Raw genomic sequence first — 115,343 nt, forward strand, 5'->3', positions numbered from 1 at the left:
AACCATAAGGAACACCATCGATTGTTGCTCCTTCTAATGTTCCATCAATTGCAGCTTTTGCTGCCTTCATATCAGATACATCAGCTAATTTATCTTTGAATTTTTGAGTATCTGGTAATCCACCTAATAAAAAGATTGATGGTTCTTCACCGGAAGCAAATTTCGCGTTTAGAGCAGTTGCTCCATCTTGTCCAGCACCAACAGTCGTTACATTGATTTTCACTCCTGGATTTTCCTTTTCATATTTCGCAACTAAATCGTCCATTTGTTCCTTTGTTTCAACTTTCATATTAAAAAGATTAACAACTGTTTCATCAGCATTCTCTGAACCTTTATCCTTTGAACATCCAACAAGTGCTAGTGAAATAACAACTAAAAAAGATAATACAACCATTAAACCTTTTTTCATGGTAATCCTCCTCTGGAATCTAATATTCTAAATTTAAGTATTTAATCAATCAGATTTTCTAATATTGCATCGTATAAATTTTCATCTATCTTCATTGTTCGTAACTCTATTAATAAATCAAACTTATTCTTACCTTGCTTAATTAATTGATAAAGCATATCCTTCAATTCGAAAGAAATTTGTGCTTTATTTAATAAGTCAAAAATAGCTTCTTCGTATTGATTAAACTCTTGGATTAGGACTTCATCTAGAAGCATGATCTCTAGCATAGATCGTGTATCATAATTCATGATCTTCACTGTACATGTATTTGTTTCACGATTGTAGCTATTAACAAAGTCAATTTCTTGTCCATCCATTCGGACTGCAATCTTCTTCATATCGGTAAAACCTTTGAAGCTTATATTCAACTCTCTATTTTCTGGAATGACCGAGCGATCGCCTTCAGCTGGGAAGAAAACAAACTTCTGATTCTCCCAATCCAATTGCATCTTCGTTACAGCATATTTCCCATCTTGATAAGCAAATGATTCACCATCATCTTCATATAATTCAAACGCATTCGATTTACCTGGAAAAACAAGAATTGATAAAGCAGTTGGATTATCCACAGAATTCGAATGTGACACATGCTTCGCCATTGGGACAATCGCACCTTCTTTTGCAAAGACCGGTATTGTATCCAATCCTCTGAATACCCTTAACTTTTTACCACCTGTATAGATTCGTCCACTGAAGAAATCGATCCATTGCCCTTCCGGTAACCAAACGTCAACTGGAGCTTTTTGCAAATCATAATCCAGCTTTTCAGTTACTGGAATCACAATTAATTCGCTTCCAAAGAAGTACTGATGTGGTGCATCATACGCATTGTTTTCCATTGGATATTCATAGTACATTGGCATGATCAACGGGTGATTATTTTGATGAGTACGCCAATTCATCGTATACAGATACGGAATTAATTCATGACGAAGGCGCAAGTACTGCTTCATAATATCCCCGATACCTTCTTGGAAACGCCAAGGCTCTTTGCCGTTAAATGGACTGTTCGTACTATGCAAACGCATAATTGGGCTGAATACTCCAAATTGCATCCATCTTAGGCTTAATTCATCATCTTTATAGCCTTTATAATGTCCCCCAATATCATGGCTCCACCATGTATACCCCACATTCGTTGCTGTAGAAGTAAAAAATGGCTGGAAACGAAGGGAATCCCATGTGATGATTGTATCCCCTGAGAATCCCACAGGATAACGATGACTTCCTATTCCGGCATATCTTGATAGAATGAGTGGGCGTTTCCCTTGTTTCACCTGGTCAAGGGCATGATAATGATTGAGCAACCATAAAGGATCTAGCCCAGCAACCTTTGTCGTTGTACCTTGCTGCCAATCAAGCCACCAGAAACTAACACCACGTTCTTCTTCTGGACGATGTAAATATTTAAAATACGCATCCCTAAATTTCTTATCGGTAATATCAAATGAGATTGGGTGCTCAGCATTATAATCAATGCCTAATTCCTTTGCCATCGGTACATACATCTCTTCATGTGCCCTTACTCCATCTGCAGGGTGAACATTTAATGTGACTCTCAATTCTTGCTCTTTTAGCCACTCTAAGAAGCGAGTAGGATCAGGAAATAATTCCTTATTCCAGGTATATCCTGTCCAACCACTACCATATTTCTCCGGAATATCAACCATATGCCAGTCCATATCAATAACACTTAATGAGAACGGAACATCTTCCTTCTGAAAACGTTGAAATAATTCCTTATACTCGGTCTCTGTATATTTCCAATATCGACTCCACCAATTCCCAAGTATGTACCTAGGGAGAAGTGGTGTAACTCCAGTAAGTTTATAGAAATCTCTTAAAGCATCCTTATATTCTCTTCCATAAGCAAAAAAGTAAAAATCAATCTGATCATGTACTCTTGGTACTATCGTTTCTTCATCAACTAGAATGCTAGACTTAGAGTCATCTATAACTGAAAAACCATTATGTGATTGAATTCCCTCTTCAAGTTCCACCGCACCATCCTGATGGTCAAGTGTCCGTACTGTCCCTTTTAATGTTTCAAATGCATCACCGTAATACCATCTATTGGAGTACAAACTATAATTATTTTTCACATCAATTCTTAACGATGACTTTGAAAATGGACCATACGTATAATACAGATGAAGATGCTTTGTGATAATTTCTAATAAACCCTCTTTTCTAATGACCTCAAATTCTGGTATTGGAAAATGCCGATTGATGATTGATTGAGTAGCCCTATCCTCAAAAACACCTTGTTCAGAATACTCAATTCGTATTAATTGTTCTGTCAAGACTGTAAAGCGATAATGATCGCCCTGCACAAGCGTAGCTTCATGTGCTTTAGGGCTTAATGTAAGCATGTCTATATTAACAGGCACCTTAATTCTCCTCTCCTGTTGACGCTTTCAACTTTCCATAAATAATCTAAATTTAAAAAGAGCCAACCAACATTTCTCCCTAAACTCCAATGAATCCATTAGGTTTATCGTTAAACCTAATATACAAAAAAATAAGGGAGAGAATTTTATTCAGCTGAAGAGTTTAACGTTAAACTAAAAGTATAATAACATACTCACTTTTCAAATTCAATATTTTTTACTGATTCTCTTTCTACTAATTGAACTGGTAATTTAATCCCACTTCTATCAGATTCATTTTCCTTAAATACTTCTAACAGGATATTAGCTGCTTCCTTCCCTTTTGTTGTAATATCTTGATGGACAGTAGTTAATTTAGGTGTCACAAATTTAGAAATAGATAGATTATCAAATCCTACAACTGAAATCTCATCTGGTATTGTAATTCCTTTGCTTCTTAACGAGTTCATCACTTCAATCGCTAAAAAATCTGCAGTAAATACTAGCCCTGTAATCAAATTCTTCTTTTTTGCTATTTCATTACAAAATTCGTCCATGTTCATTTCATCTTTATTATACCGAAATATCCTGTCATCAATAATCTCAATGCCATGTGCTTCAAGTACATCTACGTAGCCAAGATAGCGCTGCTCGTCAACACCACCTAGAATTCGTGAATATGACACAAAGCCAATATCTCTATGTCCATTAGCAATTAAATGCTCAGTTGCAATTCTGAAGCCATCCCTATCATCAATTCCAACGGTATAAATACTTCCAGCTTCATTCGGTATAATAGTATCTATTAACACGACAGGGGTATCAATATTTCCCTTTAGATGACTTACCTCATTTGGAAGGATTCCCAAAATAATCACACCTGCAGCTCGCCAGGTTTTAATTATTAAATAGATTTCCTCTAAGGTTGATACAGATTGGACTAATAAATAATAGTCATTTTCCTTTAAAACCTCATCAACCCCCGCAAGTACCTCTGTATTAAATGGGTTTTCAAATAGATTTCTTTCATCTTTTCGATTCTGGTATAAAATAAATGCAATAAGCTTCGAAGAATTATTAACCAATGATCTAGCACTCATATTAGGCGTATAATTATACTTTTTTATAATTTCTAGTATCTTCTTTTCCGTCTTTTCAGAAACCTTTGCTTTACGCTTATGAATAACATTAGAAACTGTCATCACACTTACATTTGCTTCTTTTGCAATATCCTTCAAAGTAACAATAATAACCATCTCCTTTCTTAAAAAGCTGGCTTAATCTTGAGTTGTTGTTCCATTTATTTAAAAAAGGTCTCTATTTTCCAAAAATAGGGGTGAGAGTCCCTAACCTCTTAACTTAACCATTATTTCAACATAACTGGTAATGATATTTTATAAGTATTTGCACCAATTGTAAATTTATTTAAGCCAACAAATATAAGAGTAAGAGGTTATTATGGAATTTTTAGCAAATAATATAAAGGATAATGGTAAATTCTTTTCAAAACTAAATTGTCTGTTAATACGGAGGCACTATGTCTAATCGATTTTTTCGTTGGCTTAATCATCCTGTTTATTTTCAATACGGATTCTATATTCTTTCTTGTATATGTCTCTTCTCAAATGGGCTTATTCCTGAAAACGAAAGTAACTATTATATTCTTTATATCTTTTGCGCAATTTTTTTTGGAATTGGATTTTATAACCGATCTGCTTTGTTTATTATTTTTGTAACTTTTTTAATAGTATTAGCTAGATTTTTTCTGATTCCGGATCCATTATCCAGTTATGTAGCGTTTCTCATCTATTTCTTTACATACCTCTTAATAACATTTATTTCTGTAGGATTAATGAAGTATGCTCAAAAGGTAAAAGAAGATAATGTAGAGTTAACAAAGGCTCTAGCCAATGCTTTGGATTCTAGAGATGCATCTACATTACATCATTCGGAAAATGTTGCAAATTATGCAGTCAAAATAGCTAGAAAGATGAAACTCCCACAAGATTTGTGCAATGTTATTCGGATTGGTGGGTTGCTTCATGATATTGGAAAAATTGGCATCCCTGAGTTTATATTGAAAAAACCAGCGAAATTAACTAATGAAGAATACGATATAATTAAATCACATCCAGTTATTGGGTATGAAATGATTAACCACATTTCAAGTTTTAAAGAAAACGGTGTGTTAGATATTGTATTATATCATCATGAAAGATACGACGGTAAAGGTTATCCATCTGGATTAAAAGGTGATGATATTCCCTTAATCGCTCGAATTGTAGCACTAGCTGATACTTTTGATGCAATGTCATCCAAAAGAGTTTACCGAGATGAACTTGACCTTGACAATATTCTTACTGAAATTCGCAAAAATAAAGGTTCCCAATTTGACCCTAACATTGTTGATATTTTTCTTAGTTTATTTGAACAACAAAAGTAAAAAATAGGAGCAGTAAGGGGGCGTACTCATGAATACCAATTTTTTATATTATCTCGGATTAGCCATCATTAGTATCATTCTTTTAATATATGTATGTTATAAAATAGGAGTTAGACAAGGATTACTAACCTTTTTTGCAATGGTCGGGCTTGGTTATCTGATTGAGGCAGTCATTTTTAATTTGTTGAATAGCTATCAATATTACCCAAACATTATCAAACGAGATCCGATCTATGATAGTACTTTGGGAGCTATCGTTTCAAATGCATTATCATTACCTGTGGCAGCTACCTATTTAGCAGCTTTCCGTAAAAATTGGGTGTGGATTTTATGTACTGTTGCCTTATTTGCTGGGATTGAGTGGTTGTTCCTAAGGGTGGATATTTATAAACACCATTGGTGGAAAATTGGTTATACTTCAATGGGACTTCCCTTCTATTTTTATTCAGCGAAGTTTTTATACAAAAAAATGGCCCATCCATTAGAAGGAATCCTTCATGCAATCTGTTTATTTCTAATTATTAGCCCTTTCTCAGGCTCATTTCAATTTACACCGATTATGATATTCTCCAATCGGTATTATGATTTCGGCTGGTTTATGGATCGTTCAAGGGATACAGTAGCTTTTGCTGCTTTATTTTATTTATGTTCAAGCCTTTTCTATGTTGCAATTACAAGATTATTCCATCATAGACGGAAATGGGGAAAATATATTTTAACTCCCTTCACCATGCTTTTTGCCAATATACTACTTAAAAAGATAGGAATCCTACATAGCCTAGTTTGGTGGGATACATCATATTATGTATTAATATCCATTCTTTCAGTATTATTAACTGAAATCATCAGTAAAAATTTGAATAACGGCCCATCCACATAATGTGAAAGTTTATTTTGCTTCACAATTGATATGGAAAAAACAAATTTATAAATTGAACGATTTGTATAAGAAATAAACAAAGGGGCGTCCTTCCCGCACTATTGAAGCGGATTGGCCGTCCCTTTTGCATGTTCTAAACTACATTCTTTCTTAAGCCCTTAAAATCACTATCAGATATTAGTAAGTAAGTATGGCATTTTTTACAATAATTAGCATCACTAAATAAATTAAACTAGGACGATTGATTTAGATTACCGAATTTTCAGAAATTATATTGAATATTATAACGTTATATGGTTTCATGAGATAGATAGGTTAGTTACTTTTTATGAAAGGGGGTATAGTCCACTAGAGTTTTGGATGTCTAACCTATAAAAATATAAATTTGTTAAGGAGTGTTCACATTGGAATTAAAAGCTACATCATCAAAAACGTTATATGTTTTATTAGGAACTTTGTTAGCGCTTGCACTCATGATGGTTTTTACAACTAAAGCATCTGCACATGGTTATGTAGATGGTCCAAAGAGTAGAGCTTTGCTTTGTAAAGAGGGGGTAAATAAAAATTGCGGTGCTATTGTCTATGAACCACACAGCTTGGAAGCACCTGGTAATTTCCCAAGTGCTGGTGCTGCCGATGGGAAGATTGCTAGTGCAAACGGTGCTTTCCCAGAGTTGGATGCACAAACAGCAACTCGTTGGGCGAAGGTACCTATGACAAGTGGTGCCAATACATTTACTTGGACTTTAACAGCTGCTCATGCAACAGATAAATGGGATTATTATATAACTAAAGAGGGCTGGGACCCTAATTCACCATTGAAACGTTCTGATTTGGAGCTATTCTGTACCATCAATGACGGTGGTAAACGACCAGATTTCAGTGTTAGTCACAATTGTGTTGTACCTGAAAGAACTGGCTATCACGTAATCCTCGCTTATTGGGAAGTTTATGATACTGCAAACGCATTTTATAATGTAATTGATGCGAATTTTGACGGTGGTTTTATTCCTCCAGGCGATGGAGATGGTGATGGCGACGGTGATGGCGATGGCGATGGCGACGGTAATGTTGCTGAGTGGAGCCCATCAGCTGTCTATCTAAATGGAGATCGTGTTTCTTATAATGGGGCCATTTATGAAGCTAAGTGGTGGACACAAAATGAACAACCGGGCAATTCTCAGGTTTGGGCATTAGTAAGCGGAAGTGACAACGGTGGTGGAGATGGTGACAACAACGGTGGCACTGATGGAGATAACGGAGCTATTGCTGCTTGGGACTCCAAGAAAGCATACGTTAGTGGAGACCAAGTAACATATAATGGGATCGTTTACAAAGCCCAGTGGTGGACTCTTGGTGAAACACCAAGTTCTAGTGCTGTCTGGCAGGCTATTAACTAAGGTTCCCACCATTTAAGCATTAGCGCATTAGAAAACTTGGCATTCGCCAAGCCTTTAGGCGAATTGCCTTAGTTGCACTTATGCAGTAAGAAAGTATTTATACTTTCTTAACTGCCAAAAAAAGCACAGCTAGCTGATAATAGCTAGTTGTGCCCTTCAACATTTACTTTTTTACAATTTTAATTCGTTGAATTACAATATCGCTCCCCTGCTTATTAAAAATAAGCAGTTCATTTTGTTTGAAATCCATTTTTTGAATATCATAACCTGTGAAATTGAATGCTTTTGCTTCTACTTTTAATGTATTGTGAAGTCTATAAGCTCCATTTTTCCCAACTACAATATTTAAATCAGATGATGCTGCATAGATTGGTTCAGGGAATATATTCAATAGGGATAAATCTCCAGAATCGAAAATACATGCTTTAGAGATAAGCAAATTTTTGTCTTCAAGCAAGATTATCGGTGAATCTAGCGGATCCCTGGTTAAATATGGATAGTCAACATCCGCTCTACCATCTTCAATTAGATTGTTACCATCTATCGAATATTTCATGATATAGCTTGCTGCCCATCCTGCGCTCCAACCATATTGGTACCAATAGTAAAAGTGTTTGTTGTCATTTGAAAAAACCATTGAACCGACACCTTCAATATTTGGAATCTCAATAGGTTGATAAGTTACTGCGTTAAAAGCTATTAGTTTTGGTGCCCATGTACCAATAACTACAAAAATTTTATTATCACGTTCATACACATGGCGATGTACATTATCATCATGAGTGTAGTCTAATATCTCATATTCTAAGTGTGTTTCCATTTCATTTTTTTCAAGATTATAAATAGAAAGCAAAAACTTAGTCTTTCGATTTACAATAAAAAGCTTTCTACCATCTTCAGAAAGTGATAAGCCAGAAGGCTCATAATTTAATGGCACAATGCTTTTTTCTTTATTCACATAATTAATGATGAGTAACTCTCGGCTTGTTTTATCAATCATATAAATATAAGGCTTATTGGGGTCGATAAGACTATCTGCCATGTCTATTCCACTGATTCTAAGTGAATCTATATTTGATATAGTATATTCCTGATCAGATGGTGAATTATTGTTTTCCGAACTATCACTTTGTTCAGGATTTTTTACTGGTATATTGTTTCCAGCAACAGATTGATATTTTTGAAGCCAATTTTTCACTCCATCAATTGCAATCGCGAAATTTAAATTTCCAGAGTCATATCCCATAGAGGTTAACCCCACCACGTAACCATCCATATTAAATAAAGGGCCACCTGAACTTCCAAATGTGATAGGTGCTGTGAATTGTATTAAGTGGTAAGTTTTATTATTAATCATAAAATCTCTTAAACCACTGACAATTCCATTAGAAACAGTGTTTGTTAAACCTTCAGGATTTCCAATCGCTACAACAGAATCACCTTTTTCAACCATTTGATAAGAACCTAGCTTGAGTGGTGTTTCTTTTAATACGCTTTTCGATTTTAATAAAACAAGATCAGAGTCAACATCATATTCCACTATTCCCTCAATTTCAATTTCTTCACCTGATTGTAGTATTGCTTCTACCCTTTTTGATCCTTCGACTACATGATAATTCGAAGCAATCAAACGGTCACTTACTATAAAACCACTACCTTGACTAACTGGTTGACCGAAATCATCATATGAGACAAGTGTTACAACACTTTTTTCCTTACTAATAATATCCTTCAATGTAGTATTATTTTCTACATTTGATGATTTGTTAGTGCGTGGGGAGGAGATCCCATCTGAAGCTGCACTATAATTATAGATTTTCCAACCGTTAGCTGTATTTTTTAAGAAATACAGACCATTTGCATTTAAATTTTCAAGTTTTACTACTTTCCCATCATTAGTTGTAATCTCGGGAGTTGAAGCATTTGAAACTAAAATCTCTGCATAGCGGTCTGAGAGAAATAGTACGTTAGTCTTTCTCTCACTATCCTTCAATAATAGTTTGCTATTATGTTGGATTTGGTTCTTTGTATTCTCTACCCGTTGAAGTGAAAATAGATTAAAATATTCACTTCCGTACTTATTATAGACCTTTGTTAATGGGGGTGTTTCAATACCAGTTGACGTAAAAGTACTCTCTACGTCATCTACATAATTCATAACCACATTTTCTACAACTTGATTGGATGCCTTGCTAGGCTTTTCATCTGATAAAGCTCTATAAATCATAACTACTGCTTGGGAACGAGTGGCTAGATTAGCAGATTTGAATTGCCCATCCCCATACCCGCTTATGATTTTTAAAGAAGCGGCCTGATTAATTTCTTTTGCAAATGTAGTCTTGCTTGAAACATCTGGAAACTGTTGAATAGAAGTTTCCGGAAAATCAACTGTTTTATCAAACGCACGAACGATCATTGCTGCAATCTGACCTCGTGTAATATTTTCACTTGGTTTAAACTTACCATCTTTATACCCAGAGATGATGTCAAGTTTTTGTGCAGTATTTATATAATCGGCATACCACTTATTTGGTGACACATCACTGAATTTCTGATCCACTTTTTGTGGTGTAATTCCCATTGCACTCAGTAATAATTTTGCAAATTGTGCCCGAGTGACTTTATCATTTGGTTTAAAGCTCAATTTTCCAGACTTTGTATCAACAAAACCATCAATGGAATCTGATGCTATAAAGTCATTTATTTCATAAAAACCAAAATTATTACTTCTCATATCAGTAATAGTGTATGAATTAGTTGATTTCGTAGCTGCATGGACTTTTTCAAACATTAATGAATTTGTTAAACCAAGTCCTAAAACGATTATACAGATAATACTAAGATACTTTCTCACAGTTGGCTCCCTCTCATCTTTACTTCAATTAATTATATTAATCGAATTTTAAAAGGGATTCATTGTAATATTCATGGGCTTATTTCCATTTTTAGGATACCTGACACATCCTAATGTCAGAGATAAAAAAACTGCTTCCTGTACAGAAATCATTCTTGTACAAGAAGCAGGACTACTAAAAATTAATGCATAGCAGGGGCTGTTCCTTTTTTCTGTCGAAGGAAGACTGTTACAACAAACGAACAAATCGCTAAGATCACTAAAATAATAAATACTGTATGCAAGCTTGTCTCTAATGCATTTCCTCTTAGCTCATCGCTTAGCCATAGGCCAGAAACGGCAATTCCAATTGCTTGCCCAAGGTTTCTCATGAGATTGTTTGAACCCATCGCTGCACCACGCATATTCCAATCTACCGCTGATTGTACCGCAACTGTAAATGCAGTAAATGCAATTCCAAAACCAAATCCAATCACTGCTGTAACAACCATCATCCACCATACTGTTGTTTCTGTCTTAAAGAAAGCAAATCCAATACATCCCACGATGATAATTCCAATACCAACCATAGTAATGTGTGCCATCGACTTTTTACTTAGCCATTTCCCTGCAAAAACAGATCCGACAGGCCATGTTAATGACATAGGAAGCATTGCAATTCCAGAATAGGTTGCATTTAAATTCGTAACCCCTTGTACCCATAATGGAATGTAGAAGGTTACAGTTACTAGGATAAAGCCTAAAAGAAAACCAGTGATGTTCGCTACACTTATCACCCTATTCTTAAATAGTGAAAGTGGCAGCATCGGCTCTTTCCCTTTTGCTTCTATCCACAAAAATAACCCGAGACCAACAATTGCAATTACAAATAGGATTGATATATTATTTGTTACTTGTTTATGTTCTTTTAATAATGTTAACGCATATAAGAAAGAAGTCATACAGACAGCAAAGGTTATAATACCCGCATAGTCGATTATTTGTTTTTTCTTTTCAATTTGTTCATGTAGAGCAGACCATAATAGAACCAATGACACAATTCCAAACGGAATATTCATAAAGAATATCCAGTGCCATGATATTGTATCAACAATAAATCCGCCAACAAGTGGTCCAGCAATTCCTGCGATTCCCCATACACTGCTAATCCACCCTTGCATTTTGGCACGCATTTCAAATTCAAAGACGTCCCCTATGATTGTATACGGGATTGTCGTTAAAGCACCGGCTCCTAATCCTTGAATCACTCGAAATAAAACAAGATGCTCCATCGTTTGTGAAAATCCTGAAAGTGTTGAACCTATTAAAAAGATGATTGTTCCTATTGAAAACATCAGCTTTCTTCCATATAAATCTGCTAGCTTACCAAATACAGGAGTACTAATAACCATCGCCAATAAATAGACAGAAATGACCCACGTATATAATTTGCTACCTCCCAAATCCTCCACTATTTTTGGCATGGCTGTACTTACGATCGTTCCTTCAATAGCCGTTAAAAACGTTGATATTAATAATGCAAAAACAACCCACTTCTTCTTCGTTTCCATATTTCTCTCTCCTCTGAAAAACAGGTAAGTCAAATTTCCTGCTTCGTTTTGTTTATATCTCTTAACAGCTGTATGTTAATAATTTTTAGTTTAAAGCTATATTTTATAAGTATTTGCACCAATTGTAAATTTTTTATTTTATGGATAATGAATAACACCATTAAATTGATAAAAGAGCTATTCATCAGAAATAGCTCTTTTATCAATTCAATCTTTAATTTATTTTAACCGAAGCACCTCTTGTTACTGTATTGCTAATTGTACAAGCCCTTTCAGCTGATACGATAATCTTGTGCTTATATTTTTCTGGTAAATGCTCTGGAAGTGAAACCGATACATTAAAATGTTCAAAGCGCGAAGGACTATCTGCTGCTTTAACTCCTGTGACCTCTACAGAAAATTCATCATCATGAACTTCCACGCCGTCTCTCTCAAACATCTTTTGAATCACGATCGTCAAGCACATCCCAATTGATGCCTCCAGTAACTCTTTCGGGTTAAGTCCATTCGAATTTGGCGTAAAGCTGCCTTGGACTTGTAAACCTACTTCATTGTATATTCCAAAGCTACCATTCTCTTTTTTAATCAAAGCCAAATCATACTCCTCCTATCATGACAAAATATCCCATATCTTAATTGCTCTATTCATACAAATGACATGCCACATAATGTCTCTGGCCAATTTCTTTCCTTTGAGGTATTTCCTTTCTACATATATCCTTTACGAACGGGCATCTCGTATGGAAAACACAACCAGTTGGAGGGTTAATAGGAGAAGGAATCTCCCCTTTCAGAATAATTCTTTCCCTATGCTGAGTTCTATGTTTTCCGGGTATTGCTGAAAAAAGCGCTTGTGTATACGGATGAAGTGGAGTGTTAAATAAATTATCTGTTGGTGCTTCCTCCACAATTTTACCCAAATACATGACTCCAATTCGATCGGAAATATGACGCACAACGCTTATATCATGGGTAATGAAAAGATACGTTAGCTGAAATTCCTCCTGCAGCTGTTGTAAAAGATTAATCACTTGTGATTGAATAGAAACGTCCAAGGCAGAAACAGGTTCATCACAAATAATAACTTTTGGATTTGATATTAATGCCCTTGCTAATCCAAGTCTTTGTCGTTGACCACCAGAAAATTCATGTGGGTAACGATAATAGTGTTCAACCTGCATTCCCACCTTTTCCAACATATCAAAAACCCGTTCTCTGCGTTCACTTTTATTTGCTAAAGCATGAATCGATAGAGGTTCCTCCAGAGTTTCACCGATGCGTATCCGAGGATTCAATGAGGAGAACGGATCTTGGAACACCATTTGAAGTTCTTTCCGCACGGGGCGGAGCTCTCTTTTCGAAAGATCAAAAATGTTTTGTTGGTTATAGATTACCTTACCATCAGTTGGTTCGGTCAACCGCATAACGGTTCTACCTGTTGTACTTTTTCCACTTCCGGACTCACCAACTAAACCATACGTTTCCCCTTTAAAAAGCTGAAACGAAACATCATTTATCGCTTTTACCTGCCCCTTTAATCCACTTAATCGTCCAAATGGTCCATTTATAGGAAAATACTTTTTCAAGTTTTGCACGTCAACTAATGGTTCTACTTCACTAATTGTTTGAAGAGTCATATGGCACCTCCTCTTGCTGAGCAATTTTATCAACATGCCAGCATCTTACCTTTTTATTTCCTTCATATATTCTTAATTCCGGAACATTATCTTTACAAAGCTCATCTGCAAAAGGACAACGAGTTGCAAAGCGACAGCCTTTCGGGATGTTGTTTAAAGAAGGCACAGTCCCCTCAATCATATGCAGCTTTTGCGTACGATCACCATCCATTTGAGGTATTGATTTCATTAATCCTTTTGTATAAGGATGAAGTGGCTTCGAAAAAAGGCTATCCGCGTCCGTTTCTTCGACAATTTGTCCAAGATACATTACAAGTACACGCGTACATATTTCTGAAACAACTCCTAAATCATGAGTAATAAAAATAACACTCATTCCAAGTTTCTCGTTCAAATCCAAGATTAAATCTAATATTTGTGCTTGAATGGTTACATCCAAGGCTGTTGTCGGTTCGTCCGCGATTAATAATTTTGGATTACAAGATAACGCCATCGCAATCATTACACGTTGTTGCATACCGCCTGAAAGCTGGTGTGGGTATTCATTAACCCTTTTTTCAGGTGAAGGAATCCCTATAAGTTTTAACATCTCAATAGCTTTTCTTGATGCTTCTTTTTTCGTGACCTTCTGATGCAGCATAATCGATTCTTCAATTTGGTCCCCTATCGTATATACAGGATTCAACGAACTAAGTGGATCTTGGAAAATCATTGATACATCATTCCCACGGATTTTCTGCATCTGTGATAACGGTAAATCCAACAGATTTTTCCCATTAAGTTTGATTTCTCCCTCATACTTTGCAGAATACTTTTCATCAAATAGTCGCATAATTGACTGAGACATAACACTTTTTCCACAACCTGATTCACCAACGACACCTAGAATCTCGCCTGCTCCTAACTGGAAGTTAATTCCGTCTACTGCGGTTACGCTTCCTCGCTCTGTTTGAAAATGAGTTCTTAGATTTTTCACTTCTAATAGAGGCTGTTTCCCCATGAATATACCTCCTATAACATCATCATGTCATATTATTATTTCTTAGTCTTTCTTGAAGAATGAGGATCTAGTAAATCCCGCAATCCATCTCCTAGAAGATTTAATCCTAAAACAGATAGAATAATTGCCAAACCAGGGAAAACAACCATCCACCATGCCTTGAAGATCACTAGTTTTCCAGCCTGTAAAATATTCCCCCAGCTTGGGTCCGGAACTGGAACCCCTGCTCCTAAAAAGCTAAGTGCAGCTTCTGAAATAATGGTTTCTGCAAAGATAAATGTTGCTTGTACAACGAGCGGTGATAACGTATTGGGTGCAATATGCCTCCAAATAATTCGGAATGTGCTCGCACCTTGTGCCTGTATCGCTTCTATATAGGTCTGCTCACGCACCACTAAGGCCGAAGAACGGACGATACGGGCAATGCTCGGAGTAAATACGATACTTAAGGCTATGATTACATTCACTGCCGATGATCCTAACGCAGCCATTAATGCAATTGCTAGAAGAATACCAGGAATGGCCATCAATCCATCACATATGCGCATCAAAATGTGATCTAATACACTATAATAACTAGCATAAAGTCCAATTATCATTCCTAAAATTGAGGATATAATCGTAACCGCCAAACCAACGCCTATTGACACTCTCGCTCCATATACAATCCTAGTTAAAAGATCACGCCCAAATTCGTCCGTTCCCAACAAATGCTCCATACCTGGTGCTTGTAATCGTTGTGCAACCTTCATCTCATATGGATCAAAAGACAGAAGATACGGTCCAAATAGTGAAACGAAAATGAAGAAAATGAAGACAATAGTTCCAGTTACCATTAATTTATTTGAGAAGAATCTTCTAATTACCAACTGTCGTTGTTGTTTTTTTAGGTTTGATTTTATCTCATGAATTTTATATTCTCTCTCTATTACAGCCATTCTTATGCCTCCTCTCTATTTCCGCTCTAACCTTACTCGTGGATCAATCACACCATAGAGTAAATCTACAATAAGATTAATAAATACATAGAGCAATGTAACAAATAATACGACACCTTGAATGACCGCAAAATCTCTTCTTTCAATGGAATTAATAATTAGTTGCCCTAATCCCGGTAAATTAAAAATCGTTTCAACAACTACTGCACCTGTCACTAATGTACCGAATGATTGGCCAATAACAGTTAGGATAGGAAGAAAGGCATTTCGAAGTGCATGTTTTGTAATTACTTTCCGTTCTTTTACTCCCTTCGAACGTGCTGTTTTTATAAAGTTCTTATTCAGTACATCAAGCATCGATGAACGAGTCATTCTAGCAACAAGTGCTGCTTGTATCGTACCTAATGCAATCGCAGGCAAAATCAAATATTTAATATGTATCCACAAACCATCACTTAATGGTTTATACCCAGCTATTGGTAGCCATTGTAAATATACCCCAAACGTTAACATGAGTAATAATCCCAATAGAAAGCTTGGAATAGCCATCCCTAATAATGAAATAATCATCAGGGATTGGTCAGTGAAAGAGCCCCGACGATACGCTGCAAAAATTCCAATTGGAATCGCAAGGATTAAAGAAACAATTTCAGCAAGTATTGCGAGTGAGAGGGTAGGTCCTAAATGACTCAAAATAGATTCCAAAACAGGCTCATCCATAAAATAGGAATTACCAAAATCCCCCTTTATAACTCCTGTTACCCAATTCAAGTACTGCTTATAGATTGGTAGATTGAGTCCTAATTCTTCATTCAGAGCTTCTATTTGTTCTTCTGATGCTTCTATTCCAAGTATGGCTGCTGCTGGATCACCAGGTGTTAAATGTATGATTAGGAATATAGCAACTGACACAACAAATAAAACTGGAATGAGTGATAAAATTCTCTTAATTACATAACTAATCAAAGGTGTGCCCCCCCTCTTCTAATAGGTAATCCTCCATCGCAACGAGCAATGGAGGACTATAAATTTCTTACACCCACTAATAGTGGTCCTCATTTTCATGAGATAGTATCACTTTATTCGATAACTTTTGTATTCCAAATGATTGGTGCCTCGAATACTTCAAATCCTTCAAGTTTGTCAGTTGTTGCAAGAATACTCTTGTACTGACCAATTGCAGTTGAGGATAAGGATTCGTACAGATATCCTTGTAATTCATCCCATTTTGCTGTTGATTCATCTTGTGATTGAGCTTGCCTAATGGAAGAAAGTAATTCTTTAACCTTAGGATCATTTAATCCTGCCCATTCAGGATTAACAGCTAACAATTGCGGAGGCGTTAATTGGTAACCATTACTAGTAATAAAGATATCCCATTTTGTCCAATCATTTTTTGTTTCTAAGAAAGTAGGAAAATCAAAATTATCTATTTTTACATTCATTCCTAATTGTCTTAACTGCTCTTGAACTACAGTTGTCGCTGTGCTCATTTCAGCATAGTCCCCAGTAGTTAATAATGTAATTTCTTCTCCGTTATAACCTGCTTCTTTTAACAAAGTTTTAGCCTTTTCTAGGTCAGCTTGATTATAAACCTCTTTCCCAGCATCGCTTGCCCATTGGACTGCATTCGGGTTCATATATCCAGGATCTAATGTATAAAGGTCTTTATTGACAAAGCTTGCTAATAAAATTTCATCCATATTTAATGCGGTATTTACTGCCTGCCTCATTTTAACGTCAGCTAATACACCTTCATTCGTATTGAAAAATAATGTAAGTGTACCACCAACAAAAGTGTAGACTTTTACGTTATCCATAGCATTTAATTGTTCATAACTTTCAGTTGGTATACTATCGGAAATATCATATTCTCCTGTTTGAATACCAGCAATTCGTGTTGAATGATCTGTTACAAAATGATAAAAAACATCATTAACAAATGCTTCTTTCTTCCCTGCAAATCCACTTGGTTCACTATCAACTGGTTTGTAATCCTCATTTTTTACCAAATGAATATACTGATCTTGTTTCCACTCCTCAAATTTGAACGGACCTGTACCGATATATTCGGATACCCCTTCTGCTGGAGCAGAGTCAATGATTTCTTTTGGCATAATCGCCGGAAAATTGGACTGAGATGCCATAACAATTAGCACATCAGATGTTGGACTTTCTAGATTTAAATTAACAGTATAAGCACCATCTGCTTCAAACTTTGCATTGGCCAAAAGTGATTTCGCTCGTGAAGATTTTTCCAACCATCGATTCATTGAAGCTACTACGTCCTCTGAAGTCATTTCTTTACCATTATGGAATGTAATACCTTCTCTTAATTTGAAGCTATATGTTTTTCCATCCTCGCTAATATCAACAGACTCGGCTAGCATAGGAGTTGGTTCATAATCTTTATTTAACGTATATAATGTCTCATATACATTGCCCGCAATGTCCAAGGCAACCTGTGATACCGTCATTGCTGAATCCAATGTTGGAGGCTGAGCAGTTACTGCAATATTAATTTCATCTTTGTATTTTTTATTTCCTTCAGAGACTCCTTCTTTATCTTTTGAAGCCTCGTCAGATTCACTGTTACAACCTACCAGTGCTATAGCTAACGTCAACAGCAATGTTACAAGTTTAAATTTTCTACTTATCATTTTTTGTTATCCCCCAAGATTGTTATTTTGTATGTAATTAAATTTGAAGAGTAGCATTTCCATGTTAAATTTTACTTTTTTCCGCACCTCACCTTTTCAGCTACAATAATACCAACTAAACTGATGTGAATTGTTTTAGATTATATTAGACTATCACACTCTTATTGTCAATAAATTGTGTTTACTCTTTTTATTAAAGAAATCCCTTAAAGGATACGTTTAATTACATAATTTAGGTTAAAATCACCTAGATTCAATGTTATAATAATTCAGAATACAAATACTATTATAGAAAGAAGGAGAAATAACTATGTTGAAAAAATTCGCATCAGAAGCGTTAGGTTTATCAGATATTGGGAAAATAATTGGTCCTGAGGATTATGACAAAACAGATGCAGATGATTATATAAGACATGAGGATAATGAGAGGATTTATTTTTTGATTAAGACAAAAGCTGATGAATATTGCTTCACAAATATTGCCTTTATCCATGTTGATGGAGAAAATGCCATTTCTTCCAAACGTTTATTGAAACGCTACCCATATTCACAATTTAAGATTTCAAATGTTTTTCTTGAAACCGCTGGTAGAGTTGATCTAGATATCGAAATAAAATTCACATTAGGTAATCAAACCTATAATATTGATGTAGATAAAAAACAAATCAATAAATTGAACGATCTATATAAGGCTTTAGTCTACATATCTGAAGTTATTCATGATAATAGCGTTAAGTATGATATGGCTATGGAAAGCTTGGATAAAGCAGTGTCAGTATTGCACAATTCGAGAGTATCCGATATACAGCTTGCTGATCAGTACAAACAATTAACTGAATTTGGATTCTCCTGGATGAAATCAGCACGTGAGCAATACCATGAAAAAGACTTCGGTGCAGTTTTTGAAAAGTATATTAATAATTAAGGTTAATCAAATGCGCCTTGGCGTATTTGTGCCCAGATTTTTTCGAGCTTGCTCGAAAAGCTTCCTCTAAAAAATCTGTGGCATCCGCCGGAGGCTTTAACTTTATTCAGTCGAGTTTGAACCCAACTGGATAAAGTTAAAAAACACCAACCAAAATGCACTTTCAGCATTGCGGTTGGTGGTCAATTCATTAATATTCATTAATATTCATTCATTATTCACATAGCATTGCTTGTACTACTAATCTTCCTATTTCTAAGTGTTAGCATAACAATAAAGGAAATGCAATATAAGGCTGCAAGATAGATCATCGCAACTGTCATATCATAACTTTGTAAAATATAGCCCACAAGGATTGGTGAAAGTCCTCCTACCGCTCTACCAAAGTTAAAAATCGTATTTGTTGCTGTACTTCGAATCTGAACTGGGTAATAACTACTTATTAACGCACCATATCCAGCAAACATTCCATTTGAGAAAAATCCTACAATCGCGCCACCTATTAATACAGCCATACTTCCTGATGCGTATGAGTATAGAAATACAGCACACGCAGAAGCCAGAAGAAAGATTCCATAGGCCCGCTTTGTTCCAAATCGATCCATGAATTGCCCAAAAGTCAACATTCCAATAATCATACCAACTGCGGTACTGATCGTCCATAGTGCGGAGCTTGAGACAGACAAACCTTGCGATTGTTGTAACATGGACGGTAACCATATCATTAATCCATTATAGCCAGCAATCTGAACGGTTGCCATTATGGCTAATGCGATTGTCGTTATAGTTGTACGCGGTGTTTCAAATAACTGAGCCAACTTACCCTTTTTATCCACTTTTTTATTCTTCTGGGCAGCCAACCACTCCGGAGATTCATCCAGATTCTTCCTCACAATAAAGGCAAAAATAACAGGCAAGACACCAACAAAAAACAGTGCTCTCCATCCTAGAGTAGGTAAAATCATTGCGCTTAGAAGCGCTGCAAGAATAACACCGTATTGAGCACCTATACTGACATAAGAAGAAGCTCTACCTTGCTTGTTCTTTGGCCATGCCTCCGCAACAAGTGCCATACCAATTCCATACTCTCCACCTGCACCTAATCCTGCGATAAACCTAGATAGATAGACTTGTTCAATATTAGTTGCAAATCCGGTTAAAGCTGTACCAATTGCAAACAACAGGATGGTATAAGTGAAAATTCGCACGCGACCGAACTTATCTGCTAAAACGCCAAACATGATTCCACCCAATAACATACCAATATTCGTTATGGAAGAAATGAAGCCACCTGTTGCTAAATCAATGTTAAATTCCGAAATAATCATCGACATCGCAAATGAGATAAACATGATGTCCATACCTTCTAATGTTAAGCCCGCTACTGATGCTACTACTGTTTTTTTACGATAATCCATATTGATCCACCCTCCAGTGTTTATTCCTGATGTACTAGATCTCCTTTATCTTTGAAGGAATGGAGGCATAATCATTTATATGAAACTCTTCCATTCTCTTTTTAAGCCTCACAGGACTTCGTTAAAAGAGGTATTGCTAAATACAAAATAAATACCCTTTTGTCAGAGAGGACAAAAGGGCATGAATATACATAGATAAATGAAGTATATAGGTTATCTAGTCACCCTTTTCAGCCTCTCTGGACCGTATTAAAGGAATATTATTTTCGATTTCTATACTAGCATACTAAAATGTAAGCTTCAATCTAAAAAATTTGGAAGATTATTCTTTTATCTCTCTCAAGCAAATATTTTTTCAAATTTCTTAACTGATTCATTACTACTTATTTTTGAAAAATGGTCTAAAAGAAATTCCTTTGCCTCTTTTTTATCTAACGAGATGGTTTCGATATGATATCTACTTGTCCAAGAATCATAAGTCTCAAAGGCTGTACTACTCCATCCATTCTTTTCTCCATCTGAATTTCTTTTCTCCTGTATACCTGAAATTACGATATCCATTGAACCTTGTAACTCCAATAGTGCATTCTCAAATATTTTTTTATTCTCTTTTTCTTTTAGTCCTGCTTTTACTCGTAATGCTCTCGTGTCTATCCCTTCATCTTGGCTAATCAATTTGTATATATGATATGCTTCTCTTGAAACATTTCCATTAAAATAACGCTCTTCAACTGTTCCATTGTGACCTAACACTTTTTTCACATACGGGAGAAGCTGGTGGGACACTAAAACTGACTTTTTCTTCATAAACTTACCATATCCAGCAATCCCGTCAGCAGAAAACTTTGTTCTCCAAATCCAAGGATCAAACTCTGTATCTGAATGCCAATTCTTTTGCTCTGTTATGCTATTCAATGAAGGAAATGCAGGTATCAAGGGAGCAAGAGGTAGCAATCCAATCTCTTCAATTACTTTTACAGCTTCTTCATATGTTTTTACCTTATAGTCCATAATCTGTTCACTCCTTTTTAGTAATTCCTACGCTATACTTTCTATAATCGACATCATTTTCCTTCTTAATCATATTTATTGGCAACAGTACTTGCATTTTTTTTTAGCGACGTACTTTAACAATATCTATACCCTCTCTTTATATTTCCTTAACAATATACATATATACTAATCTTGTAATTAAAATTGGGAGGGAAAAATATGTCTATTAAAAACTTTAAAAAGAAGTTTCTACCAATTGCTGTTGTATCTACAGTGGTTCTAGCAGGTTTTGGTATTACCGGCATGTTTCCAACAGTTGAAGCTAAAGGGAAGGTGCAACAAACTAAAAAGGTAAAAAACGTAATCTTCTTAATTGGAGATGGTATGGGAGTTCCATATACCTCTGCTTACCGTTCCTTTAAAGATAACCCTAAGACTAAGTTTGTAGAACCCACTGCTTTTGATCCTTATTTGGTTGGTATGCAGATGACATATCCAGAAGATGCATCCCAAAACATTACAGATTCAGCATCTGCAGCAACAGCAATGGCTGCAGGGATTAAAACATATAATAATGCAATTGCGATTGATAATGATGGTTCAGAAGTGAAGACGGTTTTAGAAGCTGCAAAGGAAAAAGGAAAAGCAACTGGCCTTGTTGCTACATCAGAAATAACTCATGCCACACCTGCAGCATACGGTGCGCATGATATTAGTCGTAAAAACATGAACGCAATTGCAGATGATTATTATGACGATCTTATCAAAGGTCAGCATAAAATTGATGTACTATTAGGTGGAGGAACAGATCTCTTCATCCGTCAGAACCGAAACCTTGTAAAAGAATTCCAAAAGGATGGCTTTAAATATGTAACAAATCGCAATGAATTGCTGAAGTTGAAAAGTGGAAAAGCGCTTGGGTTATTTGCACCAGCAGGCATGCCAAAAATGGTAGATCGAGATAAAGATGTACCTTCATTGGAGGAAATGACAAAATCAGCTATTAACCTTTTAAAACAGGATAAAGACGGATTCTTCCTTATGGTTGAGGGAAGCCAAATCGATTGGGCAGGACATGATAACGACATTGTTGGTGCAATGAGTGAAATGGAAGATTTCGAAAAGACTTTTCAGGCAGTCATTGATTTTGCTAAAAAAGATAAGAATACACTCGTAGTTGTGACAGCTGACCACTCAACGGGTGGATTCACAATTGGTGCAAACGGAGCGAACAGCTGGTTGCCTGAACCGATAAAAGCTGCAAAAAAATCACCTGATTATATGGCTGACCTTATTGCAAATGGAGCGAATGTCGAAGAAACTTTAAAGAAATACATCGACCTTGATTTAAAAGTGGAAGAAATACAAGCTGTTAAAGACGCAGCTGATCAGAAAGATTATACAGAAATCGATAACGCGATTGAAAACATTTTTAATAAGCGCTCAAATACCGGTTGGACAACTGGTGGACATACAGGTGACGATGTGCCAGTCTATGCTTACGGTCCTTCAAGTAGCCGATTTGCAGGTCAGCTTGACAATACAGACCATGCAGAGATTATCTTCGACCTACTTAATGCCAAAGTAAAAATTACTGATAAATAATCTATTCATAAAGAAAACTCGCCGATTGGCGAGCCTTTAGGCGAAGACAGAGGCGTTAGTTGCACTTATTCGGATAAGAAAGTTATGCTTTCTTATCCGTCAAAAGATCCCTGTTGCTTTCAAGTAGCAACGGGGATCCTTTAGCATGATCCAATACCTTTTAAATTTCAATTATTCAGGAAACGATGTACTTCATTCTCGGAATATGTTATAGTAATCGGAATTACATATCGTGTAAGAGTTGGTGCCAAGCTAAAGGCTTGGCTTAAAAGGGAAGAACGGTGTAATTCCGTCGCTGTCCCGCAACTGTAAATCGGAGCGAATCACAAATACCACTGTTTTTTAAAAATGGGAAGGTGTGAGGAGCATTGATGATAAGCCAGGAGACCTGCCAATTCCAGTACACACCAAATACCTACGAGGAATAGGTGGTGACATTCTTGTACGACAAACGAGTTATGAGTAGGAATGGTATAAGGTTTGTTCTCTTATCATTCTACTAACCTACTATAAACTTGAATGTTTTAGCCATCTCCATTTAGCGGAGATGGCTTTTTTGTATTTGGTAATATGTAAAATTTTTTCTCGGTAAGGAGTGATCATAATAATTTTTGATCTTATTTAGCTCATAATACGTACATTTCTTTTTCAACACAAATATCAAGGAGGTATTCGATTTGAAATTAATTAATACAGCCATTGGCTACCCGTACATCGGGGAAAATAGAGAATGGAAACGTACTGTTGAATCTTTTTGGAAGGGTGCAATTTCTGAGGAAGAATTTAATTTAGAAATGAAGGCAATCCGTTTGGATCTTTTGAAGCGTCAAGAGTCTCTTGGATTACAGTTACTAACTGTTGGAGATTTTTCATTTTATGACCGTATGCTTGACCATGCGACCATGTTTGGAATGGTACCGGCTCGTTATAACTGGTCTGGTAATGTAGTAGAACTAACAACATACTACGCAATGGCACGTGGTAATGATCATGCTGTAGCTTGCGAAATGACAAAGTGGTTTAATACAAATTATCATTACATCGTACCTGAGTATGAAGGAAACACTTTACAATTAACCAATAACTATCTTTTGGATTATTTCCTTGAAGCTAAGGAAGAGCTTGGCCAAATTACAAAACCAACAATTATTGGTCCTTTTACATTTTTGCAGTTGTCGAAAGGGTATGACCGAATATCGAAAGCATCTTTTATTTTACAACTCATACCTCTTTATCTACAAGTAATCGAACAATTAGTAGAAGCTGGAGCAGAGTGGATTCAAATGGAAGAACCAGCTCTTGTACTATCTTTAAAAGCGGATGATATAAAGCTTGTACAAGAAATTTATAAGCAATTAGCCGAAAAAGTTCCAACTGCACAAATTATGCTACAAACATATTTTGAAGGACTCTCCGCTTTTGAGGAGCTTTCACAACTGCCTGTAGCCGGGATTGGACTTGATTTTGTACATGGTATGAAAGAGAATATGTCCTCACTTCGTAATTATGGCTTCCCAGCAAATAAGGTAATGGGAATTGGTATCCTTAATGGCCGTGATATTTGGCGGTCTAACTTAGCCGAAAAAGTAACATCAACAGAAGCTATCTTATCATTAAGCGATGTGAAAGAGGCTTGGATTCAACCGTCATGTAGCTTGCAGCATGTACCAGTTACAAAAAAATCAGAAGCTGCACTCGATGAAACATTATTAAATGCATTGTCATTTGCCGATGAAAAAATTACCGAGTTAGTGCATATTACTTCCTATGTACTCGACAAGTCTTGGACAGGAAAAGGAAATATTTCACAAAGCATGTTAGCAATTGAATCACTAGCACAGCATGAAGATCGTAAAAACGCACGTGTGAAGGACCTTATGTCACATGTGATACCAGAACATTTAAGGCGTCCTCTTTCTTTTACCGAACGTCAACAATTACAAAAGGATGCATTACAGCTACCAGATTATCCAACGACAACGATTGGAAGCTTTCCACAATCAGACGAGGTAAAACGTACTCGAACTGCATGGCGTAAAAAGAAAATCACTGATATCGAATATGCTGAATTTGTTAAAAGTGAAACAGCACGCTGGATTCAAATTCAAGAAGAAATTGGGCTGGATGTATTCGTACATGGCGAATTTGAGCGTACCGATATGGTCGAATATTTTGGTGAAAAGCTAAAGGGATTTGCTTTTACAAAAAATGCATGGGTTGTGTCATATGGTTCCCGTTGTGTAAAACCACCAATCATCTATGGCGATGTTGAGTGGACTGCTCCAATGACCGTGAAGGAAATCGTCGATGCACAGCAATTAACAACTAAATATGTGAAAGGGATGTTAACTGGCCCTGTCACAATCTTAAATTGGTCCTTTGTTCGAGATGATATCCCTCGTGAACAAGTTGCAAATCAAATTGCCATAGCACTAAGGGAAGAAATACGTGAACTCGAAGCTGCAGGCATTCGAATTATTCAAGTGGATGAACCTGCATTGCGTGAAGGCTTACCATTACGAAAGGAAAAGTGGAATGATTATTTGTCTTGGGGGGTTAATGCATTTAAGCTAGCAACTGCAAGTGTGAAAAATGAAACTCAAATCCATACTCATATGTGCTATTGCGAGTTTAATGATTTTATTGAGCCTATTCGAGCCCTAGATGCAGATGTCATTTCGATTGAAACATCAAGAAGCCACGGAGAATTGATTCAGTCCTTGAAGCAAAACCGATATGAACTTGGTATTGGATTAGGCGTGTACGATATTCATAGCCCACGAGTACCTAAAGTCGAAGAAATCCATAAAATTTTAACTGAAAGCTTAGAAATTGTAACAAAGGAACAATTCTGGATAAATCCAGATTGTGGTTTAAAGACACGCCATGAAGAAGAAACCATCTCATCATTAAAAAATATGGTGGCAGCAACGCGTAAACTTCGGCAACAGGAACAACTAATAGAATCATAGAAATTGTGTTGTAGTCCACAAAGTGATTTGTCGTACAATTAAGCGGTTCTCTGCTTCATATAAGTAATAGAAGCAGAGAACCATCCACTTGTTTTATTTAATCTTAACTAAGATTTTGCATTGACTTCTATCTTTTGTTAAAACCTCAAATCCTTCTTCTACTATTTCATCTAACATTATTTTTTTCGTAATAACAGCTTTGCCATCAATTGTACCGTTCGCCAAGAGATCAAGGACCTCTCGGAAGTTATGTCTATATCCTAGTGAAGTATTAATCTTTTTCTCAGCAACTACCATCATATTTGGATTGAATGTAACCGGTTTTTCCCAAAGACTAATAATCATCAACTCACCATCTGGCTTAATACTTGAAATACCAGAAAGGAACGTTGGTTCAACACCTGCTGCATCAAATGCAACATCTACACCACCATCGGTAATTGATTGAATCACTTCTACCGCATTCGCTTCAGCAGGATTGATTGCATGGGTTGCACCTAATTCAAGCGCTTTTCCTCTTCGTTCATTTGAAACCTCTACTGCAATTATTTTACTAGCACCCGCTGCACGTGCAGCTTGGATTGCCAATAAACCTATAGGTCCAGCACCAAAGACAGCACAAGCATCCCCAACTTTTAATTGACTTTTACGTACTGCATGTAGAGCAACAGCTGTAGGCTCAGCAAGGGCTGCAATATCATACTCTAGATTATCAGGAAGAATATGAACTGTATTTTCTTGAACAACAATGTATTCTGCAAATGCTCCATCTATACTTACACCATAGCCCTGTCTATTAACACATAGATTATAGTACCCTTTTTTACAATTTGAACAAGTACCACATGAAATAATTGGTTCAACCGTAACGCGGTCTCCCACTTTTACTTTCGTAACATTTTCACCAATTTCAATAATCTTTCCAGAAAATTCATGACCGAATGTTAATGGAGTGTTTTTATATGACATGGGTCCTGCCACATACTCATGTAGGTCACTTCCACAAATCCCACACCATTCTACCTCAATTTTTACATCATTTGATTTCACAGCTTTTACATCAACATCTTCAAGTCGAACATCTTTTTTATTATAGAATTTTACTACCTTCATCTCTGTTATCCCCCAGGCTGTATTTGCATTAATTCGGACACTCGTCCGAATTATTATATTATATCACTTTCGAATTAAATTGTAAGTAGTTTTCCCAGTGGATAAAAAAGGAAATCGTCATAAAAAAGAGAACTACTAATAGCTCCCTATCATTTTTCTATATAATTTTTTATCGTACCACGGAAAAAATCAAACGTCTTATCAATTTCTTCTCTAGCAACACCCTGTAATGAATGCATGGCTAAACCATCAAGAAATACAACGATAAAGCGTGCTAATGACCGATCAGTAATTCCAATAGCTAGATCATCTTGAAGAATCATTTCAATCCACTTTTCATGTAAAATTCTTGTCTTTTCTGCTATTAGAGGATTCCAATTTCCCATATGCATTAGTTCAAAATATACCTTTTGCATCATTGGATTTTTCTGATACTGTTCTCTTAAAAAATCAATAGCCTTTTCAATCCGTTCAATTGGTTCTTTAATTTCACTTAAATATGATTTTATCTCCTCTTGTTCCTCCATCATGAAATTCGATGCTACTTCAATTAATAAGCCTTCTTTACCAGAAAAGTAGTAATGAATTTGGCTTAATGCAACCCCTGCTTTTTTCGAAATATCTCTTAAGGATATTGAAGCACTTCCTTTTTCCTCAATGCAAGCAATCGTAGCATCAATAATCTTTTCTCTTGGACCTGCCATATTCGATTCACATTCCTCAACAATTTTTAAAATAGTGTATCATAAAAATTCTATCCTGAAAAAAATGATCCAAGAGGTCAATTCTTTTTTATAAACATGTCTAATCTTTTTCCCGCTGTAAAATATCGATCGCATTCATTTCCGAAATAAACCCGAGCTCTCTCCACGCACTTTCCGTTGACCATGGTTTTCCAGGATTATTTGAAACCCCATAATAGGTTCCGTACTTTACTGTAGACTGAATGGCCAAATCAAATAGCTGTACAGTATCTTCATGGGATAATAACGTTCGGCTAAGACGTTCATCCTGTTCGACTGCTTGGGATTCATCAAGACGAACACTACCAATTCGTAGATTAATAATGGATAGTTTGTTATCAGTTTCACTTGCAAAAACATGCCCGATATTTTCAGAAGCAAGCTTCAATACACCGTATAAACCACGGGAGTATGGATAATCATTTGTTGTAATTTCCCTTCCTAATGAAGAAAATCCGGCATTTTCGTAATAATCCGTTGTATGATTACTGCTAGCAAAAACGACCTTTGGAATTCTTAATTTCACTGCTGCATGTAATACGTAAAATGAAGAATTAAAATGAATTTCAGTCATTTTTTGAAATTCATTTATATCACTTAGATTATTTTGAGTTTTTATAGTTAATAAATTTATAATTGCATCCGAATCTTTCGGAATACTATTAAGCAGCTGTTCATAATTAGTTGCATCTACCTTGATATAATGTTCTGCTGGATCAGGTATATTTTTATCAAGAATGACGAAATCATATTTGTTCCGGAGTCCTTTATATAAAATTGTTCCAATTGTCCCTGCACCGCCAATTAAGGTTATTTTCCTTTTCATTTTGGTCCTCCGTCATTTGATGTCATCTTATCATTTATATAAACTTCCTCACTCATAAGAAAAAATACCTTTAAAAAATGAAAATAAAAAGGAGCTTACCTTATATAAGGATTAAGCCCCTTCAATTTTTTTAATGTGCACAATCGTTTTTCTAAAAAGCTGCCTGAACTTTTCTCGGTCTTCATCTGTAAATGCCTTTGGACCCTTTGTTCGTTTTCCACCTTTTCTTTCCATTGCACTAATATATCGCGTCTGTAATAATTCATCGATATTGTCATTTGTATAGAGAAAGCCTTTATGATGCATGACAATACAGCCCTTTGCCAAGCCGAGTGAGGCAAGGCCGTAGTCCTGGGTAACAATTAAATCTCCCTTATTGGCAAGTTTCATAATCCGATAGTCTGCAGCATCAGCTCCTGAATCCACATATATCGTCTCCACACCTTCAGGCTGTTCTTCAGTAGAATAATGCGAAAAACTAGTAACAAGTACAACAGGAAAATCTGCATTTATAGCTTCAGTTATAACAATTTTCTTAACAGGACATGCATCTGCATCAATGTATATTTTCACAAATTTCCCTCCTCTAACTATTTTTATTGTAAGCGAACCCTTTTCAATTATAAAATTATTGTTGATACTATATAAATGAACATACAATTCACTAATCTTCGAAGCTAGAATAGGAAAGGAGTATAAAATGACAACAAATATAACTAAAAAGACATGTAGTAAAGGACACACTTATTTTAAATCTAGTGATTGTCCCACTTGCCCAATTTGTGAGCATGATCGCAAACCTAATACCGGATTTCTATCACTACTTTCTGCACCAGCCAGACGAGCATTAGAAAACAATGGCATTACCTCTCTTCAAAAACTATCAACTTATAGTGAGAATGAGATTTTGCAATTTCACGGTATGGGACCAGCTTCTCTACCAAAGCTCCGTGATGCTTTACAGAAAAATGGACTATCATTTAAAAATTAACCATCAGCTATTAAAAAGCGGATTTCCTAACTAATCAAGAAATCCACTTTTTTTGTATTAATGGATATCACGCTTTTTGAAGTTACCACCCTTAACTTCTGCCACATCATATACTGCAACAAAGGCGTATTTATCAACTTCATTAATGATTTCTTTCATTTTACTATCCTCTAATCGGTTAATAATACAAGTGATTTCTTTAAATTTCTCATTTGAATAGCCACCTTCAACTACGTTATACGTTGCACTACGACCTAAGCGATCTCGTATCGTTTCTACCATTAATTCAGGTTCACTTGTTATTATTTTAAAGGTTTTAGATCCACTTAAACCTTCTTCAACAGTGTGAATCACCTTAGATGCAATAAAATAGGCAATCCCCGATAGGAAAGCACCTTGAAGACCGAAGACTGTAGACACAACAATAAACACAAATAAGTTCAAGAATAAAATGAGGTCACTAGTTCCGAAAGGCAATTTTCGAGAAAGTAATACCGCTAACATATCAATGCCATCAAGTGCACCACCATTTCGTAATGCTAACCCCATCCCAAAACCAATGATAATACCACCAACGACCGTTACTAACAGCGTATCTCCATGAATAATAGTTGGTACATGATGCATAATGCTAGTCCCGTATGCTAGTGAAGCAATACCAATAACAGAATAAATAGCAAAACTTTTCCCAATTTGTTTATATCCTAAAAATACGAACGGGATATTCAGTATTCCAATTAGAATTCCTAAGGGCATTCCAAATAATTGTGATCCAACGATACTAAGTCCTGTCACACCACCATCTGATACATTGTTTGGAATTAATATCGCTTCAAGTCCATATGCGGTGATAAATGCCCCAATAACAACTGATAATGCTTGTGATACCTTTTTAATTTTTCTTTTTTTCTTTGTAGTTGTACTCATTACATTCCTCTTTCCAAACTAATTTCTATTTTTACTTTTAATTATATCTATTTTAACACTTAATAAGCGTTAAAATGCTCTTGAACCAACAGATTAACTAATATATACTCAAATTAACTACTTTAGCTATTTTAGCTAATATTAAGGAGGATTTCTATGATTATTAATTCTACAGAGCTTCAAAATAATTTTGGAAAGTATTTAATGCTTGCTGCACAAGAAGAAATTATTATTACACGAAATGGTACAGAGATTGCGAAACTTACAGCTTTTAAAGATACACCAGCAGAAAACCCAATAAATACTGTTCAAGAAAAAGCCCCAGAATATAGTTATGGAGGAAAAAAGGCATCATATGAGGAATTTCTTCAAATACATCAAGAGACCGAGGAAAGAATGGAGTACATCGATGGTGAAATCTATTGGCTCGCTTCTCCTAAAACTGCTCATCAAATTGTAATAACCGAATTATTTGGTTTCTTCTTTAACTTTTTCCAAGGTACGAAGTGTAGACCCATGGTTGCCCCATATGATATTGAACTTAGGAGAAGTCCCGAAAACATCAATATTGTGCAGCCCGATATAATGATTATTTGTGACCTTGAGGAGAAGTTAAATGAAAATGACTATTATAAAGGAGTTCCTTCATTAGTTGTTGAGGTCCTTTCCAAGGGTACTCGAAGAAAAGACATGATTCAGAAACTCGACCTCTATATGTCCTGTGGCGTGAACGAATACTGGATTGTAAACCCCGATAATAAAGAACTAACTGTCTATCTTTTTGAGGATCATGAAATTGGCAATTATGTCACATATAAAAATAACGAGGCCGCAAAATCATATATTTTTGAAGGATTAAGTGTAGAGATTAGTAGGATTTTTAAAATATAGAACTAAAATTTAACTTATTGAAAAATCTTGAGTGTAATTCTGGATTATTATGTATAATTCAACTAAATGAACAATAGAAGGGAGTTCCAATATGTCATACATTCATTCAAGAAATTCCATTGTGCAGCAGTTTAATGAAAATGCGAACCAATATGACTCACAAAGAAGTAAGTTAATCCCTTGTTTTGACGACTTTTATTCTATCCCTGTTTCATTAATGAACACCCAATCCCAAGAACATAAAAGGTGTGACACAAGATGAAAATTGTCAATTCTATTCTAGACCTAATTGGGAATACACCCATTGTAAAATTGAACAGATTGCCTTATCCGGATGGAGCAAATGTCTATATAAAGTTAGAATCCTTTAATCCTGGAGGAAGTGTGAAAGATCGTGCTGCATTGAATATGATAAAACGTGCAGAGGCTGAAGGGAAACTTATCCCTGGAACAAGTACAGTCATAGAACCAACTTCTGGGAATACAGGAATTGGACTCGCAATGGTTAGTGCAGCGAAAGGGTATCGATGCATCATGACGATGCCTGAAAATGCAACAAGGGAAAGAGTACGCATTTTGAAAGCTTTTGGAGCAGAAGTTCATTTAACTCCTAGTAATCTTCGTATGCAAGGTGCTATTGATGAGGCGAATCGATTAGCTTCTGGCATTCCAAATAGTTTTATTCCGATGCAATTTGATAATCCAGCCAACTCAGATGCACATAGGGGAACAACAGCGATCGAAATCTTAGAGGCATTTGACGGGAAACTGGATGCTTTTGTTTTAACTGCTGGGACTGGCGGGACAATTACCGGAACTGGAGAAGAATTGAAAAAGCATCTTCCTAATCTGAAAATATTTGCTGTGGAACCAAAGGGATCCCCGGTACTATCGGGTGGTAGACCAGGCCCACACAAAATCCCAGGCACTGGACCAGGATTTATTCCCAAAATATTAAATCTTGCTATTATCGATGAAATCCTTCATATAGAAGACGAGGATGCACAAAAGATTGCCCGCCGTCTTGCTAGTGAGGAGGGAATTTTTGTTGGTGCATCCAGTGCAGCATCGGCTTACTATGCAATTCAGATCGCAAAAGATCTACCAAAGGATGCAAATGTATTATGCTTGGCTCCAGATACAGGCGAGCGTTATTTATCATCTGACTTATTTGTGTAGATAAGAAGGATCTACATAAAAAAGGGGTAAGGGCCAGTTTCTTCAAGACATTGGCCCTTAAGCTTCGGCTTTTCGTAATCACTGCATTCTTTTACTAGATTAATTTACCTATTCCGGATTACTAATAAATATCTACTATTCACAACCAACAATACAACTGCCATGAGGATAATCGAAAAGGTCTGTGAATCCTCCCCACTAACGGAGTGGACCGTAGACAGTGCAATAGCAAATATAAGAGAAATATTTAATAAGCCTTGTGATTTAAACAATCCGTCTAGGATGACATGTTTTTCACCATCGTCTGCAAGATCGAGTACCTTTTGAGCATAATCAGAATCAGAAGTACTTGGCAGTTTACGATCCGGATATACCTTTTGCATTAAAGACGTCATGAAATGAAGTAAGAGATAAGTAATAATGAGTAAGATTAATGCCGCAATTGTCAGAATGACGTTTTTAGTTGTAATCATACTTATACTAAGCGCTAGAATCGAAAGTACAAAACTGGAATTGGCAAATAAAGAATAATCAGCAAACAACTTATACTTTTGATCCTCTACCTCATCTTCTTCATCACCACTAAATTGTTGGATGTTTAAAGACTTAATTTTTTGAATGCGAAAAATACTCATCACAATTAAAATGATAGAAATTCCAATTAAGCTAATTACTGTTATCTCTCCTGAAAAATCAATCTCAGAAAAATTCATTAAAGCATATGCTACAACGAAACCAACAAATCCTCCAATAATAAACTTTAATATAAGTTTCATTTATAATTCATCCTCCTCAAACTTGAATACATTTTCTACAGGTTCATTAAAAATCCGTGCAATACGAACTGCGATAAGTAGTGAAGGCATATATTCCTCACGTTCAATCAAGCTTATCGTCTGTCTAGACACCTTTGCGAGCTTCGCAAGCTGAGTTTGGTTATAGCCCTCTCTTGCCCGAAGCTCTTTTAACCGACTTTTCAACAACATCACCTTCAATTTCTTTTATCTATTAATTATAGTGTACGTTATACTTTTCAAAATGTAAACTATATTTGTCATAAATATAATTATTATTGTCATTCTATCTATCAAACAATAAAAAAAAGCCAGTTTCAACAAGAAACTGGCCTTTTTAAAAAAATATATTACATACCGCTTTCTACTGCCCCTTCAATAACCTCTTGAGGAACCGTAATTTCCTTAATATGATTATGTTCTACATACTGACTTTTTATATCCTGTGCAATTTTAACCGTTTGGCCTTCAGCAGACATTTCCATATCCATGCTCAGATTTAAAATGGTTGGATAGAATGTCTTTTTGTCAATATGAATCTCATAATTCATTTTGTTGATTTTCATATTTTCAAAGACTTCAGCTGAATCAGCCATTCCCTCAGGTAATGTCTCTTGAATCGTTTCCTTTAAGAAATCAGTAAATTTATCACCAGATGCATTTAATAATAGAATGTAATTATTATCGTCTTGTTGGAATTTAAAATCATCTACAAAAGACTTTAATTTCTCTATTTCCGCCGCTGGGTTCGTTTGTTGGTCAGAGAGTTGTACTAATTGTTCCATCATTTCGGATGGAAACTTCATCCACATCTGACTAGTTGGGTCATAATAATACATTCCGTCTTTTGTAAAATAAATTTCCATTTCCATATCTTCTTCAAGTTCAGGCATCTTCATGCTCATTTTTTGATAGAAAGCCATTGGATCCTGAACAAAATCCATTTCTAGAGTTGTATTTATATCCATATTGGCAGATGCATCTTGATCAGAGCTGATGTTTTGCTTCATATCCATTTTCACTTTAAAACTATTTAATTCTTTAGAGGCTTCGGTTACTTTTTCAAAAACTTCCCCTAAAGTTAACTCAGCTTCCTCTTTTTCCACTGCTTTTTCCTGTTTCTTTGTAGGTTCTTCCTGTTTGTTCACTGGTTCCGCTTTAGTATTACAACCAGCCAGCATTAAAACAAATAACAAACCAAATATAATCCATAAACCTTTTTTCAAAACTTCCACATCCTTTTTCTTTATTCGTATAATCTTTACGACCCTTCCATTATAAAGGTTTCAATTCGCAAAAGAATTCATACTAATTTCCTGTTTTTTGGTTTTTTGGATTAGATTGGTGTATGAATAAAGAACCATTCTTTTTTTAAATACGGACTATTTGGTGGAATGTTAGGTCAAACAATAGTATAATTCAATAAATATTCTGATTATCTTTCATAACTCCTTATTATCTATCGGAACTGAATCATTTTATACTACTAGATATAAACATAGATGCATCTTGATTCATAAAAATATGGTTTCCATGATAGAAAGTCTTAATTTCAATTGATTTAAATCCAACTTCGGATAATCTTTGTTTCAGTTCTTCATGTGAAAAACCGTTATGAACTTTTGGATGATATATTTTATCATTTTTGTCAAAATCAACAATAATTAACTTTCCACCATTATTTAAAATGTTGAACAATGCTTGTAAAATTTTATTAGTATCTGGTATATGAAGAAGGACTAATGACATTATGACGATGTCTGCCTTAAGTTCTGGAGTTTCTTGGGTAAAATCTGAATGAAGTACTTTTGAATTGGTAATTCCTTTGTGAGAAATTTTAGTTTTCGCAACCTCTAACATTTGTTTTGAATTATCTACCAACAAAATTGAATCTACTAAATCCGATAACTCTAAACTAATTAGCCCCGTACCACTCCCATAGTCTATTAAAGATTTGGATGTACTATTTCGTAATTCTGCTCTTACTTCCTTCACTATAACTTTAGCTAATTCAATTCTTTCTTCAGTATCGTACCTTTTTGCCATTTGTTCAAAAACATTATCTTCCATATTTCACACCTCTATTTATATAAAATGAAAGCTACACTGTGGTTATTATAGCAAAATACATATTCACATTATACAACACACTAAAGAGATGCCCAAAGAAAGGTGGAGTATTGATGAACAAAAAGACAAGTTTCAAATCCCTTTTAGAAATACTATTAATTTCTACAAAGTTAGGTTTATCATCATTCGGGGGTCCTGTAGCTCATTTAGGCTACTTCCATAATGAGTATATCCAGAGAAGAAAGTGGATGGATGAAAAAAGCTATGCTGATTTAGTTGCGTTATGTCAATTCTTACCGGGTCCGGCTAGTAGTCAAGTGGGAATTGGAATTGGAGTTATGAGGGCTGGAGTCTTAGGTGGTATTGTATCTTTTATCGGTTTTACATTGCCATCTGTGATTGCACTTATAGTGTTTGCTCTAATTCTTCAAGGATTGGATGTAGCAGATGCTGGTTGGATACATGGTTTAAAAATTGTAGCAGTCACGGTTGTTGCTCATGCTATTTTAGGAATGGCACAAAAACTTACTCCTGATTTAAAAAGAAAAACCCTAGCTTTATTTGCGTTAGTGGCTACCCTTTTATGGCAAACAGCTTTTACCCAAGTAGGGGTTATTCTTATTGCTGCATTTCTCGGTCACCTATTATATAAGCAAAATAATGATACTGAAGATGCAGATTTACAAATACCTATTTCACGGGGCTTTGCATTAATTTGCGTAACATTGTTTTTTGGTTTACTTATACTATTACCTATATTAAGAGAGTTAACAGATATACATTGGATTGCAATGTTTGATAGTTTTTATCGATCAGGTTCTTTAGTTTTTGGGGGTGGGCATGTAGTATTACCATTACTAGAACGTGAATTTGTACCGACAGAATGGTTAAGTGAAGAAGCTTTCTTGGCTGGTTATGGTGCTGCACAAGCTGTTCCGGGTCCATTGTTTACATTCGCTGCATATTTAGGTGCAGTAATGGCTGGTTGGAAAGGTGGCCTTTTAGCCACTGTAGCTATATTTTTACCAGCATTCCTATTAATTTTAGGAACACTCCCCTTTTGGAACCTTTTACGTCGTAATCCAAAAGTAAAAGGAGCTTTAATGGGGGTAAATGCGGCAGTAGTTGGTATATTAATTTCTGCCTTTTATCAACCAATCTGGACTAGTTCAATATTAGCACCTATCGATTTTGCTTTCGCTGCAATATTATTTTGTATGTTAGTGTATTTTAAGCTACCACCTTGGATTATTGTTATTACTGGGGCAATTGGTGGTTCACTAATGATGTTCATATAAACCTTTTAATTTCTCTAACTTCTAGCACCTATTTCTACCCTCCCATTAGCTTAAGAAGAAAATGACACAGAATTTTTCTGTGTCTAATATTTAGTTATTAAAATAATGTTGACTGATCATCTACTACGTGATACGATATACCTGTAGTAAGTCACACAGGTTACCTGCACCACTGAATAGCTGGATTTCCAAAAGCTATTCAGTAAAAAATTCCGTAGTACTAAGTTATACTGAATATAAGTCAGACACAAAGGAGGCTCTGAACATGGAAAATTTAACTGAAATGCTGAAGGGTTCGCTGGAAGGCTGTGTACTGGAAATCATCAGCCGCCATGAAACCTATGGCTACGAGATTACCCGCCGCTTGAATGATCTAGGGTTTACCGAAGTCGTGGAAGGAACCGTCTACACCATCCTTGTGCGATTAGAAAAGAAAAAACTGGTGAACATGGAAAAGAAACCTTCAGATATGGGGCCGCCCCGCAAGTTTTACTCACTTAATGAGGCTGGTCGTAAGGAACTTGAATTATTTTGGAAAAAATGGGATTTCGTATCATCAAAAATCAACGTCTTGAAGTCAATCTAGCTTCATATTCTATTTTGTAAGATATTTTCGGAATGACTTGTTCAGCTTTATTAAAAAGGAGGAAAAATAACATGATGGAAATGTTCAAAAAATTGATTGGTGATAAAAAAGAGTACAAAATGATGATGGCACGGGTTGAAGCCTTGCCAGAAGACTACCAGTTTGTATTTAAGAAAATTCAAAACTACATGTGGAATTTTTCAGCAGGCAACGGGATGGATATGCTGCACATACAGTATGAATTAATCGATTTGTTCGAAGCAGGTGCAGCAGAAGGCAGACAAGTGCTGGAAATCACTGGGGACGACGTGGCATCCTTTGCCGATGAACTAGTAGCAAATGCAAAAACCTATGTTGCCAAGTATCGTGAAGATTTGAATCAGAGTATCAAAAATAGATTGGAAAAAAAATAAATTCAATAGATAATACCGACTGAATAGCTGGTTACAAAAGTGAATTGCCACCATCGTTATTCAGTTATATTTTCAAACAGTAGTAAGTAATACTGATTATTAGTTAGACTAAGTAGATGAGTAAAAGGAGGAAAAAGTATGAGTAATGCAGCGATTTCTGTAAAAGGGTTAAAAAAATCCTTTAAAGACAAGGAAGTCTTAAAGGGAGTGGATTTTGAAGTGCGACGCGGTGAAATTTTTGCACTGTTGGGCTCAAATGGAGCGGGCAAGACAACAACGGTCAATATCCTCTCGACGCTGATGAAGGCCGATGGCGGTGAAGTTGGTATATGTGGCTTCGATGTCCAGCATCAACCGGATCATGTTCGCCAGAGCATCAGCCTGACAGGCCAGTTCTCAGCTTTAGACGGCATGCTCACAGGAAGGGAAAATCTAATGATGATTGCCAAGTTGCGGGGAGTTTCCAATCCCGCACAAGTTGCCGACAATCTGCTAGCAAGATTCAGCCTGACTGATGCAGCCAACCGCCGTGCAGACAAATATTCCGGTGGGATGAAGCGAAGGCTTGACATTGCCATGAGCCTAATTGGGACCCCAGCAGTTATTTTTCTCGACGAACCAACGACAGGGCTTGACCCTGAAGCGCGGATTGAAGTCTGGGATACTGTCAAGGAGCTTGCCGGCGGCGGCACAACCATCTTATTGACAACCCAGTACCTAGAGGAAGCCGAACAACTGGCTGACCGTATCGCCATCTTGCATGGCGGAAAAATCATCACGACCGGTACCCTTGCCGATCTTAAAGAGATGTTCCCGCCAGCGAAAGTGGAGTACATTGAGAAGCAGCCGTCATTAGAGGAAATATTCCTTGCGATCATTGGCAAAAAGGAGGAAATATAAATGAAAAGCAAAACAGGGGTTTTACTAGGTCGTTTAATGCGCAACATCATGCGCAGTCCGGATACGATTATTACGGTGGCGATTACGCCAATTGCGATGATGTTACTGTTTGTCTACGTTTTTGGAGGTGCTATAGAGACAGGAACAGACAACTATGTCAATTATTTATTGCCGGGTATTTTATTGATGGCTATTGCATCAGGCATTGCTTACACTTCATTCCGGCTGTATCAAGATGTAAATAGCGGATTGATGGCACGTTTTATTACAATGCCAATCAAGCGCTCCTCTGTATTGTGGGCTCACGTGTGGACTTCGCTTGTTTCTAATGCGCTGACTGTCGTAGTAGTTTTCCTCGTTGCGCTCTTGATGGGCTTCCGTTCAAGCGCAGGTATCCTGGAATGGCTTGCAGTAGCTGGGATACTCGGACTATTTACACTAGCACTGACATGGCTGGCGGTCATTCCCGGATTGACAGCGAAGACTATGGAAGGGGCATCAGCCTACTCGTATCCGCTCATTTTTCTGCCGTTTATCAGTTCGGCCTTTGTCCCAACTGAAACCATGCCTAAAATTGTTCGGGCGTTCGCTGAGAACCAACCCGTGACTTCAATCGTAAATTCGATTCGTGCTCTCTTGTATGAAGGGGCTGTGGGTAACGATATCTGGATCGCGCTTGCTTGGTGCGTCGGCATCATGGTCATCGCTTACTTCTTCGCCAATAAAAAATTTAATCGCCAGTTAGGATAAATTTAATAACTTATGGAACTATGGATTACATTTCAGTCAAAATGTGATTCATAGTTTTTTACGCTTGTAGGAAAAAGACTTATTAAATAGGATATTGAGCAAATAAGTGATCATTCCAATTCTGCTACATCGTCTAGGGATTATTTCGGAGATTTAGACCACTAAAATACCCCGAATTCGCAAAAGATTTTTTAACGAAGTCAGGGTCGGAATAGCTAGAGTAACTAGCTCTTGTTTATTTTAATTAGAATGGATTAGTTGCCAACATGCTTGCTGTTTTCACATAAATGCGTGGATGCAATTTTAATTGAGAAACGATAATTTCAGCAATATCTTCTGGTTGCATGTATTTTTCATCATTATTTTCCGCGATTAGGTTTGTGTTAATAGCAAGTTCTGTTGCAACAGTACTCGGTGTTAATGATGTAACACGTATATTATTTCTTCGAACTTCTTGTGCCAATGATTCCGTTAAGCCAATTAATCCAAATTTGGATGCACTATAAGCACTGGATGTGGCCGCACCATTTAATCCATTTGTGGATGAAATATTGATGATATCACCACTATTTTTTTCAATTAGTTGAGGAAGTACTGCACGTGTCATATAATATGGGCCCATCAAATTGACATCAATGATTTTCTTCCATTCTTGTGGATCCATTTCTAATAAAGTTGAAAAACTGCCAATCCCCGCATTATTTATCAGAATATCGGCAGTACCTAACTCAGCAGTAATTTTTTTTACAGCTTGTTCTACTTCTTCCTGGGATGATATATCAACTGCAGCAAATGCTGCTTTAACTCCTAAAGCTTCTACTTTATTAGCAACTTCCTTTAAATCAGCCTCTGTTCTAGCTAATAAACCAATATTAACACCTTCATTTGCTAATGCAATTGCAGCTGCCCTGCCAATCCCTCTTCCTGCACCAGTTATAAAAGCTACTTTTCCTTTTAATGATTGTGCCATTATCAACAACTCCTTTCAAATCTCATTATAGTATTGTGAAAAAAATATTCTATTTTTATGCTCGCAAAGGCTTATCATTGTATTAACACATTATTTTTTCCATTTTCTACAATATATGCAAAATCAAAATTGACCAAATTATATAAATAATCCATAATTAGATGAGGACAAAAATTGAAAGCATCTTAGATCTTAATCCTCTACTACGTTTAAAGGAGTGATGGTGTTTGATTACGAACAAACAAATCGAGAAGCACGTGAGGGGTTTATTTTTTAGTTGAATAAAAACCTCTCATACGCTTATGGGAGGCAAACAGTTATGTTGTATTCAAAAAACATGGTTCAAGGAATTGAACTCGCAAGCGAAAAATTTAATAAAGCAGTAGGTCTTTTTGAAGCGTTAAACCATCATTTATCAATTAATGGTGTCATTAAAGGGGCAGTACCTGGCAGGGTTTTTCTGTCAAATAACTGTGAAACAGCATTGTTGACAAGTCCTCAGGGTATATTTCTAGGTGGCAGTACCGAGAATATCCCGTTTTTCGAAGAAGTCAATAAGCTTATTAAAGATGAATTATTACCAGGACTTTCTTCTAATGGCGAGTTAGACTATGTATTGTATTATCCAACAGATAAAAAATGGGAGGATATTCTTCCGATCGTTATGAAAGATATATTGCCTATGAGAAGTGGGCGAATGACCTTTTCTCACAATTTGAGCCGAATCGACGATCTAAATGATCCTAGTATTGTTGCAATAAATGGCAACTTCTTGAAACGTCAAGATGTCATTGGGCTTAATGATATCAAAAGTGAAATTCTAGAAAATTGGCCATCGTTAGAAGCTTACGAGGATAAGGGCTTTGGTTGTGCTGCTATTCTAGATACAAATGAAGGTCCGACAATTATTAGCTGGTGCCTTACGGATTGGGTAGTTGAAGATGAATGTGAAATCGGCATTGAAACAGATGAAGACTATCGTGGTAACGGTTGGGCACGGAAAACAGCTTTAGGTACACTCTCTCTAGCAAAACAGAGGGGTATAAAAAGAGTTGGGTGGCAATGTTGGTCCAACAACATAGCTTCTCAGCGAACAGCTCTATCTGTAGGTTTTAAACTGCTAGCAGATTTTCCAGTTCTGTTTGGATGGAATCATCCCTTAAACAATCTTCTTGTCAACGGAAACCATTATATGCTTGGAGATCGTAAGTATGGCGTGGCAAAAGATTTTGCCCGCTCAGCAAGGAGTTATGCTGAGGCACTTGATAAAGGATGGGACTGGAATGGAGATGCAGCATTATATTGGAATGCAGCATGTATGTTTTATTTGATCGGCGAGAAGGAACGTGCGAAGCATTATTTCAAAAAGGCTAGAGACATGGGATGGAAAGACATCCACCAACCACATTATCATGAATATGTTTATAGAGAAAGTGATAGCGAACAGATTGCAAGTATACTTTCAGAATTACTATAGTAAATAGTATATTATGACCGCCTTATCCGCTTAAATCCTATAATCTTATAAAGATTTGGCCGCCAAAGCTTTGGCGGCTTTTTTGAACCCATCCCCTTTCAATGTAAACAGAACGAAATGCATTATGTTAGAATAAAGGGAGATTATGAAAGGAATGGTTTAAGGAATGAAAAAGTTATCTTTGATTCTTTCTTTTAATGTTGCTTTATTAATGCTAGTTGGCTGCGCTGGCAATTCAAACGAAAAATCCATAGCAGATTCTTCAGGAAATAGTTCTGTTATAGAAACAACTGAAGATGGTAAGTTAGAAGAATCCGATACTGAAAATGCAAATGACAAAACTTCAGGGGAATCTGATTCAGATAGTGCCAGTGAATCAAATAATGCACCCGATAAAGAAGATAAAAATACACTACCCCAGTATTCTAGTGAACAAATTGAATACGCACGAGTTTGGTTGCAGCTTGGTCCTAATCAAGAGTTAGATGAATTGAATGTTCGACATATTTCAGCTGGCGAACCTCTTAATCCTGATGATGCCACCAGTGGTAGCTATCCAGAAGATGTAATCCAATTAGCAGGTGCTCGTTTAGTGGATGGGTCAATAACATATAGTGGAAACGGGGATGGCACGATCAATGTATACAATGTTCCATTACGTTGGGATGGCAATTACCCTGCTGGTGAAAGCTTCTACGCAGATATTATTGAAAATACAAAGCTAGTATCCATCGACACAGGAAATGATGAAGAAATCATAAAATTAATTGAAGTGCAAAAATAAGAGAAGACCATCATCTTAGTTATGATGGTCTTCTTAACGTATCTGGAATTGCACTTGTCAGCACCTGCAAATGAATCAACCTATTTGCCTTTCGCCTTTCTTCTGCACTAGCCCCAGTTATTTGTCTTTTATATCATAATTTCACACTACAAATAGCATATTAAGAATGCCAGCAATTCACTAATAAAAGTGGTAATAAATGGTAAATTATATTATTAAAAAATACGTAATTAGTGAAATTTACAAAACCTTTACAAAACATTCAATAAATCTTTACATATAGCGTTTATTCTTTATATTGTCGAATGAAAGTTTCAATCGATCATTTTGGAGGTAGAAAAATGACGCTTAAAAAAAAGACAATGCTAGGATTATTGGCACTCTTCCTAACGGCCATTATATCAGCATGTGATAATAGTAGTAATGAAGGTACAGCAAATGATGTTGGTTCAACTACCGTTTCTGTCTCTGGATCCACTTCGGTAGGACCTTTAGCAGAAAAAATTGCAGAAAAGTTCTCAGAGACTAGTAATGTAAAAATTGAAATAAATCAAATAGGATCATCAGCAGGAATCCAAAATGCGCTGAACGGTGTATCGGAAATTGGAATGTCCTCTCGTGATTTGGAAGAGGAAGAAAAGGCAAGTGGGCTAGTTGAGACCATCATTGCCTACGATGGAATTGTTGTCGTGACTCATCCTAGTAACAAAGTAAAAAACCTAACGTTGGAACAAGTGAAGGCTATTTTTACCGGTGAGATTACCAATTGGAACGAGCTCGGTGGCGAAACGAAGGAAATTGTCGTTGTTTCTAGAGAAGATGGCTCCGGCTCACGAGATGCCTTTCAAGAAATAGTGGGTTATTCATCCGGAGAATTAGTAAAAAGTGCAATCATTGCGAGTGGGAACGGAAATATAAAAACAACGGTAGCTGGGAATAAACATGCGGTTGGTTTTATTTCATTCGAATATATTGATTCCTCAATCTCAACGATCGATATTAATGGAGTTGAAGCTACAGCGGATAATGTGTTGCAGCAAAAATATAGTTTGTCACGTCCATTTTTATTTGTACACAAAGAGGATCAATTAACCGATGCAGGGAAGCAATTTATCGAATATATTTTGAGTCCTGATGGGCAAGCAATTGTTGCAGAAACAGGAGCTATACCACTCAAATAATATTGCAACATAGAGAAAAAGAGATTCTTGGAGGAATGAGTATGCCGCGACAGCCTGAAGAGAGAGAGAATTCAAATCGGAGAAAATACTTATTGGAGAAGCTGTCATCTAGATTATTTCTGTTTTGTGCACTTCTTTCCGTTATCAGCTTATTATTAATTGTTGGATTTGTTTTTTATAAAGGGGCGATCCCTTTTGTTGTAGATGGATATAGCTTTTTTGACTTTCTCTTTGGAGTGGATTGGGTTCCTAGTGAGGGGAAATTTGGAATTCTACCAATGATTGTAGCATCCATATACGCAACAATTGGTGCGTTATTGATTGGGGTTCCGATTGGTTTATTTACAGCTATTTTCCTAGCTGAAATTGCACCAAAGAGAGTGGCAAAATTAATTTCACCAGCAGTTCAGCTGTTGGCGGGAATTCCATCTGTTTTATATGGTGTATTTGGACTTGCCCTTATCGTTCCTTTTTTACAAAATCAATTAAACCTCATAAAAGGTCAAAGCTTAATTGCTGTTATCCTTGTTTTAGCGATCATGATGCTTCCAACTATTGTGACAGTTGCTGAAACAGCTATACGTGCCGTCCCAAAAACATATCGTGAAGGTTCGTTGGCACTAGGTGCTTCTGAAATCGAGACAATCTTTAAGGTTGTTGTACCAGCAGCTAAGTCAGGGATCATGGCAGCCATCGTTTTAGGCTTAGGTAGAGCAATCGGTGAAACAATGGCGGTTATCTTAGTAGCAGGTAACAGCCTTATTTTACCAACAAGTATAACTGACAGCGTACGACCACTAACTACTAATATTGCGTTGGAGATGGGGTATGCATTCGGTACACACCAAGAGATGTTATTTGCTACAGGGATTGTTTTATTCTCGTTTATTTTAATCTTAAATTTTGTTTTAGCAAAAATCAGTGCGAAGGGTGGTAAATAGGTTGAGAAAGCTGAAAGATCATTTATTCCGTGGATTTCTTTGGGGATCGGCTTTCTTGACAGTTGCCGTACTCATCATGATTGTTGGCTATATCTTTATGAAGGGCTATCGTTTGATCGATTTTAATTTTATTTTTGGAGACTATTCCCCAACTGGCGGCGGTGGAATTTGGCCAATGGTCATCACAACCATATACACAATAGTCATCTCATTAGTCATCGCAACTCCAATTGGAATTTTTGCAGCTGTCTATTTGCAGGAATATGCAAAACAAGGTCGATTGGTAAATATCATTCGTTTTGCAACAGAAAGCTTAACAGGGATTCCGTCGATTATTTATGGATTATTTGGAGCAGTATTCTTTGTGACAACCTTAAAAATGGGGATGTCTATCATTGCAGCTTCCCTAACTTTAACCATTATCGTCTTGCCTGTCATTATCAGAACAACTGAAGAATCGCTAAAAACAGTACCCCACTCCTATCGGGAGGGGTCACTCGCATTAGGAACAACAAAACTGCAAACTTTATACAAAGTCATTTTACCAAGTGCAATGCCTGGTATCTTATCTGGTATTATCCTTTCGATTGGAAGAATTGTGGGTGAGTCCGCTGCCATTTTTTTAACAGCTGGAACAGTTGCAGCTATGCCTTCAAATATCTTCTCATCGGCACGAACATTAACAGTTCATTCCTTTTTAGTAACACAAGAGACAGGCGACATCGAATTAGCTTCAGCAGTTGGTATTGTTTTAATCGTCATTATTCTAGTGTTGAATTTATCGGCAACGTTTATCTCAAAAAAATTAAATAAAGCTGACTACTAAATGAGGTGTTTACATGAGTGCAAAAGCAATTAAAGTAAGGATGAATAATTCAACACTGTTGGAGCAGCCGAATAAAGAAGTGAAAATTAGTGTTCGAAATCTTGATTTGTTTTATGGAGAAAAGCAAGCACTTTACTCTATTTCACTTGATATACATGAGAATGAGGTTACAGCGCTAATTGGTCCATCAGGTTGTGGTAAATCTACTTTCCTACGTACATTGAACCGCATGAATGATTTGATTGATGGCGTAAAAATTAATGGTAAAATCATGATTGACCAAGAGGATATTTACAAAACTACTGATGTAATAAAATTAAGAACCAAAGTAGGTATGGTTTTTCAAAAAGCAAATCTCTTCCCGATGAGTATTTATGATAATGTTGCTTACGGTCCAAGAATGCAAGGAATTAAGAATAAAAAAAAGTTAAATGAAATTGTTGAAAATAGCTTACGAGGTGCGGCAATCTGGGATGAAGTGAAGGATCGTCTGAAAGCATCAGCCCTTGGCTTATCTGGAGGCCAGCAGCAACGGATATGCATAGCACGTGCAATTGCAATGAAACCAGATATTATCCTAATGGATGAGCCTACCTCCGCATTGGATCCTATCTCTACGTTAAAAGTGGAAGAACTGATTGAAAACATGAAGAAGGATTATACGATCGTCATTGTTACCCATAATATGCAACAAGCAGCACGAATCTCGGATAAAACAGCATTTTTCCTAAGCGGTGAGGTCATCGAATATGATGAAACAAGTAAAATCTTTTCAATGCCAAGTGATCAGAGAACTGAAGATTATATTACGGGCAGATTCGGTTAAAGGAGGGTAATTCTATGGTTGTACGTGAAAATTTTGATAATAAATTACAGGAACTAGAAGAAAAAATGAAAGCAATGTCCAACTTGGCTATTTCATCACTTGAAATGTCCTTTGAAGCTTTTAAAACAAAAGATGTAGAATTAGCATTAAAAGTGATTGAAGAAGATGAGGTTGTGGATGATCTCGAAATCGAAATAAATCATTTTATTATATGGCTTATGGCTAAGGAGCAACCAGTTGCTAGAGACTTACGCAGAATCATCGGAGCTTTAAAAATAAGTTCAGAAATTGAGCGTATTGCAGATTTCGGAGTTAATATTGCAAAATCAACAATCAAAATCGGAAATTCCAATTCATTAGTGGAAATCACAAGTCTTGAGAAAATGAAGGATATCTCAATAACAATGCTTCAAAAGGGATTACTATCTTTTTTAAATGGAGATATCACGATTGCCAAAGAAGTTGGTGAATTAGATGACGAGGTTGATAAATATAGCGGAGAGCTCTATAAAACAATTACGAGTTATTTAAAAGAACATCCTGAGGAAACAGATCATTTGGTACAATTATTACTGATTAATCGCTATCTTGAACGAACGGCTGACCATATTACAAATATTGCAGAAAGTGCTGCTTATTTAATAAAAGGTCAAATGTACGATTTGAACTCATAATATAGCAAAATCACCCTAGTATCGTTAACCAGTCTAGGGTGATTTTTATTTACACATATCTTGGATATTATCTATAAGACACTCTATCCTCTTGATTTCGCCAATTTATCCCGGTCATCAAATTGTGGAGGTAATTCCATCCAATTTCGCTCGATCATCAAATTCAACCCATCTTCACCATATGCTCCTGTTTTGGACATAAATCCTAAGTACATCGAAGCGATATCTCTGCGCATACTAGTCGCAATTCCATTACCATAGGCGGCTATACCAAGATTGGAAAGTTCACCTACGATATAAAGCATCAATTGATCCGAAAAAGGTGCTTCAGTTGAAGCTGTAACACTCTGATCCCATGACATTGCTGTTGGTACATCACTTTCCTCTAATACATCTTGGATTGAACTTAAAAGATGTGCACATACATGCTTACCTCGGAGAAAATAATCACGTAACTCTTTATCTTTTGCAACTTGAGAAAAACCAGTACATGTTGCTCGTCCTATTTCATTATTAATTGCGTTCATTGTTAAATGTGTTACCTCAACTCCCAGCAAAGCGCGACGTCTGCCAAACCAGCCAGTCAAAAATTTCTTTTCATCTACATACGTAACCTCTTTCTGATAATTCATATATGGCATTCGCACGAACACACCTTTTCCTTCCAGACAATCAACCACATCCTGAAATAACTGGGAAGTGTCATCTATAAAGTCATCATACATTTGGCGGATATCTTTCCTTGCGGCCAATGTTAATCCAGCTGTATGTGAGGTAACTCCAAATTTAGACATCTGGAGCACATAATTTAAATAGAAAATATCTGAAAATAGTTTTGGGGCATTATGTACGACATCCTTATCAATTTCGAAACCATTTGGTACAGCAATGCCTTCATTAATAAAAATATCTTTAATCGTACTTTTATGCTTTTGGGCAATTTGTATGGTTTCTTCAACTATCTGCTTCACTTCTGAGTCTTCTACAGTTTCTGAAAAATGAGTCATCACACAAATGACCATACAATCGTTCATATATGTTGCCCACAAACTTGAAATTTCTGCACAAGTTAGTTTAATTATCTTTTCTTTTTCGTTCAATCGCGATCCCTCCATTTTCGGTTAATTTCCCCTACTTATGGAGTAATATTCACATGCTGATTCAGCTAAAACTATCTAGAGAAGAATAAAAATAAGGTTAAAAGCCATAATAATCCTTAAAAATAAATGTAAGGAGAGAAATAATGCGAAAATTCCTACACATAACAACTATTTTTATGTTGGTCATTGGCATTTGTATGAGTGGGTCGATTTCTGCCAAGGCACAAATTAAATACGTCCCCAATGCGGGTGTCTATATTAATGGAAAAGTGGTCGCTGGAATTAATCCGATAATAGTGAAAGGCGTGTACTACATACCATTTGTAAATCTTGCTAAAATATTGAATTATAATAGCATTAAGTTTGAAGAAAAAACGAAGACCTTTGAGATAACGGATGGTTCTACGATTATCAGAGTAACAATGGGCGGTACAAGCGCTAAAAAGGGGAACGAGTATGTAAACATTAAGCCTCCAAGATGGATTAATGAAACTGCATATATTTCTTTACATGCGGGTGGGGCTTTGTTCAACTCGTATATTACATTTAAAAAAGAAAACGGATCTATTCAAATCCAAAATCCTGCGACAAAATATGTAGTTCATAGCAGAGATTCCTTATACAATATTTCTCGCATTCACCATATTAGCGTTGATCAATTAAAACGGAAAAACAATCTTTCATCTAACGTGATTTATGATGGGCAGATTTTACAATTGCCACATCCAGATACATCTAAAGGGGAAATAGAACCCATTAAAGAGAAGAAGCCCGTAAAAAATAATAGTAATTCACCCATAGCAAAGCAAGCAAAACAAATTCTTATAGATGCAAAGAAATACATTGGTGCACAATATAAATTTGGAGCAACTCTTGCAGAAGCACCAAACTTATTTGATTGTTCTTCTTACACGCAATATGTGTTTGGACATACTGGTATTCAACTTCCGAGAGTATCCAGAGACCAAGCAAGTGAAGGGGTAGCAGTTTCGACTTCTAACTTAAAGGCAGGAGACTTAATGTTCTATACAATGAAGGATACTTACACCGATGGAAGAGTAGCTCATGTCGGTATTTATATGGGTAATGGAAACATGATTCATGCTTCTACATCAAATGGCGTTATGATTACTAAAAATGTCTTACAAAACCCCTATTGGTCAAAAAACTACCTCTTCTCAAAGCGTGTTTTACAATAACCCTAGCTTAATTTAGTTATAAAAGAACTCCAATTTTGGGTTCTTTTTTACTTCCCATCTCTTGAAACAGCTAATATCTTAATAATTTAGATCATATTGATAATCAACAAAACGAGTATATGCCCTTATCATAAAATTGAAAAAAGATCCCGCTTCAACAAGAAAGTAGGATCTTTTCTCAAAAATTATAATGCTTCTTTTTTCTTCATTTCATCATTCTAGTCCCTTGTCAAACTTTCACGATCAACGGCCTCCGGCGGTTGCTCCATCCATCCATATTCGATCATAATATTGGCCCCATCTTCTACGTATAGACTAACATCCATTAAAAACTTAGCGTACATCGCTCCAATGTCACGCCTTCCATTAAGTGATGCACCATTTGCATAAGACCTTATTTTCATGGAAAACATATCTATTTTATGCCATAACATTAATTTATCGGAAAATGGCGAAAAAGTAGAAGTGCTTACCAGGTTATCTAATAATGGTGGCGATGGTAAATTAAATTTATGTAATTGATCAGAACTGATTTCTACATGTTTATTAGTTATTTCCTTCCCTCTAAGCATAAAATTTTTCACTTTTTCTGTTTTGGCTACTTGGCTAAAGGCAATTAATAACGCCTTACTTGTTACATTATTTTCAATATTATCAAAAAAATGCGCGACTTCAAGAGCATGAGGAGGTCTTATATTACCAAAAAACCCACTTAAATAATTTTGTTTTTGTACAAAATCAACTTTTTCGGGAGTAGGAATAGTTGGTGGCTTTGCTAAGAATCCTTTCGCTTCCATTACCTCATTAACTTGTGTAATAAATTTTACTGTAGAGTCTAAAGTATGGATAAATAAATCCTTTATATCTGGTCTTATCATTAAAGGAATAGCAATCGAATAAATGCTCAATCCAGCTTTACTTGTATATTTCAAATAGTGAAGATAAAACTCATCAGAAAATAGCCTTGGGGCACCTAAGTTTACGTCTTCCTCTGTATACCCAATAGGAAGGGGGAAATCTTCTTGAATAAATATTTCTTTAATACTTTTTACAAGCGATTCACTCAGATTGAGAGCATTTTCTAAAACCTTTTTGATGTCCTGGTCATCAACATGTTGAAGATAATAACGAAGAACACACTTTGCCATCGTATTACCTGTATACGTTACCCAAAGTTTACCCATTTCAGCTGCGGTTAATTTTTCATTAGTATTGTTTGTTTTTGTCTCTATTTTTGAGGTTTTAATTGGCTCAACTGGCTCCACAACAAAAACTCCTTGCATATTGAAAGTAATGTTCTATATAGTTTCTTCTTCAAATTAAAAATTATTCATATCACCAGATTCAATGCAAAAGATAAATCATTGATATTGAATAGAATTGATTTTCCGATTAAATAATAATGTAAGTGTTATGATTTAACACTAATTTCAATGTGGAGGGATATACTTTGAATATTCTACTCAGCTTAGTTCCAAATCTATTTATTATTCTACTGAAACTAAATTCATTAATTAGAAAAATAATATTTGAACTAAGAAGCTTGTTAAGAAAACCGTTTTTAGCCTAATGCAGTGAATATTCTTTATGTAATCTCGATTTTGCATTGAAAGAGAAAAAGTGAGTATTGTTTGCTCACTTTTTTCTTTCCAACCATTTTGTTAATGCTTTTACAGTCGTAACATATCTTTTAGTCTAGTTTTCACTATAAGAGTTGAAATAATAAATGAAACCCTTGGAAATGACTTATTCAATGTATTTTCAAGGGTTGTTTGATTCCTAATAAGCTATTCTTTGATCACCTTTCAAATTACATATGCTAGTAATAATTCCACCGGAAAGAATTGATATAGCAGAAAGAAAAAAAGTTTCCGTTGAAAATAGGAAGCCTCCTATACTTATTACTATTGCATCAGTAATTAATATTAACAAACCTACATTTACACCTGTAAAATCTGAGATTAACAGTGCAAGAAGGTCTATTCCACCTGTACTAGTTTTAAATTTCAGCATCAACCCAAAGCCCAGTCCTATTAGCGCACCACCAATGATAGCACTTATTGCAGCATCAAACATAAACAATATTTTATGTGATATCGGTTGTAAAATATCAATGAAAAATGAAGAAATAAGGATACCGGGCAAACTATTATAAAAGTAGGATTTATATTTAAACCACGCAATTGTAAATATCGGTATACTTAAGCAAATAATTGTTAAACCTGTTTTCAGTCCAAATAGATACTTAATAATTAGACCTATTCCTATGATTCCCCCATCTAATATCTTGTATGGAACTAAAAAATAATTAATTCCAACCGATAACAAAATACTTCCCATAACTATTACAAATCCTTTTTTTATAAAAAGCATATATTACAATACACCCCTGCTTGAATGGACATACCATATCTATATGCTTAAAAAAGATGTATATGATATACATAGGCATTTATTAGAACCGTAGAAAGTGAAGCAAATGCTATTAATTATTTCAAAAAGAATTAAATATGAAGGTTCATACGAAGATACCTTTTTTGAAAAAACCTCAATTGGAATTGATATATTTGAACCCTATAACTGTGAAGATTTTATGATTTAGTTATTACTTGAAGTTTTCAATGTTCTGTCGTATTATTATCTTTATAAATCGAAATAATTACGATTTAAACTTAACAAGGAGGAAAAAAATGAAAAAAATACCTGTCACAGTTTTAAGCGGTTACCTTGGTTCAGGTAAAACTACTTTACTAAACAATATTTTACAAAACAGAGAGGGCCTACGTGTCGCTGTTATTGTCAACGACATGAGTGAAATTAATATTGATGCAGCCCTAATAAGCAATGGTGGGTTTTCTCGTACAGACGAAAAATTAGTTGAAATGCAGAATGGCTGCATTTGTTGTACACTCCGTGAAGATCTTATAGTAGAGGTAGAACGATTAGTAAATCAAGGTGATATTGAGTATATCCTTATCGAATCTTCTGGTATCAGTGAACCTATACCTGTTGCTCAAACTTTTACATATTTTGATGAGGAACTCGGAATTGACTTATCAAGTCTTTGCAAATTAGATACAATGGTGACCGTAGTTGATTCCAGTCGTTTCTGGCATGACTTTTCTAGTGGTGAAACGCTCCTTGATCGAAAAGAAGCAGTGGATACATTAGATAACAGAGATATTGTAGATTTATTAATTGATCAAATTGAATTTGCAAACGTCATTATATTGAATAAAACTGATCTAATTAAGGATGAAGAGGTCCTTCAACTTAAAGCTATCATAACTAAACTAAATCCAGATGCAGAAATTATTCTTTCAAGTTTTGGAAATGTACCACTTAATATGGTCTTAAATACTGGACTATTTGACTTTGAAGCTGCTAGTGTGGGAGCAGGATGGATTAAGGAATTAAATAAAGAACATACTCCTGAAACGGAGGAATATGGAATATCATCGTTTGTCTATAGAAGTAACGCTCCATTTCATCCTGAGAGACTCCTGAGATGGCTAGAAGATTGGCCAGTCGAGGTTGTTCGTGCAAAGGGATTTATCTGGATTGCTTCAAGAAATGACGAGGCTATTTTACTCTCACAAGCTGGTCCCTCCCTTACCTTTCGACCTGTAGGAAATTGGATTGCTGCGCTACCATTAATCGAAAGAGAAATAGTCTTTGCTGAGGAACCAGAAATTTTGGAGGATTGGGATCCTACCTTTGGAGATCGGAAAAATGAGCTAGTATTGATAGGAATCGATATGGAACAAGAACAACTTATTAATAGCCTTGATAAATGTTTATTATCAGATGAAGAAATGTTAACGGACTGGAGTACTTTATCTGATCCATTTTCTAGTTCATATGTAATATAAATTTTTTACAGAAACTAAATCGGAATGATTCTGATGTATATATCCATATGCGAAATAAATCGTAATCATTTTGATTGAGAGGAGAAATTATGAAAATAAAACATTTAATCTCATTACTAGTAATTGTAGCAACCACCTTATTATTTGGATGCGCTGAAGAAAAGAGTAGTAACTCAAATGATGGAAAAAACACGGAAACCCCTTCGGAACGTCTTACCATTTTTACAACAGTATTTCCACTACAGGACTTTACTGAAAAAATTGGGAGTGAACATGTCGAAGTTTTAAACGTGTTCCCTACAGGGGCTGATGCCCATTCGTTTGAACCTACTCCAAAAACAATGGTGGAGATTGCAGAAGCAGACGCTCTTATTTATATTGGTGCGGGTGTGGAAGGCTTCGTTGATGCTGCTATTGATACATTGCAGGATGAAAAAGTGCAACTCGTGAAGGCTACAGAAGGTATGGAGTTAGCTAAAGCAGAGGAAGAACATAACCATGATAACAATACATCGGAATCAGAGCATAAACACAACCATACTGGTTCTAATTCCGTAGAGAGCCACGATCATGATGATGAACAGGAACATCATGAACATGAGGAAGATCATGACACCCAAACAGGAACAGATGAACATCACCACCATCATGGTGGCGTGGATCCACATGTTTGGTTAGATCCTCAATTAGCAATGGAATTAGCGGAGAAAGTTCTTCATACTCTTGCGGAATTAAAACCAGAGGCTAAGGATGAGTTTGAAAGAAACTATGAGGAATTAGTTGCAGAATTACAATTATTAGATCAAGAGTTTGAGAGTACTGTTTCCCAGTCTTCAAAAAAGGAAATATTGGTATCCCATGCCGCTTACGGATACTGGGAGTCAAGGTACGGAATAAAGCAAATAAGTGTTCTCGGTTTATCGCCGTCAAATGAGCCTACCCAAAAGGAGTTAACACACATTATCAGCACAGCCAAAGAGCATGATATCAAGTTTGTAATGTTTGATCAGAACGTAACATCCAAAATATCCGAAATCGTACAAAAGGAATTAAACGCGGAAGCCTTAACCCTTCATAACCTTGAATCTATAACAGAAGAGGATGCTAAAAGTAGTGCGGATTACTTCAGTATAATGAGGAAAAATATTGAGACATTGAATACTGCTTTAAATTAACTCAATAGCATAGGTCCTTTTAGGACTTATGCTATCAATTTCACTATTCTCAGAACCACCGTACTCTATAGTTCAATTAGGTTCCTACAATTTATCTCACCATATTGTAAAGGAATAAAAGTTCCTTACCCCTGTTGCGTAGTTCCCTCTATCGTTTTCAATTCATTTTTTGACCAATTATTTAGTTTGAATACAAGCACCCCAAGTACCATCAAGGATAGCCCCCAGAATTTATTGGGTGTAAACGGCACTTTTTCGAAACCAAACCATCCAAATGTATCAATTAAAATTGCTGAAGCGATCTGTGAAATAAGTATAATGGACATAGAATAAGCTGGTCCTAAGCTACTTATTCCTTTCATAATAGAAAAAACTAAGAACACGCCTAGGACTCCTCCAAATAGATATAGCTTGTTAACATTTCCAATGGAAAAAAGTGGTGTATCTTCTATTGCAATAAAAATAGGTAATGATGTAAGAAAGCCAAGTCCAAGAACAAAGGTAGTTGTAGCCCAAGAACCAACTTTTTCACTTACTCTAGTATTAAAAATCGTTTGAAGGCTAATAAAAAAGCCTGCCAAAATTGCAAACAAAATTCCCTGCACGTCATTAGTCCCCCTTTTTCATTCATAAATATGTCCGTTAGCACGTTCTCTCAATCGTTGTAGGTCTTTTATATAAAGGGATCCCTTTTTACGTTCAATCAATCCTTCGAGAACTAGTTTTTTAATTACTCTATTTAAGTGTCGATAACTGGTACCAATTATTTCAGCTACTTCTGTAAGATTAGAAGTTCTCATTTCTTTGTAGTAAATATTACCTTCCTCTTCTGTCGATAGAGATAAAAGATAACTGGCTAAACGTACTTCCACAGGCAGTAATAAATTGAAACTCGTTGATTGGGATTCAGTGAATAATTTATGTGTAATTATTTTTAAAAAAACTGTAAGAATTCAACCTGTTTAGACTGCATTGTTCTCAAAACATCAAAGCGTACTGCGATTAACTCACCTTCAGTGACAGATTCCACAGGATTTATAACGCTCATTCCATTTACAAATTCAATATCTCCAATAATGGCCAATGGAGTTTTGAAACGGACGATGTGTGTGTTTCCTTCGGGTGATGTTCTAAAAATTTTCACTTTTCCTTTTACTATCATATATAGTGACTGTAATTCATCACCTTTTGTGCAGAGAGCCTCTCCTTTTAAAAAAGAATAAAGGGATAAATCGTTCTTTACTTCGTCCGAAAAGATTGATTCTAAATCGTATTGTGCAAGATAATCAAGAATCCTAGATTTATCTATAATTTCTTTCATCCTATTCTCCTTTTATAATTTAAAGATAACAATACCAGCAAGTATCATAATCATCCCTATTATTTGCTGTGAGGTTATTTTTAATTTTATAACACCGAAAAGTCCCCTTACATCGATAATGAAAGCACATATTAACTGTGAAATTAAAAGTGTTGCCACAGCTAATGACATACCAAGAATATGGATTGCCCTCATTTCTCCAATTACAATAACAACCCCAAACATTCCTCCAATTAAATAAGCAAAGGGAACCTCACGAAAACCTTTAGATTTTCCATCCCTTATCATTAAGAAAATAATAAAAGAGGTAATAAATCCAACAAGATGAACAATAGTAGTAGTATGCCACGGACTTAGCACCTCAGACAATTTTGAATTAAATACCCCTTGTAAGGAAATAAACACCCCTGCAACAATGGAGAATATAACCCCCTTCATCAATTTGCACCTCCCTATATTCTGTCTCTATTAAAATATAGATGAATGAAATCGATAAAGGGCATATGTCCCATTTCCAAGAATTCATATAAATTATTTAATAAATTGATTAACATCAACACAAAAGACGTCATATTGAAAATAGCTTATGTAAAATTAGAAACGTTAAAAAGAAACAATTTTCCCTCCGATTTTTACCACTTCGAATCATTTTTTAAGTATCTCTCCTTCAAGTGTATCAAATACAACATAGACAGTTGGCAAGCCTTCTCTTCGCATGAAAAAACAAAAAAATCTATAGATTTTTTTCTAGAACAGTAGTAAAATTCTACTGTTACTCTTATACGAAATGGCAAACTTATCGAAAGGTAAGGACGCAAAGCTCCAGACCTAATGCTTTGGCAATGGTGGCTGAGTTACCGAATTTAATTGGGAAACGGATATCTTCCTGCTTTTAATTAAAAGCGGGATTTTTTTTTGCTCAAAATTAGACATCTAGGGGGAATACAGAATGAGGTTTAAAAATTGGAAAGTTGCTACATCACTACTTGTACTATCGGGTGCTTTACTAACAGGTTGCCAAGATACAGAGAATGAGAGTAAATCATCTAAGGGGACTACGAAGGTTGAAACTACACAAAAAGAAAAAGAATCAAACCCTTCACTTGCGGAACAAGGATTTGAAATAACAACGGTCATATCCTACGGTGAAAATCTCAATCTGGTTTCACTTGAAAAAGACGGTTCGGAGTATGTCGGTACGATTGATGATAACTTTAATTGGCTGATGGAGCCAACTAATGAATATAAATTTACAGATTTAGAATTCCATGATGGGCTTGCCGTTGCAAGTATTCCAGAGACGAGAGAAATAATAGTAGCTGAGGACCCCGACGCTCAGCTATATGGATACATAAATACAAAAGGTGAATGGGTCATTGACCCAATATTTAGATCTGTCAACATTTTTTCAAATGGTGTTGCAGTTGTAAACACTGTTGAGGAAGATCGTGATGACCTCAGTAACTCACGAACCATCGTCATTGACACAAAAGGAATGGAAGTTGGAGAATTAGCTAAAGAAGGATTTGAAAAACTAGATTTAGATGATAGTGACTACTTTTACGGTTCGTTTCAGGGTGATTATTTATACACTTCATTTGGATTTTTTAATAAGCAGGGAAACTACACTGAGGTATATGAAGAAGAGCATGAAGATGAAGGCAGTCATTTTCTAGTCCTGGACGGAAAAATTATCAAAGAAGATGCAGACGGGTATATAAGGGTTGAAGGTCTTGATGGTAGATTAATTAAGTCTTTTGATAAAACAGGAGATTTTACACTTGAAAATGGTGAAGATCCCTTATATCACAACTTATTTTTAGTATCAGGTGATGTTGTAGGTGGGGAAGGCGATGCGGTCGTGGACTCTAATTTCAATGTACAATTTCAGCCTGATGGTTTTACTATGGGTTTAGCAGAAAATCTCATTTTCATAAGAGAATCATCAGATAACTTAGAGGATGAGGTCTATACTCAAACTGGAGACTTTTTTGATTACACTGGTAAAAAGGTATTTAGTGTAACCAATATGGTTGGAGCAGTATATGGTGATAAATATTTTGTTAAAGGAAATGAATATTATAAATTAGTAGACATCAATGGAAATGTACTAATCGACGAGTCAAAGAAGATTACTGATACTGAGGCCGCTTTGTTTGATGAAGGCGGTGATGATAACACACCTAGTAAGAAATTGGTTCGAATTGAATATCGAGAAAATGCAAAAGATTCAGAGCCAAATGAAGCATTACTAAATGTAGATACCTTAAAGATTGTAGACCTTGAAGATCTACTGAAAATAGAAACATCAGGATTGAAGGTAAAGGAAACTCAACCAAAGGAAGTGAAGGACAAGCAGGAAGCTAAGGAAACTAACGAGGCTCAAGAAACCTCAGAAGATCTGTTTGAGCATAAAATAGATTATTTGAGTTTTGTAGACGTTCTAACATTACAAATAAAGGACAGTTTGACCACATCTCCACAAGGAATCGAAGGAGTCGAAGAATTATTATTCAATTGGAAGCAATTACAAGAACAACTAGAAGGACTTAATGTCCCAAATGATCCACCCTACCAAGACTTTCATCAGAAATTAATAGGTGGTCTTCCTCCACTCATAGAAGGCACTGAAGAGCTACTAGATATGATGCAAGCTTACCAATCCAATCCAACTTCTAAACAAGAAGTCGCCATCAATGATCTAATTGGTAATCTAGAGTATGACCTAATCAACTTACAATCTAAGATCAATGTCATAGACGGAACAAGAAAGCTTTTACAGGATGCTTTAAAACAATAGAATGAATCCTATAAGTCTTTGAGATTACTTATTTATAGGATTTGCCCAATTGAAGCAGGAAACCGTAATTGTTCCTGCTTCATTATTTAAAAGTCTTTTTTTGTAAAGCTAATTCTAAATATTTTCCATGACATTTCTATTACCAATAAACTAAGTTTCCATAATAGTGACATAAAGTTGGGTTGAATAAGACCTCGGACTCTATATTCTTAGATTATAGTAACCCTATATTATTCATAGATATAGAACGTATTACCAATATTAACTACAAATTGATCTTCAAATAAGTCAAAATCAAAGGTATATAAAGAAGTCCATACGCTTCCTTTACCCTTGTAATGACTTTCCATTTCTTCATATGAAATTGTTCTTATTATCTCCATAGTATGGATGTCCCATAGCTTAATAAAATCATCAGCATTGGAGTGTGTAACTAATACATCTTCATAAAGATGCATACCCTCAATATGACGATCGTAGGCTTTAATTTTCTTCAACAGCTTACCACTTTTTATATCGTATAATGCTAAATAACCTTCTTCTACTTCACTTTCCCTCGCAACACCTTCGTTTCCTATTTCACAACTTGTTGCTACCAATATATCATTATGAACAACAAACTCTCCGAGGTGACCGTTAAAATGCATCAATGGTTTTTTAGACTGATTTATATAAAGTGCCTTATCACTATGTATAAAATAATAAGCAAAATTATCTGTCATATAATAGCTTCTTCCTGTATAAAAGCCCCACCAACCTCTCTTTTGAACATAATGATGTTCTACTTCGTCCGCTTTTATTAACTTTCCACTAGCTAAATCATGACATTGATATCCAATAGCAAAATTATCACTATCATTCACATTTTCTCTTGTATCGTATAAATAAACCTTATCCCCACAAGGTATTATATGACTAATTTGCCACATACTTTTCGGTGATAAATAACCAATTTTCACCTTTTGCCTCTCACAACCATTATCTAAGTCTATCTTATACAGATTATATGAATAACCTTTACTGTCATGATTAATTGAACTATCCACTTCTGAATAATAGAAGACGTTTTTCACTCTATTCGTTGATAAATATTGCACATATTCGTATGTCAGAAAGGTTTGGATAACTTTTTTCTTTTCTATATCAAAAAGGATAATCTTATTTTTCTTATTAAAAAATTCATTATCACTACCCAATAATACAACAATATTTTTATATAAATGGATACTCTCTACGCTTAATTCACCTAGGTTATATTTTCTACTATCAAAAAAGAATACTTCTTTTAATGATTCGAATTCTCTTCTAATTTTGAGCTTCTTTTCATCAATTTTACAATTATTTATTCCTTTATCTACTAAGCGAATAGGGCTATTTGAAGAAAGACTGACGTTTTCTAATGTAATCCCATTCTCCAAAGGTTTGAATTTTCCACTTTCTGAAAGCAGATTCACAGTTGGATTATTCAAACCTATATATCTAATATTTTTTTGAGTGTCCTTAACTTGAAAACTATCACCTAGTAAATAAACCGTATTGTTCCTTCCCATGATTTTTGACAGAATGCCTTCAAGTTCTTCTTGGGAAAAAGCAACTACTTCAAGTTGATTCAAAACTGTTGAATCAGATGTATATTGCTCGATAATTTCCCTTTTGTTTTTCTTAGCTATTAATCGCTCAATATCTTCCAAATCATCTCCCGCATTTTGCGGTACTTGAAAAATAGTATAAAGATTGTTAATTATTTCTTTAGGATCTCCGCTTGTAATTGATAGTAATGCTTCCTTTTGTTGATGATAATTTCTCTGCTCTAACCACTTTTGCAACTCGCCGCTTTCATAATAATCAAGCACTTTTATTCCATCAAAATTTGCTTTTAAGTCCTCTATATTTCTAACGGATGCACCATTTAAAACTAGTGCAAACTTGATTTTTCTTTTAGTCAGCAATTTGTTCTCCCCCTTACTAATTTTACACTATCAAAATTGTTGCGTATTTCATCTGAATTTCGGACAGGTTTTCCATTTAAATTAAGTGCTAACTTATTTTTCTTTTGTTTAGCAATTGCATTTCCCTATTTCATTAGCACTTCAAAAACTTGGCCGATATCCATTATTCATTTATCTCCACATCACTTTATTAGCGAACTAGAATCAATGTCCATTCTTATCGGACAACAAAATTGTTTAATTTGCAGATTTAAAGTTGTAGTGTTTAAGTTTTTGATTCATAGCATCAATTCGATCCTTTAATACCTCTGATAGCGATCGAGTTTTCTTAATTACTTCTTCAAGATCTTGTGTCTTTACACTTGATGCTTTATTACAAAATGCATTTTCTATTCCTTCAATTACAACACCCTCAATATCCGCTCCACTATAACCCTTTGTTTTTGAAACAAGAGTTTGAATGTTTATGTTATGTAAATCCTGTTGTCTTCTTCGCTTTAGATGTATTTGAAAGATTGTTTCTCTTTCCTTTTCATTTGGAAAATCAACAAAAAAGATTTCATCAAATCTACCTTTTCTTAAAAGTTCTGGTGGAAGATTAATAATATCGTTAGCCGTCGCAATGACGAAAGTAGGGCTTGTTTTTTCCTGCATCCATGTTAGAAAATTTCCAAACAATCTCGTTGAGACCTCACCGCCTCCACCAAGTCCATTAATACCAGCAAACGCTTTTTCTACCTCATCAATCCAAAGGACACAAGGTGAGATTGCTTCGGTTAATTTTATTGCTTTTCTCATATTCGCTTCCGATTCTCCAACGTATTGTCCAAGCAATCGGCCCATATCCAAACGGAGTAATGGTACATTAAAAAGCTGAGCTGCAGCTTTAGCAGTTAACGATTTTCCACAACCCGGCATACCAACAATTAAAACACCTTTTGGTAAATCTACGCCATATTCCTGAGCCTTTTTTATATTTTGAAAAATGGTAGCCTTTTTTTCTAGCCAATTTTTTAAATTTGACAATCCACCAATATCAGAAAATTCTTCTTTTAACTGTACCATTTCAATAATTCCTGATTTTTTCACAACCTGAAATTTCTCGTCTATTATTAATGATAATGTTCTTCTATTTAATTGACCTTCTAATGAATACGCAAGAGAAAGGATATTAATAATTTCAAATTCTGTTAGACCTTTAAAAGCATTCGAAAAGACATCTAGTTTATCTTCTTCCAGAGGTTCAATCTCATAGGTTTCGATAAACTTTTCAATTGTTTCTTTAATTTCAGCTGTTTCAAGTGCTTCTAACTCAAAAACTGAAATATATTTTTCGAGCTCTACTGGAATTTTTAATACAGGACTTACAAGAAAAACAGTATTTCCAGAACCATTGTAAATCCGTGTTGCTAATTCTTTTAACATCGAAATAATCTTTGGTTCATTAATAAAATGGTGTACATCTTTTAGAACTAAGACAGTTTGTTCCCCTTCATTTGAACGTAAAAAAGATATTAATGTTTCCTCTAACCCCAAGTAATTTTGAAACAGAGAAACCTTTGTCTTAAAATCTATGAATCCATTTGAAGCATTCCATTCTAAAATATTTTCAGTTTGTACGGTTTTACTAATGATCTCATCTACCTTTGTTTCTTCAAATGTGTTTAAATAAATCATTGGATATTGTGCGTCCATATACAATTGAATTTGATTTTTAAGATTTTGTATTGTCATATTTTCAATCCTCCATGATTAACTATTTATAATTCAATATGCATTTGATTTTATTTGAAAATAGATTTTATTCCTCTAGATATAGAACTAACAGCGGATTTCACACCAGAATAAACACTTTTAACAACCTTTGCACCTGAATTTACAATCCCTTTTGCTGTTTCTTTCGCAAAGTTTTGTATTTTTTTATGTGCAGAATATACAGCCTCGCCTACCTTTGAACCAGCTAAATATGAGACTGTCCCCCCAACTATCCCTCCTATAAATGCACCTACACCTGGACCAATCACAGGAATCCATGCAAGAGCAGCAGCTCCTATAAGCGCCCCTTCCGCCGCACCAATGGCAGAAGAGATTAATCCGAATGTCGTAGATACAGTTGTTTCTTCCATTTTTTGCAACCCTTCTCGCAATGATAATTCCCCTGAAGCAACTTTACCAAGAAGCTTTGCATTTTCCACACCTACATAAACCATTGTTGTAATTGCACCTATTGGAGTTCCCTTTGGTACTACCGCGATCAATCCACGTTCAGAAGCTACTTTTACCGCACCCGTTAATGCCGCCTTAACTCCTACATCTGCCCCTGAGTTCAAAGCTATTGCAATAACTTCTTTACTTTTAATTTCTTTACCTTGATACATTTTAACCGCCACATCGAAACCTGCACTTATTGCGGCTGCCTGAACACCAGAAAATGCTGCTTTTTGTCCAAGTTGAATACTAAGGTCTTTAACTTGATAGTAATTCCAATCTGCCTTTACTGCATCAATGTTCCCCTTCTGCACTTCGTTCTGTAGCCTTTTAGCTTCAATTTTTTCTAGACCTTTTCCCTTCACATCTTTATAGCTCCAAAAACCCTCAGAGCCTGGTATGTCTTCAACTTGATCTAACGGTACTCCTTTTCTTTGACCTTGGTAGCTACCCTTTTCAAAATACCTTTTAGTTATTTCAGCTGTTTCTCCAAATTTCTCTTGATAGCGACGGGCAATTTTACCCGTTTCACCCAAATGATTTTTAAGATCGAAATCTTTGATCTGTCCATCCAAAGAATTTTTCCCATATGTCTCTCCCGGTTTAGGTTTAAGCACTTCCCCTTTAACATTGCGATCCTTAAGAACAGCATCAAGGTTAAATGTATTTGCTTTATATTGTTCAGCAATAAAGCCATCTAGGTTAGGGTTTTGATTTACAGTTCCTTGCTTTGTAATAATCGTATTAAACATTTCGGTATTCGCTTCTAATATAGCCTCATCGATACTAGACAAGTATTCTCCAAAGTTATTTAGCGGTAATGTTTTACCTGCTTCAGTCAATTTGTCTGAAAACCATTTTTCCTTTGATATACCTTCACTAAGCGAATTCATCATTGAAGAATAATTGGATTGGTGCATAAGTATCACATTGAATATTTCAGAACTCATTTTTCCCGCTTCTTCTTCAGCTATTAGTAATTCTTCTTTGAGCTCTTTAGTAAGCCACTGTTCATCTGTAATATTCTCACTCTTATTTGCGTAACTATGTAAAAACTTTTCTTGAATCTCAAATAATTTCTCATCTACTTTTTGCTCCAAAACCACTTTTTCCATCCTCTTCATCTACTCCTTATATAAATCTAGCATTTGTCGAATTGTATCCTTCATTTCCTCACGTAATTCAAGCGGAGATAGCACTTCCAAGAATTGTGCTTGACTTAAAAACCACATAAGAACACCATTACCAAAAACTTCTGCCTCAATTGTTGCAATCCCATCATCAAGTGAGATTACCTCAGCTGTTGGTAATCTATCCAATACTGCATTTATTGATGGACCCCAAAACCTGAATTTTACTTTTAACAATTTACCTGCTTTCATAAATTGAACTCGTTTACGAAATTCACCTTCTTCAAATCTACTTTGATGGTCTATTCGAAAATGGGAGTTGGTTATTTCATAATTTTGAATACGATCTAAACGATATATGGCCGGGAATTCAAAATCATAACCATCTATATAAGCAATTAAGTAAAAATAAAAATCAGAGAAAATTACCCCAAATGGGTGGAGTATTCGTGTCGATACTTCGGGACTTTTTTCCTTCTTATAAGAAATCTTCACTTTCCTTTTGTTTCTAGCAGCATCACTAATATCCCAGATTGTTTGCAAAAGCTCCCTACTATTATTAATTGGTTTATAATGAAAGTTTTCATTCCGAAGTAACTCTGCAACTCTTTTCCTCGTTCCTTGTTCACATAGCATGCTTAATTTATTTAAAATAGCTACCATTTCATTTTTTAAAAATGCCCTACTTTCTAGCAATACCTTTGAAATAGCAAGTACTTCTTTCTCTTCTAGCCAGTGAAATTCATCCAAATTAATTTTATATCCCTTTGAACTATAATCATAGGCAATGAATGCACGTGGATGTATTAAAGAGTCTGTTAATAATGCATTGAGATCGGATATATCCCTTTGAATTGTTTTTTCATTAACTCCTAATTTTTGTGCGATAACTCTTTTATTAAGAGTTTCTCCTAGTATTAGCCTTTCATAAATAGTAAAAAGCCTATTTACCTTCGAACTTTGTTTGTTTATTTCTATTTCCATAAATAAGCACCTTTTTATTTTAATATTAGCACATAAAGTGGACATATATTGTCCACCAATAAAAGTTTTGTGAATTAATTAGTTATTCTGACCCATTAAAAAACCTAGTATAAATTACCTATTAAACTTTCTACTGAAATGGTTATGTTTCTTGCTGGATTGCTGGAATTACCTAACCCTCATACATTAAAAACCCCGTCAATTGATTCAAATAGGAATTCTGTCACCATTTATTTAAATAACTTTCTGGAGTATCAAAAAAAAAGCAAGGGGCATGAGAAGGTCTATATTACCGTTAATAATCTCATGAAAGTTATGTTGAAAAGATTTCTTTATTGAAAGAACTTGTAGAAAAGGAACAACTATTGGAGGATAACAAATCAGTTATAGCGGCTGTTGAAGATGTTTATTCATAGAATCTTACTTTATCCAAACCAAATAGATATTGAATTAATGATGTTCGATTACCTAACAGATATGCAAACGGAATTAATTTATCAAGGAGATGCAATTATTTGGCCACTCTATCTTTCGGTTAAATTCGCCGTTCATCATATAAACAACAAGAAAATAACGGTGTGGAAATTCAAAAGTCAAACATCCAAGAATTTGCACGTCGCAAAGGAATGGAAATTCCTGATAACTTTGATGTTACGAGTGCTTTTGCCAAGCGTGCCAATAAAAGAAAAGAATTAATGCGCCTGCGACAAACAATATTTGAAACCAATATTCCGTGGGTCGTAAGCAGAAATCCCCCACATGGAAAGTCTTGGGGGCACAGTTCAGCTGAAAAGATTCTCATAACTAGTTGAGAAGATCACATGTAAGAATGATGGCACTGTCCATATTCAATACGGTTTTGTAAATCCGTTGCAAGAAACATGAAAGGCAACACCCGTAAGGGTTAGTTGCCTTTCTTTAAAATAAGTTGCGAGATACACTCAACATGCGCCGTATGCGGAAACATATCCACCGGCTGCACATACTCCACCCGATACAACTTCGATAACTTTTCAATATCCTTCGCCAGTGTTGATGGATTACAAGATACATACACCATCTTCTTCGGCCTAACTTTTAGTACAGTTTGGAGGAACTTTTCATCACAGCCCGTTCTTGGTGGATCGACGACAATGACATCAGGACGCCAGCCTTCTTTAACCCATTTTGGCAATAAATCTTCAGCTTTTCCTACTGCATAGGTAGCGTTTTTAAAGCCATGTCTCTTTGCATTTTTACGCGCATCCTCTATGGCATCTGGAATTATTTCAATGCCACGAATTTCTGCTGCACCTTTTGCCAGCCATAGACCAATTGTTCCAACGCCACAGTAAGCATCGACAATTTTTTCCGTACCGGTTAAGTTTGCTGCTTTTTTGACTTCGTCGTAGAGCTTTACTGTTTGCTCGGGATTAAGCTGGAAGAAGGCTCTTGCCGAAAGTTCAAATGAGAGATCACCTAATGTTTCTTGAATGACCTCGTTGCCGTATAGGTGATGTGTTTCTTCGCCAAATATTAATGATGTTTTTTGGCCATTGATATTTTGAATGATTGATTTTACTTCAGGTAATCGTTTGGTAATTTCCTCAATTAACACATTTTTACGAGGGATTTCACGTGCTCCCGTAATTAAGACAAGCTGGACTTCTCCTGTTTGAATGCCTACTCTTGTCACGATTGTTCGAATAAGTCCTTTGCGGGTTCTTTCATTGTAAATGGATATTTTTAAGTCTTGTAAAATCGTTTTGACAATTTGAGTAACCTTACTTGTTGCAGGATGCTGAATCATGCAGTCAGCAATATCAATTAGTTTATGAGAATTTAATCCATACAAACCCGCTATTACCTTCTGTTTATCAAGTCCTACTTGGAATTGACTTTTATTGCGGTATCCCCATGGATTTTCCATACCAATTGTTTCTTTTATTTGGAGTTTTTCAATTGGTGTTTTACTATATCGTTCAAATGCTTGTACAACAATATCACGTTTTTCTTTTAATTGTTGTCTATAATCCAAGTGCTGGAGCTGGCAGCCACCACATTGTTCATAGATTGGACAGGGTGGTGCAATCCGGTGCTCAGATTTCTTACGGATTTTTTTTATTTTACCTTCTGAAAACTTCGGAAGGACCTTGGTTGCTTCAACGACGACCTCTTCTCCAGGTAAGGCACCAGGTACAAACACAACCTGTCTTTTGAAATAGCCTACACCTTCCCCATTGATTCCGAGTCGTTTGATGGTTAGTGGGAATGTTTGTCCTATTTGAAGTTTGATTTGATTATCCTTTTGTTGGTTCATTTTTCACACACTACTTTCTGAAATCATGTTCGGCTCTATTATTATATTTGCCATTATACCACTGAATGTAAACAAAAGTGGTGGGAACACTATAGATGGATGAATTATACATATACCTATTGATCAGAAAGGAATATTCGATGAAACAAATATCAAACGTTTTTTGGATTTCAGTTGCAGTTGTTCTTGCTGCTGTAATATTTGGAGCAACTGCTCCGAGTAGCTTTGAGGAGGCAACAGGAAATGTACAAGCATTTCTTACTACTGCATTTGGTTGGTATTATTTGATTTTAGTTACAGTCATTGTGCTGTTTTGTATCTTCCTTATATTTAGTCCTGTCGGGGCAATAAAACTAGGAAAGCAAGATGAAAAGCCGGAGTATACGAAGGCTTCCTGGTTTGCAATGCTGTTTAGTGCAGGGATGGGGATAGGACTTGTCTTTTGGGGAGCAGCTGAACCTCTATCCCATTTTGCAGATCCCCCGCTTGCTGAGCCAATGTCAAATGCAGCCATAAAGGAATCAATGAGATATACTTTTTTTCATTGGGGGATTCATGCTTGGGCTGTCTATGCCATCGTAGCTCTCTCGCTCGCATATTTTCAATTTCGCAAGGGAGAACCTGGTCTGATCTCGTCAACATTAAAGCCTGTTCTAGGAAAAAGTATGGACGGAATATTAGGAACGATAATTGATGTACTAGCAGTTGTAGCTACCGTAGTTGGTGTTGCAACAACTCTTGGCTTTGGGGCTGCACAAATCAATGGTGGATTATCATTTTTATTTGATATCCCTAATAATTTTTCTGTTCAACTAATCATTATCGGCGTCGTTACCGTGCTATTCATATTATCTGCTTGGTCTGGATTAGGTAAAGGGATCAAATACTTAAGTAACGCAAATATGTTTTTAGCAATCGCTTTATTAATTTTAATGTTTGTCGCGGGACCGACCATATTAATCTTGAATATGTTCACTGATTCTCTTGGTGGATATATTCAAAATATCATTCAAATGAGTTTTCGAATTGCTCCACTTAATGAGGAGCATCGAGCATGGATTAATGAATGGACAATCTTCTATTGGGCATGGTGGATTTCATGGTCACCCTTTGTTGGTATCTTTATTGCCCGTGTTTCGAGAGGAAGAACCATCCGAGAGTTTATCATTGGCGTTTTATTGCTTCCCGCGCTTGTAAGTTTCTTTTGGTTTGCGGTATTTGGTACATCGGCGATTGATGTGCAAAATGCAGGCAATGTAGATTTGACACAATTTGTTACGGAAGAAGTATTATTTGCTATTTTTAATGAATCTTCATTATCGACAATACTATCAATTGTCGCCGTCATCCTTGTAAGTACATTTTTTATCACATCTGCTGACTCGGCAACATTTGTACTTGGGATGCAAACAACACATGGATCACTAACTCCACCTAATACAGTTAAGCTCACTTGGGGAATTGCCCAATCAACTGTTGCGGTTATACTTTTATATAGTGGCGGATTACAAGCACTTCAGAATGCATTGATCGGTGCAGCATTCCCATTTTCATTTATCATTGTTTTAATGATGATCTCTCTATATCGGTCCTTGTCGAGAGAGAAAAAAGAGCTTGGATTGTATCACAAGCCAAAGCCACGTAAAGAAAGTATTGAGGATAAAATTTAAAGAGGCTAGGACATAACGTTAATCTCCAGAATGACAGCCAAATATTGAAATTGTGTAAACCAATAAAACAAAAAGGCAGTTATATAAAGATTATTGCTATAGTTTAAAAGTGTAAACTAGGTTGATTGAAGAGGAAGGCGGCGACTCCTGCGGGAAAAGCGTGAGACTTGAGACCCCACAGGAGCGCAGCGACGAGGAGGCTCAAGCCACGCCCGCGGAAAGCGACCGCCTGTAGCGGAAATCAACGGTGTAAGAAGCAACAAAATATAACAAATCAACCAAGAAAAAAATCCGAACTAATACGAAATTCAAATTAGAATTTCAAATAATTGTTCGGATTTCTCTTTGGTTGAAACCCCTTTGTCCCAACATCTTTTATCAATCGATATTAAAAATATAAGGGTTATCAATTGCTTTCTTAGCTAGTAAATGGTCTAAGCTACGAAATGTGTAGCCTTCCGCTTCTAAATCATCAATCGCTTTTTCCAATGCTTCTGCATTATCCCTTGAAACAGTATGGAGCAAGAGGATGGCTCCCGGATGAATTTGTCTCATGATGTTATTATATGCGTATTGCCAACCTCTTTGGTTATTAATATGCCAATCAACAAATGCCAACGACCAGAAAACATTCGTATAACCTAAGTTTTGAGATAGGGCTAGCGTTCTTTCGCTAAAAATCCCTCTAGGTGCACGTAAATATGTAACATTCTTTTGTCCGGTTAAGCGTTCTGTTTCTTCGCGAACTGAATTGAGTTCCTTCGCCAATCGTTCGTCACTTACCCTCGTTAGATCAGGATGGTACCAGGAATGATTACCGACAATATGGCCTTCCTTTGCCATTCGTTTAACTAGATCAGATTGATCCTTTAAATAATGACCCGTTACGAAAAATGTCGCAGGGACTTTTTTCTTTTTAAGCACATCAAGCACTTTCTCGGTATAGCCATTTTCATAACCATTATCAAAGGTTAAGTAAATATCTTTTTTTGAAGTGTCCCCTATATAAAAAGAACCGTATTTAGCTAATAATTCATCATATTCCTCTCCTGCTGAAGCAGGTTCATGGTTTTTACTTTTTTTAAAGCCCCAGTGTATCGGGTGGTTTGAATAGCTCGCTTCAACATTTGTTCCAATTAATGAAAAGGCAATTGTAAAAATAATACATAGGCTACTAATCCTTTTCAAATGATTACCTCCCCAACTCCATTCAATATTTTTAGTTTTTACATATTATTGGAATTGATTCAGGGAAATTGTGGTTTCCTTTTGAACTTTTCCAATTACTACACGGATACGGAAATTTCTTTAGATAAATGCCCTAACAACCGAAAAGATGCCCAATGCTAATCCAATTAATAAAAGGAAAGAGAAAACAACTAATTCTCTTATTTCTTTTTTACGAAGCAACTGTGGTGCTTCCCATGCAAAGATGATTACAAATATTGAAATAATCATTAAAATTTTCAATTTCCCCATTCCCTCATCTATTAATTTAGCGTTACTTACTTAAACCAATTCTTCTGATAAAGACTTTCGGGGTTATGTTAACCTCTAATTGTTCAAATGTCTGATCCCAGTTATTTTTCAATGCTACATTCCATTCTTTCGGATATTTCTTATAAACAGCTTGTCCAAACCCAAATATATCAGACTGATATTCCTTTTGGGCTATATCGACAACTAGTTGGATTCGGTCTTTTATTTCATTTTCAACATATTTTTCTAATTCATCGAGCACTTGTGTTTGATCAACATTTAACTTGGAGTCATTTTCCATAATACTTAATTCAGAAGTCACATCCACGGAAAGATTAATTTCTCCATTCTGCAATTTCGGTTTGATCTTACTATCCACTCTGATAATTTCAAAACTAATATTCCCACCACCTTGATCCTCTGGGATATTAATTGTAATGACTCCTGTTTCAATTTCATTTCGAATCCACAAAAGACCACGCGTTTCTGTTTTATCCAACCAACCAACTAACTTGTCACCCTTGAAGACAGCTGCTCCATTGATTTCTTGTCCTTCTCTTGACTTATTCTTCGTATTTTCTTCTAATGGTGTGAGTGAGAACTGTGGGGCTACTGGTTCTTTTCCATCCGTAAGAAGCATATTCATAAAATCCCTAATATATACTGATAATCCTGCACCTATCTTGGCGAGTTCCTTCGTTTCCTCGGCTGAAATACTTTCCAATTGGGGCATGTTATTTATTAATTCGGAAGCTTGTCCTTTTGTAAACATAATAAAGCTGTTAATTCTAGGTTCGTTGTATCTCGAATGAAAATCGATGATGTTAGAAATTCCTTTTTTCGCCATATCCTCTCCAATTAATAAAACCCGACTCTGGGAAAAGAAAATATTTCTTGAAATCTTCCCTTGTATATTTCGATATGCTTCAGAAATAGTATCTCCTGTCTCGGAAACGACAAATGTACTATTAGAGCTACCTCCCTGACTTCCACTAGTCGGTCCCAATTTCACTGGGATTGCAACTTGAATTGATAAAAGGAGCTTATCATCTTCAGTTAGGTCAATTCCAATAGCCGTTACAATCGCTATATCGTTAACTTCGACACGATTCCAACACCCTGTAAGCAATATGATGATTATCACGCATATAATGAGCATTCTAGAAGTTCTTATCACCAACATCATCCTGTTCAATTAGTAACAATCTAGTATTTTTGATTTCGACGTCCTAATCTCGTTACATTTCTTTTTCCTGTTTGCTCTGGACGTTGATTCATCATGTACCATGGGACTCGAATAAAGATATCCTTCAAGTTATTAAAATTGATCGGAGCAATCGGGGCCAAGTATGGAACACCGAAAGACCGCAGCTGAACGAGATGAGCCAATATGAAGAAGACACCTAATAAGATTCCATAAAATCCAAGGTTTGCAGACAGAAAAATCATGATAAACCTTAGAAGTCTAATTGCTCCAGTTAAGGAGTAACTAGGGAACATAAAGGAAGCAATCCCTGTTGTAGACACGACAATAACTAATGGAGCCGAGACAATTCCAGCTTCAACTGCAGCTTGTCCAATAACTAATGCACCGACAATACTTACCGTTGATCCGATTGGTCGTGGCAAACGTAAGCCAGCCTCTCGTAATGCTTCAAAGGTTATTTCCATTAACAATGCTTCAACAACAGCTGGAAATGGTACCTTTTCCCTTGAAGCTGCAACACTAAATAACAGGTTTGTTGGCAACAATTCCTGATGAAAAGTCGTAACAGCAATGTATATTGAAGGAAATAATAAGGCCACCAATAAAAATAAATAGCGGATAAATCGAATGAATGATGTCATGACAAATCTTCCATAATAGTCTTCAGGAGAATTCATCATTTGAAAAAAGGTTACTGGAACAATAAGAGCGAATGGGCTATTTTCCACAAGAATTCCAATTCTGCCTTCAAGAAGGCTACCGACAACTCGATCAGGTCTTTCAGTTTGTAAAACTTGCGGAAATACCGAAAAGGGATAGTCTTCAATAAACTCAAGGATGTAGCCACTATCCTCGATAGCATCAATATTAATCTGCTGCAATCTTCTACGAACTTCTTCGACAATCGATTGCTCTGCAAGATTATCTATAAAGGTAATAATCACTTCGGACTGTGATAATGTTCCGATCTTCATATTTTCAAATTTCAATTGTGTTGTTTTTAATCGCCTTCGAATCATACTTGCATTTGTTCGAATATTTTCAGTAAATCCTTCTCTTGGGCCAATTACAACTGCTTCTGATACAGGTTCATCAACCGATCGTTGTTCCCAATATTGTTCGCTAATAAATAATGCCATTTTAATACCATTAATCAAGATAACTGTACCACCCGACAATATCTGATCAATGACTTTTTGAAGTGTTTCCCCTTGTTGTACTTGAGCGGAACTTAGCAAAGCTACGAAATGTTCCATTGTTGGTTCAGTCAAATCTCCATTTTTATTTAGTAAAGGATGTATGACATGTTGTTCCATTCGATCCATATCAACTAATCCATTTAGATAGATGATGATTGCCGGATAGGAAGAGTTGATTTCAAGCTCTCGATATGTAAAATCTGCTGCATTTTCAAATTGCTTTTGAATCTGTGTAAAATCTTCTTGAAGATTTCCTGATAATAAGTCTACTTGCTTTTGATCATTTATATTGTTTGGATTAGATTTTGGATCTGTAGAAGTCATTTTTTTTATCCATCTTGACATTTTCATAGATAGCACCCCCTCATGATGTCTAAGACTTCTTATCCCTAAGTTTCCTGCGCATAAATGCAATAGAAAGTAATAAAATTGGTACAATGATTTGTACGAAAGTATGCCCATATGGAATGTAGAGGGAAAATCCCTTTTTTAAATGTTCAATATAATTAGTTGCACTTATAAGAGATAAAAAGACAATAATAGGTCCTAAACCTAGAAAAACAGTACGGGTTTGTTTAAGCCTAAGTAATTGTGAAATTCCAATCGCTGCTGCGAGGGTAAACCCACCTACCTTAAAAAATACACCAGCAACCATCATTAAAATAACAAGTGCATCAAAACGTTCTAGAAAGTCTGCAACAGATACTAATTGTGTAGCAGCTAGTAGCTTAAACATATCTCTGCTATAAATTTCTGGACTTAATACAGATAGCATCATGATTGTGTTAAGTGTTAAGATTATTCCGCCAATTAATATTGCGAGCATACCTATCCTTTTCACATTCTTCTTATTGCTTAGAGATGGGAAAAACATCATGATGACTATCGCTTCTCCAAATGGAAAGTTAATCCCATTTGGAATAGCCTCCTTCAATACTGGCTTCACACCATCCCCTAGTATTGGGGTAATATTGTTGATATCAAATTGTTCAACGGTTAATAAAAGAATCCAAATTAATAATAAGGAAAAAATATAAACTGGAAATACGACTTCACTCATACGTCCAATCGTTTCAATCCCTCCCCTTAAGCAATAGATCATCAACACCATAAAGGTTCCGATAATAACAAAAATGGGTGTCTCCGTTAAAATTGTAGAAACAATCAAGTTCCCTAATTCTCTAATTGCTCTTGAAGCTGAATATGTGAAATGTAAAATATAAAGCAAAATTAATGGGTATGACAGATACTTACCAATCAATTTCGGTAACATTTGGACTAATGTATCATCAGGGTAATAGGTTGCTAATTGCGAGTAAATGGCCATTAAAATGAGACCACCTATCATTCCAATAATAATTGTTATCCATGCATCTTGTTTCACCCCTTCACCCAGCCCTAAAATCATTGCTGTTCCTAATACATAGCCGGCCATTAAATAGAAAAGTTGAATTCCACTTATTTTTTCCTTAATCATTTGTTTTCTCCCTTAAGGTGTACAAAAGCCTGATATTTTTTATGGTTTTTGCATTTTCCACTTTTGTTAAGTTTTCCCACAATATTACCCGTTATGTAAAAAATGAAAATAAAAAACACATGAGCTTTTTGAAAACTCATGTGTTTTTAACAAATATAGTTACTTAATTCAAATATGCGATTAAAATACTCGTTCTTTAAATTGCTCAAGCTTTTCCAGTGATGATTTATCTACATCTTCATGCAGGCTATTGCCATGTGAATCCATTGTTACCACAGCAGTGAATCCTTCTACTGACAGATGCCACATCGCTTCTGGAATACCAAACTGCATAAGGTCTACACCATCAACTGATTTAATACAATCTGCATAATATTGAGCTGCACCACCGATTGCATTTAAATACACCCCGCCATGCTCTTTAAGAGCTGCAAGTGTTTTTGGACCCATGCCACCTTTTCCAATAACCGCACGGATACCGAATTTCTTCATGATATCTCCTTGGTATGGCTCCTCACGAATACTTGTTGTCGGTCCAGCTGCTTTTACATGCCAGTTGCCTTCTTCGTCTTTTAGCATAACTGGTCCACAGTGATAAATGACTTGTCCATTTAGGTCCACTGGTGCATCATTATCAGATAGATGTTTATGAATTGCGTCACGGCCAGTATACATGCGGCCATTAATTTTCACCACATCTCCGACTTTTAGTTCACGAATTTGCGCTTCTGTAATCGGAGCTTGAAGGACGACTTCACGCGTTTCTGATTTTACCTCTTCCACGTCAACTTTTTCTTTAGAAAAATCAATTTCTTCACCTTCATTGTATAACCATTCATTAATATCGCCGGTTTCGGCATGAAGAGTAACACCCAGGCGACGATACGCCCAGCAATTATACGCAACTGAAACGAAGAAACTTGCAGGAATACGATTCATTACACCTACTTTACAACCAAGCAAGGTCGTTTCGCCCCCGAAGCCCATTGTTCCAATACCAAGCTTATTTGCATTTTCCATCACATATTCTTCAAGCTTTCGTAACTCCTCATTCGGATTCACATCTTCGACACTACGGAATAGTTGTTCTTTAGCTAATTCATATCCAGAAGTACGGTCTCCCCCGATGCCAACTCCGATGAAACCAGCACTACATCCTTGACCTTGAGCCTGATAGACAGAATGCATAATACATTTACGAATTCCATCAAGATCACGGCCCGCTCTACCAAGCCCCTCTAATTCACATGGTAAGCTATATTGAATATTTTTATTTTCACAACCGCCGCCTTTTAAAATAAGGCGCACGTCGATATAATCTTTTTCCCATTGTTCAAATTTAATAACTGGAGTGCCTTCCCCTAGGTTATCTCCACTATTTTCACCTGTTAATGAATCAACTGAATTTGGACGAAGCTTTCCACCCTTCGTTGCTTCTGCGATTGCATTTTTAATTGCTGCTTTTATTTTTAATTGGTTCACACCTACAGGAGTCTTCACTTTAAAAGTTGGTAAGCCCGTATCCTGACAGATTGGTGAAACATTCACATCAGCCATTGAAATATTATTTGTAATCGTTGAAAGTGACATTGCTGCACGTGTCCCTGCACTTTCACTAGCTTTTGCACGAGCAACTGCCCTTCTTACATCCTTTGGAAGTCTCGTTGACGTTTCAACGATTAACTTATACATGCTTTGTTGTAGCTTTTCCATCTATATTCCCCTTCCCTTACAAATCCCCTATTTTCTATCTATTTCACACATAATATTATACTCCTAGATACTATATTCGGAAAGGGATTTGCAAGCGATTCCAATATTTTGGATAGAGTGAATACTTAATGGATGAGTTTACTTGCTTTTGCTTTTTTAACAAGTCCACCGCTTATATTGTTAATTGGCTTCTTAAGTGCCAAACCAAAAAGTAATGTTATTCCTGTAAATAGACTAAGTACAAGGAGATCATGACGAACAACATCCCAGAGTATCCCTCCGACCGCCTCCCGCATCATGCTAATTGCATAGGTAAACGGTAAAAATGGAAAAATTGCCTGAAAAAATGGTGGTGTTACTTGAATTGGGAATGTTCCTCCTGACCCGGCCAACTGCAGTACTAAAAATACAATTGCCATTGCTTTTCCGACATTTCCAAATATCGAAACAAGCGTGTACACGATGCACATAAACACCGTACTAATGATTGCACCAAACAAGACAAACCAAGGCTTTGCATCAACATACGTCCCTAACACTGCCATATCACCAACCGTGACAATTAAGGATTGGAGTATCGCAATTGTCCAAAATGTTAAAAATCGCCCAAAATAAATTTCATAGCTTTTGAAGTGAATCTCTTCACTATGAACTTCTACGGTTAGTAGTGAAACTAATAAAAGGGCGCCAACCCATAAAGAAAGCGTTGTAAAGAAAGGACTCATCGCTGAACCGTAATTAGGTATTGGGAATAAGTGATGTTCTTTCAGTTCAACTGGCTCAGCAAAAAACTCGCTTTCTTTCTGAAAGTTAAGTGTTAATAGCTGAATGATTTCATTTAAATCCTGTTCCTTTTCAAACTTACGAATGCTGTCTGCCAATTCCTTTATTTTAGATTCCACTGTCGGAAGGCTTGCTTGAATGTGGGAAATCTCTGCCTTACCGATTGAAAGACCTTGTTGTGCATCCTTTAAAATCCCTTCTACCTCAGGAATTCTTTGATTTGTTTCATTTAAAATTCGATCGGCATTTTCAGCTGTAAGCTGTGCCTTTTGAAAGCCTTGTTCCAGCTTAGGTTTGATGTCACTTTCATATCGATTAGTTAAGTCTTCTGTTATTGCTGTAGTCTCTTTCGCAAGCCGATTAATCTCATTGATGAAACCTTTTGCTTGTTCCTCATCAACTTCTTGAATTCTATTGATTAATTCTTGTTCCTTTTGATATTTGTTCGTAAGTCCTTGTAACTTTGAAATTTCAGATGTTAAGATCTCACTATTTGTTAAGTTGTTAACATGATCAAATAAGTCGATTATTACATTCGTAACGGTGATACCAATTCCCAATTGCTTTTCAATATGACCCAGTTGAGCTTTGGCATCCTGAATGGAAATCGTTCCATTTTGCATCGATGCGGTCACTTGCTCGACATATAATGAAGCAGCAGTTAATGTTTGAATATCCTGTTTTACATTTGGAGCAATGGTGTTAGCTATATCTTTACTTGTTTTAAGATATTGTTGTAGTGAATCAGATACCCTAATTCCTTCTTGCGTCATATGAGCAACAATTGGAAGATTCTTTTGTACTTCGTTCACAATATCCTCTGTTTTATTTGCATCAGTAAGTGCAGTATTAACAGCATTTTTAAGCGCAGGAAAGTTTTTCTCTAGCTTAAAAATAAGGTCTCGCACTTTTTGAATTGTCGGTAATTCTTTTTCAAGCTCTACCCCAATTTCGTTGAATATTTTAAAAATCGCTCCATTTGCGGTTTTAATAAAATTTTTACTAATTTGTTCGGTAATACCAGTAGCACCTTTTGCAGTGATTTTTGGAGCAATCGCATTTATTTTCTCATTCACGGTATAATCGATTGTGGCTTTTGTGGGATTTTTTGTTAAGACTGTTGCTATTTTTGCCGAAAAATCCTTCGGGATGATGATACTTGCATAATAGTTTCCATGATTAACACCATTTAATGCAGTTTTTTCATCAACAAAGGTCCAACCTAGCAACTTATTTTTCTTCAAAGACTCTACAATTTCCTCGCCTGCATTAATCTTTTTTTCTTTAATGGTTGTTCCTTCGTCATGATTTGTAACGGCTATCTTAATTCCCTTCGTATTTCCATATGGGTCCCAAGAAGCCTTTATATTAAACCAAGCATATAAAGAGGGCAGAAAAATTAATCCTAAAATGATGATAAGTGCAGCCCAATTTGTTACGATCCGCTTTACATCCGTTTTGTATATTTGAAATATATTTTTCATTCTATAACCCCCAAATAAATGTAGGCATATGAACGCCAATTATGTATTAGCATTTACCTTTCAGGTGTATTCCTTGCGTGAAATTAATCATTCAACCTTTTGAGGGGAGGTACCGAGCATTTGCATGGTCTTATTTTCCACATTTTCACTTTTCAGACCGGGTATCGGGCTCTTGCATGGTACATTTTTCCATCTCTTTACTTTCACGGTTGTGTTTCTGCCGTTTTCATCACCGTTTTTCCCACTTTTTTACTTTTCTAGTGGTGTTTCTGGTGTTTTCACCATCACTTTTCCTATTTTTTTACTTTTATAGTGGTGTTCCTGGTGTTTTCACTATCAATTTTCCCACTTTTTTACTTTCACGGTGGTGTTTCTGCCGTTTTCACCACCACTTTTCCCATATTTTTACTTTTATAGTGGTGTTTCTGGTGTTTTCATCACCGTTTTTCCCATTTTTTCACTTTTATAGTGGTGTTTCTGCCGTTTTCACCACCAACTTTCCCACTTTTTTACTTTTCTGGTGGTGTTTCTGCCGTTTTCACCACCACTTTTCCCACTTTTTTACTTTTCTGATGGTGTTTCTGCCGTTTTCACCACCACTTTTCCTACTTTTTTACTTTTATAGTGGTGTTCCTGGTGTTTTCACCACCACTTTTCCCACTTTTTTACTTTTCTAGTGGTGTTTCTGCCTTTTCTACAATCACTTTTCCTACCTTTTTACTTCCCCACAAGCGCGTGCAAACCAAATCCAATAAAAAAAAGAGCTTGTCCACATTACGTGGCAAGCTCCTACAAAATCTAACTGTCTTTCCAGTCCTTTTTAAATTGATCATATTTTACTTCTAAATCATCAAGCATGTTAAGTAATCGATCGATATCCTCAACATCAGTTGATTCAGGGTCCATCGTATCGATTACCTCGATGAACATATTCAAGCGGTCCTTTAAATACTTAATTTGCTGGTCTTTATCATGGATGGCATTTCCCAAGTAACAGCTCCCCTTTCACTCATTTATCTTAATGAATCACCGCTAAATTGACAACCATCATTATTTTCTTTATAATTCTTTGGTCTAATCACGTGAAGGAATTAATATTGAATAAGAAATACAATTTTACTTAGGAGATGACTACCTTGGATAAAAATATCCAGATTACCCCTCAATATGATCCTTGGGAAGCATATTTAGATATCGAGCAATACGGTTCAATGCAATTAACAAATATTGAATTTACAACAACCACACTCTGTAATATGAGATGTGAGCACTGTGCTGTTGGGTATACTTTACAACCAAAAGACCCTATTGCCCTACCACTAGAATTATTACTTAAACGACTTGATGAAATTCCAAAGCTTCGTTCATTAAGCATTACCGGTGGTGAGCCAATGCTCTCATTAAAATCCGTAGAGAATTATGTTGTACCTCTCCTTAAGTATGCACATGAAAGAGGCGTTCGCACTCAAATTAACTCTAACCTCACGTTAGAACTGTCTCGATATGAAAAGATTATTCCTTATTTGGATGTTCTCCATATTTCACACAATTGGGGGACAATTGAGGACTTTGTTGAAGGTGGTTTCGCTATGATGGATCGGAAGCCATCATTCGAACAACGTGCAGCCTATTTCGAAAGAATGATTGAAAATAGCAAAGCATTGTCAAACGCTGGTGTGATGGTATCAGCTGAAACGATGTTAAATAAGCGTACTTTACCACATATTGAAAAGATTCATAAACAGATTGTTGAAGAAATGCAATGTAGTCGACATGAAATTCACCCAATGTACCCTAGTGACTTCGCAAGTTCACTTGAAACATTATCACTTGAAGAAATTCGTGAAGCCCTAAACCATCTCCTTAATGTTCGAAACGAAGATGTATGGATGCTCTTTGGCACATTACCATTTTATGCATGCAGTCAACATGAAGAAGATCTAAAGCTATTACAACGCTTATATTCAAGTAAAAATGTAACTGTGCGAAATGATCCTGACGGTCGATCCAGATTAAATGTTAATATTTTTACAGGTGATGTGATCGTCACTGACTTTGGCGACGCACCATCGTTAGGAAATATTACGACAAACACACTACAGGAATCATATGAAAAATGGAATAAATCAAAGCTTGCGAAAGAAATTGCTTGTCATTGCCCTTCCGTAAAATGCTTGGGTCCAAACCTTTTAGTTAAAGATAAATACTATAAAAATGTTGATTTTACAACTCAATCAGCTAGATCTTTACTAAACGTATAAAATATCGGGTGGTACTCACTCACCACCCGCGTTATTAATTATCTTGGAGTATCTGTAACTAAATACCCGAACGAGATATGATCTTGGATTGGAATCCATGCACCAATTCCTTGATGGGTTACATTTTTCACTACGATTCTTTTCTTACTTCCTTTTAAGACGAGATACACTTCCCCATATGTTACTTTTCCCTTTTCATTAACTGCTGGGGCATAAGCATATAAATATCCTAATTTTTTAGCAGGAACATTATACATTTGCTCCTTCTTAGTTCCTCCACCTATAATGGTTTTAAAGGATAAAGGTAAATTTGACCTTTTAGCTGCTTCAATAAGCATCATTTTCTTAACTTCTTCCGCACTTTCGATTTCGGCAGTCAATCCACCTCTAACCTGTTTCTGCATTTCTTGTTTATAATAAATTTTATTTGGTGATGTTGCTCCACGGTTATCAAAATAATTGGTATTTATCTTTTGGTACTCCCAGTTTGTACTCGTTTCTGAGGATTCATAGCTTAGTGGCCATTGCCCCAAAAAGATTGTTGCACGATACCCGACCGCAAGGGGTGTCGTTGAAATTGCCGACTCATTCAAGATTCGAATGAGATCAGGATTTTCAATCTCTACATTTGCACTATCAATTAACTCTTGCGCGAGCTTACTCGGTTGGAGATATGGCAAATCCTGTGTTGGGTTCGGATATGTGTTATCTTTCGAAATATCTAGTACTGAACTAGGAATTTTAAACTTGTCACTTTTATCTTCTTTCTGATCTTTCGTACCCTCAGCCATTCCATAAGTACTCATACCAACTAGTAATAGAACAACAGCAACGATAAAGAAAACTCGGCGATTGCCAAGCTTTTTAGGCGACAGCAGAGCCGTAATTGCACTTATTCGGTTACGAAAGTTTTTACTTTCTTGTCCGTTAACATGAATTTTTCCTTTCATAGACGGTACTCCCTTCATATGCTTTGAGAATAGTTTTTTCGAACAATCCATTTCTTATCCATATTCATAAAAAAAAGCTAGCAAGGAGCATTATTCCCTACTAGCTGCTTTTTCATTTTTCATAAGACGTTCAAAAATTGGAAAGAAGAATTGAATGAAGGGTCCGATTAATACAGTTACAAGGATCGTACCAATTCCAATAGGTCCACTAAATAAAAATGCCATCATTAATCCAGTTAACTCGCCAATTGTTTTGGCAATCCCAACACGAACATTAAATCTCGTACTTATGGCGATCATCAAATGGTCTAATGGAGATAAAGGGAACTCGGCTTGAAGATAGATTGCTATTCCAACGCTAGCTATAAATAAGCCCACGATAAGGACAGCAAACTTCAACACATACCCCTCCGGATCCCAGTGCCCTAAAGCAATAATTAACCAAAAGTCAATAAAAATCCCGATTATAAAAATAGTAATCAATGATAAAAAATTTGGCATCCGTTTTAATAAAATTGCATTCACAAATAACACAATGAAGCCAACAATAAATACCCAAACCCCAACCGTCAAACCGATCGTCTTCGAAAGACCAACATTGAGAGCATCCCAAGCCCCTGCTCCGATATCAGCTTTAATAGTAAGGCTAATCCCAAATGCCAAAATAAGCAGTCCAGTTACATAAAATAACATTCTTTTTTTTATCATAAATCGAATTAGCTCCTTCTTAATATAGCACCATTCATTATACAAGAGAGTGTAGAATAATTCGATCAAATTTTTTCGATTAAAATTGAATATTTACAATGTTCCATTAATAATATGTAATATACCTTTGAAAACAAAGGAGGGATTAACGCTTCATACCTTTTATGTAGATTGGGGGTATGCTATCGATTTGCAGACTACGGAAACACCATCAATGATAATGATCCCAAATGTGGAAACTGATACTTAGTTGTAAGAAATTTTTATATAATATTAACGACTCTGTGTGAATTTTGGTACACAGAGTCGTTTTTTTAGTTTGAAATTATAAGAGGTAAAATCCAATCCCCATTATAATGTAAGCAGCCAGCAAAGTCCCACCTTCAAACCAGTTAGTTTCACCATCATTCGTAATTGCAATTGTAAGGAAAACAGCGGTTATCATGGAAATAAGCTCTGGCATTGTGAAGACCAATGACATTCTTGTGTCAAAAAAAAGTGACGCTATAACAAGGATCGGTGCAACAAACATCGCTACTTGCAAAGTTGAGCCGACTGCAATTTCTACTGCAATATTCATTTTATTTTTATATGCCATCAAAATTGCAGATGCATGTTCTGCGGCATTCCCAACAATGGCTACGATAATAATTCCGATGAAGATTTCACTCCATCCGAATTTCTCAGCAACAATATCGAATGTATGAACAAGGTTTTCTGAAACATATCCAACTGCAACGGTAGCAGCCAACAGGACGATAAGTGCTCTCCATTTTCCCCATTCCGGTTCCTCGTGTTCCTCAACTTTATCTGCTTCATGCTGATATATACCACGATGTGAAACAAGCTTGAAGAAAAGAGCTGCCAAATATAGCAAAATCAAGATAACCGAAATTCCAATACTTAATGTGAAAGTATCGGCATCATTCATTTCCATTGAAAATACCTCTGGAATGACAAATGCAAGAATGACTGAAAATATGAGCAAGCCTGAATTATGTCTTGCATCAAATACATTGAATATTTGACGTTTGTATTTTAAACCACCTATAAAAAAAGAAAGTCCTGCCACTAGTAATAAATTTCCTAATACTGAACCAGTTAGAGATGCTAATACAACTGTAACAAGACCTTCTTTGAGGGCAAATATAGAAATAATAAGTTCAACAGCATTCCCGAAGGTCGCATTCAGAAGTCCACCTACTCTTGGTCCTGCAACAATTGCAAGAGATTCAGTCGCTCTCCCCATATATCCCGCTAATGCAACAATCGTTAAACAATACACAATAAACATAATGACAGGTGACCAATGCATCAAGCTACCAATCACTGATAACGGTAAACCAATTAAGATCATTATAAAAAAAATTCGATTAACCATAATACACAACCTTTCATAAAGAATCATGAATCAAAAACTACTTTTTTAGTTTCTCCCTTAACTATTCCTTCATACGTTTTATTCAAATTTCGCTACTCATATTATGGAAAAAATAAAGAATTGCTTTTATATTTCAAAAACCGAGGAAATTTTGTATGATAATAGGATGACAGCTTAGGAAATAGAGGGTAAAAATATATGAAAATACGATTTTGGATTTTAGTAAGTATCGTTGCAATCTCAGGATTCAGTCAAGGCATGTTATTGCCATTAATTGCGGTAATCTTTGAAAATAGCGGACTATCCTCATCATTAAATGGATTAAATGCAACTGGTTTATACATTGGGATTCTCCTTGCTTCTCCATTCATGGAACACCCCCTTCGTAAATATGGCTATAAACCCGTCATAATAATTGGTGGATTGTTAGTAATACTAGCACTTGGATTATTTCCAATTTGGAAATCCTTTTGGTTCTGGTTCATTCTCAGACTTCTTATTGGGATTGGTGACCATGCCTTGCATTTTGGAACACAAACATGGATTACTTCTTTTTCACCTGAAAATAAAAGAGGAAGAAATATCTCATTATATGGATTATTTTTCGGAGTTGGTTTTGCGGTTGGTCCATTGATGACCCCTCTCGTACATATCAACGAGTCATTACCATTTATACTCTCATCAATCTTATGTTTAATAGGATGGTCGTTCTTGTTTCTACTTAAAAATGAATTACCAGAACATGAACAAGAGGTTGGGGTTAATTCTTTTCTTGAGACCCTTAAACGTTTTTCAAAAGCATGGAAATATGGTTGGGTAGCATTTTTACCTCCACTTGCTTATGGGTTTTTAGAATCATCTCTTAATGGAAGCTTTCCGGTATATGGATTACGGATAGGAATTAGTGTTCCAAACGTCTCAATTTTGTTAACATCCTTTGCAATCGGTGGAATTATCACACAGCTTCCATTGGGAATACTGAGTGATCGATTTGGGCGGCGAAATATCATGCTGATTGTATTATTCCTAGGATTTTTAAGCTTTACGACAGCAAGCTTTGTTGAACATTCCTTCATTGGACTTGCATTAAGTTTCTTCGTTTCAGGGATGGTTGTTGGATCAACATTTTCACTTGGAATTTCGTACATGGCCGATTTAATGCCAAAAAGCTTACTACCAACAGGAAATTTATTATGTGGAATCTTCTTTAGCCTTGGAAGCTTAGGTGGTCCATTTATTGGTGGGCTTTTCATTCAATACTTCAAACATATAAGTTTCTTTACCATTATAAGTACATTGCTATTGATCATTTTCATCGTTCTTTTTGTTTTTGGAAAACGAACATTAGTTGCTGTTAGACAATAATTGCCTTGGTTTCCCTCTTTTTTTAGGGAAGCCATTATTTTTGCCTTTTTTATAAAATTCATTGACCTTTTCGAGATAACTGTTATATAATAGATTAAAACATAATAAACTGTATCAATACAGTTATTTAGAGCGAAAATTTAAAAAGGAGAGGAAAATAATGTGTAGAAAAGAACGAAAGAATATGGTTGAGTTTATTGAGAAGGTTAAGGAAATTGATAAAGAAACACTCATGTATATGACCGACGCGGATATCGAGCATATTTATAATACAACCTATTTTCACCTAGAGGAAATTGCAGAATAAAGTTTTAACACCGCCAAGCTAACGGGGCGGTGTTTTTCTTTTTTATAATGATTATAAAAATAAATAACTTTACACTCAATATCGATATGTTATAATTATAATTATTATAAAGAAGAAATTAATAAAATTAGCTCCGACATCTTTAAACGACGGAATTTAATCACTTAATCTGCTTATTGATTGTGATTACCTTTCTCAATTAAGTTAAATAATTATGATTTTTATTCTCAATTATACAGTAAATAATGAGTATTATTCTCAATTAGAAAATGGAGGGCGAGAAAATGAATACAGAAATTAAGTCTGTAACAGGACCACATCATATTTATAAAAGTGAAAAGAAATCCTCACCAATTCTAGAAAAATTAAAAATCCATGGTGAGTTAATTGCAGCGATCGCAAGTGGTGTATTAATTGCAATTGGATGGATGCTAGAGCATTTTTCATTTGAAATTACCTCAGTTATTTCATTTATTCTTGCATTCCTTATTGGTGGATATGCCAAAGCCAAGGAAGGTATTGAAGAAACAATCGCAAATCGCGAGCTTAATGTTGAAATGCTAATGATTTTTGCAGCAATCGGTTCTGCGATTATCGGTTATTGGACAGAGGGCGCTATTTTAATCTTTATTTTTGCATTAAGTGGAGCATTAGAGACGTATACAATGAACAAAAGCCAGAAAGAAATTTCATCTTTAATGGATTTACAACCTGAAGAAGCCACTCTTATCTTTAATGGAGTTGAACAAGTGGTACATGTTTCAGCACTTAAGGTGGGAGATTCTATCTTAGTTAAGCCAGGGGAAAGAATACCTGCTGACGGTAAAGTACTAAAAGGTGAAACGACTGTTGACCAAGCAGCGATTACAGGAGAATCCCTTCCTGTACGTAAAAGAATTGGGGAAGAGGTCTTCGCAGGAACAGTAAACTTACGTGGATCAGTTACAATTGAAGTAACAAAAGCAAGTGAAGATACACTTTTTCAAAAAATCATTAAACTTGTTCAATCTGCTCAAAGTGAAAAATCCCCTTCACAACTTTTTATTGAGAAATTTGAAGGTAAATATGTAAAGATCGTGCTAGTCGCTGTTGGCTTAATGATGTTCCTCCCCCACTATCTTTTAGATTGGACTTGGGCTGAATCATTCTATCGCGCGATGATTTTACTAGTTGTTGCTTCACCTTGTGCGCTCGTAGCCGCAATTATGCCCGCTTCATTATCGGCAATTTCAAACGGGGCAAAACACGGAATTTTATTTAAAGGTGGCGTTCACTTAGAACGTCTGGGGAATCTACAAGCAATCGCTTTTGATAAGACTGGGACTTTGACAAAAGGAAAGCCTGAGGTTACAAATATAATTGTTCAGGATACTATTGATAAAATTGATTTTTTACGAACTGTTGCAACCATAGAGAACCACTCAAACCATCCGCTAGCTCAATCAATTGTTGCATATGTGAAAGAAGAGTTAAATGAAGATCTATTGCAATCTGATGGAATTGAGGATATACCTGGATTTGGTGTGAAAGCAACGATTAATGATCATACATGGAGTATCGGAAATGCAGAACTTGTTGGGAAACCTGAAGCAGTTTCTTTTAAAAATGGAATTACGAAGCAATTAGCATCCGAAGGTAAAACAATCGTATATGTAAAATGTAATGATCAACTTGCAGGAATTTTAGCACTTAAGGATACAGTGAGAGAAGAAACTCAAGCGGCAATTTCAGAATTAAAAGAAATGGGAATTTATACTGTCATGTTAACAGGTGATGGTGAAAAAACAGCAGAAGCAATTGCAGCAGAAAGTAAAATAGATATGCATATTGCAGAGTGTCTACCAGAAACAAAGGTACATCACATCAAGGAACTACGAGCAAAATTTGGTACTGTTGGTATGGTCGGAGACGGAATTAATGATGCGCCAGCACTCGCAACAGCAAGCGTTGGAATTGCAATGGGTGAAGGCACAGACGTAGCACTCGAAACTGCTGACATTGTTCTAATGAAGAATGATCTGCCAAGAATTGCAGAAGCAGTGCGATTGTCAAAACGTATGAACCGAATCATCAAACAAAATATAGTCTTTTCCATTAGTGTCATCATGCTCTTAATTTGTTCAAATTTCCTTCAATTCATCGACCTCCCATTCGGAGTCATCGGCCACGAAGGAAGCACCATCCTCGTCATCCTAAACGGACTACGACTACTGAAATAACTTTAACCTCAAAAAGGACTTGGCCATATGTACAATGTACAAGACCAAGTCCTTTTTTATTTAGTGATAACCGTTGCTTCCATTTGCTGAACTACTTGTTTTTTGCTTTGGACTATTTTTCTTACCCTTTTGTTTTGTGCCACCGTCTTTTTTAGTATGCTTCGTCATAGATAAGTCTCCTCCTACAAAATGGTCATAGTGGGTACATACCCCCACGACATATTAGTTAAGACAATGTCTTACAAGCCATAGTATGTCACAGAAGTCCACGAATAAATAAGGTAACTTACGGAAAATCAAATACACTTTGGCGTATTTGTGTCAGATTTTTTAGCAGTCTTTGCGGATTCGGTGACAATTAATGATTGCGTTAATCTCCCCACCTAAAATAATGATCATTCCAGATAGGTAAAACCAAATCATCAAGACAATAATCCCACCAAGGCTACCATATGTAGTTGTATAATGAGCAAAGCTATTAACATAGTATGAAAAAGCCAATGAAACAAACATCCAGCCAAAAGTAGCAAAGAATGCACCAGAGACAACTTCCTTCGCCTTCAGACGTCTATTTGGTGCAACAAAATATAGAAAAGTAAACACTAAAAATAAGATTACTGCACTTACAATCCAACGAATCGCATTCCAAATATCTAAAAATTCATCTGACAACCCCATAAAAGAAAAGATAAAAACACCTAAATGTTCCCCGAAAACTGGAAGTAACAAAGCAACAATTATGACAAATATCATCGCAAATGTTAATAAAATTGATATTCCCCGGGCAACGAAAAAGTTTCGACTCTCTGTTACATCATATGCACGATTAAAAGCACGCACTATAGAGTTAATCCCATTTGATGCGGACCAAATCGTACCGATGATCCCTATTGATAGTAATCCACCATTTTGCGACCCGACAATGACCTTCAAATTACTCTCAATCATATCAATCGTACCTATAGGTGCATACTCATCCAAAAAATTTAAAACATCAATTTCAGTAATCGGAATATATCCTATAAGTGTTACTAAAAAGAGTAAAAATGGAAATAACGAAAGTAGGAAGAAATAAGCAAGCTCTGCAGCTAATCCCCCAACCTCGTCCTCATGATAGCGTAAATACAACTCCTTTAAAAAATGAAAGTCAAATTTTATTTCACGAGCCATTACTTCACCTCTCTATATTATCTTCCCTCCCCACTTCAGATTTATGAGAAAGTGCATCTTTTGTATCTTTTAATATATCGATTATTTGTGGTGTTGTTTCAGTTAATTCATTCACTTTACCTGTGACAAAGCGAACATCCTCGGTCACCTGTTCAACAGTTGTTCGAATCGTATTGAACTGTTCCTTTAGACGATTTGTATAAACACCAGGATGCTTCAAAACATCTACTGTTTTTTGACCTACCCGTTTACTATTATGTACAAATGTTTCTCTCGTTTCTTTATCAAAAAGGGAAACCGCTGCACCTATTACAGCACCAATTAACATACTTTCAACCATCTTATTTCGATTAGACATGCCTACACCTCATTTTACTTTTAATATCTATAGATTATGTTCACTTTTTATGGTTTCCAAGAGACCTTTACAACCATTCGACACTAGTTCATATGTTTCATCAAAATTACCAGTATAATATGGATCTGGTACATCTGCTATTTTGTTATCATTTACAAAATCAAGCAGTCTCCCGATAAATCCTGTTTTTTCATAACCTGCTAATCGTCTTAGATTTCCTAAATTCTCAGCATCCATAGCAATTACGTATTCAAAATTTGTTAAATCTTCTTTTACTACTTGTCTTGCTTTGAGACCTTCAAACCCGATTGAATATTTTTCAAGAATTGATTGTGTGCCCTCATGAGGTGGCCTACCAACATGCCAGTCACCAGTTCCAGCAGAATCAATTTTAATTTTCGTTTCTAGCCCCTCTTTTTTTACCATATCCCGAAAAATAGCCTCTGCCATTGGTGAACGGCAAATATTACCTAAACAAACGAATAACACATTTACCACGTTGAGTACCTCCTTAAAAATAAGATCTATACTTATTAATACCATCATATCAGAATTTGTGACAAACCGTTTTTTCCTCGAAAAACATGTTACAATAAGAATACACTGAATGATGAGGGGATGAGAACATGGATCTCACACAAAAGTCTATTGAAAATGTTGAAGTTATGATAGAAGGTATTAAAGAGAAACTCAAGGTTTTAAATCTTGGAGCGATTAAACCTTCACATTTCGATGAAGAAATGTACGAAGAGCTAAAGGATATTTATGATTTAGTTATGAAGAAAAACTCCTTCAGTCCAAATGAAATGCAAGCACTCGTAGAAGAATTAGGAAATTTACGAAAAAAATAACGATGATACATATTAATTAGCGGCCAATCTCGACCGCTTTTTTATTTTTGTTTTTTTCTTGGCAAGAACAGCTTTACCAAGCATATATGTATAGAGAGAATCCTCTATCATGAAATGTTCATTCGTAAAATCTAAGGAGGGCTGCATAATGGTAGGAATGTGGTTAACTGTAATAGTGATGTTCATTTTTTTAATGCTTGGCGCTTATTTCTTCTTATTCGCTTTAACTACCGCGCTTAAGTCAGAAGACTCGACAAAGGTAGACCCAATCCCTAAAAACAAACATTAAAATAATGACTCTTCAATTAAGAGCACAGCACGAATACCCACTACCCACATTTTCCGCATTTAAGTCTGTCCTTCGACGCAATTTTGGTGATCATTACTTCATCAATTTTGAAAAATCGTAGGACTATCTTAATAAAATAGCCATTTCATTTCCTTGTATTTCCCACCAGTTAAACTAATTAATCACTACTACCAAGAGAAGCATAAGTATGGAGAATATTTTCGTAATTGGTTATAATGTGGTTTAAATGTAAATATAAAGGAGGAATAACAGATGTTAGGAATGTGGCTAACAGTGGGTATTATGTTTGTATTTTTAATGATTGGAGCGTATTTCTTCATAGGAGCAATTACTCCAGCACTAAAATCGCAGGATGCTTCAACAGTCGACCCAATTCCAAAGGAAAATAATAAGTACACTTCAATATAGTGAAACTTCAGTAGAATTTGGACTAGCCGTTAATAAGACTTGAACACGCAAGTTGACGAGCGCTATAAGTTTGGTCGGCCGTGCTAAACTGGCACGGCTTTTTGTTTTAATTACATGTAGTCTTTTTTGCACCGGGTGCTCTCGTTTAAAATAAACTCCTTCAAAATAACAGCTTGATTATACTTATTATCTTTCGCACCATACAGGAATGTAACTTTCCCTTTGCGTAAAATTTGCACTAGTTCTTTAACTCTCTCTTTTTTGTCCTCATCTGTAGTCAATTCCTCTAAATACTTTTCTTTAAATTCTTCATATTTTCCGACTTCATGATGAAACCATTTACGCAATTCATTGCTAGGAGCAATTTCTTTTAACCAATAGTCAATTTGTGCCGCTTCCTTTGATATTCCTCGCGGCCACAGTCGGTCAACCAATATTCGAATACCATCTGTATCATCAACCAGATCATATATGCGTTTAAGTTCAATCTCACCTTCCATTTTTAAGCCTCCTATTTGAGATATCCGCAAGCGCTTGACAATCTATAAAAAAGCCAGGAATCTTTTATCCCTGACTTCAAACTTATTTAAATTTATTATACATTTGAGTCTGATAGTCTTTAAAAACGGCTGAATGAGATGTTTTCCTACTTTTTAAAATCTGATTTAATCGTAGCTGCCTTTCATTTAATTTCTTGTACAGAATGGCTTTTTGTTCCTCATCTTCACAATTATCAAGTAAATTTTCAATCGTAAGTAGTTCTTTCTAAATTCTGTCTCCTCATTAATAATACCAGCATTCTTCATCACACGATAAGCCATTCTTAAATCTTCTGGAATCGCTGATAAGTCGTCTAATTTTAATGGCTTCCCATAGCCAGGCAAATTATCGAATTCACCATCCTTATAAGCACGGCGAATTTTATCCTCTGAAACAATATGCGAAAAGTCCATTTTATAACCTCCTATATTAAGTAAGGCTTACACTAGATATCTATACTTATATTGTAAGCATTTGGAGAATCTAATTCCACAAAAGAATAACGAACTGACGATTTGCAATTCGTCACCTACCCCCAGAAATCGACAATTTCAGATGAATGATATAACGACTCAAACTCTTTATAAGGGCGGGAAAAATGATGTTATCTAACTTGGAAATCGGAATTGATTTAGGAACTGCGAATATTTTAGTTTACAGTAAAAATAAAGGAATTATTATAAATGAACCTTCAGTTGTTGCAATCGATACTGTTACAAATCAAGTACTTGCAGTTGGAACAGAAGCGAAAAGAATGATCGGAAAAACTCCTGGTAAAATCGTTGTGATTCGTCCACTAAAAAAGGGTGTAATTGCTGATTTTAACGTAACAAGTGATATGCTCCGTCATATTATGAAAAAGGCTGGACAAAAACTCGGCTTTTCAATGAGGAAACCAAATGTAGTTGTTTGTGCTCCCTCTGGGGCTACATCTGTTGAACGTCGGGCCATTCAGGATGCAGTAAGAAATTGCGGTGCAAAACAAGTGCATATAATTGAAGAACCAGTTGCCGCTGCTATTGGTGCAGATCTACCTGTAGATGAACCTGTTGCCAACGTAATCGTTGATATCGGTGGTGGAAATACAGAGGTTGCGATTATTTCATTTGGTGGAGTTGTCACATGTAATACAGTTCGAATTGGGGGAGACCAATTTGACGAAGATATCATTCAGTATGTTCGTAAAAAATACAATGTACTGATCGGCGAACATACCGCTGAGCAGATTAAAACGGAAATTGGCTACTGCCTAATTGACCATGAACAGCAAAAGATGAACGTACGTGGACGCGATTTAGTAACCGGTCTACCAAAGACTATTATGTTAGCCTCAACTGAAATCCAAGAAACTTTAAAAGAGTCTTTATTACGTATTCTTGATGCGATTCGGGCAACATTAGAAGATTGCCCACCAGAATTAAGCGGTGATATTGTTGATCGCGGTATTATTTTAACAGGAGGCGGAGCGCTATTAAAGGGAATGGAGGATTGGTTGAGCAAGGAAATTTTTGTCCCAGTTCATCTTGCTTCAAATCCATTGGAATCAGTTGCAATAGGCACCGGCCGCTCCCTGAGTATGATACAAAAGCTTCAAAAAATCGCAAAATAAACGAAACACCACCCGACCTTGGTGGTGTTTTTTGATTTATATAAGTTTTAACTAATGTTGAGACGAGGATTTGCGCGTTCGACATGTTTTATGCGCGGTAAACCAAGGATTTGCTCGCTCACCATGTTTTATGCACGTTAAACCATGGATTTGCTCGCTCAACATGTTTTATGCGCGGTAACCCAAGGATTTGCTCGCTCAACACGTTTTATGCACGTTAGAACAGGGATTTGCTCGCTCAACATGTTTTATGCGCGGTAACCCAAGGATTTGCGCGTTCGACACGGTTTATGCGCGTTAAACCAGGGATTTGCTCGCTCAACACGTTTTATGCACGTTAGACCAGGGATTTGCTCGCTCACCACGTTTTATGCACGTTAGACCAGGGATTTGCTCGCTCAACACGTTTTATGCACGTTAGACCAGGGATTTGCGCGCTCCCCTGAATTTATGCTCGTTAGCTTAATACTAACTCCAAATATAGATGAACAAGTGCCACCCATTAGAAAACTTGGCATTCGCCAAGCCTTTGGGCGAATTGTCTTGGTTACACTTATGCAGTAAGAAAGTATTTATACGTTCTTAACTGCAAAAAAAGGACAGACCTTCAAAATGAGGTCCGTCCTTGATTTTAAGCTGATTGATCTAATTTTCGTTCTGCACCTTTTTTATTCTTCACATAACCAATACCTAAAATAGCAACAGTTATAAGGGCAACAATTGCATAGGAAAGTGGGCCATGTTCTAGATGAACAAAATCAGTAAACTTTTTATCCTTCATGATCATTTCGCCCGCTGTCCACGCAAGAATTCCAGCCCCAATATAGGCAATCCATGCGTAACGATTCATTGCTTTCACAATAAATTTAGATCCAAAAATCATAATTGGAATACTAATTGCAACACCAAGTGCGATCATACCAACATGTCCATCTGCAGCACCTGCAACAGCAACAACATTGTCCAAACTCATGACAGCATCAGCCATAATAATTGTACCAATCGCTTGCATGATACCATTCGATGATTTTACATGTGCTTCACCTTCATCTTCAACCAAAACCTTATAGGCGATAAAAAGAAGTAATAGACCACCAATTAAATTAACAAACGGAATTTTCAACAAATACACAATCAGAACTGCAAATAAAACTCGTAAAATAACAGCTCCACCTGTACCCCACATAATCGCTTTATTTTGCTGTTCTTTTGGTAGATTTCTAGTAGCCATCGCTATTACAACAGCATTATCTCCAGAAAGAATTATATCAATGGCAACAATTTTCAATAAAGCTATCAAAGCACCTGAACTAATGGCGAATCCTAGTATGTTCATAACATCCATTGGATTTCCTCCTCAAATTATCAATCTAATATATTAACATAATGAATAACATAAAATAGCTTACTCCTTTTTTACTAGAATCGCAACAATTTAACGAATCATTTTGCTTACAAAATGGCCAAATATAACCATATTAGTTCAATAAAAAAATGGAAATACTATTAGAAATATTGACATGAAACCAAATGGTTTTATATAATACAATATGAAACCATTTGGTTTTACATATAGAGCAAAAGGAGAATTTATATGACAACAGTACCAGATATTAAACAAACCGTTATCTTTGATGCACCTATACAAAAAGTATGGAATATAGTATCCACTTCTGAGGGTATTGCCTCCTGGTTTATGCAAAATGACTTTGTTCCGAAGGTAGGTCATGAATTTCATTTACAATCACCTTTCGGACCATCACCATGTAAAGTATTGGAAATAGATGAGCCGAATCGAATTTCTTTTTCATGGGATGTCGAAGGTTGGTTCGTTGATTTTATTTTAAAAGATTTAGGTGATAAGACAGAGTTCACTCTCATTCATGGAGGTTGGAAGGATTCTGAGGAAATCATTAATAAAGCAGGTCAAACAGCTTCAACAATTCGTGAAAATATGAACGGTGGTTGGACAGGCATTCTAGAAAAGCTTCGGACGATCGTTGCAAACTAATGGCTGAAGCAGCACAAAAGTACGATGTATTCCAAGCAATCGCTGATCCAACCCGTCGCGAAGTGTTACGACTACTTTCAAAAAAAGAATTACCCATTTCTGAAATCACTAGTCATTTTCCTATGAGTCGTACTGCCATAGCAAAACACCTTCATATTCTTTCTGAAGCGAAATTAGTGAGCGGACAAAAAGTCGGTAGAGAAAAGCGTTATCGCCTTCTTCCAGAGCCTTTGTCTGAACTGCATCAATGGCTTTCATATTACGAGCAATTTTGGAATAATAAGCTTTCAATTCTTAAACATATTGTAGAAAACACCCCTGATAATGGGCTAAAAATTATCAAACCTGAAACAGATTCTATATCTGAATAAACATTTGCTTATCAGACCCGACTAGCAAATGTTCTGAAGCAAAAAAAATAGACCGACTTCCAAATGTCGGTCTATTGATAGATAGGTAGTACAACTTCTGCAACTGTACCTTGTCCCTCCCTACTTTCAAACTTTAATTTCCCTCCATGATCCTGGATAATACTGTGACAGACCATTAATCCTAAACCGGTACCCTTTTCCTTAGTTGTATAAAATGCGTTTCCAATCTTCATCAGTACATCCTCTGGAATACCGCAGCCTTCATCTGCAAATCGTAGAATGACATTTTTTCCCCTTGACTGGATTGTAATATGAATAACTCCCCCACCATCCATCGCTTCAATACTATTTTTTATCAGGTTTATAAATACTTGTTTAATTTTACTTTCTTCACAGCTAATAGGTATGTTCTTCATTTCCCCCAAATAATCTACTTTAATTTGGATATTATGCAAAATCGCTTCAGTATTTAATAGGAAGACAACCTCCTGAATTAATGTACTAATCTTAAATTCTTTTAAATGACGCTTCTTCGGTTTTGCAAGAAACAATAGTTCCCCGACAATACCGTTAATTCGATCTATCTCGGATTTCATAATTTCCGAATAGCTATTAAGCTCTTCTTTTGTACCACCATGTTGAACAAGTTGTGCAAATCCTTTTACACTGGTTAATGGATTTCGAATTTCATGTGCGATCCCTGCAGCTAGTTCTCCTACCATTGAAAGCTTATCAGATTGCTGGATGAGTTCCTGACTTTTTTTTACTTCTGTAATATCTCTTATAACAACATACTCGCAATTTTCCCGTTGAAAAACAATTGGCATCGATTTCTGCTCAACATGAACCTCTTTGAGGATTGGATGATTGATCCTACCTTCAATAATTCTCTTAAACTTATGACCTCTTTCTACTTTTCTTGTAGGATTATAGGAATCATGATGAATAAAGTCATCAATTGATTTCCCCTTATACGTTTCCATCTTATCCGCACCTAAAAGAAACTTTCCAGTGCTATTAATGTAAACGATCTGTTTATCCTTAGTAATGGCGATTGCGTATGGTGCATCCTCTACTAAACTACGAAAAGCAAGGTTCTTTCTTGATTCCCAGATCGCAAAAATAAGAAGAATAGCTGAAATAAAAAGGATAACTAACTCTAGTTCATACTCGAAAAAAAATAATTGCGCTCCAATAAGAAGAAGACAACTGCATAACAGAAACATTGAAAAATATAAAGACTTCCACTTAATTCTTTCCACTATCATCTCTCCTATATGAAAAATTCAGTCAATTATAACTAAAAAAATTTATTTTCAAGACATATATTTCCTATAAAAAACAGCCTAACCTCACATAGAAGCTAGGCCATGCCTAAGGCTTAACCCAGTACTGAGCAATCCTCGCATTTACCAATCATTATTTTAATATAAAACATATTAAGCTATAGTCTTCCTTCATATCCCAGTCAACAAAAATATCTTTAACCTGCTGTTTAAATATTTGATCAAATCTCCCATGCTTATGCAGAAAACCTTTTTCTAAAGAGTCCTTTGTAACATGCAGTTCCTGTCTAAAGCCCCGTTCAATCAATGCTTTCTCAATCGGCACTAAAATACCTACACGTTTTACGATAAAAATTTTCGGAGAAATTTGATACGAGTAGATTTCCTCTGGAGTCTTTTCAACCAAATAGCTGATTCTTGAAACCTCTGCTTCGAGAGATGAAAAATCAATATTTTGTTGATCCTTCTCCATTTCAATAAGACTGGATTCAAGAATAACGATGATTACCCCTGTGTTATTTGGAAAATTCCAGTCATGAAGAAAAGAAGCAACTTCAGTATCCAACGTTACCTGAATAACACCTCTTAATTCATCAAGAATACTATTTATGACAATATTCCGAGCATAATCTACTTGTATATCCTGTCTTTCCCGAAGAAGAACCTCTTCCATTGGAGAAATGAATCCACGGATATTTAAAACTAAAAAGTGATCAGCTGTTATAGCAAAGCAGGATTCTGGCCCTCGCCCAAACTTATTCCGTAAAAGCTTACTCGTATAACTGCTTATGTACTTAATCTTTTCTTGTAGATTCAAGTCATCCCACCTAAAGGGATCAGTCACAATAACTAATGACTTTAATTCATCAGCCTTACATATTGTAACATACTTCCCATTATTGTTAGTATTCCCATATGATAGGTAGTATGAACATTTGGGGCTAAGAATATTTATTTACCAGAAAATATCGTATAACTATTATTATTCTCGTAATCCCATATCAAATAAATATCCTCTAAATCCTTGGATAATATTCTCTCAAATCTACTTTTATTACTTCGAAACCTATTCCTAATTATTTGTTCTCTTTCCTGTAAAATGTGAACATATCCTTTGTCAATCATCATCTTTTCAATTGGCATTAATAAGTCAGAACATTTGATTACTACTGTATCTATATTAATTTTGTCAACACTTATATTCTCTGGACGAAATATAGAAGTTTCACTTTGTTTCATGAATTCATCCTTTAAAATCTGAAATTCTATATGATCCCCATCGTTTTTGAATTGTTGTTTTTCCTGAAATATCCCGATTAATATTCCGGTATTATTATGAAAGTTCCAATCTTGATAGATGGTTGCAATCAACTTCCCGAACATTTCCTGTAAAGTATCAATAAGGGGGGATAATAAGTCCTTCATTATGGTTGACCGTATGGTTTGAGCAATAAGATGTTCATCCTTTCTTATTAATTCTGACTCAATTTGCGTCATAAACTTTTTGATATTGATTACGACGTACTGATCGGAAATAGATGTATAACAAGCTTCTGGCCCTTTACCAAACTTCTTTTTAATCTGTTTACTTATATAACTACTTAAATATGTTAATTCCTCTTGCTTTGTAAAAACATCTCTTGACATTCGTACTACAAATCCCCCTACAAAACGCATATTTAAAAAGCTAGCAAATATTTGCTGCATTTAAAAATTGACTGTCTCTAAATTTTCATACGTTAATAGAAATAAAAAATGGCCTAACCTCTAAAATATAGAAGTTAGGCCATGGTTAGACATTTTATTATTCTACCATTTACCGTACTTTGTTTTTATAATTGAACTTTAAACTAGATAGCATATACATGTTGATGGATGACAGCTAGACATCTACCAATGATATCATAACATTAATACGTTAATTGAACAAATGCTTTTTAAATAGAATGCTTCAATGGACCTGTTAAAAATACTGATATGCCAATTTTTTTGCAAATCGTTAAATAATGCATCAACGTTAATAAAACAGCACCCATGTTCATCCCAATAATGATTCCCTCCATTTGTAGTGAATGAATGGATCCAAGAACAAACATGATTGAAAATGAGATAACCGTTGACCAAACATTATGAATGAATGCATCCTTCACAAGTCCAAGTCCAATAAGATAGGCTTGCATTGGTATTAAAAAGAAGTGAAACAAAAAGTACGGCCAGAGCATTTGTAGATAAGTTGTTGCAGCTGACGATTCAAAGAATATATGAGTTAAAGGCTCAGCGAAATAGTAAAAAATGACCACAGCAGGTACCCCGTATAAGAAAGTCAACTTCATTACCTGCTGTAATAGATTATGAAGGAGTCCAACATCTTTTTTCGCATATGCTTCTGATACAGTTGGAATAAGTACAATGAGAAATGAATGAGCAATGAATGCTGGGAAAAAACCGATTGTTAACGCAACACCTGTCATCAGACCAAAATGTTCGGTAGCAACAGTCGTGGTTAGCCCTGCCCTCATCAGTGCCGCTTTAATTAAAAATGGTTGAATAGCGTGAGAGATTGCATGAAATATCCGCATCGCTGTCGTTGGTAATGAGACTGCTAATAGGTTTTTCCGTACCATTTTACCGCCTAAAAATGCGGTTGGCTTGCGTTTTAATAGTCTTAATTGATTTATATATTCATAGCCTAAATAACCTAAGACGACGATATCACTGACTACCAATGCACATAAAGCAATAAGGATTGATGTTTGCAGCTTGAACTCCAATAATTGAAACACAAAGACTAAGACTAGTAATTGAATCGCTTTCCGCAAAAAGTTACTAATAGCAATTTTCCCCATAGATTGGACTCCCATAAAATAGCCTCTTGCAATGGAGGTATACGAAACAATGGGAATCAGGATTATGACAACCCATCTTACCAATGGATGATATTCATCAAACACTGGTATAAATGGTAAAATCACAAATGATAATGAAATAATAATTGCTGCAAATACAGTTGCGAATATAGTTGCATGCTTCAGCATGCTATGGTGGTATTTCGACTCCTTTTCAGCAATAAATTTTGATATTGAGACTGGAAGCTCCAAGCTTGCTAAAATAACAACAAGGAAGATTGACGGCAAAATGGTCATGTATAGCCCCATCCCATGTCCCCCAAGTTCCCTGGCAAGTACGAGATTTACTAAGAATTCAACACATTCACCAACAAATGCTGCAATCACTAATAATAGTGCTCCTTTAAAAAAAGTCTTCATCTTGTAGCCCCTTATCTATTTTTTCGATACTCTATACATATGAGACAAGTCATCAGATTATTTGGGACAAATGAATTTTTTTACAATGTTAACAGCATTGTTCTCTTTCCAACCGCTTATTCTCTCGTTTATAATCAAATTATGTGTTTTTTTAACTTTGATGAAAATAGGTGTATATAGATGAGTATTTTAACAGTCAAAAATGTAAGTCATGGATTTGGTGACCGAGCGATTTTTAATGATGTATCATTCCGTCTATTGAAGGGTGAACATATTGGCTTAATCGGTGCGAATGGTGAAGGAAAATCAACATTCATGAATATAATTACTGGAAAATTAGAGCCTGATGAAGGAAAAATTGAGTGGTCTAAAAATGTTCGTGTAGGTTATCTTGATCAGCATACCGTTCTTGAGAAGGGGTTAACGATTCGCGACATTCTAAATAGTGCATTCAAATATCTCTTTGATATGGAAGCAGAAATGAATGAAATTTACAACAAAATGGGAGAAGCATCCCCTGAAGAATTAGAGCAACTTCTTGAAGATGTGGGTACAATTCAGGATGTGCTAACAAATAATGATTTTTACGTGATTGATGCAAAGGTTGAGGAAATCGCTCGTGGACTTGGTTTGGAGGATATCGGTTTAGAACGTGATGTCCAAGATTTAAGTGGTGGGCAGCGTACAAAGGTACTGCTTGCAAAGCTTCTATTGGAAAAACCAGATATTTTATTACTTGATGAGCCGACGAACTATTTAGATGAGCAGCATATCGTATGGCTCAAGCGTTATCTGCAAGAATATGAAAATGCATTTGTTTTAATTTCACATGATATTCCATTTTTAAATAGCGTAATTAATCTTATCTATCATATGGAGAATCAAGAATTGAACCGATATGTTGGAGATTATGATAATTTCCAGGCGGTATATGAAGTGAAAAAGCAACAATTAGAATCTGCATATAAAAAACAACAGCAAGAAATTTCCGAGTTGAAAGATTTTGTTGCTCGTAATAAAGCACGTGTATCAACGCGAAATATGGCGATGTCACGTCAGAAAAAACTCGATAAAATGGACATCATCGAACTTGCAAAAGAAAAGCCGAAACCAGAATTTTATTTTAAAGGTAGTAGAGCCTCTACTAAGCTTGTTTTTGAGGCGAAGGATTTAGTAATCGGCTATGATGAACCACTTTCAAAGCCGCTAAATCTACGGATGGAAAGAGGACAAAAGATTGCCTTAGTTGGTGCGAATGGAATTGGAAAGACGACACTTTTAAGAAGTCTTCTCGGTTTGAATCGACCGATTTCAGGTGAAGTTGAACGTGGCGACAATCAAGATATTGGCTATTTCGAACAAGAAATTAAAAATGCAAACTATAATACTTGTATTGAAGAAATCTGGAATGAGTTTCCTTCCTTTAACCAGTATGAAGTGCGCGCGGCCTTAGCAAAATGTGGGCTGACAACGAAGCATATTGAAAGTAAGGTTGAGGTATTGAGTGGTGGGGAAAAAGCAAAGGTTCGCCTCTGTAAGCTCATCAACAGGGAAACAAATATTTTACTTCTAGACGAGCCGACAAACCATCTTGACGTAGACGCAAAAGATGAATTAAAACGTGCACTTAAAGAATATAAAGGCAGCATTTTGTTAATTTGCCATGAGCCAGAGTTTTACCAGGATGTTGTTACAGATGTATGGAATGTGGAAGACTGGACAACGAAGTTATTTTAATTCCAAACCCTCCGTTTTTTAATGCGGAGGGTTTTCTATATACAAATCTCGGTTTACTTTGTGCAATATAAAATTACTTAAATCGGTTCCAAAAAACAATAACCTGTGCAACGGCCTTGTCATTGACACGTACAATAACTTGATTTCAATTTCATTTTCCGTAAATTTTTCTTCATTTGAATAGATGATGACCGCATCAAATTCTAGACCCTTCGACAAGTGAGAGCTTACAATAACAACTTCTTCTTTGTTAATTTCTTCATTTTCCTTTAAAAGCTGAATCGGCAGTTCTGAATACTTTTTGAAAGCCTTTGCTAGCTTACTGCACTCTTTATTTGTTTTGCCAATTATTGCAATCGTTTTCATGCCATCAGCATACAAATCTTCAATCTCTTTTGTTAGATCAGTAATTGTGTTTTTCTCTGATCCATTGATTTTGTGGAATACAGGCTGTTCTCCATGTCTAACAACCGGTTCAACCAATGGCAGCTCCAATTGCAATAGCTTTAATAGCTCGTTTGCAGCATTCATAATTTCAATCGTCGTTCGGTAACTTTTCTGTAATGTTTTATAAGTAGCCCTAGGGAAAATTTCTTCTAGAACTGGTGTCCAATCATTGATCCCTCTATATGAGTGTATACCTTGGGCTAAATCTCCAACAATCGTGAACATATCAGTCTCAAGTGCACTTTTTAAGGCAATAAGCTGGAAATAACTATAATCCTGTGCTTCATCAATCACGACATTTCGAGCTTTTAACTCTTTTTTAATCCCAAATAGCTTGCTTTGTAAATAAAGGAGTGCCGCTAAGTCCTCTTGTTCATAGGATTTCTCGAGATGTAGTTTTGTCTCATAATGGCAAAAAAATTGAATTTGCTCCTCTGTTAATAGGTCTGAAGCATACATTGCGAATAATTCTTGGTCGGTAACGAGTTTTTTATAATAATAAAATAAATCGTGGTTAGGAAGCTTCTTAATGTAAGCATTAACTGCTGTTCGAGATTGCTTTGTTATCTCCTCAATTAATGCTTCCTTTTTATCCATTGCTTTTATGACGTAACTTCTTCGCTTTTCTGGGTCAATTTTTGTCTTGAACAATACCTTATCGAGCTTATCATCATAAAAACTAGTAACCTTATGAAGCATCTTTTTCTTTTCTAAACGAACTGTATTTTGCAGAATCTTTTTTACCTTTTCGATTCTTTTATAGTATGGGAGATATCGATATTCATGTGTTATTAAATGTCTCAAATCCCTCGCCTTGTACAACCGGAATTTTGATACGAAAAAATCATCCTCTGGTAGTAAGGTTTGTAAAATATCCTCTGAGTAATGGTCAAGTATATCTCGAAACTCGAATGAACCTTTAAATTTGGCAACCCATCTGACCATATCAGGGTCTTTAAAGTCTCCATTAATAAATCCAAGCAGCTTCATTTCAGGACTGAGTAGTTTAATTGGTTTACTAATGCATTTTTTCACAAAATCAACTAGCGTTGTCTGTAGAATGTTATCGACTCCAAGCTCTGGTAAAACCTCTGATATATAGTCGATGAACAGCCGATTTGGTGCAAGGATCATAAGCTGGTCGGGTGAAAAATACTCTGCGTATGTATAGATGAAATAGGAGATACGGTGTAGAGCTATTGTTGTCTTTCCACTCCCAGCAGCACCTTGAACGATAATTGGCTTATTTAAATCAGCTCGAATAATATTGTTTTGCTCCTCTTGAATGGTTGAAACAATATCAGTAAGTCGATTACTCGCACTTTCCGACAGAGATTTTTGCAAAAGTTCATCTGTCGTCGTTAAATCAACATCACGTATTTCCTCGAGTTCGCCATCATCAATGATATATTGCCGTTTTAGTGACAGATATCCTTCGTACTCTTCACCCTCAGCCTTATATGATACTTCGCCTAATCTACCATCATAATATAGATTTGCAATTTGAGAACGCCAATCTACTATAATGGGTTGCTGGGTTTCCTTATCGAAAAGCGACACTTTACCGAAATAGAGGATTTCTTCTAGACCTGTTTCATCTCGCTTAAAATTAATTCGGGCAAAATATGGCTTTTTCTCGTTTCGTTTCAGGTTTCGAACTTCTTCATTCGTTCTTCGTAGGAGATTTGAATTCGTTAGCATATTGATATAGTTAAAACTACTATCCTTAAAATCCACACCTTCTAGTGCTCCCTTCAGATTTTCACGAAAGTTCTCCTCGTTCGATTCAGAAGCCTTAATCACAATTTTCATATATTGCTTTGTAAAATCTAGCCACTCGATCTCCTTCTCATAATCCGGATGCTGTTCTACCCCCATCCATCAACCACCCCTTCACATTCAAATTCAAAAATAGACGCAAAAAACCATGAATTAACCTTGCTAATTCATGGCGTCATCATATACAAACGTTTTCAAAGGAACGAATATCTAATTATTATGTAATTTTCAAAATGGCGTATTGTTGATTATATTGTATAAATATTCTTTTTGCAAATTTTTTTCCTGTCACTTAAATAGAAGACCGCCCAAAATTACGGTCTCCAGTCCTATTAGTTTATTTTCCTGTTATCCTTATCATACATTTCAATCATATATGGTTCATCTTTTATTATTGCTTTTATATCCTCAGATTCTAGAAAACTTTTTACCATACTCTCGATTTCCTTTAACTGTTCTTTTGCATTCTTATCCGTGGAATCGATAGAAGTATGTATTGAAAGAGGGAGTGGCGATATGTCAAATGAATAACCTATTTGTTCAATTCTGTATCCCTTCATTCCACTTAATATTGTATCAAGAACTGGTTCCCATTTTTGTTTACGCTCTGCTTTTTCAGGATCAATTCGATTAACTTCTATTTCAAAAGTACCTTTCTCATATTCCAGAACCACACTCTGAACAACTTGTTTTATTTCATCCACTCTTCTCTCTGTTTCGGGGATTTCTAGTAGAATACCTCTTTCATTATCATCAATTCCGACAATTGCAGATATAAATTCATATCCCCCGGCTTTTAATGCCATTTCAATATTCTCCCGCAATCTCCATGTTCTTTCTTGATACTTATATGGGCTTTTCCCTTCATTAAGATTAGTTACTATAACCGTATAAGCACCATGGTTCTCCGAATATAATCTATCTATTATTATTTTCGACACGTCTTCTTTTATAGTTTCGTAATATTCTTTTGTACCTTCTACAAATACTTCAATCTTTTTTTCATGGGGATAATGGCTAATCCCGAAGTTATAATTTCTCGAACTTAATTCTTCTCGTATGATAGCAGTAATCGATTCCGTTTGTTTTTGTTTAGACTCGTAAATCGAGTTCAAGTATGGAATCTTTTGAAGAACCTCAGCCATCGCCTGCGATACAAAACCAGAACCTATAACTAAACCAAGAGCTATTATTGCAGCTCCAGACGAATAAAAGATTTTTTTCCACAGGCTCCACTTATTCTTAATATGTCTAGGTTCATTCACAGACTCTATATCTCTGAGACTTGCATGAACACGATTTTTTATTCGATTAGCAATTTCGTCATTAAAATAATGTTCACCATAATGTTCCTTTACCTGTTCTAGATCTTTATCCATTTTAAGTATCTCCTTTCATCGTAGTAATTGTTTCCTTTAATTTACTTCGGCCTCTTGCAAGCCTTGTTTTTACTGTATTTGCATTGACTTCTAACATTTCACTTATTTCTTCTATTTTAAGTTCGTTGAAGTAGTGTAGAACAATCACTTCACGATATTTGATTGGGAGTGATAAAACATTTTGTAAAAGCTGTTCATTCTGAATCATTTTTAAAAACGCTTCCTCTGTACTCTCACTTTTCTTAATACCATCAAAAAATTCAATCGGAAACTTTAGTATCTGAAAACCTTTTTTTCTAATAAAATCCTTCGAGAGATTAACAGTTATGCGGTATAACCAAGATTTGATTGAGGCTTCTCCTCGAAAATTTTTGAGATACTGATAACATCTTAAAAATACTTCTTGAGAAATATCCTCCGCCAAACCTTGATCTTTTACGAATGAATATGCCAGTAAATAGACCTTCTTAGAATATAAGGTCATCATTTCATCTATCACTTTTGACTTATCATCTATAGTAAAATCCATTTCATTTTCCAAATTCAAATGGATGTGGTCACTTTCCATAATTGATCCTCCTTTCCGCGGGCACTCTTAAGACTTATCATACTTGAAAATGGTTTCATTTTTATCGAAAATAAAAAAGCCCTCAAAATCTGAGAGCTTCATGTATTTATATTCAGGTTGTTAATCTCTTTTCTTTCTTCTCCATCTTCATTATTTTTCTGATGTATGGAATGATGTAATAATCTCCACCTAATTTACCTGCATTCGCACCAGCCACTAGGACAAAAATGGTTAATAGGAGAAGTTGTGGATTTGTGCTAGTTGTTCCAGAGAACATAAATGCAAAGTTCATTAGAGCTGCCATTAGAGCAGAGAATGTTGTAAATACGCCAAGTATAAGTGCGATCCCTACTAAAAATTCACCCCATGCTACTAAAAAGTTAAATAGCTCAACATTCGGCAACGCGAATCCTTCAAGAAATGTAGCCCACCAGCCCTGAACTGCTGGATGATCACCAGTAGAGTTAGCAATTGCTCCATTTAAAAATCCACTGGCATCAAATCCTCCTGTAATCTTGCCCCAACCAGCTGTTAGCCAAGAATACCCTAGATACAAACGCAAAACCACTAAAATTACCGCAGCACTTACATGTTCCCTAAGCCATTTTACAAACATTTTCTTCACTCCCATTCTTTTAAAAGATTAGATACTGTTTACACTTATAATGTATCATTTTTACAAAAAAATGGTCGTCATTTACAGATCCTTTCATAGATTAGTAATATATTTGTGAATAATTGAGCAATTCACAAATTATTCATTGCAATTGAGTAAATTACTGTTATTTTTTTCATTTATATGATATTGTAAAAATAATCAGAAAATTTTAGTTGCGGATAACAAGGGGGAAATACTCATATGGTTCGAACTGGGGCGGCTGCTTTTCTAAGCATTATTTTATTAGTCGTAGAATCATTCATTATCATGAAATTAAAAGGCTATACTTCTATTTATTTTGATAACATCAATCTACTAATAGGTGTATTGGCAATGAACTTCTTTTTTGCCTTTTCAATTTTAACGAATATGAAGATGTGGTTTGAAAAACATAGTGATGAGGAAGCAGAGGTTAAAATAGAAAAACAGGACTAGATCCTGTTTTTTTACTGGGCAAAAACTTCATTTGTTTTCACATCAATCCACTGTCCTGTTTGTTCTAATACTCCAGCAAGTCTATACAAAATATCTTCCCTTCCTCTTGCTGCAATCATTTGCACCCCGAGTGGAAGCCCAGAAGACGTTTTCCAAAGAGGTACTGACATTGCTGGCTGCCCTGTCAAATTTGCCAACTGTGTATATGGCGTACGTGATAGGCTTTTTTCTACAAGTTGATCGACAATTCCTGTTTTCTTTAATATTTTCCCCATTCCGAACTTGCTCACAGCTTTTATTAACTTCTCTTCACTTGGCTTTAAGTCTAATTCACCAATTTTGGCAGGCGGTGATGCTGTAGTAGGTGTTAGATAAATATCATATGTTTCATGAAATCTCTCCATTGCGATTGCTGCTTCATCCCATTCTCTCATGCTTAATACAAATTCACTCGCAGAAACAGATTGACCCAATAGTCCAAGCATCCATGTTGATGGCTCGACGTCCTTCATCGTAACTTTCCTTCCAAGATTTCCTTGTAAAGAGGCGATAGTTGCACCGACTTCACCAAAATACATCGTGATGTAGCTCTTCCCTATTTTCCTACCATCAACTGGCGCATCCTTCTCTTCGACCATATGCCCCATTGACTCTAATAGTTTAGCTGTTTGATAGACTGCCTCTTTACAATTAGGATCCACATCCCTTCCTAAAGGAGATTTAACCGTAAATGCAACTCGCAGCTTAGAAACGGGCTTCGATAACTCTTCAAGATAACTCCCATAAAAGGGAAGTGGGGTAAATGCACTCGTCTTTTCCACAGAACTGATCTCATCTAATATTGCTGCACTATCACGCACAGAACGTGTCAGTACATGACTAACAGATGCACCCTGCCAAATCCTACCGTATGATGGTCCAACGGGTGTTCTCCCACGAGTTGGCTTAATTCCGAAAAGACCTGTATATGCCGCTGGAATTCGAATTGAGCCACCCCCATCACTTGCACCAGCAATCGGAACCATACCAGACGCTACAGCTGCTGCCGATCCACCACTTGATCCTCCTGGAGTATAGTCTGTATTCCATGGATTTCGGGTTGGTCCTGATGCTTTTGGTTCTGTTATTCCCATTAAAGCAAATTCGGGAACATTCGTATGTCCAAGAAAAATCATACCCGCTTCTCTCAATCTTCTTACAAACTCGGAGTCCTCTGTTGCACAATAATTTTTATATGCATTTGACCCAGATGTTATAAGCTCACCCGCAACCTCTTGTTGAATATCCTTCAATAATATTGGCACACCATTAAATGCACCTGAACACTTATTCTGACTTGCTTCATTAATAGCCTTCTCATACATTTTATTCACTACTGCATTTAGCTTCGGATTTACTTCCTCAATTCTAGTAATCGCAGCTTCTATTAATTCCTTCGGATGAACTTCCTTTTTCCTTACTAGCCCCGCTAACCCTATCCCGTCAAATTGTATGAATTCCTGTGACTTCACCCATATCCCCCCTACATCAACTCTTCTATATAAAATTCGCTAATCGAATACATTTACCTTCTCCAAAAAGAAAAAGCATCTACCTATAAGATAAATGCTTAGTCTAGTAATTCTATTTTTGCGAAATTGGCAACGTAATTGTTATCGTGGTACCCTTATTAATCTCACTATCAACTTGAATTTCACCTTGATGATCTTCAACTATTTTCTTCGTCACCATCAACCCAAGGCCAGTTCCTTCTGGTTTTGTTGTATAAAAGGGCTCAAAAAGTTTTTCAATTTCAGACTTATCAATTCCACTACCTTGATCAACAACACGAATTGACAACAAATTTTTAGAAACGATGCTTGAATGTATTTTCAATGTTCCACCATGATCATGATCCATCGATTCTATTCCATTGTTTATCAAATTAATAAAAACCTGTTTGAGCTGATTTTCATCACATTCAATTAGAGGTAACTCGTCTTCAAGAACTGCAGCCAGGGTAACTTTTTTCTCGCATGCTAGTTGCTTTGAAATTGAAATCACATACGCAATTATATCCTTTATATTATTCTTTTGAAAATTCGTAGATCGAGGCTTACCAATCACCATTAAATCATTAACAATTGAATTAATCCTTTCAATCTCTTGCTCCATAATCGAATAATAATGTTGATCCCCGGGATACTTTTCTCGTTGTAATTGTGTGAATCCTTTCAAAGACGCTAATGGATTTTTTATCTCGTGCCCTAGTGACGTAGCCATCTGCCCTATAAACGCCAACTTCTCCTTATGTTTCAACTGTTCATGTGAGGTATTTAGCGCGTCTACATATGATACAAAACGATTTAGTAGAATGTAGGCAATTCCTGCTAGAATTAAGATTAATACGATTGGAAAAAATACGATCCTATCTCCAATTAAAATACCAACTAGCAAATACCTAAAAGTTGTTGCAATTGTTGCAAACCAAAAAAATCGTTTATTAATAAATATTGGTGAAAACAAGACTAATATTAATTCTATAGCACTACCGCTTGAATATTTACTTGAGTCATCCCAAAAGACAACACAATCATTTATAGCCGAAAGTACAACATAACAAGAAATATAAACATACTTAACAGAATAATGTTTACCTCTTTTTATCAAATAAAGTGATAATGGTAATAACCCGAAAAAAGTGATATAAATTATTAAACTAATATCGATAGAATAATATTTTCCAGGCTCTGTAGAGGTAATAAATTTTGGATATATATAATAAAATAACAAATCATATAAGACTAAAGTCACATAAAAGGAAAACAAATAGATTTTTAACGCTTGTTTCTCTTCATTATATAGTAGATTGGTAAACTTGTTTCTCACCATTTTCTGTTCCTCACTGCTTCTAAAAATAGTACCTTTTACCCTATTATACACCTAAAGACCTATATATCGAATACTAATTTTCAAATTTCGACATTTTTCTACGTCTTGTCTTCCCTATTGAGAAAACAAATAGGCCTATTAATAGAAACATTTGGAAACTATATATAATTGCATCCCAAAAAAGTGGACTATCCATGGTTCTAGTTAATCCAGGTAACACTTTAACACCCATATAAATTAATTGAGGTATATAAAATATGGAAAATAAACATAATGTTATTCCAACACCAATTACATAAAAGATACTAAAAAAACGAACGACACTATGTTCACCTTTAAACAAGTCAATACTTTTTACATTATTTTTAGAAAACAAATTTTTCAGGAACTGGTTCCCATTTTCCATTAAATTGTAACAACCAGTCAAATTTTGAAATAAAAAATAAAAATCTGTTTTCATATAAATACAGCATTGATAGATGGTCCTTACAACTATATCAAAAATGATTAATCCAATGATTCCCGAAATTATTTCTGAAGGTAACGGAATAATTAACTTTGTAAGTAGCGCTATAAAAAGAATAACACTATCGAAACAAATTCCTGCTAAGTAAAGTATATTACGCTTTTTTTGAGGTAATTTCCAAGCTAACGTCATGTCTGTCTCAAAAACAACTAAAAATAAACGATGACCAATTTCTAATTTAGTTGGCAAATTAAAAGACCGTATCGCTAGAATATGTCCTAATTCGTGAACTAGAACCAATACTAATGAAAGAATTCCATAGATTAGAATATTTAGAGACATAATATCGAAAATGAATAAATCCCGATAATATGGAAATAAAGAAGGATTGATAATAAAAATAGATATACTAATGACAAATAATGCCCCGTATAAATAATTGGTATACTTATTAAAAAACACTTTCCCTATAGTAGGAGAAATCCATTCGAATCCTAATTTGCTAGGATTTCTTCCTTTTTGCTTCAATTCTTCACCATTAATAGCCTTTATTAAGTCTATATCTAACAGTTGATCAACAAAGTCAATTACATCAATATCCTCATTGGGATATTTTTCAATTAACTTTTGTTCTATTTCCCCAACGGAACATCCTTCATTAATCAATTCAATTGCATCAATACATACCATAGGCATCTCATAAAATTCTTGAGTCTTTGTATCTTCGACAATATAGTTTTTATTATCTTTTCGAATCTGTATATCATGCAAATGTAGTGTTGTTTCTAATGTTATTTTCATACATTCACCTTTAATAAATTATTTTAATAAAAGTAAAAAGGATGCTATTGCTTTTTAAAGCTAGCATCCTAGTTTGATTATGGCTTTTGTGGAAAAAAGTGACACCACCAGCAAGTAGTTTTAACTTTCTTTAATTTGCGGATTTTCATATTCTCCCCTCCTTTACAAGAAATTAAATAAAATTGATTAATTACATGAACCATACTTCCTGTGTATATCAATCCAGGTCGGATAAACCTTCTTAAATAATTTTACCAATTCAGGATCAAATTGTGTGCCTTGTCCTTCTATAATACGAGAATATGCTTCTTCTATCGGTAAAGCATTACGATAAGATCTTGAGGATGTCATTGCATCAAAAGCATCTGCTATCGCAGCTATTCTTGCCTGTAAAGGTATATTTTCACCAGCTAACTGATCCGGGTATCCCTTTCCATCCCATCGTTCGTGATGAGAACGAATGACACAAATATTATCTTTTAATCCTTCTACATTTTTAACAGCCTCTGCACCAACTACTGGATGTGTTTTGATTACGTCAAACTCTTCATTTGTTAATTTTGATGGTTTCATCAAAATATGATCGGGTATATTCACTTTTCCAATATCGTGTAGCAAGCAAGCATAATTAAAAGACTTTAACTCATCTTGTGAGAATCTTTTTATTTCCTTCGCTAATGATAAGGCATAATTAGCAACCCTCTCACTATGCCCGCGGGTATAATTATCCTTTAACTCTAAGGTAGCTATTACACCCTTCACCATTCCCTCTAGTTGTTTATCATAGGATAATTTCACTGCTGATACATAAGATTGAAATCTATTTAGAAAAATTAAACTAATTATTGAAAGCAGTACTGTTAGTAGTACAGGGAAAAGAGCACTTGTTGTTTGAAGAATAATTCCAATCACCAAATACTTCCCAGTAATTCCAAATGTAACTACCTTAAAAAACGTCTTGTTTACAAATATTGGTGAAAATAAAATTACAAACATTTCTACAACGTTTCCACTTTGGTATTCTGCTGAGTTATTAAAAAAGTAAATTATATCATCACAAAATGTTAAGAAAATGTATGTTATTACGACTATGTATTTAACTAAATGTTGTTTTTCTTGTTTGCTTATGTAAATAGCAATAGGTATTAAGCAAAACATGACAAAATATACTATATACTCAAATTTACTCGGTAATACAACTTGCTTTTGCAATATAAATTTTTGATAAATAAAGTAATTATATACATCATACACAATAAAAATACTGTAAAACAAAGTCAAAAACCATTTAAGTGTACTCTTCTCTTCAGTAATTAGTGATGAACTCATTCCCATTCTATGCATCTCTTTTTCTCCAATTTTAGTTATTATTCTCTATTTTCTTTTAAAATCCTTCTTTATTTTCAAAAAGGGTACTAAAGTCACGTTTATTTTTCGTCATAAATCGACTTTTTTCTATTATATCTTATTATTTGTTTTAACTGAATAGTTATTTAGGTATAAAAATTCGTAGAAATTTGTAAAAATAAGAATATTAGTTTATTAGGTACTATTACCTAGATGTATCAGTAATACGGTAAAGTGGCTACTTTATGATATTTTTTGAGATATACACGGTATTTACTAGATTTGCATGATAATCCAGATATATGCAGGAAAATTGTCAATTATGCATGAAACTTTTGATATTTGCATGATAAACTGGATTTATGAATGTTAATAAGAAATTATGCACGTTATGCGAAAACTTTGAAAAACCATCGTAAAAAACAAAAAACACAGCATCCACTGTGTCCTTCTCCATACTACCTATTAAATGAATAAACACTATTTTACTAAAGAATGTTTGAAAGCATAAATAACAGCTTGTGTACGATCCTGTACCTCTAGTTTACTTAAAATATTACTGACATGAACCTTAACTGTTTTTAATGCAATAAATAATTCATCGGCAATTTCTTGATTTGTTTTCCCTTCAGCCACTAAAAGTAATATTTCCATTTCACGATTTGTTAATTCTTCATGTGGTAGTTGTGTTTCCTTCTGGCGCATGCGAACCATCATTTTTCCTGTTACTTCTGGCTCTAACACTGACTGGCCGTGAAACGTTTTCCGTACGGCATTTGCAATTTCACTTGCCTTCGATGTTTTTAACATATAGCTTGTTGCACCCGCTTCAAGGGCTGGATACACTTTTTCATCATCTAAGAAGCTTGTTACAATGATAATCTTTGCTTCTGGCCATTTCTCAATAATTTGTCTTGTTGCTTCGATTCCATCCATTTCTTTCATGACTAAGTCCATTAAAATAATATCTGGTCTTAATTCCAAAGCAAGCTCTACGCCTTTTTTCCCATCATCGGCCTCAGCGATTACTTCTATATCGGGTTGTGCAGATAAGTAGGAAGAAACACCGATTCTTACCATTTCATGATCATCCACAAATAAAACCTTTATCATTATCTTCACCCTCTCACTTCATCATTGGAATCTTAACTTCTATTCTAGTTCCTTTATTTTTCATACTGATAATTCTCATCGTCCCACCAATTTCTATGGCCCGCTCTTGCATATTATGTAATCCATAAGAGCCTGCCTTTGTCTCATCCACATTAAAGCCAATTCCATCATCGACAATTCGAAGGATTATAAATTCATCCCGTTCAATTAATAAGACTTCCAAATGATTTGCTTTAGAGTGGCGAAGCGTATTTGAGACAGACTCTTGTAAAATACGAAATAGATGGTCCTCTACCCCTTTTTCAATATGAAACGTTTCAATTTTTGATTCAATTTCAACTGGTACCTTTTGAGTTAATTCTAGTAAAAGCTCCTTTATTCCTTCTTGTAATGATTTTCCTTTTAAGGCAACAGGTCGCAAATGAAGCAATAATGCCCGCATTTCAAGCTGGGATTGGTGGATCATTTCTTCAACCATTTTTAGTTGCTTTGTACCATAATCATCTGTAATTGGTCTTGTTTCGTTAATAGCTGACATCATCATCGATGCAGCAAACAACTGTTGACTTACCGAATCATGAAGCTCCCTTGCCAAGCGATTTCTTTCTTCCGAGACGATTTCTTGAATTCGTTTTTCTTGATCAATTGCTTTTTCATTTGCAAGCTTTTGGGAGGATTTCACCTGGTCTGCGATATGTTTTTGAACTCTTTTTAGTCGATCCCAAATCATTTCAAACTCAGTTGATTGGTTTTCAAGGGGTTCCTCTATACTTCTCCCTTGTTCAATTTGAAAAAGTGTATCTGATATTGAATTCAACTGTTTTCTCATACTTAAGCCAGATACGATTCCAAAGACAAGACCAATTATCAAACTAATAGTTGGTGAGATAATGATAAAAGGTAAATCCATAATTTTAGTTTTCCAAAGTGCTGACCAATTTGGTAACGGAAAAGCAACAAAGGCAATAACCATTGAAAGCGCAAAAATTAACAAGGAAAAGCATAGGCTTACAACAACTTGTCTTTGAACTGTACTCATACGCGTTTCACCTCTAAATCTCCGACAACCATTGAGGTGATAATCTTTATCTTTTGTTCAGCTGTATCATAAAGCTCTGTTTGATAATGTAAATTCTGATTATATGTTTTTGGATCATGATTTTCAAAAATCGTAGTTGCTCCAACAATTACAGAATGACTCACATTTACTTCTACTTCATATGGAACAAATACTTGAACATTCCCAATAACATTACGAATTAATATAATAGACTCGCCCTTCGGTAGAACGGCATAACTTAAATCAATAATTGAATCGCCTATTCCACATTGAATGTTCACATCATTCCATTCATAGACATATTCCGGCGCCTTCTGACGACCTGATAGTAGATTATGAAATAGTGGTGTTCGTTTGACTATAGGCTCCTTACTTGGTGTAACAATCGGTTCCATTATAGTTGGCTTAATATAAGCTGGATTTTTCTTTGATTGAAAGAATTGAATTAATAGATAAATAAGAATTGCAAGAAGCAAAAATTTAATTGTCATCATATTTAATACGGTGATTGCAAGACTTATCCATCCAAACCAGAAGAGGATTTTCCCTGAATTACGAGGCATACGCTTACGACCAAAATATATACACCCAATCGATATAATGAAAGAGAAAATTAGGCCACTATTGAAAAACGAGATTTCAATGATAAGTAATATGATTCCTGTTAAAAGGAGAAAATTAATAATGTCAGATTTCGATTTATTCAACAAGGTGCTTGCCTCCCTTCCATTATGCTCATTAGCCTAAAAAAGGCGCAGAGAACCACGCCTTTTTTAATGCCTAGCTCCAGTCGCCAACAGAATGACGCCTTTCGCATTTCTTATAGAATACCATGTTTTCCTTATGAAATAGAATGAGTTTCTTCATTTTTCATATCTTTTTCTAATTGTGCGATTCGCGCATCGATTGTATTACGATGATAAGAAGAGTTCACTTGGTGTTCTAAGCGATCAAGATATGACTCCATATCCTCAAAGCTAGTGTATGCTTTATTTGAGTAAGAGTTT

Annotated in this window: 106 protein-coding genes, 1 pseudogene and 2 riboswitches (2 of these 109 running past the window's edge); of the genes and pseudogenes, 39 read left to right on the forward strand and 68 right to left on the reverse strand. The window is 35.6% G+C overall.

Annotation, left to right across the window (positions count from 1 at the left end; genetic code table 11):
• From MJG50_RS02415 to MJG50_RS02425, 3 genes are all read right to left on the reverse strand, one after another.
• Positions 1–409: the start of an ABC transporter substrate-binding protein gene (locus MJG50_RS02415; protein WP_240252418.1), read on the reverse strand. It extends 869 nt beyond the left edge of the window; the window shows 409 of its 1,278 coding nt (coding positions 1–409); the start codon lies at positions 407–409; the stop codon falls past the left edge of the window.
• Between the two features lie 41 nt (positions 410–450).
• Complete coding sequence (locus MJG50_RS02420) at positions 451–2,841, reverse strand: glycoside hydrolase family 31 protein (RefSeq protein ID WP_240252419.1); 2,391 nt, start codon at positions 2,839–2,841, stop codon at positions 451–453.
• Positions 2,842–3,035: 194 nt separating this feature from the next.
• Positions 3,036–4,076, reverse strand: coding sequence for a LacI family DNA-binding transcriptional regulator (locus MJG50_RS02425; protein ID WP_240252420.1), 1,041 nt, complete (start codon positions 4,074–4,076; stop codon positions 3,036–3,038).
• Between the two features lie 281 nt (positions 4,077–4,357).
• On the opposite strand from MJG50_RS02425, the gene MJG50_RS02430 reads away from it, so the two are divergent.
• From MJG50_RS02430 to MJG50_RS02440, 3 genes are all read left to right on the forward strand, one after another.
• Positions 4,358–5,263 (forward strand): HD-GYP domain-containing protein, encoded by a 906-nt coding sequence (locus MJG50_RS02430; RefSeq protein WP_240252421.1) that lies wholly within the window; start codon positions 4,358–4,360, stop codon positions 5,261–5,263.
• 28 nt (positions 5,264–5,291) lie between these two features.
• On the forward strand, positions 5,292–6,143 hold the full coding sequence (locus MJG50_RS02435) for a hypothetical protein (RefSeq protein ID WP_240252422.1): 852 nt from the start codon (positions 5,292–5,294) through the stop codon (positions 6,141–6,143).
• A 404-nt stretch (positions 6,144–6,547) separates the two neighbouring features.
• A complete protein-coding gene (locus MJG50_RS02440) occupies positions 6,548–7,543 on the forward strand; it encodes a lytic polysaccharide monooxygenase (protein ID WP_240252423.1) in 996 nt (331 codons plus the stop codon).
• Between the two features lie 163 nt (positions 7,544–7,706).
• Here MJG50_RS02440 and MJG50_RS02445 read toward each other — a convergent pair whose 3' ends face one another.
• The 8 genes from MJG50_RS02445 to MJG50_RS02480 all read right to left on the reverse strand — a co-directional run bounded on the left by MJG50_RS02445 (position 7,707) and on the right by MJG50_RS02480 (position 18,182).
• Positions 7,707–10,397: an S-layer homology domain-containing protein gene (locus MJG50_RS02445; RefSeq protein ID WP_240252424.1), complete on the reverse strand. Its 2,691-nt coding sequence runs from the start codon at positions 10,395–10,397 to the stop codon at positions 7,707–7,709.
• 182 nt (positions 10,398–10,579) lie between these two features.
• Complete coding sequence (locus MJG50_RS02450) at positions 10,580–11,947, reverse strand: MDR family MFS transporter (RefSeq protein WP_240252425.1); 1,368 nt, start codon at positions 11,945–11,947, stop codon at positions 10,580–10,582.
• Positions 11,948–12,161: 214 nt separating this feature from the next.
• Positions 12,162–12,542 carry an OsmC family protein gene (locus MJG50_RS02455; RefSeq protein WP_240252426.1) on the reverse strand — a complete coding sequence of 127 codons (381 nt, stop codon included), beginning with the start codon at positions 12,540–12,542 and terminating at the stop codon, positions 12,162–12,164.
• Between the two features lie 46 nt (positions 12,543–12,588).
• Positions 12,589–13,584 carry an ABC transporter ATP-binding protein gene (locus MJG50_RS02460; protein WP_240252427.1) on the reverse strand — a complete coding sequence of 332 codons (996 nt, stop codon included), beginning with the start codon at positions 13,582–13,584 and terminating at the stop codon, positions 12,589–12,591.
• Entirely contained in the window at positions 13,565–14,584 is a 1,020-nt protein-coding gene (locus MJG50_RS02465) for an ABC transporter ATP-binding protein (RefSeq protein WP_240252428.1), read from the reverse strand. The genes MJG50_RS02460 and MJG50_RS02465 overlap by 20 nt, the downstream gene beginning before the upstream one ends.
• 35 nt (positions 14,585–14,619) lie before the next feature.
• Positions 14,620–15,522 carry an ABC transporter permease gene (locus tag MJG50_RS02470; protein ID WP_240252429.1) on the reverse strand — a complete coding sequence of 301 codons (903 nt, stop codon included), beginning with the start codon at positions 15,520–15,522 and terminating at the stop codon, positions 14,620–14,622.
• 15 nt (positions 15,523–15,537) lie between these two features.
• A complete protein-coding gene (locus tag MJG50_RS02475) occupies positions 15,538–16,488 on the reverse strand; it encodes an ABC transporter permease (RefSeq protein WP_240252430.1) in 951 nt (316 codons plus the stop codon).
• Positions 16,489–16,601: 113 nt separating this feature from the next.
• On the reverse strand, positions 16,602–18,182 hold the full coding sequence (locus MJG50_RS02480; RefSeq protein WP_240252431.1) for an ABC transporter substrate-binding protein: 1,581 nt from the start codon (positions 18,180–18,182) through the stop codon (positions 16,602–16,604).
• Positions 18,183–18,492: 310 nt separating this feature from the next.
• Here MJG50_RS02480 and MJG50_RS02485 point away from each other — a divergent pair, with 310 nt between their 5' ends.
• Positions 18,493–19,107: a PH domain-containing protein gene (locus MJG50_RS02485; protein WP_240252432.1), complete on the forward strand. Its 615-nt coding sequence runs from the start codon at positions 18,493–18,495 to the stop codon at positions 19,105–19,107.
• Positions 19,108–19,325: 218 nt separating this feature from the next.
• Here MJG50_RS02485 and MJG50_RS02490 read toward each other — a convergent pair whose 3' ends face one another.
• Positions 19,326–20,525, reverse strand: a complete 1,200-nt coding sequence (locus MJG50_RS02490; RefSeq protein ID WP_240252433.1) for an MFS transporter — start codon at positions 20,523–20,525, stop codon at positions 19,326–19,328.
• A 339-nt stretch (positions 20,526–20,864) separates the two neighbouring features.
• Entirely contained in the window at positions 20,865–21,536 is a 672-nt protein-coding gene (locus MJG50_RS02495) for an AlkZ-related protein (RefSeq protein WP_240252434.1), read from the reverse strand.
• 201 nt (positions 21,537–21,737) lie between these two features.
• Here MJG50_RS02495 and MJG50_RS02500 point away from each other — a divergent pair, with 201 nt between their 5' ends.
• Together MJG50_RS02500 and metE are read left to right on the forward strand one after the other, a co-directional pair.
• Positions 21,738–23,123, forward strand: coding sequence for an alkaline phosphatase (locus tag MJG50_RS02500; RefSeq protein WP_275695466.1), 1,386 nt, complete (start codon positions 21,738–21,740; stop codon positions 23,121–23,123).
• Positions 23,124–23,348: 225 nt separating this feature from the next.
• Positions 23,349–23,533, forward strand: a riboswitch (cobalamin riboswitch).
• A 267-nt stretch (positions 23,534–23,800) separates the two neighbouring features.
• Positions 23,801–26,095, forward strand: coding sequence for a 5-methyltetrahydropteroyltriglutamate--homocysteine S-methyltransferase (metE, locus tag MJG50_RS02505; protein WP_240252435.1), 2,295 nt, complete (start codon positions 23,801–23,803; stop codon positions 26,093–26,095).
• Between the two features lie 93 nt (positions 26,096–26,188).
• Here metE and MJG50_RS02510 read toward each other — a convergent pair whose 3' ends face one another.
• From MJG50_RS02510 to MJG50_RS02525, 4 genes are all read right to left on the reverse strand, one after another.
• Positions 26,189–27,208: a 2,3-butanediol dehydrogenase gene (locus MJG50_RS02510; RefSeq protein ID WP_240252436.1), complete on the reverse strand. Its 1,020-nt coding sequence runs from the start codon at positions 27,206–27,208 to the stop codon at positions 26,189–26,191.
• Positions 27,209–27,357: 149 nt separating this feature from the next.
• Positions 27,358–27,912 (reverse strand): TetR/AcrR family transcriptional regulator, encoded by a 555-nt coding sequence (locus tag MJG50_RS02515; RefSeq protein ID WP_240252437.1) that lies wholly within the window; start codon positions 27,910–27,912, stop codon positions 27,358–27,360.
• 100 nt (positions 27,913–28,012) lie between these two features.
• Positions 28,013–28,777 (reverse strand): NAD-dependent epimerase/dehydratase family protein, encoded by a 765-nt coding sequence (locus MJG50_RS02520; protein WP_240252438.1) that lies wholly within the window; start codon positions 28,775–28,777, stop codon positions 28,013–28,015.
• A 111-nt stretch (positions 28,778–28,888) separates the two neighbouring features.
• A complete protein-coding gene (locus tag MJG50_RS02525; RefSeq protein ID WP_240252439.1) occupies positions 28,889–29,350 on the reverse strand; it encodes a YaiI/YqxD family protein in 462 nt (153 codons plus the stop codon).
• A gap of 127 nt (positions 29,351–29,477) precedes the next feature.
• On the opposite strand from MJG50_RS02525, the gene MJG50_RS02530 reads away from it, so the two are divergent.
• Entirely contained in the window at positions 29,478–29,768 is a 291-nt protein-coding gene (locus tag MJG50_RS02530; RefSeq protein ID WP_240252440.1) for an RNA polymerase alpha subunit C-terminal domain-containing protein, read from the forward strand.
• A gap of 57 nt (positions 29,769–29,825) precedes the next feature.
• Here MJG50_RS02530 and MJG50_RS02535 read toward each other — a convergent pair whose 3' ends face one another.
• Entirely contained in the window at positions 29,826–30,695 is an 870-nt protein-coding gene (locus MJG50_RS02535; RefSeq protein WP_240252441.1) for a YitT family protein, read from the reverse strand.
• 156 nt (positions 30,696–30,851) lie between these two features.
• Here MJG50_RS02535 and MJG50_RS02540 point away from each other — a divergent pair, with 156 nt between their 5' ends.
• Entirely contained in the window at positions 30,852–31,586 is a 735-nt protein-coding gene (locus tag MJG50_RS02540) for a type II toxin-antitoxin system Phd/YefM family antitoxin (RefSeq protein ID WP_240252442.1), read from the forward strand.
• A gap of 258 nt (positions 31,587–31,844) precedes the next feature.
• On the forward strand, positions 31,845–32,765 hold the full coding sequence (cysK, locus tag MJG50_RS02545; protein WP_240252443.1) for a cysteine synthase A: 921 nt from the start codon (positions 31,845–31,847) through the stop codon (positions 32,763–32,765).
• A gap of 104 nt (positions 32,766–32,869) precedes the next feature.
• Here the strand turns inward: cysK and MJG50_RS02550 are convergent, their stop codons facing one another.
• The 4 genes from MJG50_RS02550 to MJG50_RS02565 all read right to left on the reverse strand — a co-directional run bounded on the left by MJG50_RS02550 (position 32,870) and on the right by MJG50_RS02565 (position 35,629).
• A complete protein-coding gene (locus tag MJG50_RS02550) occupies positions 32,870–33,541 on the reverse strand; it encodes a DUF3169 family protein (RefSeq protein ID WP_240252444.1) in 672 nt (223 codons plus the stop codon).
• A complete protein-coding gene (locus tag MJG50_RS02555) occupies positions 33,542–33,745 on the reverse strand; it encodes a helix-turn-helix transcriptional regulator (RefSeq protein ID WP_240252445.1) in 204 nt (67 codons plus the stop codon). It abuts the gene before it with no gap.
• Between the two features lie 164 nt (positions 33,746–33,909).
• Positions 33,910–34,785 carry a DUF6612 family protein gene (locus MJG50_RS02560; protein ID WP_275695467.1) on the reverse strand — a complete coding sequence of 292 codons (876 nt, stop codon included), beginning with the start codon at positions 34,783–34,785 and terminating at the stop codon, positions 33,910–33,912.
• Positions 34,786–35,032: 247 nt separating this feature from the next.
• Positions 35,033–35,629 carry a class I SAM-dependent DNA methyltransferase gene (locus MJG50_RS02565; RefSeq protein ID WP_240252447.1) on the reverse strand — a complete coding sequence of 199 codons (597 nt, stop codon included), beginning with the start codon at positions 35,627–35,629 and terminating at the stop codon, positions 35,033–35,035.
• A 113-nt stretch (positions 35,630–35,742) separates the two neighbouring features.
• On the opposite strand from MJG50_RS02565, the gene MJG50_RS02570 reads away from it, so the two are divergent.
• From MJG50_RS02570 to MJG50_RS02590, 5 genes are all read left to right on the forward strand, one after another.
• Positions 35,743–36,927 carry a chromate transporter gene (locus MJG50_RS02570; protein ID WP_240252448.1) on the forward strand — a complete coding sequence of 395 codons (1,185 nt, stop codon included), beginning with the start codon at positions 35,743–35,745 and terminating at the stop codon, positions 36,925–36,927.
• 265 nt (positions 36,928–37,192) lie between these two features.
• Positions 37,193–37,513, forward strand: a complete 321-nt coding sequence (locus MJG50_RS02575; protein WP_240252449.1) for a PadR family transcriptional regulator — start codon at positions 37,193–37,195, stop codon at positions 37,511–37,513.
• Between the two features lie 71 nt (positions 37,514–37,584).
• The gene (locus tag MJG50_RS02580) at positions 37,585–37,926 is read left to right on the forward strand and encodes a DUF1048 domain-containing protein (protein ID WP_240252450.1); all 342 of its coding nucleotides are present in this window, start codon (positions 37,585–37,587) and stop codon (positions 37,924–37,926) included.
• Positions 37,927–38,064: 138 nt separating this feature from the next.
• On the forward strand, positions 38,065–38,826 hold the full coding sequence (locus tag MJG50_RS02585; RefSeq protein ID WP_240252451.1) for an ABC transporter ATP-binding protein: 762 nt from the start codon (positions 38,065–38,067) through the stop codon (positions 38,824–38,826).
• On the forward strand, positions 38,827–39,576 hold the full coding sequence (locus MJG50_RS02590; RefSeq protein ID WP_240252452.1) for an ABC transporter permease: 750 nt from the start codon (positions 38,827–38,829) through the stop codon (positions 39,574–39,576). It abuts the gene before it with no gap.
• Between the two features lie 244 nt (positions 39,577–39,820).
• Here MJG50_RS02590 and MJG50_RS02595 read toward each other — a convergent pair whose 3' ends face one another.
• Positions 39,821–40,546, reverse strand: a complete 726-nt coding sequence (locus MJG50_RS02595) for a 3-ketoacyl-ACP reductase (protein ID WP_240252453.1) — start codon at positions 40,544–40,546, stop codon at positions 39,821–39,823.
• Between the two features lie 319 nt (positions 40,547–40,865).
• Between MJG50_RS02595 and MJG50_RS02600 the strand changes: the two genes are divergently transcribed.
• From MJG50_RS02600 to phoU, 7 genes are all read left to right on the forward strand, one after another.
• The gene (locus tag MJG50_RS02600; RefSeq protein ID WP_240252454.1) at positions 40,866–42,023 is read left to right on the forward strand and encodes a GNAT family N-acetyltransferase; all 1,158 of its coding nucleotides are present in this window, start codon (positions 40,866–40,868) and stop codon (positions 42,021–42,023) included.
• Between the two features lie 166 nt (positions 42,024–42,189).
• Positions 42,190–42,807 (forward strand): YdeJ family lipoprotein, encoded by a 618-nt coding sequence (locus MJG50_RS02605; RefSeq protein WP_240252455.1) that lies wholly within the window; start codon positions 42,190–42,192, stop codon positions 42,805–42,807.
• Positions 42,808–43,148: 341 nt separating this feature from the next.
• Positions 43,149–43,988 (forward strand): phosphate ABC transporter substrate-binding protein, encoded by an 840-nt coding sequence (locus tag MJG50_RS02610; RefSeq protein WP_240252456.1) that lies wholly within the window; start codon positions 43,149–43,151, stop codon positions 43,986–43,988.
• 41 nt (positions 43,989–44,029) lie between these two features.
• Positions 44,030–44,929 carry a phosphate ABC transporter permease subunit PstC gene (pstC, locus tag MJG50_RS02615; RefSeq protein ID WP_240252457.1) on the forward strand — a complete coding sequence of 300 codons (900 nt, stop codon included), beginning with the start codon at positions 44,030–44,032 and terminating at the stop codon, positions 44,927–44,929.
• 1 nt (position 44,930) lies between these two features.
• Positions 44,931–45,755, forward strand: coding sequence for a phosphate ABC transporter permease PstA (pstA, locus tag MJG50_RS02620; RefSeq protein WP_240252458.1), 825 nt, complete (start codon positions 44,931–44,933; stop codon positions 45,753–45,755).
• Between the two features lie 40 nt (positions 45,756–45,795).
• Positions 45,796–46,581 carry a phosphate ABC transporter ATP-binding protein PstB gene (pstB, locus tag MJG50_RS02625; RefSeq protein WP_431307253.1) on the forward strand — a complete coding sequence of 262 codons (786 nt, stop codon included), beginning with the start codon at positions 45,796–45,798 and terminating at the stop codon, positions 46,579–46,581.
• Positions 46,582–46,595: 14 nt separating this feature from the next.
• The gene (gene phoU / locus MJG50_RS02630; protein ID WP_240252460.1) at positions 46,596–47,255 is read left to right on the forward strand and encodes a phosphate signaling complex protein PhoU; all 660 of its coding nucleotides are present in this window, start codon (positions 46,596–46,598) and stop codon (positions 47,253–47,255) included.
• Between the two features lie 83 nt (positions 47,256–47,338).
• On the opposite strand, the gene MJG50_RS02635 is transcribed toward phoU, so the two are convergent.
• Positions 47,339–48,355 (reverse strand): DUF3231 family protein, encoded by a 1,017-nt coding sequence (locus MJG50_RS02635; RefSeq protein WP_240252461.1) that lies wholly within the window; start codon positions 48,353–48,355, stop codon positions 47,339–47,341.
• A gap of 143 nt (positions 48,356–48,498) precedes the next feature.
• Between MJG50_RS02635 and MJG50_RS02640 the strand changes: the two genes are divergently transcribed.
• On the forward strand, positions 48,499–49,554 hold the full coding sequence (locus MJG50_RS02640) for a C40 family peptidase (RefSeq protein ID WP_240252462.1): 1,056 nt from the start codon (positions 48,499–48,501) through the stop codon (positions 49,552–49,554).
• Positions 49,555–49,772: 218 nt separating this feature from the next.
• Here MJG50_RS02640 and MJG50_RS02645 read toward each other — a convergent pair whose 3' ends face one another.
• Together MJG50_RS02645 and MJG50_RS02650 are read right to left on the reverse strand one after the other, a co-directional pair.
• Positions 49,773–50,819 (reverse strand): DUF3231 family protein, encoded by a 1,047-nt coding sequence (locus tag MJG50_RS02645; RefSeq protein WP_240252463.1) that lies wholly within the window; start codon positions 50,817–50,819, stop codon positions 49,773–49,775.
• 514 nt (positions 50,820–51,333) lie between these two features.
• The gene (locus tag MJG50_RS02650) at positions 51,334–51,927 is read right to left on the reverse strand and encodes a YitT family protein (protein WP_240252464.1); all 594 of its coding nucleotides are present in this window, start codon (positions 51,925–51,927) and stop codon (positions 51,334–51,336) included.
• Between the two features lie 317 nt (positions 51,928–52,244).
• Here MJG50_RS02650 and MJG50_RS02655 point away from each other — a divergent pair, with 317 nt between their 5' ends.
• Positions 52,245–53,426, forward strand: coding sequence for a GTP-binding protein (locus MJG50_RS02655; RefSeq protein WP_240252465.1), 1,182 nt, complete (start codon positions 52,245–52,247; stop codon positions 53,424–53,426).
• 89 nt (positions 53,427–53,515) lie between these two features.
• Positions 53,516–54,601, forward strand: coding sequence for a metal ABC transporter solute-binding protein, Zn/Mn family (locus tag MJG50_RS02660; RefSeq protein WP_240252466.1), 1,086 nt, complete (start codon positions 53,516–53,518; stop codon positions 54,599–54,601).
• A 125-nt stretch (positions 54,602–54,726) separates the two neighbouring features.
• Here MJG50_RS02660 and MJG50_RS02665 read toward each other — a convergent pair whose 3' ends face one another.
• From MJG50_RS02665 to MJG50_RS02680, 4 genes are all read right to left on the reverse strand, one after another.
• Positions 54,727–55,206, reverse strand: coding sequence for a DMT family transporter (locus MJG50_RS02665; RefSeq protein WP_240252467.1), 480 nt, complete (start codon positions 55,204–55,206; stop codon positions 54,727–54,729).
• An 18-nt stretch (positions 55,207–55,224) separates the two neighbouring features.
• Positions 55,225–55,473 carry a helix-turn-helix domain-containing protein gene (locus MJG50_RS02670; RefSeq protein ID WP_240252468.1) on the reverse strand — a complete coding sequence of 83 codons (249 nt, stop codon included), beginning with the start codon at positions 55,471–55,473 and terminating at the stop codon, positions 55,225–55,227.
• Positions 55,474–55,535: 62 nt separating this feature from the next.
• Positions 55,536–55,922, reverse strand: coding sequence for a Crp/Fnr family transcriptional regulator (locus MJG50_RS02675; RefSeq protein WP_240252469.1), 387 nt, complete (start codon positions 55,920–55,922; stop codon positions 55,536–55,538).
• Between the two features lie 12 nt (positions 55,923–55,934).
• Entirely contained in the window at positions 55,935–56,360 is a 426-nt protein-coding gene (locus MJG50_RS02680; protein ID WP_240252470.1) for a DMT family transporter, read from the reverse strand.
• A 341-nt stretch (positions 56,361–56,701) separates the two neighbouring features.
• Positions 56,702–56,784: riboswitch (cyclic di-GMP riboswitch) on the forward strand.
• An 87-nt stretch (positions 56,785–56,871) separates the two neighbouring features.
• Here MJG50_RS02680 and MJG50_RS02685 point away from each other — a divergent pair.
• Positions 56,872–58,722, forward strand: coding sequence for a WG repeat-containing protein (locus tag MJG50_RS02685; protein ID WP_240252471.1), 1,851 nt, complete (start codon positions 56,872–56,874; stop codon positions 58,720–58,722).
• 230 nt (positions 58,723–58,952) lie between these two features.
• Here MJG50_RS02685 and MJG50_RS02690 read toward each other — a convergent pair whose 3' ends face one another.
• The 4 genes from MJG50_RS02690 to MJG50_RS02705 form a co-directional block, all read right to left on the reverse strand.
• Entirely contained in the window at positions 58,953–60,671 is a 1,719-nt protein-coding gene (locus MJG50_RS02690) for a hypothetical protein (RefSeq protein WP_240252472.1), read from the reverse strand.
• 237 nt (positions 60,672–60,908) lie between these two features.
• Positions 60,909–62,405, reverse strand: a complete 1,497-nt coding sequence (locus MJG50_RS02695; protein WP_240252473.1) for an AAA family ATPase — start codon at positions 62,403–62,405, stop codon at positions 60,909–60,911.
• A 50-nt stretch (positions 62,406–62,455) separates the two neighbouring features.
• Positions 62,456–63,994, reverse strand: a complete 1,539-nt coding sequence (locus MJG50_RS02700; protein WP_240252474.1) for a hypothetical protein — start codon at positions 63,992–63,994, stop codon at positions 62,456–62,458.
• A 9-nt stretch (positions 63,995–64,003) separates the two neighbouring features.
• The gene (locus MJG50_RS02705) at positions 64,004–64,993 is read right to left on the reverse strand and encodes a helix-turn-helix transcriptional regulator (protein ID WP_240252475.1); all 990 of its coding nucleotides are present in this window, start codon (positions 64,991–64,993) and stop codon (positions 64,004–64,006) included.
• Positions 64,994–65,571: 578 nt separating this feature from the next.
• On the opposite strand from MJG50_RS02705, the gene MJG50_RS02710 reads away from it, so the two are divergent.
• Positions 65,572–65,805: a hypothetical protein gene (locus tag MJG50_RS02710; RefSeq protein WP_240252476.1), complete on the forward strand. Its 234-nt coding sequence runs from the start codon at positions 65,572–65,574 to the stop codon at positions 65,803–65,805.
• A gap of 92 nt (positions 65,806–65,897) precedes the next feature.
• Here MJG50_RS02710 and rlmD read toward each other — a convergent pair whose 3' ends face one another.
• Positions 65,898–67,292 carry a 23S rRNA (uracil(1939)-C(5))-methyltransferase RlmD gene (rlmD, locus tag MJG50_RS02715; protein ID WP_240252477.1) on the reverse strand — a complete coding sequence of 465 codons (1,395 nt, stop codon included), beginning with the start codon at positions 67,290–67,292 and terminating at the stop codon, positions 65,898–65,900.
• Between the two features lie 140 nt (positions 67,293–67,432).
• On the opposite strand from rlmD, the gene MJG50_RS02720 reads away from it, so the two are divergent.
• Complete coding sequence (locus MJG50_RS02720) at positions 67,433–68,962, forward strand: glycine betaine uptake BCCT transporter (RefSeq protein WP_240252478.1); 1,530 nt, start codon at positions 67,433–67,435, stop codon at positions 68,960–68,962.
• Positions 68,963–69,340: 378 nt separating this feature from the next.
• Here MJG50_RS02720 and pdaA read toward each other — a convergent pair whose 3' ends face one another.
• From pdaA to MJG50_RS02760, 8 genes are all read right to left on the reverse strand, one after another.
• Entirely contained in the window at positions 69,341–70,126 is a 786-nt protein-coding gene (gene pdaA / locus MJG50_RS02725; RefSeq protein WP_240252669.1) for a delta-lactam-biosynthetic de-N-acetylase, read from the reverse strand.
• Between the two features lie 144 nt (positions 70,127–70,270).
• Positions 70,271–70,420 carry a hypothetical protein gene (locus tag MJG50_RS02730; protein WP_240252479.1) on the reverse strand — a complete coding sequence of 50 codons (150 nt, stop codon included), beginning with the start codon at positions 70,418–70,420 and terminating at the stop codon, positions 70,271–70,273.
• Between the two features lie 43 nt (positions 70,421–70,463).
• Positions 70,464–71,627: a Ger(x)C family spore germination protein gene (locus tag MJG50_RS02735; RefSeq protein WP_345893189.1), complete on the reverse strand. Its 1,164-nt coding sequence runs from the start codon at positions 71,625–71,627 to the stop codon at positions 70,464–70,466.
• Positions 71,628–71,647: 20 nt separating this feature from the next.
• Positions 71,648–73,198: a spore germination protein gene (locus tag MJG50_RS02740; protein ID WP_240252481.1), complete on the reverse strand. Its 1,551-nt coding sequence runs from the start codon at positions 73,196–73,198 to the stop codon at positions 71,648–71,650.
• Positions 73,199–73,220: 22 nt separating this feature from the next.
• The gene (locus MJG50_RS02745; protein WP_240252482.1) at positions 73,221–74,324 is read right to left on the reverse strand and encodes a GerAB/ArcD/ProY family transporter; all 1,104 of its coding nucleotides are present in this window, start codon (positions 74,322–74,324) and stop codon (positions 73,221–73,223) included.
• A 180-nt stretch (positions 74,325–74,504) separates the two neighbouring features.
• Positions 74,505–76,037 (reverse strand): fumarate hydratase, encoded by a 1,533-nt coding sequence (locus tag MJG50_RS02750; protein WP_240252483.1) that lies wholly within the window; start codon positions 76,035–76,037, stop codon positions 74,505–74,507.
• A gap of 125 nt (positions 76,038–76,162) precedes the next feature.
• Positions 76,163–78,304, reverse strand: coding sequence for a YhgE/Pip domain-containing protein (locus tag MJG50_RS02755; RefSeq protein ID WP_240252484.1), 2,142 nt, complete (start codon positions 78,302–78,304; stop codon positions 76,163–76,165).
• A gap of 798 nt (positions 78,305–79,102) precedes the next feature.
• Positions 79,103–79,294: an SE1561 family protein gene (locus tag MJG50_RS02760; RefSeq protein WP_240252485.1), complete on the reverse strand. Its 192-nt coding sequence runs from the start codon at positions 79,292–79,294 to the stop codon at positions 79,103–79,105.
• A gap of 137 nt (positions 79,295–79,431) precedes the next feature.
• On the opposite strand from MJG50_RS02760, the gene yfkAB reads away from it, so the two are divergent.
• The gene (gene yfkAB, locus MJG50_RS02765; RefSeq protein ID WP_431307250.1) at positions 79,432–80,565 is read left to right on the forward strand and encodes a radical SAM/CxCxxxxC motif protein YfkAB; all 1,134 of its coding nucleotides are present in this window, start codon (positions 79,432–79,434) and stop codon (positions 80,563–80,565) included.
• Between the two features lie 38 nt (positions 80,566–80,603).
• On the opposite strand, the gene MJG50_RS02770 is transcribed toward yfkAB, so the two are convergent.
• The 3 genes from MJG50_RS02770 to cax all read right to left on the reverse strand — a co-directional run bounded on the left by MJG50_RS02770 (position 80,604) and on the right by cax (position 83,604).
• The gene (locus tag MJG50_RS02770) at positions 80,604–81,356 is read right to left on the reverse strand and encodes a YfkD famly protein (RefSeq protein ID WP_240252671.1); all 753 of its coding nucleotides are present in this window, start codon (positions 81,354–81,356) and stop codon (positions 80,604–80,606) included.
• 249 nt (positions 81,357–81,605) lie between these two features.
• The gene (locus MJG50_RS02775; protein ID WP_345893190.1) at positions 81,606–82,292 is read right to left on the reverse strand and encodes a YczE/YyaS/YitT family protein; all 687 of its coding nucleotides are present in this window, start codon (positions 82,290–82,292) and stop codon (positions 81,606–81,608) included.
• 256 nt (positions 82,293–82,548) lie between these two features.
• Positions 82,549–83,604 carry a calcium/proton exchanger gene (gene cax, locus MJG50_RS02780; RefSeq protein WP_240252488.1) on the reverse strand — a complete coding sequence of 352 codons (1,056 nt, stop codon included), beginning with the start codon at positions 83,602–83,604 and terminating at the stop codon, positions 82,549–82,551.
• 198 nt (positions 83,605–83,802) lie between these two features.
• Between cax and MJG50_RS02785 the strand changes: the two genes are divergently transcribed.
• The 3 genes from MJG50_RS02785 (at position 83,803) to MJG50_RS02795 (ending at position 87,495) form a co-directional block, all read left to right on the forward strand.
• Positions 83,803–84,969 carry an MFS transporter gene (locus tag MJG50_RS02785; RefSeq protein ID WP_240252489.1) on the forward strand — a complete coding sequence of 389 codons (1,167 nt, stop codon included), beginning with the start codon at positions 83,803–83,805 and terminating at the stop codon, positions 84,967–84,969.
• 160 nt (positions 84,970–85,129) lie between these two features.
• On the forward strand, positions 85,130–85,276 hold the full coding sequence (locus tag MJG50_RS02790) for a BH0509 family protein (protein ID WP_240252490.1): 147 nt from the start codon (positions 85,130–85,132) through the stop codon (positions 85,274–85,276).
• Positions 85,277–85,560: 284 nt separating this feature from the next.
• Positions 85,561–87,495 (forward strand): heavy metal translocating P-type ATPase, encoded by a 1,935-nt coding sequence (locus MJG50_RS02795; RefSeq protein ID WP_240252491.1) that lies wholly within the window; start codon positions 85,561–85,563, stop codon positions 87,493–87,495.
• 330 nt (positions 87,496–87,825) lie between these two features.
• Here MJG50_RS02795 and MJG50_RS02800 read toward each other — a convergent pair whose 3' ends face one another.
• From MJG50_RS02800 to MJG50_RS02810, 3 genes are read right to left on the reverse strand one after another with little or no spacing between them, the layout of a single operon-like run.
• On the reverse strand, positions 87,826–88,653 hold the full coding sequence (locus MJG50_RS02800; RefSeq protein WP_431307254.1) for a YihY/virulence factor BrkB family protein: 828 nt from the start codon (positions 88,651–88,653) through the stop codon (positions 87,826–87,828).
• A 16-nt stretch (positions 88,654–88,669) separates the two neighbouring features.
• Positions 88,670–89,023, reverse strand: a complete 354-nt coding sequence (locus tag MJG50_RS02805; protein ID WP_240252493.1) for a YtxH domain-containing protein — start codon at positions 89,021–89,023, stop codon at positions 88,670–88,672.
• Positions 89,024–89,050: 27 nt separating this feature from the next.
• The gene (locus MJG50_RS02810) at positions 89,051–89,521 is read right to left on the reverse strand and encodes a low molecular weight protein-tyrosine-phosphatase (RefSeq protein WP_240252494.1); all 471 of its coding nucleotides are present in this window, start codon (positions 89,519–89,521) and stop codon (positions 89,051–89,053) included.
• Positions 89,522–89,649: 128 nt separating this feature from the next.
• On the opposite strand from MJG50_RS02810, the gene MJG50_RS02815 reads away from it, so the two are divergent.
• The 3 genes from MJG50_RS02815 (at position 89,650) to MJG50_RS02825 (ending at position 90,592) form a co-directional block, all read left to right on the forward strand.
• Positions 89,650–89,874: a DUF1128 domain-containing protein gene (locus MJG50_RS02815; RefSeq protein ID WP_240252495.1), complete on the forward strand. Its 225-nt coding sequence runs from the start codon at positions 89,650–89,652 to the stop codon at positions 89,872–89,874.
• Positions 89,875–90,022: 148 nt separating this feature from the next.
• A complete protein-coding gene (locus MJG50_RS02820; protein ID WP_240252496.1) occupies positions 90,023–90,163 on the forward strand; it encodes a hypothetical protein in 141 nt (46 codons plus the stop codon).
• Positions 90,164–90,436: 273 nt separating this feature from the next.
• Positions 90,437–90,592 carry a hypothetical protein gene (locus tag MJG50_RS02825; RefSeq protein ID WP_240252497.1) on the forward strand — a complete coding sequence of 52 codons (156 nt, stop codon included), beginning with the start codon at positions 90,437–90,439 and terminating at the stop codon, positions 90,590–90,592.
• A 110-nt stretch (positions 90,593–90,702) separates the two neighbouring features.
• Here the strand turns inward: MJG50_RS02825 and MJG50_RS02830 are convergent, their stop codons facing one another.
• Both MJG50_RS02830 and MJG50_RS02835 read right to left on the reverse strand, forming a co-directional pair.
• Entirely contained in the window at positions 90,703–91,092 is a 390-nt protein-coding gene (locus tag MJG50_RS02830) for a DUF488 domain-containing protein (RefSeq protein ID WP_240252498.1), read from the reverse strand.
• An 82-nt stretch (positions 91,093–91,174) separates the two neighbouring features.
• Positions 91,175–91,545: pseudogene (locus MJG50_RS02835) on the reverse strand (DnaJ family domain-containing protein).
• 188 nt (positions 91,546–91,733) lie between these two features.
• Between MJG50_RS02835 and mreBH the strand changes: the two are divergent.
• Positions 91,734–92,741 carry a rod-share determining protein MreBH gene (gene mreBH, locus MJG50_RS02840; protein WP_240252499.1) on the forward strand — a complete coding sequence of 336 codons (1,008 nt, stop codon included), beginning with the start codon at positions 91,734–91,736 and terminating at the stop codon, positions 92,739–92,741.
• Between the two features lie 631 nt (positions 92,742–93,372).
• Here mreBH and MJG50_RS02845 read toward each other — a convergent pair.
• Complete coding sequence (locus MJG50_RS02845; protein WP_240252500.1) at positions 93,373–94,086, reverse strand: TerC family protein; 714 nt, start codon at positions 94,084–94,086, stop codon at positions 93,373–93,375.
• 249 nt (positions 94,087–94,335) lie between these two features.
• Between MJG50_RS02845 and MJG50_RS02850 the strand changes: the two genes are divergently transcribed.
• Entirely contained in the window at positions 94,336–94,752 is a 417-nt protein-coding gene (locus MJG50_RS02850) for an SRPBCC family protein (protein ID WP_240252501.1), read from the forward strand.
• The gene (locus MJG50_RS02855; protein ID WP_240252502.1) at positions 94,752–95,123 is read left to right on the forward strand and encodes an ArsR/SmtB family transcription factor; all 372 of its coding nucleotides are present in this window, start codon (positions 94,752–94,754) and stop codon (positions 95,121–95,123) included. The genes MJG50_RS02850 and MJG50_RS02855 overlap by 1 nt, the downstream gene beginning before the upstream one ends.
• Before the next feature lie 71 nt (positions 95,124–95,194).
• Here the strand turns inward: MJG50_RS02855 and MJG50_RS02860 are convergent, their stop codons facing one another.
• From MJG50_RS02860 to MJG50_RS02875, 4 genes are all read right to left on the reverse strand, one after another.
• Positions 95,195–96,385 carry an ATP-binding protein gene (locus MJG50_RS02860; protein WP_240252503.1) on the reverse strand — a complete coding sequence of 397 codons (1,191 nt, stop codon included), beginning with the start codon at positions 96,383–96,385 and terminating at the stop codon, positions 95,195–95,197.
• Between the two features lie 157 nt (positions 96,386–96,542).
• Positions 96,543–97,226, reverse strand: coding sequence for a Na-translocating system protein MpsC family protein (locus tag MJG50_RS02865; protein ID WP_240252504.1), 684 nt, complete (start codon positions 97,224–97,226; stop codon positions 96,543–96,545).
• Positions 97,227–97,360: 134 nt separating this feature from the next.
• Positions 97,361–98,056, reverse strand: a complete 696-nt coding sequence (locus MJG50_RS02870; protein ID WP_240252505.1) for a Na-translocating system protein MpsC family protein — start codon at positions 98,054–98,056, stop codon at positions 97,361–97,363.
• Between the two features lie 290 nt (positions 98,057–98,346).
• Complete coding sequence (locus tag MJG50_RS02875; RefSeq protein ID WP_240252506.1) at positions 98,347–99,675, reverse strand: polysaccharide biosynthesis protein; 1,329 nt, start codon at positions 99,673–99,675, stop codon at positions 98,347–98,349.
• 180 nt (positions 99,676–99,855) lie between these two features.
• On the opposite strand from MJG50_RS02875, the gene MJG50_RS02880 reads away from it, so the two are divergent.
• Entirely contained in the window at positions 99,856–101,412 is a 1,557-nt protein-coding gene (locus tag MJG50_RS02880; protein WP_240252508.1) for an ABC-F family ATP-binding cassette domain-containing protein, read from the forward strand.
• A gap of 18 nt (positions 101,413–101,430) precedes the next feature.
• Here the strand turns inward: MJG50_RS02880 and helD are convergent, their stop codons facing one another.
• The 4 genes from helD to MJG50_RS02900 all read right to left on the reverse strand — a co-directional run bounded on the left by helD (position 101,431) and on the right by MJG50_RS02900 (position 106,201).
• Positions 101,431–103,737 carry an RNA polymerase recycling motor HelD gene (helD, locus tag MJG50_RS02885; RefSeq protein ID WP_240252509.1) on the reverse strand — a complete coding sequence of 769 codons (2,307 nt, stop codon included), beginning with the start codon at positions 103,735–103,737 and terminating at the stop codon, positions 101,431–101,433.
• Between the two features lie 233 nt (positions 103,738–103,970).
• A complete protein-coding gene (locus MJG50_RS02890; RefSeq protein ID WP_240252511.1) occupies positions 103,971–105,017 on the reverse strand; it encodes a DUF4030 domain-containing protein in 1,047 nt (348 codons plus the stop codon).
• A gap of 1 nt (position 105,018) precedes the next feature.
• Entirely contained in the window at positions 105,019–105,585 is a 567-nt protein-coding gene (locus tag MJG50_RS02895) for a sigma-70 family RNA polymerase sigma factor (RefSeq protein WP_240252512.1), read from the reverse strand.
• A gap of 112 nt (positions 105,586–105,697) precedes the next feature.
• On the reverse strand, positions 105,698–106,201 hold the full coding sequence (locus MJG50_RS02900) for a DoxX family protein (RefSeq protein WP_240252513.1): 504 nt from the start codon (positions 106,199–106,201) through the stop codon (positions 105,698–105,700).
• Positions 106,202–106,444: 243 nt separating this feature from the next.
• On the opposite strand from MJG50_RS02900, the gene MJG50_RS02905 reads away from it, so the two are divergent.
• Positions 106,445–106,678, forward strand: coding sequence for a hypothetical protein (locus MJG50_RS02905; protein WP_240252514.1), 234 nt, complete (start codon positions 106,445–106,447; stop codon positions 106,676–106,678).
• Positions 106,679–106,689: 11 nt separating this feature from the next.
• Here MJG50_RS02905 and MJG50_RS02910 read toward each other — a convergent pair whose 3' ends face one another.
• From MJG50_RS02910 to MJG50_RS02945, 8 genes are all read right to left on the reverse strand, one after another.
• A complete protein-coding gene (locus tag MJG50_RS02910; RefSeq protein WP_240252515.1) occupies positions 106,690–108,189 on the reverse strand; it encodes an amidase family protein in 1,500 nt (499 codons plus the stop codon).
• A gap of 112 nt (positions 108,190–108,301) precedes the next feature.
• On the reverse strand, positions 108,302–109,549 hold the full coding sequence (locus tag MJG50_RS02915; protein WP_240252518.1) for an ATP-binding protein: 1,248 nt from the start codon (positions 109,547–109,549) through the stop codon (positions 108,302–108,304).
• Positions 109,550–109,622: 73 nt separating this feature from the next.
• Positions 109,623–110,816: a PqqD family protein gene (locus MJG50_RS02920; protein ID WP_240252519.1), complete on the reverse strand. Its 1,194-nt coding sequence runs from the start codon at positions 110,814–110,816 to the stop codon at positions 109,623–109,625.
• A 186-nt stretch (positions 110,817–111,002) separates the two neighbouring features.
• Positions 111,003–112,160 carry an HD-GYP domain-containing protein gene (locus MJG50_RS02925; protein ID WP_240252522.1) on the reverse strand — a complete coding sequence of 386 codons (1,158 nt, stop codon included), beginning with the start codon at positions 112,158–112,160 and terminating at the stop codon, positions 111,003–111,005.
• Between the two features lie 483 nt (positions 112,161–112,643).
• Entirely contained in the window at positions 112,644–113,276 is a 633-nt protein-coding gene (locus tag MJG50_RS02930) for a response regulator (protein ID WP_240252523.1), read from the reverse strand.
• Between the two features lie 13 nt (positions 113,277–113,289).
• A complete protein-coding gene (locus MJG50_RS02935) occupies positions 113,290–114,315 on the reverse strand; it encodes a sensor histidine kinase (RefSeq protein ID WP_240252526.1) in 1,026 nt (341 codons plus the stop codon).
• The gene (gene liaF, locus MJG50_RS02940) at positions 114,312–115,043 is read right to left on the reverse strand and encodes a cell wall-active antibiotics response protein LiaF (protein ID WP_345893191.1); all 732 of its coding nucleotides are present in this window, start codon (positions 115,041–115,043) and stop codon (positions 114,312–114,314) included. Before liaF ends, MJG50_RS02935 begins: the two co-directional genes overlap by 4 nt.
• Before the next feature lie 134 nt (positions 115,044–115,177).
• A protein-coding gene (locus tag MJG50_RS02945; RefSeq protein ID WP_240252532.1) for a PspA/IM30 family protein crosses the window boundary here: on the reverse strand, positions 115,178–115,343 show its 3' portion. Its footprint extends 482 nt past the window's final position; the window shows 166 of its 648 coding nt (coding positions 483–648); its start codon lies off the right edge, out of view; the stop codon is at positions 115,178–115,180.

Origin of the sequence: Fredinandcohnia quinoae (assembly GCF_022427965.1) — a bacterium.
In the GTDB taxonomy this organism is placed as follows: Bacteria; Bacillota; Bacilli; order Bacillales; family Bacillaceae_L; genus Ferdinandcohnia; species Ferdinandcohnia quinoae.

Coding starts and splice junctions, on each gene's coding strand:
- MJG50_RS02425 (WP_240252420.1), bottom strand. CDS start 4,076: ATGGTTATTATTGTTACTTTGAAGGATATTGCAAAAGAAGCAAATGTA.
- MJG50_RS02430 (WP_240252421.1), top strand. CDS start 4,358: ATGTCTAATCGATTTTTTCGTTGGCTTAATCATCCTGTTTATTTTCAA.
- MJG50_RS02435 (WP_240252422.1), top strand. CDS start 5,292: ATGAATACCAATTTTTTATATTATCTCGGATTAGCCATCATTAGTATC.
- MJG50_RS02450 (WP_240252425.1), bottom strand. CDS start 11,947: ATGGAAACGAAGAAGAAGTGGGTTGTTTTTGCATTATTAATATCAACG.
- MJG50_RS02460 (WP_240252427.1), bottom strand. CDS start 13,584: ATGACTCTTCAAACAATTAGTGAAGTAGAACCATTAGTTGACGTGCAA.
- MJG50_RS02465 (WP_240252428.1), bottom strand. CDS start 14,584: ATGGGGAAACAGCCTCTATTAGAAGTGAAAAATCTAAGAACTCATTTT.
- MJG50_RS02470 (WP_240252429.1), bottom strand. CDS start 15,522: ATGGCTGTAATAGAGAGAGAATATAAAATTCATGAGATAAAATCAAAC.
- MJG50_RS02480 (WP_240252431.1), bottom strand. CDS start 18,182: ATGATAAGTAGAAAATTTAAACTTGTAACATTGCTGTTGACGTTAGCT.
- MJG50_RS02485 (WP_240252432.1), top strand. CDS start 18,493: ATGTTGAAAAAATTCGCATCAGAAGCGTTAGGTTTATCAGATATTGGG.
- MJG50_RS02490 (WP_240252433.1), bottom strand. CDS start 20,525: ATGGATTATCGTAAAAAAACAGTAGTAGCATCAGTAGCGGGCTTAACA.
- MJG50_RS02495 (WP_240252434.1), bottom strand. CDS start 21,536: ATGGACTATAAGGTAAAAACATATGAAGAAGCTGTAAAAGTAATTGAA.
- MJG50_RS02500 (WP_275695466.1), top strand. CDS start 21,738: ATGTCTATTAAAAACTTTAAAAAGAAGTTTCTACCAATTGCTGTTGTA.
- MJG50_RS02510 (WP_240252436.1), bottom strand. CDS start 27,208: ATGAAGGTAGTAAAATTCTATAATAAAAAAGATGTTCGACTTGAAGAT.
- MJG50_RS02515 (WP_240252437.1), bottom strand. CDS start 27,912: ATGGCAGGTCCAAGAGAAAAGATTATTGATGCTACGATTGCTTGCATT.
- MJG50_RS02520 (WP_240252438.1), bottom strand. CDS start 28,777: ATGAAAAGGAAAATAACCTTAATTGGCGGTGCAGGGACAATTGGAACA.
- MJG50_RS02530 (WP_240252440.1), top strand. CDS start 29,478: ATGACAACAAATATAACTAAAAAGACATGTAGTAAAGGACACACTTAT.
- MJG50_RS02535 (WP_240252441.1), bottom strand. CDS start 30,695: ATGAGTACAACTACAAAGAAAAAAAGAAAAATTAAAAAGGTATCACAA.
- MJG50_RS02540 (WP_240252442.1), top strand. CDS start 30,852: ATGATTATTAATTCTACAGAGCTTCAAAATAATTTTGGAAAGTATTTA.
- cysK (WP_240252443.1), top strand. CDS start 31,845: ATGAAAATTGTCAATTCTATTCTAGACCTAATTGGGAATACACCCATT.
- MJG50_RS02550 (WP_240252444.1), bottom strand. CDS start 33,541: ATGAAACTTATATTAAAGTTTATTATTGGAGGATTTGTTGGTTTCGTT.
- MJG50_RS02565 (WP_240252447.1), bottom strand. CDS start 35,629: ATGGAAGATAATGTTTTTGAACAAATGGCAAAAAGGTACGATACTGAA.
- MJG50_RS02570 (WP_240252448.1), top strand. CDS start 35,743: ATGAACAAAAAGACAAGTTTCAAATCCCTTTTAGAAATACTATTAATT.
- MJG50_RS02575 (WP_240252449.1), top strand. CDS start 37,193: ATGGAAAATTTAACTGAAATGCTGAAGGGTTCGCTGGAAGGCTGTGTA.
- MJG50_RS02580 (WP_240252450.1), top strand. CDS start 37,585: ATGATGGAAATGTTCAAAAAATTGATTGGTGATAAAAAAGAGTACAAA.
- MJG50_RS02585 (WP_240252451.1), top strand. CDS start 38,065: ATGAGTAATGCAGCGATTTCTGTAAAAGGGTTAAAAAAATCCTTTAAA.
- MJG50_RS02590 (WP_240252452.1), top strand. CDS start 38,827: ATGAAAAGCAAAACAGGGGTTTTACTAGGTCGTTTAATGCGCAACATC.
- MJG50_RS02595 (WP_240252453.1), bottom strand. CDS start 40,546: ATGGCACAATCATTAAAAGGAAAAGTAGCTTTTATAACTGGTGCAGGA.
- MJG50_RS02600 (WP_240252454.1), top strand. CDS start 40,866: ATGTTGTATTCAAAAAACATGGTTCAAGGAATTGAACTCGCAAGCGAA.
- MJG50_RS02605 (WP_240252455.1), top strand. CDS start 42,190: ATGAAAAAGTTATCTTTGATTCTTTCTTTTAATGTTGCTTTATTAATG.
- MJG50_RS02610 (WP_240252456.1), top strand. CDS start 43,149: ATGACGCTTAAAAAAAAGACAATGCTAGGATTATTGGCACTCTTCCTA.
- pstC (WP_240252457.1), top strand. CDS start 44,030: ATGCCGCGACAGCCTGAAGAGAGAGAGAATTCAAATCGGAGAAAATAC.
- pstB (WP_431307253.1), top strand. CDS start 45,796: ATGAATAATTCAACACTGTTGGAGCAGCCGAATAAAGAAGTGAAAATT.
- phoU (WP_240252460.1), top strand. CDS start 46,596: ATGGTTGTACGTGAAAATTTTGATAATAAATTACAGGAACTAGAAGAA.
- MJG50_RS02640 (WP_240252462.1), top strand. CDS start 48,499: ATGCGAAAATTCCTACACATAACAACTATTTTTATGTTGGTCATTGGC.
- MJG50_RS02650 (WP_240252464.1), bottom strand. CDS start 51,927: ATGCTTTTTATAAAAAAAGGATTTGTAATAGTTATGGGAAGTATTTTG.
- MJG50_RS02655 (WP_240252465.1), top strand. CDS start 52,245: ATGAAAAAAATACCTGTCACAGTTTTAAGCGGTTACCTTGGTTCAGGT.
- MJG50_RS02660 (WP_240252466.1), top strand. CDS start 53,516: ATGAAAATAAAACATTTAATCTCATTACTAGTAATTGTAGCAACCACC.
- MJG50_RS02675 (WP_240252469.1), bottom strand. CDS start 55,922: ATGAAAGAAATTATAGATAAATCTAGGATTCTTGATTATCTTGCACAA.
- MJG50_RS02680 (WP_240252470.1), bottom strand. CDS start 56,360: ATGAAGGGGGTTATATTCTCCATTGTTGCAGGGGTGTTTATTTCCTTA.
- MJG50_RS02685 (WP_240252471.1), top strand. CDS start 56,872: ATGAGGTTTAAAAATTGGAAAGTTGCTACATCACTACTTGTACTATCG.
- MJG50_RS02695 (WP_240252473.1), bottom strand. CDS start 62,405: ATGACAATACAAAATCTTAAAAATCAAATTCAATTGTATATGGACGCA.
- MJG50_RS02700 (WP_240252474.1), bottom strand. CDS start 63,994: ATGGAAAAAGTGGTTTTGGAGCAAAAAGTAGATGAGAAATTATTTGAG.
- MJG50_RS02705 (WP_240252475.1), bottom strand. CDS start 64,993: ATGGAAATAGAAATAAACAAACAAAGTTCGAAGGTAAATAGGCTTTTT.
- rlmD (WP_240252477.1), bottom strand. CDS start 67,292: ATGAACCAACAAAAGGATAATCAAATCAAACTTCAAATAGGACAAACA.
- MJG50_RS02720 (WP_240252478.1), top strand. CDS start 67,433: ATGAAACAAATATCAAACGTTTTTTGGATTTCAGTTGCAGTTGTTCTT.
- MJG50_RS02730 (WP_240252479.1), bottom strand. CDS start 70,420: ATGATTATTTCAATATTTGTAATCATCTTTGCATGGGAAGCACCACAG.
- MJG50_RS02735 (WP_345893189.1), bottom strand. CDS start 71,627: ATGATGTTGGTGATAAGAACTTCTAGAATGCTCATTATATGCGTGATA.
- MJG50_RS02740 (WP_240252481.1), bottom strand. CDS start 73,198: ATGAAAATGTCAAGATGGATAAAAAAAATGACTTCTACAGATCCAAAA.
- MJG50_RS02745 (WP_240252482.1), bottom strand. CDS start 74,324: ATGATTAAGGAAAAAATAAGTGGAATTCAACTTTTCTATTTAATGGCC.
- MJG50_RS02750 (WP_240252483.1), bottom strand. CDS start 76,037: ATGGAAAAGCTACAACAAAGCATGTATAAGTTAATCGTTGAAACGTCA.
- MJG50_RS02755 (WP_240252484.1), bottom strand. CDS start 78,304: ATGAAAAATATATTTCAAATATACAAAACGGATGTAAAGCGGATCGTA.
- yfkAB (WP_431307250.1), top strand. CDS start 79,432: ATGACTACCTTGGATAAAAATATCCAGATTACCCCTCAATATGATCCT.
- MJG50_RS02770 (WP_240252671.1), bottom strand. CDS start 81,356: ATGGCTGAGGGTACGAAAGATCAGAAAGAAGATAAAAGTGACAAGTTT.
- cax (WP_240252488.1), bottom strand. CDS start 83,604: ATGGTTAATCGAATTTTTTTTATAATGATCTTAATTGGTTTACCGTTA.
- MJG50_RS02785 (WP_240252489.1), top strand. CDS start 83,803: ATGAAAATACGATTTTGGATTTTAGTAAGTATCGTTGCAATCTCAGGA.
- MJG50_RS02790 (WP_240252490.1), top strand. CDS start 85,130: ATGTGTAGAAAAGAACGAAAGAATATGGTTGAGTTTATTGAGAAGGTT.
- MJG50_RS02795 (WP_240252491.1), top strand. CDS start 85,561: ATGAATACAGAAATTAAGTCTGTAACAGGACCACATCATATTTATAAA.
- MJG50_RS02805 (WP_240252493.1), bottom strand. CDS start 89,023: ATGTCTAATCGAAATAAGATGGTTGAAAGTATGTTAATTGGTGCTGTA.
- MJG50_RS02815 (WP_240252495.1), top strand. CDS start 89,650: ATGGATCTCACACAAAAGTCTATTGAAAATGTTGAAGTTATGATAGAA.
- MJG50_RS02820 (WP_240252496.1), top strand. CDS start 90,023: ATGGTAGGAATGTGGTTAACTGTAATAGTGATGTTCATTTTTTTAATG.
- MJG50_RS02825 (WP_240252497.1), top strand. CDS start 90,437: ATGTTAGGAATGTGGCTAACAGTGGGTATTATGTTTGTATTTTTAATG.
- MJG50_RS02830 (WP_240252498.1), bottom strand. CDS start 91,092: ATGGAAGGTGAGATTGAACTTAAACGCATATATGATCTGGTTGATGAT.
- mreBH (WP_240252499.1), top strand. CDS start 91,734: ATGTTATCTAACTTGGAAATCGGAATTGATTTAGGAACTGCGAATATT.
- MJG50_RS02845 (WP_240252500.1), bottom strand. CDS start 94,086: ATGGATGTTATGAACATACTAGGATTCGCCATTAGTTCAGGTGCTTTG.
- MJG50_RS02850 (WP_240252501.1), top strand. CDS start 94,336: ATGACAACAGTACCAGATATTAAACAAACCGTTATCTTTGATGCACCT.
- MJG50_RS02855 (WP_240252502.1), top strand. CDS start 94,752: ATGGCTGAAGCAGCACAAAAGTACGATGTATTCCAAGCAATCGCTGAT.
- MJG50_RS02870 (WP_240252505.1), bottom strand. CDS start 98,056: ATGTCAAGAGATGTTTTTACAAAGCAAGAGGAATTAACATATTTAAGT.
- MJG50_RS02875 (WP_240252506.1), bottom strand. CDS start 99,675: ATGAAGACTTTTTTTAAAGGAGCACTATTATTAGTGATTGCAGCATTT.
- MJG50_RS02880 (WP_240252508.1), top strand. CDS start 99,856: ATGAGTATTTTAACAGTCAAAAATGTAAGTCATGGATTTGGTGACCGA.
- helD (WP_240252509.1), bottom strand. CDS start 103,737: ATGGGGGTAGAACAGCATCCGGATTATGAGAAGGAGATCGAGTGGCTA.
- MJG50_RS02890 (WP_240252511.1), bottom strand. CDS start 105,017: ATGGATAAAGATCTAGAACAGGTAAAGGAACATTATGGTGAACATTAT.
- MJG50_RS02895 (WP_240252512.1), bottom strand. CDS start 105,585: ATGGAAAGTGACCACATCCATTTGAATTTGGAAAATGAAATGGATTTT.
- MJG50_RS02900 (WP_240252513.1), bottom strand. CDS start 106,201: ATGTTTGTAAAATGGCTTAGGGAACATGTAAGTGCTGCGGTAATTTTA.
- MJG50_RS02905 (WP_240252514.1), top strand. CDS start 106,445: ATGGTTCGAACTGGGGCGGCTGCTTTTCTAAGCATTATTTTATTAGTC.
- MJG50_RS02915 (WP_240252518.1), bottom strand. CDS start 109,549: ATGGTGAGAAACAAGTTTACCAATCTACTATATAATGAAGAGAAACAA.
- MJG50_RS02920 (WP_240252519.1), bottom strand. CDS start 110,816: ATGAAAATAACATTAGAAACAACACTACATTTGCATGATATACAGATT.
- MJG50_RS02925 (WP_240252522.1), bottom strand. CDS start 112,160: ATGCATAGAATGGGAATGAGTTCATCACTAATTACTGAAGAGAAGAGT.
- MJG50_RS02930 (WP_240252523.1), bottom strand. CDS start 113,276: ATGATAAAGGTTTTATTTGTGGATGATCATGAAATGGTAAGAATCGGT.
- MJG50_RS02935 (WP_240252526.1), bottom strand. CDS start 114,315: ATGAGTACAGTTCAAAGACAAGTTGTTGTAAGCCTATGCTTTTCCTTG.